122 protein-coding genes, 2 pseudogenes, 2 riboswitches and 1 other annotated feature (2 of these 127 cut by a window edge) are annotated in these 115,343 nt (G+C 36.9%); of the genes and pseudogenes, 102 read left to right on the forward strand and 22 right to left on the reverse strand.

Going from position 1 to position 115,343, the window contains the following annotated elements:
* On the forward strand, window positions 1–235 hold the final stretch of the coding sequence (locus ACX9YW_RS02835; RefSeq protein ID WP_460341457.1) for a M3 family oligoendopeptidase. 1,559 nt of this gene lie to the left of the window's left edge; the window shows 235 of its 1,794 coding nt (coding positions 1,560–1,794); its start codon lies off the left edge, out of view; the stop codon is at window positions 233–235.
* A gap of 45 nt (window positions 236–280) precedes the next feature.
* Here ACX9YW_RS02835 and pssA read toward each other — a convergent pair whose 3' ends face one another.
* Window positions 281–820, reverse strand: coding sequence for a CDP-diacylglycerol--serine O-phosphatidyltransferase (gene pssA, locus ACX9YW_RS02840; RefSeq protein WP_460341459.1), 540 nt, complete (start codon window positions 818–820; stop codon window positions 281–283).
* 98 nt (window positions 821–918) lie between these two features.
* Between pssA and ACX9YW_RS02845 the strand changes: the two genes are divergently transcribed.
* Complete coding sequence (locus tag ACX9YW_RS02845) at window positions 919–1,725, forward strand: phosphatidylserine decarboxylase (RefSeq protein ID WP_460341461.1); 807 nt, start codon at window positions 919–921, stop codon at window positions 1,723–1,725.
* Between the two features lie 15 nt (window positions 1,726–1,740).
* Here ACX9YW_RS02845 and ACX9YW_RS02850 read toward each other — a convergent pair whose 3' ends face one another.
* Window positions 1,741–1,881 (reverse strand): sporulation histidine kinase inhibitor Sda, encoded by a 141-nt coding sequence (locus ACX9YW_RS02850; RefSeq protein ID WP_460341463.1) that lies wholly within the window; start codon window positions 1,879–1,881, stop codon window positions 1,741–1,743.
* Between the two features lie 361 nt (window positions 1,882–2,242).
* Between ACX9YW_RS02850 and ACX9YW_RS02855 the strand changes: the two genes are divergently transcribed.
* Genes ACX9YW_RS02855 through ACX9YW_RS02890 form a run of 8 tightly spaced genes read left to right on the forward strand, consistent with a single transcriptional unit; the run spans window position 2,243 to window position 7,261 of the window.
* On the forward strand, window positions 2,243–2,758 hold the full coding sequence (locus tag ACX9YW_RS02855) for a YqeG family HAD IIIA-type phosphatase (protein WP_460341466.1): 516 nt from the start codon (window positions 2,243–2,245) through the stop codon (window positions 2,756–2,758).
* Window positions 2,759–2,760: 2 nt separating this feature from the next.
* Window positions 2,761–3,867 carry a ribosome biogenesis GTPase YqeH gene (yqeH, locus tag ACX9YW_RS02860; RefSeq protein ID WP_460341468.1) on the forward strand — a complete coding sequence of 369 codons (1,107 nt, stop codon included), beginning with the start codon at window positions 2,761–2,763 and terminating at the stop codon, window positions 3,865–3,867.
* Window positions 3,868–3,881: 14 nt separating this feature from the next.
* Entirely contained in the window at window positions 3,882–4,721 is an 840-nt protein-coding gene (aroE, locus tag ACX9YW_RS02865; RefSeq protein ID WP_460341471.1) for a shikimate dehydrogenase, read from the forward strand.
* Window positions 4,715–5,005: a ribosome assembly RNA-binding protein YhbY gene (gene yhbY, locus ACX9YW_RS02870; RefSeq protein WP_460341474.1), complete on the forward strand. Its 291-nt coding sequence runs from the start codon at window positions 4,715–4,717 to the stop codon at window positions 5,003–5,005. The genes aroE and yhbY overlap by 7 nt, the downstream gene beginning before the upstream one ends.
* Window positions 5,006–5,030: 25 nt before the next feature.
* Window positions 5,031–5,600: a nicotinate-nucleotide adenylyltransferase gene (locus ACX9YW_RS02875; RefSeq protein WP_460341477.1), complete on the forward strand. Its 570-nt coding sequence runs from the start codon at window positions 5,031–5,033 to the stop codon at window positions 5,598–5,600.
* Window positions 5,590–6,162: a bis(5'-nucleosyl)-tetraphosphatase (symmetrical) YqeK gene (yqeK, locus tag ACX9YW_RS02880; RefSeq protein ID WP_460341480.1), complete on the forward strand. Its 573-nt coding sequence runs from the start codon at window positions 5,590–5,592 to the stop codon at window positions 6,160–6,162. The genes ACX9YW_RS02875 and yqeK overlap by 11 nt, the downstream gene beginning before the upstream one ends.
* A complete protein-coding gene (gene rsfS / locus ACX9YW_RS02885) occupies window positions 6,159–6,515 on the forward strand; it encodes a ribosome silencing factor (protein WP_460341484.1) in 357 nt (118 codons plus the stop codon). Before yqeK ends, rsfS begins: the two co-directional genes overlap by 4 nt.
* The gene (locus tag ACX9YW_RS02890; RefSeq protein WP_460341486.1) at window positions 6,512–7,261 is read left to right on the forward strand and encodes a class I SAM-dependent DNA methyltransferase; all 750 of its coding nucleotides are present in this window, start codon (window positions 6,512–6,514) and stop codon (window positions 7,259–7,261) included. Before rsfS ends, ACX9YW_RS02890 begins: the two co-directional genes overlap by 4 nt.
* A 60-nt stretch (window positions 7,262–7,321) precedes the next feature.
* Here the strand turns inward: ACX9YW_RS02890 and comER are convergent, their stop codons facing one another.
* Window positions 7,322–8,143, reverse strand: a complete 822-nt coding sequence (gene comER / locus ACX9YW_RS02895) for a late competence protein ComER (protein WP_460341489.1) — start codon at window positions 8,141–8,143, stop codon at window positions 7,322–7,324.
* An 88-nt stretch (window positions 8,144–8,231) separates the two neighbouring features.
* Between comER and ACX9YW_RS02900 the strand changes: the two genes are divergently transcribed.
* The 3 genes from ACX9YW_RS02900 to ACX9YW_RS02910 all read left to right on the forward strand — a co-directional run bounded on the left by ACX9YW_RS02900 (window position 8,232) and on the right by ACX9YW_RS02910 (window position 11,680).
* Complete coding sequence (locus ACX9YW_RS02900; protein ID WP_460341492.1) at window positions 8,232–8,831, forward strand: helix-hairpin-helix domain-containing protein; 600 nt, start codon at window positions 8,232–8,234, stop codon at window positions 8,829–8,831.
* Between the two features lie 75 nt (window positions 8,832–8,906).
* Window positions 8,907–9,368, forward strand: a complete 462-nt coding sequence (locus tag ACX9YW_RS02905; RefSeq protein WP_460341495.1) for a ComE operon protein 2 — start codon at window positions 8,907–8,909, stop codon at window positions 9,366–9,368.
* 53 nt (window positions 9,369–9,421) lie between these two features.
* Window positions 9,422–11,680 carry a DNA internalization-related competence protein ComEC/Rec2 gene (locus ACX9YW_RS02910; RefSeq protein WP_460341498.1) on the forward strand — a complete coding sequence of 753 codons (2,259 nt, stop codon included), beginning with the start codon at window positions 9,422–9,424 and terminating at the stop codon, window positions 11,678–11,680.
* An 86-nt stretch (window positions 11,681–11,766) separates the two neighbouring features.
* On the opposite strand, the gene ACX9YW_RS02915 is transcribed toward ACX9YW_RS02910, so the two are convergent.
* A complete protein-coding gene (locus tag ACX9YW_RS02915; RefSeq protein ID WP_460341501.1) occupies window positions 11,767–11,901 on the reverse strand; it encodes a YqzM family protein in 135 nt (44 codons plus the stop codon).
* Window positions 11,902–12,218: 317 nt separating this feature from the next.
* On the opposite strand from ACX9YW_RS02915, the gene holA reads away from it, so the two are divergent.
* Window positions 12,219–13,250, forward strand: a complete 1,032-nt coding sequence (gene holA, locus ACX9YW_RS02920) for a DNA polymerase III subunit delta (RefSeq protein ID WP_460341504.1) — start codon at window positions 12,219–12,221, stop codon at window positions 13,248–13,250.
* 33 nt (window positions 13,251–13,283) lie between these two features.
* Here holA and rpsT read toward each other — a convergent pair whose 3' ends face one another.
* The gene (gene rpsT / locus ACX9YW_RS02925; protein ID WP_460341506.1) at window positions 13,284–13,544 is read right to left on the reverse strand and encodes a 30S ribosomal protein S20; all 261 of its coding nucleotides are present in this window, start codon (window positions 13,542–13,544) and stop codon (window positions 13,284–13,286) included.
* A gap of 217 nt (window positions 13,545–13,761) precedes the next feature.
* Here rpsT and gpr point away from each other — a divergent pair, with 217 nt between their 5' ends.
* The 36 genes from gpr to ACX9YW_RS03105 all read left to right on the forward strand — a co-directional run bounded on the left by gpr (window position 13,762) and on the right by ACX9YW_RS03105 (window position 51,521).
* Window positions 13,762–14,880: a GPR endopeptidase gene (gene gpr, locus ACX9YW_RS02930; RefSeq protein ID WP_460341509.1), complete on the forward strand. Its 1,119-nt coding sequence runs from the start codon at window positions 13,762–13,764 to the stop codon at window positions 14,878–14,880.
* 76 nt (window positions 14,881–14,956) lie between these two features.
* On the forward strand, window positions 14,957–16,144 hold the full coding sequence (spoIIP, locus tag ACX9YW_RS02935) for a stage II sporulation protein P (RefSeq protein ID WP_460341512.1): 1,188 nt from the start codon (window positions 14,957–14,959) through the stop codon (window positions 16,142–16,144).
* Window positions 16,145–16,172: 28 nt separating this feature from the next.
* A complete protein-coding gene (locus ACX9YW_RS02940) occupies window positions 16,173–16,496 on the forward strand; it encodes a DUF3679 domain-containing protein (protein ID WP_460341514.1) in 324 nt (107 codons plus the stop codon).
* A 147-nt stretch (window positions 16,497–16,643) separates the two neighbouring features.
* Complete coding sequence (lepA, locus tag ACX9YW_RS02945) at window positions 16,644–18,479, forward strand: translation elongation factor 4 (protein WP_460341517.1); 1,836 nt, start codon at window positions 16,644–16,646, stop codon at window positions 18,477–18,479.
* A gap of 80 nt (window positions 18,480–18,559) precedes the next feature.
* A complete protein-coding gene (hemW, locus tag ACX9YW_RS02950) occupies window positions 18,560–19,696 on the forward strand; it encodes a radical SAM family heme chaperone HemW (RefSeq protein WP_460342312.1) in 1,137 nt (378 codons plus the stop codon).
* 84 nt (window positions 19,697–19,780) lie between these two features.
* Window positions 19,781–20,812 carry a heat-inducible transcriptional repressor HrcA gene (gene hrcA / locus ACX9YW_RS02955; RefSeq protein WP_460341520.1) on the forward strand — a complete coding sequence of 344 codons (1,032 nt, stop codon included), beginning with the start codon at window positions 19,781–19,783 and terminating at the stop codon, window positions 20,810–20,812.
* Between the two features lie 119 nt (window positions 20,813–20,931).
* Window positions 20,932–21,477 (forward strand): nucleotide exchange factor GrpE, encoded by a 546-nt coding sequence (gene grpE, locus ACX9YW_RS02960; protein WP_460342315.1) that lies wholly within the window; start codon window positions 20,932–20,934, stop codon window positions 21,475–21,477.
* Between the two features lie 34 nt (window positions 21,478–21,511).
* Entirely contained in the window at window positions 21,512–23,341 is a 1,830-nt protein-coding gene (dnaK, locus tag ACX9YW_RS02965) for a molecular chaperone DnaK (RefSeq protein ID WP_460341523.1), read from the forward strand.
* 135 nt (window positions 23,342–23,476) lie between these two features.
* Window positions 23,477–24,598: a molecular chaperone DnaJ gene (gene dnaJ, locus ACX9YW_RS02970; RefSeq protein ID WP_460341526.1), complete on the forward strand. Its 1,122-nt coding sequence runs from the start codon at window positions 23,477–23,479 to the stop codon at window positions 24,596–24,598.
* Window positions 24,599–24,616: 18 nt separating this feature from the next.
* Window positions 24,617–25,555, forward strand: coding sequence for a 50S ribosomal protein L11 methyltransferase (gene prmA / locus ACX9YW_RS02975; protein WP_460341529.1), 939 nt, complete (start codon window positions 24,617–24,619; stop codon window positions 25,553–25,555).
* 135 nt (window positions 25,556–25,690) lie between these two features.
* A complete protein-coding gene (locus tag ACX9YW_RS02980) occupies window positions 25,691–26,440 on the forward strand; it encodes a 16S rRNA (uracil(1498)-N(3))-methyltransferase (protein ID WP_460341531.1) in 750 nt (249 codons plus the stop codon).
* Between the two features lie 5 nt (window positions 26,441–26,445).
* The gene (gene mtaB / locus ACX9YW_RS02985; RefSeq protein WP_460341534.1) at window positions 26,446–27,801 is read left to right on the forward strand and encodes a tRNA (N(6)-L-threonylcarbamoyladenosine(37)-C(2))-methylthiotransferase MtaB; all 1,356 of its coding nucleotides are present in this window, start codon (window positions 26,446–26,448) and stop codon (window positions 27,799–27,801) included.
* A gap of 128 nt (window positions 27,802–27,929) precedes the next feature.
* A complete protein-coding gene (gene rpsU / locus ACX9YW_RS02990; protein WP_019154564.1) occupies window positions 27,930–28,103 on the forward strand; it encodes a 30S ribosomal protein S21 in 174 nt (57 codons plus the stop codon).
* Window positions 28,104–28,119: 16 nt separating this feature from the next.
* The gene (locus ACX9YW_RS02995; protein ID WP_460341538.1) at window positions 28,120–28,566 is read left to right on the forward strand and encodes a GatB/YqeY domain-containing protein; all 447 of its coding nucleotides are present in this window, start codon (window positions 28,120–28,122) and stop codon (window positions 28,564–28,566) included.
* A gap of 163 nt (window positions 28,567–28,729) precedes the next feature.
* The gene (locus tag ACX9YW_RS03000; RefSeq protein ID WP_460342318.1) at window positions 28,730–30,016 is read left to right on the forward strand and encodes an NfeD family protein; all 1,287 of its coding nucleotides are present in this window, start codon (window positions 28,730–28,732) and stop codon (window positions 30,014–30,016) included.
* Window positions 30,017–30,026: 10 nt separating this feature from the next.
* Window positions 30,027–31,022 (forward strand): flotillin-like protein FloA, encoded by a 996-nt coding sequence (gene floA / locus ACX9YW_RS03005; protein WP_460341541.1) that lies wholly within the window; start codon window positions 30,027–30,029, stop codon window positions 31,020–31,022.
* Window positions 31,023–31,046: 24 nt separating this feature from the next.
* A complete protein-coding gene (locus tag ACX9YW_RS03010; protein WP_460341544.1) occupies window positions 31,047–31,466 on the forward strand; it encodes a YqfB family membrane protein in 420 nt (139 codons plus the stop codon).
* Between the two features lie 56 nt (window positions 31,467–31,522).
* Window positions 31,523–31,807, forward strand: coding sequence for a sporulation protein YqfC (yqfC, locus tag ACX9YW_RS03015; RefSeq protein WP_460341547.1), 285 nt, complete (start codon window positions 31,523–31,525; stop codon window positions 31,805–31,807).
* Between the two features lie 17 nt (window positions 31,808–31,824).
* Complete coding sequence (yqfD, locus tag ACX9YW_RS03020) at window positions 31,825–33,018, forward strand: sporulation protein YqfD (protein ID WP_460341550.1); 1,194 nt, start codon at window positions 31,825–31,827, stop codon at window positions 33,016–33,018.
* Window positions 33,015–33,974, forward strand: a complete 960-nt coding sequence (locus ACX9YW_RS03025) for a PhoH family protein (RefSeq protein ID WP_460341553.1) — start codon at window positions 33,015–33,017, stop codon at window positions 33,972–33,974. Before yqfD ends, ACX9YW_RS03025 begins: the two co-directional genes overlap by 4 nt.
* Window positions 33,975–34,115: 141 nt before the next feature.
* On the forward strand, window positions 34,116–36,275 hold the full coding sequence (locus ACX9YW_RS03030) for an HD family phosphohydrolase (protein WP_460341556.1): 2,160 nt from the start codon (window positions 34,116–34,118) through the stop codon (window positions 36,273–36,275).
* On the forward strand, window positions 36,272–36,742 hold the full coding sequence (gene ybeY, locus ACX9YW_RS03035) for an rRNA maturation RNase YbeY (RefSeq protein WP_460341559.1): 471 nt from the start codon (window positions 36,272–36,274) through the stop codon (window positions 36,740–36,742). The genes ACX9YW_RS03030 and ybeY overlap by 4 nt, the downstream gene beginning before the upstream one ends.
* Window positions 36,726–37,106 (forward strand): diacylglycerol kinase family protein, encoded by a 381-nt coding sequence (locus ACX9YW_RS03040; protein WP_460341562.1) that lies wholly within the window; start codon window positions 36,726–36,728, stop codon window positions 37,104–37,106. The genes ybeY and ACX9YW_RS03040 overlap by 17 nt, the downstream gene beginning before the upstream one ends.
* A gap of 244 nt (window positions 37,107–37,350) precedes the next feature.
* Complete coding sequence (gene era / locus ACX9YW_RS03045) at window positions 37,351–38,265, forward strand: GTPase Era (protein ID WP_460341565.1); 915 nt, start codon at window positions 37,351–37,353, stop codon at window positions 38,263–38,265.
* 155 nt (window positions 38,266–38,420) lie between these two features.
* The gene (locus ACX9YW_RS03050; protein ID WP_460341568.1) at window positions 38,421–38,564 is read left to right on the forward strand and encodes a YqzL family protein; all 144 of its coding nucleotides are present in this window, start codon (window positions 38,421–38,423) and stop codon (window positions 38,562–38,564) included.
* Between the two features lie 20 nt (window positions 38,565–38,584).
* Window positions 38,585–39,337 carry a DNA repair protein RecO gene (gene recO / locus ACX9YW_RS03055; RefSeq protein WP_460341571.1) on the forward strand — a complete coding sequence of 251 codons (753 nt, stop codon included), beginning with the start codon at window positions 38,585–38,587 and terminating at the stop codon, window positions 39,335–39,337.
* A gap of 94 nt (window positions 39,338–39,431) precedes the next feature.
* Window positions 39,432–39,601 (forward strand) — a binding site (T-box leader).
* 59 nt (window positions 39,602–39,660) lie between these two features.
* Window positions 39,661–40,551 (forward strand): glycine--tRNA ligase subunit alpha, encoded by an 891-nt coding sequence (gene glyQ / locus ACX9YW_RS03060; protein ID WP_460341574.1) that lies wholly within the window; start codon window positions 39,661–39,663, stop codon window positions 40,549–40,551.
* Entirely contained in the window at window positions 40,544–42,616 is a 2,073-nt protein-coding gene (gene glyS, locus ACX9YW_RS03065; RefSeq protein ID WP_460341577.1) for a glycine--tRNA ligase subunit beta, read from the forward strand. The genes glyQ and glyS overlap by 8 nt, the downstream gene beginning before the upstream one ends.
* A gap of 101 nt (window positions 42,617–42,717) precedes the next feature.
* A complete protein-coding gene (gene ccpN / locus ACX9YW_RS03070) occupies window positions 42,718–43,347 on the forward strand; it encodes a transcriptional regulator CcpN (RefSeq protein WP_460342321.1) in 630 nt (209 codons plus the stop codon).
* Window positions 43,348–43,372: 25 nt separating this feature from the next.
* Complete coding sequence (locus ACX9YW_RS03075; RefSeq protein ID WP_460341580.1) at window positions 43,373–44,176, forward strand: pyruvate, water dikinase regulatory protein; 804 nt, start codon at window positions 43,373–43,375, stop codon at window positions 44,174–44,176.
* A 503-nt stretch (window positions 44,177–44,679) separates the two neighbouring features.
* Window positions 44,680–46,491 carry a DNA primase gene (gene dnaG / locus ACX9YW_RS03080; protein ID WP_460341583.1) on the forward strand — a complete coding sequence of 604 codons (1,812 nt, stop codon included), beginning with the start codon at window positions 44,680–44,682 and terminating at the stop codon, window positions 46,489–46,491.
* A 40-nt stretch (window positions 46,492–46,531) separates the two neighbouring features.
* A complete protein-coding gene (rpoD, locus tag ACX9YW_RS03085) occupies window positions 46,532–47,665 on the forward strand; it encodes an RNA polymerase sigma factor RpoD (protein WP_460341586.1) in 1,134 nt (377 codons plus the stop codon).
* 326 nt (window positions 47,666–47,991) lie between these two features.
* On the forward strand, window positions 47,992–49,131 hold the full coding sequence (locus ACX9YW_RS03090) for an acyl-CoA dehydrogenase family protein (RefSeq protein WP_460341589.1): 1,140 nt from the start codon (window positions 47,992–47,994) through the stop codon (window positions 49,129–49,131).
* 125 nt (window positions 49,132–49,256) lie between these two features.
* A complete protein-coding gene (gene cccA / locus ACX9YW_RS03095) occupies window positions 49,257–49,616 on the forward strand; it encodes a cytochrome c550 (protein WP_460341592.1) in 360 nt (119 codons plus the stop codon).
* 82 nt (window positions 49,617–49,698) lie between these two features.
* Window positions 49,699–50,409, forward strand: a complete 711-nt coding sequence (locus ACX9YW_RS03100) for a tRNA (adenine(22)-N(1))-methyltransferase (RefSeq protein ID WP_460341595.1) — start codon at window positions 49,699–49,701, stop codon at window positions 50,407–50,409.
* Window positions 50,406–51,521: a Nif3-like dinuclear metal center hexameric protein gene (locus tag ACX9YW_RS03105; protein WP_460341598.1), complete on the forward strand. Its 1,116-nt coding sequence runs from the start codon at window positions 50,406–50,408 to the stop codon at window positions 51,519–51,521. Before ACX9YW_RS03100 ends, ACX9YW_RS03105 begins: the two co-directional genes overlap by 4 nt.
* A gap of 32 nt (window positions 51,522–51,553) precedes the next feature.
* Here the strand turns inward: ACX9YW_RS03105 and ACX9YW_RS03110 are convergent, their stop codons facing one another.
* Together ACX9YW_RS03110 and vrrA are read right to left on the reverse strand one after the other, a co-directional pair.
* Entirely contained in the window at window positions 51,554–52,498 is a 945-nt protein-coding gene (locus ACX9YW_RS03110; RefSeq protein WP_460341602.1) for a 4-hydroxy-3-methylbut-2-enyl diphosphate reductase, read from the reverse strand.
* A 120-nt stretch (window positions 52,499–52,618) separates the two neighbouring features.
* A complete protein-coding gene (vrrA, locus tag ACX9YW_RS03115) occupies window positions 52,619–53,320 on the reverse strand; it encodes a VrrA/YqfQ family protein (protein ID WP_460341605.1) in 702 nt (233 codons plus the stop codon).
* Window positions 53,321–53,504: 184 nt separating this feature from the next.
* Between vrrA and ACX9YW_RS03120 the strand changes: the two genes are divergently transcribed.
* Entirely contained in the window at window positions 53,505–54,821 is a 1,317-nt protein-coding gene (locus tag ACX9YW_RS03120; RefSeq protein WP_460341608.1) for a DEAD/DEAH box helicase, read from the forward strand.
* Between the two features lie 12 nt (window positions 54,822–54,833).
* Window positions 54,834–55,730, forward strand: a complete 897-nt coding sequence (locus ACX9YW_RS03125; RefSeq protein WP_460341611.1) for a deoxyribonuclease IV — start codon at window positions 54,834–54,836, stop codon at window positions 55,728–55,730.
* Window positions 55,731–55,793: 63 nt separating this feature from the next.
* Here ACX9YW_RS03125 and ACX9YW_RS03130 read toward each other — a convergent pair whose 3' ends face one another.
* Window positions 55,794–56,051 (reverse strand): DUF2624 domain-containing protein, encoded by a 258-nt coding sequence (locus tag ACX9YW_RS03130; protein WP_460341614.1) that lies wholly within the window; start codon window positions 56,049–56,051, stop codon window positions 55,794–55,796.
* A 101-nt stretch (window positions 56,052–56,152) separates the two neighbouring features.
* Here ACX9YW_RS03130 and ACX9YW_RS03135 point away from each other — a divergent pair, with 101 nt between their 5' ends.
* From ACX9YW_RS03135 to ACX9YW_RS03145, 3 genes are read left to right on the forward strand one after another with little or no spacing between them, the layout of a single operon-like run.
* A complete protein-coding gene (locus ACX9YW_RS03135; protein WP_460341617.1) occupies window positions 56,153–56,980 on the forward strand; it encodes a metal ABC transporter ATP-binding protein in 828 nt (275 codons plus the stop codon).
* Complete coding sequence (locus tag ACX9YW_RS03140; RefSeq protein ID WP_460341619.1) at window positions 56,977–57,834, forward strand: metal ABC transporter permease; 858 nt, start codon at window positions 56,977–56,979, stop codon at window positions 57,832–57,834. The genes ACX9YW_RS03135 and ACX9YW_RS03140 overlap by 4 nt, the downstream gene beginning before the upstream one ends.
* A gap of 2 nt (window positions 57,835–57,836) precedes the next feature.
* The gene (locus ACX9YW_RS03145) at window positions 57,837–58,247 is read left to right on the forward strand and encodes a Fur family transcriptional regulator (RefSeq protein WP_460341623.1); all 411 of its coding nucleotides are present in this window, start codon (window positions 57,837–57,839) and stop codon (window positions 58,245–58,247) included.
* Between the two features lie 27 nt (window positions 58,248–58,274).
* Here the strand turns inward: ACX9YW_RS03145 and ACX9YW_RS03150 are convergent, their stop codons facing one another.
* Complete coding sequence (locus ACX9YW_RS03150; RefSeq protein WP_460341626.1) at window positions 58,275–58,847, reverse strand: hypothetical protein; 573 nt, start codon at window positions 58,845–58,847, stop codon at window positions 58,275–58,277.
* A gap of 159 nt (window positions 58,848–59,006) precedes the next feature.
* Here ACX9YW_RS03150 and ACX9YW_RS03155 point away from each other — a divergent pair, with 159 nt between their 5' ends.
* Entirely contained in the window at window positions 59,007–59,411 is a 405-nt protein-coding gene (locus tag ACX9YW_RS03155) for a hypothetical protein (RefSeq protein WP_460341629.1), read from the forward strand.
* 72 nt (window positions 59,412–59,483) lie between these two features.
* Here the strand turns inward: ACX9YW_RS03155 and ispG are convergent, their stop codons facing one another.
* The 3 genes from ispG to ACX9YW_RS03170 all read right to left on the reverse strand — a co-directional run bounded on the left by ispG (window position 59,484) and on the right by ACX9YW_RS03170 (window position 61,886).
* On the reverse strand, window positions 59,484–60,581 hold the full coding sequence (ispG, locus tag ACX9YW_RS03160; RefSeq protein WP_460342324.1) for a flavodoxin-dependent (E)-4-hydroxy-3-methylbut-2-enyl-diphosphate synthase: 1,098 nt from the start codon (window positions 60,579–60,581) through the stop codon (window positions 59,484–59,486).
* 107 nt (window positions 60,582–60,688) lie between these two features.
* Complete coding sequence (locus tag ACX9YW_RS03165; RefSeq protein ID WP_460341632.1) at window positions 60,689–61,009, reverse strand: protein YqfZ; 321 nt, start codon at window positions 61,007–61,009, stop codon at window positions 60,689–60,691.
* A 100-nt stretch (window positions 61,010–61,109) separates the two neighbouring features.
* On the reverse strand, window positions 61,110–61,886 hold the full coding sequence (locus ACX9YW_RS03170) for a DUF1189 domain-containing protein (RefSeq protein WP_460341635.1): 777 nt from the start codon (window positions 61,884–61,886) through the stop codon (window positions 61,110–61,112).
* A 169-nt stretch (window positions 61,887–62,055) separates the two neighbouring features.
* On the opposite strand from ACX9YW_RS03170, the gene ACX9YW_RS03175 reads away from it, so the two are divergent.
* Window positions 62,056–62,538 carry a DUF456 domain-containing protein gene (locus tag ACX9YW_RS03175; protein ID WP_460341639.1) on the forward strand — a complete coding sequence of 161 codons (483 nt, stop codon included), beginning with the start codon at window positions 62,056–62,058 and terminating at the stop codon, window positions 62,536–62,538.
* A gap of 32 nt (window positions 62,539–62,570) precedes the next feature.
* Here the strand turns inward: ACX9YW_RS03175 and ACX9YW_RS03180 are convergent, their stop codons facing one another.
* Window positions 62,571–63,269, reverse strand: coding sequence for a Crp/Fnr family transcriptional regulator (locus ACX9YW_RS03180; RefSeq protein ID WP_460341642.1), 699 nt, complete (start codon window positions 63,267–63,269; stop codon window positions 62,571–62,573).
* 333 nt (window positions 63,270–63,602) lie between these two features.
* Here ACX9YW_RS03180 and ACX9YW_RS03185 point away from each other — a divergent pair, with 333 nt between their 5' ends.
* The 22 genes from ACX9YW_RS03185 to ACX9YW_RS03290 all read left to right on the forward strand — a co-directional run bounded on the left by ACX9YW_RS03185 (window position 63,603) and on the right by ACX9YW_RS03290 (window position 85,861).
* Window positions 63,603–64,211 (forward strand): superoxide dismutase, encoded by a 609-nt coding sequence (locus tag ACX9YW_RS03185; protein ID WP_460341645.1) that lies wholly within the window; start codon window positions 63,603–63,605, stop codon window positions 64,209–64,211.
* Window positions 64,212–64,325: 114 nt separating this feature from the next.
* Window positions 64,326–65,540 (forward strand): MFS transporter, encoded by a 1,215-nt coding sequence (locus tag ACX9YW_RS03190; protein WP_460341648.1) that lies wholly within the window; start codon window positions 64,326–64,328, stop codon window positions 65,538–65,540.
* Between the two features lie 53 nt (window positions 65,541–65,593).
* Window positions 65,594–67,741 (forward strand): peptidoglycan D,D-transpeptidase FtsI family protein, encoded by a 2,148-nt coding sequence (locus ACX9YW_RS03195; protein ID WP_460341651.1) that lies wholly within the window; start codon window positions 65,594–65,596, stop codon window positions 67,739–67,741.
* Window positions 67,742–67,805: 64 nt separating this feature from the next.
* The gene (locus tag ACX9YW_RS03200) at window positions 67,806–68,762 is read left to right on the forward strand and encodes a PstS family phosphate ABC transporter substrate-binding protein (RefSeq protein WP_460341654.1); all 957 of its coding nucleotides are present in this window, start codon (window positions 67,806–67,808) and stop codon (window positions 68,760–68,762) included.
* 75 nt (window positions 68,763–68,837) lie between these two features.
* Window positions 68,838–69,782, forward strand: coding sequence for a phosphate ABC transporter permease subunit PstC (pstC, locus tag ACX9YW_RS03205; protein ID WP_460341657.1), 945 nt, complete (start codon window positions 68,838–68,840; stop codon window positions 69,780–69,782).
* Window positions 69,782–70,660, forward strand: a complete 879-nt coding sequence (gene pstA, locus ACX9YW_RS03210; RefSeq protein WP_460341660.1) for a phosphate ABC transporter permease PstA — start codon at window positions 69,782–69,784, stop codon at window positions 70,658–70,660. Before pstC ends, pstA begins: the two co-directional genes overlap by 1 nt.
* Window positions 70,661–70,690: 30 nt before the next feature.
* Entirely contained in the window at window positions 70,691–71,503 is an 813-nt protein-coding gene (pstB, locus tag ACX9YW_RS03215) for a phosphate ABC transporter ATP-binding protein PstB (protein WP_460341663.1), read from the forward strand.
* A gap of 47 nt (window positions 71,504–71,550) precedes the next feature.
* The gene (gene phoU, locus ACX9YW_RS03220) at window positions 71,551–72,210 is read left to right on the forward strand and encodes a phosphate signaling complex protein PhoU (protein ID WP_460341666.1); all 660 of its coding nucleotides are present in this window, start codon (window positions 71,551–71,553) and stop codon (window positions 72,208–72,210) included.
* A gap of 294 nt (window positions 72,211–72,504) precedes the next feature.
* A complete protein-coding gene (locus ACX9YW_RS03225) occupies window positions 72,505–73,134 on the forward strand; it encodes a DUF4912 domain-containing protein (protein ID WP_460341669.1) in 630 nt (209 codons plus the stop codon).
* Window positions 73,127–74,368 (forward strand): glycosyltransferase family 4 protein, encoded by a 1,242-nt coding sequence (locus ACX9YW_RS03230; protein WP_460341672.1) that lies wholly within the window; start codon window positions 73,127–73,129, stop codon window positions 74,366–74,368. The genes ACX9YW_RS03225 and ACX9YW_RS03230 overlap by 8 nt, the downstream gene beginning before the upstream one ends.
* Before the next feature lie 27 nt (window positions 74,369–74,395).
* Window positions 74,396–75,019 carry a hypothetical protein gene (locus ACX9YW_RS03235; RefSeq protein WP_460341675.1) on the forward strand — a complete coding sequence of 208 codons (624 nt, stop codon included), beginning with the start codon at window positions 74,396–74,398 and terminating at the stop codon, window positions 75,017–75,019.
* Between the two features lie 55 nt (window positions 75,020–75,074).
* The gene (gene rpmG / locus ACX9YW_RS03240; RefSeq protein ID WP_460341680.1) at window positions 75,075–75,224 is read left to right on the forward strand and encodes a 50S ribosomal protein L33; all 150 of its coding nucleotides are present in this window, start codon (window positions 75,075–75,077) and stop codon (window positions 75,222–75,224) included.
* A 60-nt stretch (window positions 75,225–75,284) separates the two neighbouring features.
* Complete coding sequence (locus ACX9YW_RS03245) at window positions 75,285–75,833, forward strand: 5-formyltetrahydrofolate cyclo-ligase (protein ID WP_460341683.1); 549 nt, start codon at window positions 75,285–75,287, stop codon at window positions 75,831–75,833.
* Between the two features lie 3 nt (window positions 75,834–75,836).
* The gene (locus ACX9YW_RS03250; protein WP_460341686.1) at window positions 75,837–76,640 is read left to right on the forward strand and encodes a DUF92 domain-containing protein; all 804 of its coding nucleotides are present in this window, start codon (window positions 75,837–75,839) and stop codon (window positions 76,638–76,640) included.
* Complete coding sequence (locus tag ACX9YW_RS03255; RefSeq protein ID WP_460341689.1) at window positions 76,637–77,581, forward strand: L-lactate dehydrogenase; 945 nt, start codon at window positions 76,637–76,639, stop codon at window positions 77,579–77,581. The genes ACX9YW_RS03250 and ACX9YW_RS03255 overlap by 4 nt, the downstream gene beginning before the upstream one ends.
* A gap of 69 nt (window positions 77,582–77,650) precedes the next feature.
* Window positions 77,651–77,842, forward strand: a complete 192-nt coding sequence (gene yqgO, locus ACX9YW_RS03260) for a protein YqgO (RefSeq protein ID WP_460341692.1) — start codon at window positions 77,651–77,653, stop codon at window positions 77,840–77,842.
* 65 nt (window positions 77,843–77,907) lie between these two features.
* On the forward strand, window positions 77,908–79,434 hold the full coding sequence (locus ACX9YW_RS03265; protein WP_460341695.1) for a rhomboid family intramembrane serine protease: 1,527 nt from the start codon (window positions 77,908–77,910) through the stop codon (window positions 79,432–79,434).
* 75 nt (window positions 79,435–79,509) lie between these two features.
* Complete coding sequence (locus ACX9YW_RS03270) at window positions 79,510–80,970, forward strand: spore germination protein (protein ID WP_460341698.1); 1,461 nt, start codon at window positions 79,510–79,512, stop codon at window positions 80,968–80,970.
* Window positions 80,971–81,105: 135 nt separating this feature from the next.
* On the forward strand, window positions 81,106–81,315 hold the full coding sequence (locus tag ACX9YW_RS03275; protein WP_460341701.1) for a YqgQ family protein: 210 nt from the start codon (window positions 81,106–81,108) through the stop codon (window positions 81,313–81,315).
* Window positions 81,316–81,329: 14 nt separating this feature from the next.
* The gene (locus ACX9YW_RS03280) at window positions 81,330–82,304 is read left to right on the forward strand and encodes an ROK family glucokinase (protein WP_460341704.1); all 975 of its coding nucleotides are present in this window, start codon (window positions 81,330–81,332) and stop codon (window positions 82,302–82,304) included.
* A gap of 389 nt (window positions 82,305–82,693) precedes the next feature.
* On the forward strand, window positions 82,694–84,556 hold the full coding sequence (locus ACX9YW_RS03285) for an LTA synthase family protein (RefSeq protein WP_460341707.1): 1,863 nt from the start codon (window positions 82,694–82,696) through the stop codon (window positions 84,554–84,556).
* Window positions 84,557–84,736: 180 nt separating this feature from the next.
* On the forward strand, window positions 84,737–85,861 hold the full coding sequence (locus tag ACX9YW_RS03290; RefSeq protein WP_460341710.1) for a YqgU-like beta propeller domain-containing protein: 1,125 nt from the start codon (window positions 84,737–84,739) through the stop codon (window positions 85,859–85,861).
* 86 nt (window positions 85,862–85,947) lie between these two features.
* Here the strand turns inward: ACX9YW_RS03290 and ACX9YW_RS03295 are convergent, their stop codons facing one another.
* Complete coding sequence (locus ACX9YW_RS03295; RefSeq protein ID WP_460341713.1) at window positions 85,948–86,124, reverse strand: DUF2759 domain-containing protein; 177 nt, start codon at window positions 86,122–86,124, stop codon at window positions 85,948–85,950.
* A 197-nt stretch (window positions 86,125–86,321) separates the two neighbouring features.
* Between ACX9YW_RS03295 and ACX9YW_RS03300 the strand changes: the two genes are divergently transcribed.
* On the forward strand, window positions 86,322–86,957 hold the full coding sequence (locus ACX9YW_RS03300; RefSeq protein ID WP_460341715.1) for an MBL fold metallo-hydrolase: 636 nt from the start codon (window positions 86,322–86,324) through the stop codon (window positions 86,955–86,957).
* A 145-nt stretch (window positions 86,958–87,102) separates the two neighbouring features.
* A complete protein-coding gene (locus tag ACX9YW_RS03305) occupies window positions 87,103–88,191 on the forward strand; it encodes a class I SAM-dependent methyltransferase (protein WP_460341718.1) in 1,089 nt (362 codons plus the stop codon).
* Between the two features lie 221 nt (window positions 88,192–88,412).
* Here ACX9YW_RS03305 and ACX9YW_RS03310 read toward each other — a convergent pair whose 3' ends face one another.
* Window positions 88,413–88,655: a DUF2626 domain-containing protein gene (locus ACX9YW_RS03310; RefSeq protein ID WP_460341721.1), complete on the reverse strand. Its 243-nt coding sequence runs from the start codon at window positions 88,653–88,655 to the stop codon at window positions 88,413–88,415.
* Between the two features lie 155 nt (window positions 88,656–88,810).
* Window positions 88,811–89,512 carry a helix-turn-helix transcriptional regulator gene (locus tag ACX9YW_RS03315; protein WP_460341724.1) on the reverse strand — a complete coding sequence of 234 codons (702 nt, stop codon included), beginning with the start codon at window positions 89,510–89,512 and terminating at the stop codon, window positions 88,811–88,813.
* A 205-nt stretch (window positions 89,513–89,717) separates the two neighbouring features.
* On the opposite strand from ACX9YW_RS03315, the gene comGA reads away from it, so the two are divergent.
* From comGA to ACX9YW_RS03360, 9 genes are read left to right on the forward strand one after another with little or no spacing between them, the layout of a single operon-like run.
* Entirely contained in the window at window positions 89,718–90,797 is a 1,080-nt protein-coding gene (gene comGA, locus ACX9YW_RS03320; protein ID WP_460341727.1) for a competence type IV pilus ATPase ComGA, read from the forward strand.
* Window positions 90,794–91,822: a competence type IV pilus assembly protein ComGB gene (comGB, locus tag ACX9YW_RS03325; protein WP_460341730.1), complete on the forward strand. Its 1,029-nt coding sequence runs from the start codon at window positions 90,794–90,796 to the stop codon at window positions 91,820–91,822. The genes comGA and comGB overlap by 4 nt, the downstream gene beginning before the upstream one ends.
* A 22-nt stretch (window positions 91,823–91,844) precedes the next feature.
* Window positions 91,845–92,165 (forward strand): competence type IV pilus major pilin ComGC, encoded by a 321-nt coding sequence (comGC, locus tag ACX9YW_RS03330; protein ID WP_460341732.1) that lies wholly within the window; start codon window positions 91,845–91,847, stop codon window positions 92,163–92,165.
* 4 nt (window positions 92,166–92,169) lie between these two features.
* Window positions 92,170–92,604 carry a competence type IV pilus minor pilin ComGD gene (gene comGD / locus ACX9YW_RS03335; RefSeq protein WP_460341735.1) on the forward strand — a complete coding sequence of 145 codons (435 nt, stop codon included), beginning with the start codon at window positions 92,170–92,172 and terminating at the stop codon, window positions 92,602–92,604.
* Between the two features lie 10 nt (window positions 92,605–92,614).
* Window positions 92,615–92,911, forward strand: coding sequence for a hypothetical protein (locus ACX9YW_RS03340; protein WP_460341737.1), 297 nt, complete (start codon window positions 92,615–92,617; stop codon window positions 92,909–92,911).
* Complete coding sequence (gene comGF, locus ACX9YW_RS03345; protein ID WP_460341740.1) at window positions 92,865–93,323, forward strand: competence type IV pilus minor pilin ComGF; 459 nt, start codon at window positions 92,865–92,867, stop codon at window positions 93,321–93,323. Before ACX9YW_RS03340 ends, comGF begins: the two co-directional genes overlap by 47 nt.
* A gap of 22 nt (window positions 93,324–93,345) precedes the next feature.
* A complete protein-coding gene (gene comGG, locus ACX9YW_RS03350; protein WP_460341743.1) occupies window positions 93,346–93,729 on the forward strand; it encodes a competence type IV pilus minor pilin ComGG in 384 nt (127 codons plus the stop codon).
* Between the two features lie 8 nt (window positions 93,730–93,737).
* Complete coding sequence (locus ACX9YW_RS03355) at window positions 93,738–94,241, forward strand: shikimate kinase (protein WP_460341746.1); 504 nt, start codon at window positions 93,738–93,740, stop codon at window positions 94,239–94,241.
* Window positions 94,242–94,277: 36 nt separating this feature from the next.
* Window positions 94,278–94,460: a YqzE family protein gene (locus ACX9YW_RS03360; RefSeq protein ID WP_460341749.1), complete on the forward strand. Its 183-nt coding sequence runs from the start codon at window positions 94,278–94,280 to the stop codon at window positions 94,458–94,460.
* Window positions 94,461–94,498: 38 nt separating this feature from the next.
* Here ACX9YW_RS03360 and ACX9YW_RS03365 read toward each other — a convergent pair whose 3' ends face one another.
* Together ACX9YW_RS03365 and ACX9YW_RS03370 are read right to left on the reverse strand one after the other, a co-directional pair.
* Window positions 94,499–95,290: a YqhG family protein gene (locus ACX9YW_RS03365; protein WP_460341752.1), complete on the reverse strand. Its 792-nt coding sequence runs from the start codon at window positions 95,288–95,290 to the stop codon at window positions 94,499–94,501.
* Window positions 95,268–96,956, reverse strand: a complete 1,689-nt coding sequence (locus tag ACX9YW_RS03370) for a DEAD/DEAH box helicase (RefSeq protein ID WP_460341755.1) — start codon at window positions 96,954–96,956, stop codon at window positions 95,268–95,270. Before ACX9YW_RS03370 ends, ACX9YW_RS03365 begins: the two co-directional genes overlap by 23 nt.
* A gap of 188 nt (window positions 96,957–97,144) precedes the next feature.
* A riboswitch (glycine riboswitch) is annotated at window positions 97,145–97,240 on the forward strand.
* A 2-nt stretch (window positions 97,241–97,242) separates the two neighbouring features.
* A riboswitch (glycine riboswitch) is annotated at window positions 97,243–97,325 on the forward strand.
* Between the two features lie 78 nt (window positions 97,326–97,403).
* Between ACX9YW_RS03370 and gcvT the strand changes: the two genes are divergently transcribed.
* Genes gcvT through gcvPB form a run of 3 tightly spaced genes read left to right on the forward strand, consistent with a single transcriptional unit; the run spans window position 97,404 to window position 101,340 of the window.
* The gene (gcvT, locus tag ACX9YW_RS03375) at window positions 97,404–98,510 is read left to right on the forward strand and encodes a glycine cleavage system aminomethyltransferase GcvT (RefSeq protein ID WP_460341758.1); all 1,107 of its coding nucleotides are present in this window, start codon (window positions 97,404–97,406) and stop codon (window positions 98,508–98,510) included.
* 30 nt (window positions 98,511–98,540) lie between these two features.
* Complete coding sequence (gene gcvPA, locus ACX9YW_RS03380) at window positions 98,541–99,887, forward strand: aminomethyl-transferring glycine dehydrogenase subunit GcvPA (RefSeq protein ID WP_460341761.1); 1,347 nt, start codon at window positions 98,541–98,543, stop codon at window positions 99,885–99,887.
* The gene (gene gcvPB / locus ACX9YW_RS03385) at window positions 99,880–101,340 is read left to right on the forward strand and encodes an aminomethyl-transferring glycine dehydrogenase subunit GcvPB (RefSeq protein ID WP_460341764.1); all 1,461 of its coding nucleotides are present in this window, start codon (window positions 99,880–99,882) and stop codon (window positions 101,338–101,340) included. Before gcvPA ends, gcvPB begins: the two co-directional genes overlap by 8 nt.
* 211 nt (window positions 101,341–101,551) lie before the next feature.
* Here gcvPB and ACX9YW_RS03390 read toward each other — a convergent pair whose 3' ends face one another.
* Window positions 101,552–101,932: a rhodanese-like domain-containing protein gene (locus tag ACX9YW_RS03390; protein ID WP_460341767.1), complete on the reverse strand. Its 381-nt coding sequence runs from the start codon at window positions 101,930–101,932 to the stop codon at window positions 101,552–101,554.
* Between the two features lie 161 nt (window positions 101,933–102,093).
* On the opposite strand from ACX9YW_RS03390, the gene ACX9YW_RS03395 reads away from it, so the two are divergent.
* The 5 genes and pseudogenes from ACX9YW_RS03395 (at window position 102,094) to ACX9YW_RS03415 (ending at window position 108,377) form a co-directional block, all read left to right on the forward strand.
* Window positions 102,094–102,930: a lipoate--protein ligase family protein gene (locus ACX9YW_RS03395; RefSeq protein WP_460341770.1), complete on the forward strand. Its 837-nt coding sequence runs from the start codon at window positions 102,094–102,096 to the stop codon at window positions 102,928–102,930.
* A gap of 325 nt (window positions 102,931–103,255) precedes the next feature.
* A pseudogene (locus ACX9YW_RS03400) lies at window positions 103,256–104,044 on the forward strand (ribonucleotide reductase barrel domain-containing protein); the annotation flags it as partial.
* Between the two features lie 234 nt (window positions 104,045–104,278).
* Window positions 104,279–105,148 carry a helix-turn-helix domain-containing protein gene (locus ACX9YW_RS03405; RefSeq protein WP_460341773.1) on the forward strand — a complete coding sequence of 290 codons (870 nt, stop codon included), beginning with the start codon at window positions 104,279–104,281 and terminating at the stop codon, window positions 105,146–105,148.
* A gap of 425 nt (window positions 105,149–105,573) precedes the next feature.
* Window positions 105,574–107,304: pseudogene (locus ACX9YW_RS03410) on the forward strand (vitamin B12-dependent ribonucleotide reductase); the annotation flags it as partial.
* Between the two features lie 185 nt (window positions 107,305–107,489).
* Window positions 107,490–108,377, forward strand: a complete 888-nt coding sequence (locus ACX9YW_RS03415) for a patatin-like phospholipase family protein (protein ID WP_460341776.1) — start codon at window positions 107,490–107,492, stop codon at window positions 108,375–108,377.
* Between the two features lie 21 nt (window positions 108,378–108,398).
* Here ACX9YW_RS03415 and ACX9YW_RS03420 read toward each other — a convergent pair whose 3' ends face one another.
* Together ACX9YW_RS03420 and ACX9YW_RS03425 are read right to left on the reverse strand one after the other, a co-directional pair.
* Complete coding sequence (locus tag ACX9YW_RS03420) at window positions 108,399–108,767, reverse strand: SA1362 family protein (protein WP_460341779.1); 369 nt, start codon at window positions 108,765–108,767, stop codon at window positions 108,399–108,401.
* A 46-nt stretch (window positions 108,768–108,813) separates the two neighbouring features.
* On the reverse strand, window positions 108,814–109,758 hold the full coding sequence (locus tag ACX9YW_RS03425; RefSeq protein WP_460341782.1) for a DUF1385 domain-containing protein: 945 nt from the start codon (window positions 109,756–109,758) through the stop codon (window positions 108,814–108,816).
* A 232-nt stretch (window positions 109,759–109,990) separates the two neighbouring features.
* Between ACX9YW_RS03425 and ACX9YW_RS03430 the strand changes: the two genes are divergently transcribed.
* The 4 genes from ACX9YW_RS03430 to efp all read left to right on the forward strand — a co-directional run bounded on the left by ACX9YW_RS03430 (window position 109,991) and on the right by efp (window position 112,692).
* The gene (locus tag ACX9YW_RS03430; protein WP_460341785.1) at window positions 109,991–110,497 is read left to right on the forward strand and encodes a YqhR family membrane protein; all 507 of its coding nucleotides are present in this window, start codon (window positions 109,991–109,993) and stop codon (window positions 110,495–110,497) included.
* Between the two features lie 96 nt (window positions 110,498–110,593).
* Entirely contained in the window at window positions 110,594–111,040 is a 447-nt protein-coding gene (gene aroQ, locus ACX9YW_RS03435; RefSeq protein ID WP_460341787.1) for a type II 3-dehydroquinate dehydratase, read from the forward strand.
* Window positions 111,041–111,044: 4 nt separating this feature from the next.
* Window positions 111,045–112,106 (forward strand): M24 family metallopeptidase, encoded by a 1,062-nt coding sequence (locus tag ACX9YW_RS03440; RefSeq protein WP_460341790.1) that lies wholly within the window; start codon window positions 111,045–111,047, stop codon window positions 112,104–112,106.
* Between the two features lie 28 nt (window positions 112,107–112,134).
* The gene (gene efp / locus ACX9YW_RS03445; RefSeq protein ID WP_460342327.1) at window positions 112,135–112,692 is read left to right on the forward strand and encodes an elongation factor P; all 558 of its coding nucleotides are present in this window, start codon (window positions 112,135–112,137) and stop codon (window positions 112,690–112,692) included.
* A 119-nt stretch (window positions 112,693–112,811) separates the two neighbouring features.
* Here efp and ACX9YW_RS03450 read toward each other — a convergent pair whose 3' ends face one another.
* Window positions 112,812–115,343, reverse strand: partial view of an S-layer homology domain-containing protein gene (locus ACX9YW_RS03450; RefSeq protein ID WP_460341793.1) — the 3' portion only. 342 nt of this gene lie beyond the right edge of the window; the window shows 2,532 of its 2,874 coding nt (coding positions 343–2,874); its start codon lies off the right edge, out of view; the stop codon is at window positions 112,812–112,814.

A 115,343-nucleotide genomic window follows, 5' to 3' on the forward strand; every position in this document is an offset into this window, starting at 1 on the left:
CTTCCCTTATACCTTTGGTTACTTATTCTCTTTAGGTATATATGCAAAGGCCTTAGAGGAAGGCAAAGGCTATGAAGAGAAGTACATTGCTTTATTAAAGGATACCGCTTGTATGACTGTAGAAGAACTTGCCAAGAAACATTTAAATGTTGATTTAACAGAGAGAGAGTTCTGGGAGCAAGCCGTTAAGCTTTGTGTGAAAGATGTCGAAGAGTTTTTAGAATTAACGAAATAAGATAGACAAAAAACACATCTCGATCCGTTGAGATGTGTTTTTTTATTAAACCTTTTTAACCTTAAAAGGACTAACCATTAATAACGAGAGAATAATGATAATAAAGAGGAAAAATGGTGGAGGTAGGAAGGGTATGGTCAAATAGCTTAAGGTCAATAAACAACCGGAAACGGTAATAGGGAGGCCAGAAAAGTAGCCATTATTTTCGGTAATATTAAATTTTGCTAGTCGAAATGCACCACAGCCGATATACAGCACTGTAAGAAAAGAACCCGGGCCACCAAATTCATGGAGAATTCCTTGATATATTAATAGTGCAGGGCCTATACCAAATGATATAATATCACACATGGAATCTAATTGTTTTCCTAATTCGGATTCAATTTGCAGTTTTCTAGCGACCATTCCATCAAATCGGTCCGCTAGTGCGGCAATAAAGATCAGTAATAAACATAAATTTAAATTTCCATGCATACAGAAAATAATGGCAAAACCACCCAATGAAAGATTGGTTAACGTTAAAATATTGGCTGTTTGGGTTTTTAATTTTTTTATTGTTTGATCGAATACATCTAAAAAGAACAAATAGGTCCACTCCTCACTCCTTATCATGAAAACGGATTGCATTTTTATTATGATATTTTCCACACGAGGAGATTATGAGTATTGCGGGGGTATAAAAATTGTTGAAACTCTTTTATCGGATGGCGATTGAGCTAACAAATGGAAAATGGTCATCGAACCTGTTAAAGAAATTTGCTCGCTCCCATTTGAGCAGACGCTTCGTTGCTTCTTTTGCAAAAACGTATCGTATTAATACCGATGAAATGGAACAAGCACTTCATGAATATCCGACCTTACATGATTTTTTTATTCGTAAACTAAAAGCAGAGGCCAGACCAATTCACGAAGAGCAAGTAGCAATCGTCAGTCCGGTGGATGCCGTTATCGAGGATATTGGTATCATTGATTCAAACTCCATTATGGAGGTTAAAGGAAAACCATATTCCATCACAGAAATGCTTGGTAGCGAAGAAAAAGCAAAGCCTTATTTAGAAGGTACATACATGATTTTTTATTTGAGCCCTAGCCACTATCATCGAATTCATTCGCCGGTAACGGGTACCGTAAAGGATCAATGGGTGTTAGGGTCAAAATCGTATCCTGTCAATAAGTCGGGGTTAAAATATGGCAGAAGGACATTAGCGAAAAACTACCGTAGTATTACCGAGATTGTCACTCAAGGTAAACAAATAGCAATGGTAAAGGTTGGAGCAATGTTTGTTAACTCTATTGAATTAACTCACCCAAACGAAAGCTTAACAAAGGGGAGTGAAATGGCTTATTTCACGTTTGGTTCGACCGTCATTCTTTTGTTACCGAAAAATCAATTTAAACTTGAAGAGATAATAAATACACCTTATCCCATTAAGGTAGGCGAGAAAATTGGTGAATTTAAACAAGATTCTCAAATAAAAAAGCCCTTGTGACAGGGCTTATATTTTTTAAGATGAAACTTTGATTAAATTTGATAAGGAACGACGATGGATTTCCAATTCAATTAAGGTAATAAATTCTTGACTAAGATTCAATTCTCTTGCTTTAAAATATGATTCAATTAACAGTTCATCTGATAGCTTACGCATATGGCTCCACCTCCATTTTTTAAAAAAACAGGTAATCTTTTATCTATATGTTCATATAATGATAGGTTATCTATTGCTGTAACTTAAATTTATCAAATTTATCCAATAAGAACAACCGTTCTCTTTATCCACAGGATACAGTGGATAACCTGTGATTAAATTGTTTATAATTGGAATAAAGGTAATGAAATTGATGTGTATTATGTGTATAAAGTTATCCACAATGTAGAAGACTCGGAAAATTTGTCGAAAAGTTTTTATTTTTTTTATTCATTTTTTGGCTCTACGTTAAAATTTTGTATCCTGTACAAAAATTAGTTAAAATAGATAGGTTAGTTAACTTAGATGAGGTGTAGAGAAGTTGCTGAAAAAATTTTTACCTGACCAGCATGTGAAAAGTATTTTTGAAATTAAACCTGAAGATTTAAAGGATAAAGGGATAAAAGGGATTATTACCGATTTAGACAATACACTTGTGGAATGGGACCGCCCACAAGCGACACCAAATTTAATTAGATGGTTTGAGGAAATGAAGCAAAGTAATATTAAAGTGACGATTGTTTCTAATAATAACGAAAACCGCGTAAAAGCCTTTTCTGATCCCTTAAATATTCCGTTTATCTTTGAAGCAAGAAAGCCCCTAACCAGAGGATTTTATCGTGCCTTAAAACAAATGGGAATCGAGAAACAGGAGGCAGTGGTTATCGGTGACCAGTTATTAACCGATGTATTAGGCGGCAATCGAGGAGGGTTTCATACCATCCTTGTTGTCCCGGTGGCGAAGACTGACGGAATATTTACGAAGTTTAATCGATTTGTTGAACGAAGAATTTTAAACTGGTTTCGTAGAAAAGGTATGATTCATTGGGAGGAATAGCATTGGAAAACGAGCAATATACATGTTTTGGCTGCGGTGTCAAAATTCAAACTGAAAATCGGGATGCGATTGGATATGCACCACAATCGGCAATAGAAAAAGAACAAATTATTTGCCAGCGCTGTTTCCGTTTAAAGCACTATAATGAAATTCAAGATGTTCATTTGACCGATGACGATTTCTTAAAAATATTAAACCAAATTGGCAAAACGAAAGGACTAATTGTTAAAATTGTTGATATTTTTGATTTTAATGGAAGTTGGCTTCCAGGTTTACACCGTTTCGTTGGTAACAATGATGTCATTCTAGTTGGAAACAAGGTTGATCTACTTCCTAAATCAATCAAGCCTAATAAAGTAATGAACTGGATGAAACAAGAAGCAAAACAACTTGGGCTAAAGCCTCTGGATGTATTTCTAGTTAGCGCAGCAAAAGGTCATTTTATTAAGGAAACCGCTGCTAGAATTGATGAACTTCGAAACGGTCAAGATGTGTATGTCGTTGGCTGTACAAACGTGGGGAAATCAACGTTTATTAATCGAATTATAAAGGAAGTAACAGGTACTGGGGATGTGATTACAACCTCTCATTTTCCGGGTACAACTTTGGATATCATAGAAATACCTTTGGATGATGAAAGGTCATTAATCGATACACCAGGAATTATTAATCATCACCAAATGGCTCATTACGTCGATAAACAGGATTTAAAAGTGATTACCCCGAAGAAAGAGATAAAACCGAAAGTGTATCAGTTAAATGAGGCTCAGACTCTCTTTTTTGGTGGGCTAGCGAGATTTGATTATATAGCGGGAGGGAGAAAATCGTTCGTTGTTTATCTTTCGAATGAATTAATGATTCATCGGACTAAGCTAGAAAATGCCGATGAACTCTATCAGAAGCATGTTGGGGAAATGCTTACTCCACCACGCCCTAATCAATTAGATAGCTTCCCGGAGCTTGTTCGCCATGAATTTATGATTAAGGAAGATAAGACGGATATTGTGTTTTCCGGACTAGGCTGGATTACGGTGAACGAAGCAGGGGTTAAAGTGGCTGCTTATGTTCCTAAAGGTGTTCAAGTTTTACTACGAAAGTCAATTATTTAAGGGTGGGGCTTTCAATGAAAAAATTATATGCGGTAATAGGGGATCCAATAGCTCATTCAATGTCACCTATGATGCACAATGATTTATTTGTGTTTCACAACATTGATGCACACTACCACCCTTTGCTCGTAAAAAAAGAACAGTTACAAGAGGCGATAGTAGGTCTTAAGGCAATCGGGATTTCCGGTTTTAATGTGACCATCCCACACAAAACGAATATCATTCCCTTCCTTGACGAAGTAGACCCATTAGCTGCCGAAATAGGTGCGGTTAATACCGTTGTTAATCAAAATGGAAATCTAGTTGGCTACAATACAGATGGTTTAGGTTTTAAAACTGGATTAAAAGATATCGCTCCTGATTTTGAAACGAAAAAAGTTTTGGTCATTGGTGCAGGTGGAGCGTCAAGGGCAATCTACTATACACTTGCCAAATCAGGTGTGGCACAAATAGATATTTGTAATCGCACCTTAAATAAAGTTGAGGGTTTAATAGAGGCATGTCCCTATCAAATATCCTCACAAGCTTTGACTCTCGAGCAAGCTGAACGAGATTTAGGGCAATATTCGATCATTATTCAAACGACACAGGTTGGAATGGCACCCGATTTCGAATCAATCCCTATACGATTAAATGAACTTCAAAAAGGGACTGTTGTTAGCGACATCATTTATAATCCTCTTGAAACAAGGTTTCTTAAAGAGGCAAAACAAAACGGAGCTATTATTCAAAACGGTATTGAAATGTTTGTCTATCAAGGGGCATTAGCCTTTCAATATTGGACAGGTGTTTTCCCAGATACCAACCGAATGCAACAAAAGGTGTTAAGTCAATTAGGAGGAATACTATGTTAAGTGGAAAACAAAAACGATTTTTACGTTCTAAGGCTCATCATTTAAACCCAATATTTCAGGTAGGGAAGGGCGGAGTGAACGAAAATATGGTGAAGCAAATAGCCGATGCTCTTGAGGCAAGGGAGCTTCTGAAGGTGAGCGTCCTGCAAAATTGTGACGAAGATAAGGATGAAGTTGCCGAACAACTTGCTAATGGCACTAAAGCTGAACTCGTTCAAATTATCGGTAATATCATTGTTCTTTATAAGGAATCGGTTGAAAACAAACAAATCCAATTGCCATAAAACAATGAACGGTAGGGGTGGGAGTTTGAAGAAAATCGCCATTATGGGAGGAACCTTTGATCCTCCACATATTGGTCATTTAATAATGGCCAATGAAGTTTTCTTTCGATTGAAGCTTGATGAAGTCTGGTTTATGCCTAATGGTCAACCCCCACATAAACAAAAAAAGAGTAATTCTACAAATGATGATCGACTTGAAATGCTTCGACTTGCGATTGATGATCATCCTTGTTTCAAAGTTGAACCAATCGAATTAACCCGCAGTGGTCCTTCATATACGATTGATACGATAAAGGTGTTAAAGGACCAATTTCCAAATGACCAGTTTTATTTTATTATCGGTGCTGATATGATTGAATATCTTCCAAAATGGCATAAAATCGATGAGCTAATTCAACTTATCCGCTTCGTTGGCGTGAAACGTCCTGGTTATCAGCATGAAACAATTTATCCGATTATTGATGTGGAGGCTCCGCAGGTTGATATTTCATCAAAAATGATTCGAAATCGGATTAAAAATCAAGAATCGATTCGCTATCTTTTGCCAGAGCGGGTAAGTGAATACATTAAGGAGCATCATTTATATGAATCGTAATCAGGCATTGGAAAGGGTAAAGAAGGAGTTAACTGAGCATCGCTTTACCCATACCGTTGGAGTAATGGAAACAGCTATCGAGTTAGCGAAGAACTACGGGGCAGATCCCAAAAAGGCTGAGTTGGCAGCAATTTTTCATGATTATGCTAAGTTTCGATCAAAGGTTGAAATGCGGCAAATCATTCTGGCAGAGAAAATGGACACAGAGTTATTGTTACATAATGAAGAATTATGGCATGCTCCTGTTGGGGCATACTTAGTAGAAAAAGAGGTTGGTATTTGCGATTCTGAGATTCTCGATGCGATACGTTTCCATACATCTGGTCGTCCGAAAATGACGTTATTAGAAAAAGTGATTTATGTGGCTGATTACATCGAGCCGGGGAGACATTTTCCCGGAGTGGAAGAGGCTAGGGAGTTAGCAATGGTAAATTTAGATGACACCTTGATCAAAGCTATACAAAATACAATCATTTTTTTACTGAAAAAAAACCAACCAATCTACCCGGATACATTCCTGACCTACAATGAGCTTTTAAAAGAAAGGAAGGATAAACGATGAATAAGGAATCTTTAATAAAAGTTGTATTTAATGCTGCAGACGATAAAATTGCTGAAGATATTATCATTTTAAATATGAAAGGTATCTCGGTAATCACGGATTATTTCTTAATTTGTCACGGTAATTCAGATAAACAAGTACAAGCGATTGCAAGAGAAATTAAAGAAAAAGTCGAGGAAAACGGTTATTCCATCAAGCGTATGGAAGGATTTGATGAGGCAAGATGGGTTCTTGTTGACCTTGGTGATATCGTTGCTCATATTTTCCATAAGGACGAGCGCAGCTACTATAATCTTGAGCGTTTATGGGGCGATGCGCCAATCTTGGATGTTAGAAGTGAATTGAATTCATGAGTTATCAGCGATTTGCTTACCTTTATGATACGCTCATGGAGGATGTCCCTTACGATAAATGGCTTGAAACGGTAGAAACTTTCGGTAAACAGTACCATGTGAGCGGGAAAAAGCTCTTGGATGTGGCATGTGGTACTGGGGAATTATCGTGTCGATTTGCTTTAAAGGGCTATCAAGTAACGGGAGTCGATTTATCGGAAGATATGTTAGCTGTTGCTCAGGCGAAAGCAGAGGAAAATGGACTTTATATTCCGTTTTTTCAACAGAATATGGCTCAATTAGAAGGTCTAGAACAGTTTGATTATATCACGATTTTTTGTGATTCCATTAACTATCTTTCCGAAGAAAGAGATGTTGTTGCCACGTTTAACGGTGTTAGGAACCATTTAAGTGAAAACGGGTTATTTTTATTCGATGTCCATTCTGAATATAAAATGGAATCCATTTTTAAGGATCAAACTTTCACTCATTTATCTCAAGAGATATGCTATATTTGGCATTGCTTTTCAGGTGAATATCCCCTTAGTGTAGAGCATGAACTTACATTTTTTGTAGGTGATTCCGAGGGTCGAACCTATGAACGAATGGAAGAGTACCATTTTCAACGGACTTTTCCAATTGATCAATACAAGACGTGGTTAGATGAAACTGGATTTGAAACACTTCAAATTTTGGCTGACTTGGAAAACCAATCGCCAACCCAAACATCTGAAAGAATTTTATTTATTGCCCGAAAAACAGACTGACAAATTTTCTTTGTCAGTCTGTTTTTTTTGAAGGATTTTTACTGTTTTTGTCGAAAATAATTATTTAGAAAATTGCTCTTCAATTAATTTGATATCTTCATCAAATTTTCGGTGGGTGGCCTGAAACACATGCTCAAAGATTTCACCAAGTTCAGCTTCGAGAATTTTAATTCCTTCGCCCGTTATTCCACCTTTAACACAAACCTTTTCCTGAAGTGTTGGCATTGTATAGAGACCTTTTTTCAATAATTCCCCTAAGCCGATTAACATTTCACTTGCCATAACTGTTGCCGTATTTAAATCAATCTCCGTTTCCTTTTCAGCTGCTAAAATAAATCTTTGCGTGATATAGCTTAAAAAAGCGGGGCCACAACTTACGATGTCGGAGGAAACGCGCGTAATTTTTTCATCAATTTCCACGGGTACCGAAATCTGCTTAAATAAATTCCATAATTGATTTTTCCAGGGAATAGAGCAATTTTCCCCATAGGTAAATAAGGACACACCTGATAAGGCACGGTTTGTAATACTTGGGATGATACGGGCGACTGAACAGGATAATTCCTTCTCAAGATTCCCTACCGTAATGGGGCTAGTAATCGAAACGATACATTTCTCTTCTGTTAATACAGGTTTGATTTCTTGTAATAAAGGATAGATTTCCAATGGTTTCACACATATAAAAATAAGTTTAGATTGTTTGGCGACTTCAAGGGCATTCGTTTCTAGCTTGATTTCGGGAACTGTATCTTGAAGCAGCAATGCTTTTGCTTTCGTACGGTTAGTGACGGTTATTGAAGAAGGGGAAACGGCATTTGCATTAACAAAAGCCTCGACTAAAATAGTCCCCATATTGCCAGTACCTATAATCCCTACTTCCATAGTCCTATCCCTCCTTCATAGGCAAACTTCTTCTTTTATAACCTTATGAACGAATCCAAAAATTTATACCATTGAAAGGGTGTTACATTTGAAGGAATGGTTGAATGTCCACAAAGTCAAGTTTATCGCTATTATTACCATCATTATTGTTGCACTGTTAATTTTTTATAATACAAAACAAACTGACCTAGTGATAGGAGAAGCAAATCCACTTACTTTAGAACCAATTCATACCGAGGAGAATAGGAAAGAAATTGAATCCACAATCATCATGGTTGATATTAAAGGTGCGGTTAAAGGACCTGGAGTATATCAGGCTGTGGAAGGAGAGCGGGTTATTGATTTAATTAATAAAGCAGGGGGATTTGCTAGTGGGGCTGACCAGAACCAAGTTAATTTATCAGAGCGTGTCGTTGATGAAATGGTTATTTTTGTACCTATAGTTGGTGAGAAGGATGTGGGTCTAACACTTGGGACAACCTCAGAACAAAGTAAATTCGTCAATATTAATAAAGCGACTGAAAATGAGCTAGAGACTTTACCGGGAATTGGTCCGGCAAAAGCGAAGGCAATCATTGAATATCGCGAAACAAACGGGGTTTTTAAAACCATTGAGGATCTAAAAAAAATTAGTGGGATTGGTGAGAAAACCTTTGAGAAACTAGCACCATTCATTTCAGTAAAATAATCTACATGCTTTTCAGGAAAGAATTAAAAAACTAGAATAGAGTTTAGATACTAAATTTTGAAATGAGGGTTAATTATGGAGAGAATTGCCTGGGATCAGTATTTTATGGCACAGAGTCATTTGCTTGCATTAAGAAGTACTTGTACAAGACTAACCGTAGGGGCAACAATTGTTCGTGAAAAAAGAATGATTGCCGGAGGCTATAATGGCTCTATTGCTGGGGGTGTTCATTGTATCGATGAAGGTTGTTATGTAATCGACAATCATTGTGTGCGAACGATTCATGCTGAGATGAATGCACTTTTACAATGTGCGAAGTTTGGCGTACCGGCGGAAGGCGCGGAAATCTATGTTACTCACTTTCCTTGTCTGCAATGCTGTAAAGCCTTAATTCAGGCTGGAATAAAAACAGTACACTATGCAAAGGATTACAAAAATCACCCATATGCACTTGAGCTATTTGAACAAGCTGGAGTGAAAACGGCTCAGGTCCCATTTGATGAAACCCATCTTTCCTCTCTATTATCTAAATCATGAAGGGAAAACTTATCTTTATCAGTATTTCAGCGCTATTGGGGATGGTTAGTGCGATGGAAGGAATAACGGGCTTATGTTTATTCCTTCTTTACTTCATCGTTTTAATATTTGTAAAAGTAACACCTGGGAAATGGTTATTGGTAAATGGACTTTTTTTTCTTTCCTTTTATAATACAGCGGAATATGCTGAACATGTAAATCATACTGCTTTGTCACCTGAAAAAACAATATTTCAGGTTCAGTTCTCTGATCAAATTAAACAAAATGGTGATAAAATCAGGGCGGTTGTACAAGAACGATTAACCAAAGAAAAACTAATGCTAACTTACAAAATCCCATCCGAAGATGTTAAAGATATCTTAGCCCAATCGCAAATTATTAAAAAGACTTGCACTATTAGTGGAAAATTGACTTCTCCCCAAAATGCGCGCAATGAAAATGCGTTTAATTACCAAAAATATTTATATCATAAACATATATTTTGGGAAATAGAGGTTTCTGAGTGGGATCTGACAAACTGTCAATCCACTTCTTTATCCATTATCGATTATGTAACAATTTGGAGAAGCAGAGGCATTTCTTTAATTAATAAAAACTTTACCAGCCAAACTGCACCGCTCGCTGCTGCCCTAATTTTTGGGACTCAAGATTTTTTACCTGATGAAATGCTCCAATCCTACCAAAAAATCGGCGTTATTCATATCATTTCAATTTCTGGGCTACATGTAGCTTTATTAATCGGCATGATTTTTTATCTCGGCATACGAATAGGAGTCGTACGAGAGCGACTGACATGGGCTTTAATTCTTACTCTGCCTTTTTATGCATTCTTGACGGGTGCTTCCCCATCTGTAAATCGCTCCGTATTCATGACTATGATGGTGCTTTTCGTAAGTCAACTGAAACATTCAGCTCGACTTCATTCCATTGATGGATTATGTTTGTCGTTTTTACTGTTTACCCTTTGGGACCCATATATTATTTACGATATTGGCTTTCAGTTATCATATATCGTCACTTTTTCGCTATTGCTCTCATTATTCATTATGGCTCGATACCATTCATCTTTATCCAAGGTCATCATTACATCCTATATTGCACAACTCTCTTCCTTACCATTTTTGTTATATCATTTTTTTGAAATTCCACTTATTTCGATACTGGCTAATATAATATTTGTTCCACTTTATTCTTTTATTTTATTGCCAGCCCTTATTTTCCTCTTTTTCATTCAATTTGTTTCACCTGAAATATTTCGTATCCTTTCAGCATATCTTTCCTATTTAATTGAACTAAGTGACCAATTGGCTTCAATACTTTCTTCTATAAATTGGACAAGAATTACCCCTGGGAGACCTTCTGATTTGTTCCTATTTTTATATGGGGCGGTAATTATCGTTTCCTTTATTTGGTGGGAGCAGAAAAAAAATCTATTACTGGCATTTGTACTTCCATTTATTGTTATTTCCGCTCAGATTTTTCATTCTGTCGTTTCTACTGAAGGTGAAATAGCAGTGATTGACGTTGGACAAGGAGATAGTATTTTTATCAGGTTACCTAACAATAAGGGAAATTACCTCGTAGATACAGGGGGAACGGTATCTTTTACCATAGACCCTTGGAAACGTAAAAATTCGAAGTTTGAAGTCGGTAAGGATGTAGTAGTCCCTTTCTTAAAAGCAAAGGGGATTACTAAATTGGATTTGCTAATTTTAACACATGGAGATATGGATCATATCGGTGGAAGCTTAGCTGTCCTTAATGAATTGAAAGTGGAACGAATTTTATTACCAGATGTAGTAGCAGAACATGGTTCAATTGAAAGCAAATTGCAGAATTTAGCGAAAAAGAAAAGAACGGCGATATCCTATGTACATGAAGGACTCTCTTGGAATGTAAACGAAAACCAATTTACGATTTTAGGCCCAGCAAAAAGTTATGTAGGAGAAAAAAATGACGGGTCAATCATTCTACATGCAAAAATTGCCGGGGTCAATTGGCTCTTTACAGGGGACCTTGGAAAAGAGGGAGAGGACCGAATAATAAAAGCATATCCTAATGCTCAGATAGATGTCTTAAAAGTAGGACATCATGGTAGTCGCCATTCAACGTCTGCCAATTTTATTAAATATTTTAAACCAAAATATTCCATTATTTCAGTTGGTGAAAAAAATGGTTTCGGACATCCACATGATGAGGTAATAAAGATACTAGAAGCAGCCGGAAGTAAAATCTTTAGGACCGATTTATACGGGGGTATTACTTATAAATTTAATGATAAAAGTGGAACCTTTATCTCGGTAATCCCATAGTATGAATAAAAATCATGAGTTGAAAAGAGACCGCATGTGATCACATGCAGTCCCTGAGGTAAACACTTATTATGTAGAGGAAATAATTAAGAACCTACTACTTTAATGACTGTTGCAATAATAAACAATGTGGCAAAAAATCCAAAAGAAACGATAAAACCAATTCCTGAATCGATTGCATCATTACGTTTGTACTGAACATTCTTTTCAAATTCGTTCACTGTATACCCCTCCTATTTCACTCTTTAGTATAAGCGATACCACAAAAAAAATCTAGATTATTTCAAACCAATCTAATATTTCTATATCTAACAATTGTTGTCACAAATATTTTCTCTATGTCGGTCAAAACTAATGGCAAACATTACATCCGTCGACAAATAAGTTTCTAGGCCTTATGAGTCGGCGTTTATTATAGATCGGGAATTGACACTTTTCAGATGTCAGTTCCCTTTTATTGTTTGCTCCTATTTGCACTTGTCAAAAGTTCGCTGCTTCATTACGATAATAGATAGTATTAGAGATCGGAGCGGTAAAAATGATTACGGATATTTGGAAACAAATTAAAAAAAACCAATTGGACCAAGTCTATTTATTATATGGGACAGAAAACTTTCTTATCCATGAAACGGTGCAATTATTAATTAATCACGTCTTGACGGAGGAAGAAAAGGACTTTAATTTTTCAACCTATGATTTGGAGGAAACACCTTTAGAAGTAGGGTTAGAGGATGCTGAAACATTTCCATTCATGGGGGATAGACGGGTTGTCATTTTACAAAATCCATACTTTTTAACAAGTGAAAAGCAAAAGGAAAAAGTTGACCATAATATTGAGAAATTAGAAGGATATTTAACCAACCCTCCACCCTATTCAATCCTTATTTTAACCGCTCCATATGATAAATTAGATGAGCGTAAAAAAATTACGAAGGAATTAAAACGTAAGTCCACCTTAGGAGAGGCAAAAAAATTAACTGAGGTCGAATTAAAAAAATGGATAAAGGAACGTGTGTCTTCTCATCAAGTGGATATAGACCAACAGGCAATTGAAAAAATGATTGAAATGGCTGGTTCCAATTTATTTGTTTTAACGAATGAAATTGATAAAATGTCCCTCTATGTGGGCGAAAAGAAAAAAATTGATTCCTCCATTGTAGAGCTGTTAGTTGCAAAAACACTTGAGCAAAATATTTTTGAATTAGTCGAAAAGGTTGTTGGAAGGAAGATTGAGGCTGCACTTCGAATTTATTATGATCTTTTAAAGCAAAATGAAGAACCGATCAAAATTCTTGCATTATTGACCGGTCAATTCAGATTAATTTATCAGGTTAAGGAATTATCAAGAAAAGGTTATGGCCAACAACAAATAGCTTCAGCCATTAAGCAACATCCCTATCGGGTTAAATTGGCAGCAGGACAAATAAACTGGTTTACCGATGAAGAACTAAAAAAAATCATTCAACTTTTAGCTGAAGCCGACCTGCAAATAAAATCAAGCGGACTTAATAAAACGATGGTTATTGAAATGTTGCTTTTCCAAATCCATAGCTTAAGTCAAAAAAAATGATCCCATAGACTGGGATCATTTTTTAAATAAAAATTATTGGGCTGCGTTCATCTTTTTCATTAGACGGGATTTTTTACGTGCTGCTGCTTTTTTGTGGATAAGACCTTTTTGAGCAGCTTTGTCTAACTTACTAGCAGCAGTTGATAGCATAGCTTGAGCGTTTTCTTCGTTAGAAACGATTGCAGCTTCAGCTTTTTTAACAGCAGTACGCATAGTTGATTTTACAGTTGCGTTATGTGCATTGCGCTTTTCAGTAGTTTTCACGCGCTTAATAGCAGATTTAATATTTGGCACTTCGTTCACCTCCTGGCAAGTATCGAGACTATATGAACTCGACTTCACATTCAATAAGAAATAATACAGAACAAAAGATATTCTATCAAACAGGGCTTTTTTTTGCAATACCATCTTTCAAAATATCTGGCAACAATATAAAAAAGTGAATGTTTTCATCACATTTAGGCAAAAATAGGAAAAGGTTTGCTGCTAATAAAATGGGAGGGTTGTTGGAATGAAAGAGCAACTAGACTTGAGTAAATATTCGGTTCGAACGGATTTAGCTGTTGAAGCACGAGAAATGGTGATTGCTGACAGAAGTGTTCATCAACAGGAGAATATCTCTCAAATCGAGGGCGTTGTCATAAAAGAAAAAGATCAGGACGGGATAAAGGTTTCCCTCGTAGAAATAACTCCCGAGGGAGAAAACGCAATTGGAAAAAAAACTGGTCGGTACTTGACGTTGGAAGTGGTTGGTATCCGCCAACAAGATACGACTCTCCAGCAAAAGGTGCAGCAGGTTTTTGCTTCTGAATTTGCTAGATTTATTCAAGAAATGGGCATAAAAAAAGATGCATCTTGTTTGGTAGTTGGTCTAGGAAATTGGAATGTTACACCTGACTCTTTAGGACCGTTAGTGTGTGAGAATTTATTAGTTACTAGGCATCTTTTTCAACTACAGCCTGAAAGTGTTGACCCGGGTTATCGACCAGTCAGTGCACTGTCTCCGGGAGTGATGGGTTTAACCGGAATTGAGACTAGTGATATCATTTTTGGTGTTGTGGAAAAGACCAAACCGGATTTTGTAATAGCGATTGATGCGTTGGCCTCAAGGTCAATTGAGCGGGTAAATTCGACGATTCAAATTTCCGATTCGGGTATTCATCCCGGTTCAGGTGTAGGTAATAAAAGAAAAGAATTAAGTAAAGAAACTTTAGGAGTACCGGTCATCGCAATCGGAGTGCCAACAGTTGTCGACGCGGCCACAATTACAAGTGATACTATTGACTTTATTTTAAAGCATTTTGGCAAAGAACTGCGTGAAGGGAATCGACCATCACGAGCCTTAGCTCCTGCTGGAATGACGTTTGGTAAAAGGAGAAAACTTACAGATGAGGATTTACCTGAAGAGGAGCATCGTAAAACCTTTTTAGGAATTGTCGGGACGCTTCCCGAGGATGAGAAAAGAAAATTAATCTATGAGGTACTTTCCCCTCTTGGCCACAATCTTATGGTTACGCCAAAAGAGGTCGATGTATTTATAGAGGATATGGCAAATTTAGTTGCCAGCGGCTTAAATGCTGCCTTACATGAAAACGTTAATCAGGATAATTCGGGATATTACACAAGGTAAAATTCAAGAGAATCGGTTCTACCATCTCTATTAAAGTCATAAGCTTTACTAGACTTTAAAAAAAGAGGTGGAACAAGTGAGAAAAGGTAAATCCACTGGTCTGGTTATTTCTATTCAAGGTACCAGTGTCGGGAAACTACTACTACTATCAGTGCTCTTTTTATTTTTTGTCTTTTCTTTGAGTGGATTGCTTACATCTCTAAAGCCGCAATATCGTTTAACCTCATCTTCCGTTAATCATGCAGCACATAATGTAACAGGAGATTTGTTACTAAAAGTATTGGGCACGGAAAATCATTATTTTCTAAGAGCTTTAGAAAATGAACATGAAGGACTTAAATTAACATCGCTTTTATTTAATGCTTCTACCAATATAAATTTAGATGATCCTCGAAGCTTATTGGGGAGAGAATTACCGGGGTTTTCAATATTTGATAGTAAAATTATTGTCGCAGACAAAGGGGTAAATTATACCAATATGCCAGTGGAATCTGCTCCTCCTTCCGAGGTAATGAAGGTAGAAAGTGAGGCAGTCTTACAAAATCTTGAAGAAGTTAATCCTAATAAGGGAGATACCTCACCCCCGCCAACTTTGTCAACAGGAAACAGAAAAGTAGTCTATCTATACTTTACACATAATCGAGAATCGTACCTACCTTATTTAAAGGGAGAAACAGACCCTGATCGGGCCTATCATTCCAAAATTAACGTTACGAATATTGGTGATCGATTGAAGAAAGCGTTAGAGACGAATGGGGTGGGTACAGAAATCGGTAAGACAGATATTATGGGTAATGTGAAATTTGCTCATTCCTATCAGAAATCAAGGGAATTGGTTCAAACGGCAATGGCAGGAAATCGTGATTTGGAATACTTTATTGATATCCATCGCGATAGCCAACGCAAAGGGGTCACCACTTCAAATATTAATGGTAAACCATATGCTAAACTAGCGTTTGTTATTGGTGCTGAACATAGTAATTATGAAAAAAACCTTCATTTTGCAAAAATCTTACATGAACGGTTAAACAAAAAGTATCCAGGAATTAGTCGGGCAGTTATTGAAAAACAAGGAGCGGGCACAAATGGTAAATTTAATCAGGATTTGTCCGGAAGGGCTATTCTAATAGAATTTGGCGGTGTAGATAATACATTTGAGGAATTATTTAATTCAGCAGATGCATTAGCGGATATCTTTAGCGATTATTATTGGAGAGCTGAAAAGGTGGGTGCCGAAATAAAACAGAAAACAGAAGCCCCGTAATTCGAAAAGTCTAAGTAAGGTGAAACGAATGAAATTATTTTTAATTAAAATTGTTTTTTTAGCAAGTCTTATGTTTCTTACTGTTTTAATTGGAATGCAACAAGCGAATGTCGGAATCCAAAAAATGAAAGGTTATGAGGACCCGAAATTCAGAAGTGCCTTAACGCTTCAGGCTTCCGATAGTGGGGACCTTCATGCATCTGTCTTAGGGGTAGATGTATCAAGCCATGATTTCGAAAAGAAAAAACAGCAACTTGAAGGCATCAAGGCATATAATCTCTTTTCAGAAATAGGGAAAAAAATCTCACATACTCTTAGATCGTTGATCAATTCCATCCTTGGACAATTATAAAACAGCCAAAAAAGGCTGGTTCTAATGTTAGAACCGGCCTTTTTCTTAATTTCAAGCGGTTTATACTTTTTATTGAATCTTAAATAACCTACTGTTATAATCAAAAATAGTTTAATTTGCGCGATATAGTAGGAGTGTGCTTTTTTAATGAATAGAGAAGAAAAGTTAAAACGACAGTCTAGAATCCGTAATTTCTCGATTATCGCACATATCGATCATGGGAAATCTACGTTAGCAGACCGCATTTTAGAAAAAACCAATACGCTGACGTCAAGGGAAATGAAGGATCAATTACTTGATTCTATGGATCTTGAACGTGAGCGGGGAATTACAATAAAGTTAAATGCTGTACAATTAAAATATAAGGCAAAAGACGGGGAAGAATATATTTTTCATTTAATTGATACACCGGGACATGTCGACTTTACCTATGAAGTCTCCCGCAGTTTAGCTGCCTGTGAGGGCGCGATTCTTGTTGTTGATGCGGCACAAGGAATTGAAGCGCAAACGCTAGCGAACGTCTATTTAGCGTTAGATAATAATCTGGAAATCATGCCAGTGATTAATAAAATTGACTTACCAAGCGCTGACCCTGAAAAGGTGCGAAATGAGATTGAAGAAGTAATCGGATTAGACGCTTCTGAAGCTGTATTGGCATCTGCCAAAGCAGGAATTGGAATCGAAGATATACTTGAGCAAGTAGTTAAGCAGGTTCCACCACCAACAGGCGACCCAGATGCACCATTAAAAGCACTGATTTTTGATTCCTTATACGATGCATATCGTGGAGTTGTTGCCTATATTCGGGTAGCAGAAGGAAGTGTTAAGGCCGGTGATAAAATTAAAATGATGGCAACCGGTGCTGAATTTGAAGTCAATGAAGTGGGTGTATTTACACCGAAAGCGACACATCGAGATGAATTAACCGTTGGGGATGTTGGCTATTTAACAGCTTCCATCAAGAATGTCTCCGATACGCGTGTTGGGGACACTATTACAAATGCAAAAAATGGGGCAAATGATCCGTTACCAGGTTACCGTAAGTTAAACCCGATGGTATATTGCGGCCTTTATCCAATTGATTCCGCCAAGTTTAATGACTTACGGGATGCATTAGAAAAATTACAACTCAATGATTCTGCGCTTCAATTTGAGCCTGAAACGTCGCAAGCGTTAGGCTTTGGTTTCCGTTGTGGATTCTTAGGATTACTTCACATGGAAATCATTCAAGAACGAATTGAGCGTGAATTTAAAATTGATTTAATTACAACAGCTCCGAGTGTTATTTATAATGTAATTTTAACGGATAAAACACATCTAATCGTCGATAATCCATCCAATATGCCTGATCCACAAAAAATTGACCGTGTCGAGGAACCTTATGTTAAAGCGACAATGATGACACCAAATGATTATGTGGGAGCAATTATGGAGCTTTGCCAAGCAAAACGTGGTAATTTCATCAATATGCAATATCTAGCTGAAAACCGAGTGAACATTACCTACGAGATTCCGCTTTCCGAGATTGTTTATGATTTCTTTGACCAATTAAAATCAAGCACAAAAGGGTATGCATCTTTTGATTACGAGTTGATTGGCTACAAAGAATCCAAGCTTGTGAAAATGGATATTCTTTTAAACAATGAGAAGGTAGATGCATTAAGCTTTATTGTTCATAAAGATTTTGCTTATGACCGAGGGAAGGTTATCGTTGAAAAGTTAAAGGAGTTAATTCCTAGGCAGCAATTCGAAGTACCTGTACAAGCGGCGATAGGCCAAAAAATCGTGGCCCGCTCAACGATTAAATCTATGGGGAAAAACGTTCTTGCCAAATGTTACGGGGGCGATATCTCTCGTAAACGTAAATTACTAGAGAAACAAAAAGAAGGTAAAAAACGGATGAAATCTGTCGGATCCGTAGAGGTCCCTCAGGAAGCGTTCATGGCCGTGTTAAAAATGGACGATAATAACTCGAAAAAATAGAAATCTTTTTTGGAGGTTAGTCAGACTGCGTAGATGTAGTCCTAACCTCTTTTTATTATTTTTTAAGGTGGGTGAAGATTTTGATACGTTCTGCTTATATTCATATCCCTTTTTGCCATCAAATTTGTCATTACTGTGATTTCAATAAGATGTTTTTAAAGGATCAACCTGTAGATGGATATTTAGCATCTCTTGAACAAGAAATGGAAATAACGATGAAAAGATTTCCAACCAATAACCTTGAAACCATTTTTGTAGGTGGGGGTACACCAACAGCGTTATCAGAAAGTCAATTAGTTACTTTATCTGAAGGTATTAAACGTCAGCTGCCTTTTCATTCAGAAACGGAATTTACATTTGAGGCAAACCCTGGAGACTTGAATATGGAAAAATTACAAGTTATAAAGGATGCTGGGGTCAATCGGATTAGTTTCGGTGTTCAAACCTTTAATCCCACACTATTAAAAAAGATTGGTAGAACTCATCGGCCAAGTGATGTATACCAATCCATTGAATGGGCTAAGAAAGCTGGTTTTACTAATATTAGTATTGATTTAATCTATGGGCTTCCGGAACAAACAATTGAAGATTTTAAAGAAACTTTAAAAATTGCTTTTTCGTTGGATATTGCACATTTTTCAGGCTATTCACTAATTATCGAGCCAAAGACGGTTTTCTACAATCAAATGAGGATTGGGAAACTTCCATTGGTTGGTGAAGATATCGAAACAAAAATGTTTGATATTTTGATGGAACAAATGGAGATGAACGGCTATAAGCAATATGAAATTAGCAATTTTTCACGCGAAGGCTTTGAAAGTAAACATAATCTCACCTATTGGAATAACGAGTATTATTACGGATTTGGCGCAGGCGCTCATAGCTATGTTAATGGTGTTCGACGAGCGAATTTTGGACCACTAAAGAAATATATGTTGCCTTTAGAGAATGAACAACTTCCTATCATGGAAGAACATTTTGTAACAAAAGAGGAACAAATGGAAGAAGAAATGTTTCTCGGCTTGAGGAAAACCAAAGGGGTTTCCCTACTAACGTTTGAAAAGAAGTTTGGCATTTCTCCACTCCATTACTTTTCGGAAGCAATTAGAGAGCATTCCGAACGAAATTTATTGAAAGTTACAGATAATCATATCACTTTAACCAGACAAGGGCGGTTTTTAGGTAATGAAGTTTTTCAATCCTTCATTGGTGTTTAATTTATTGACACCTTCTCCTCTTTTTGATAATTTATTATTAGAATTAGCACTCAATGTTAACGAGTGCTAACAGAGGTGATTTATGTGCTTACCGATCGTCAATTAATGATTTTGCAGGTGATTGTTGATGAGTTTATTCATTCAGCGCAGCCTGTTGGGTCAAGGAGTTTGTCGAAGAAAGAGGAAATTGCTTTAAGCTCTGCCACGATTCGAAATGAAATGGCCGATCTTGAAGAAATGGGGTACATTGAAAAAACGCACACCTCATCGGGGCGAATTCCTTCAGAAAAGGGATATCGTTATTATGTCGATCATATGGTTGCACCGCAGGCTTTAAAGCAGGATGATGTTTTTAAAATAAAGTCTATATTCGAAGAAAAAATATATGAACTTGAAAAAATAGTCCAAAAATCTGCCAGGATTCTATCAGAATTAACCAATTATACATCAATTGTGTTAGGGCCTGCTGTTGATGTTAATAAATTGAAGAAAATTCAAATAGTACCTCTTAATCCAGAAACGGCAGTGGCTATCATTATTACTGATACGGGACATGTTGAAAATCGTATGTTCACTTTACCAAAGTCCATTAAAATGGGTGATCTTGAAAAAATTGTCAACATCTTAAATGAACGTTTAGTAGGTGTCCCGCTAGTTAATTTAACGGATAAGATTTACAAAGAAGTTGCAGTACTACTCCGACAGCACTTACAAAACTACGATTTAATCATGAATACCTTTGCTGATGCATTAAAGGTATTACCGTCGGAAAAGCTTTTTTACGGTGGAAAAACCAATATGTTAAGCCAGCCCGAATTTCATGATATTGAAAAGGTGAAAAATCTGCTGAATATGATGGAACAAGAGGAATGGATCTATAACCTTATCAGTCAGAAACAGTCAGGGATTCAAGTTCAGATTGGTAAAGAGAATAATAATATTGCGATGGAAAATTGTAGTTTAATAACAGCAACCTATTCCACAGGTGAGGAGAAGCTAGGCACAATCGCTATTCTTGGTCCCACAAGAATGGAATATTCTCGGGTTATCAGCCTGCTACAATTTTTTAGCCGGGATTTAACGACCCTGTTAACGAAGCTGTATCAAAACAAGTAGTCGTGGAAATATTGTTAAGGGTGAGCAGCCGTTGCTCCCCCAAATTTCAAGCGAGTAAATGGATCGTTTATCATAAAATTTTATCCCTTTTGAGGAGGTGAGTTAGGTTGACAGATCAGATGAAAGATAATCTTGAAAAAGAAGAAATGGAATCACAAGTTGAAGAGCAAGTGGAACCTGTTTTTGCAGAAGAGACATCAGTTGAAACGGAAGAAATTTCGCCATCGGAAGAGTATCAAGCGAAGCTCGAGGAAGCATCCAACAGATACCTTCGTTTACAAGCGGATTTTGATAATTTCCGTCGTCGTACGAAGCTTGACTTTGAAGCTAGTGAAAAATATAGAGCGCAAAATATTATTACTGATTTATTACCTGTTATTGATAACTTTGAAAGAGCCCTTCAAACCGAAGTGGATCAAGAGCAAGCAAAGTCCTTAAAACAAGGCATGGAAATGGTGTACCGCCTCTTATTAGAAGCGCTTAAAAAAGAAGGTGCTGAACCAATCGAGGCTGTTGGGGAAGAGTTTGACCCGCATTTTCATCAAGCAGTTATGCAGGTGGAAGCATCAGAGGTTAAATCAGGTATTGTTTTGGAGGAATTTCAAAAGGGCTATAAACTGAAGGACCGAGTTATTCGTCCATCAATGGTAAAAGTAAGCCAATAAAGAATATTACATATGAAAAGAGGAGGATTAAGCCATGAGCAAAATTATTGGTATTGACTTAGGGACCACAAACTCATGTGTGTCTGTTCTAGAAGGCGGCGAGCCAAAGGTTATTCCAAACCCAGAAGGTAACCGCACAACTCCATCCGTAGTGGCTTTTAAAAATGGTGAACGTCAAGTAGGTGAGGTTGCTAAGCGTCAAGCAATTACTAACCCTCACACCATTATGTCTGTTAAACGTCATATGGGCACTGCTCATACGGTAGAAGCTGAAGGAAAAAAATATACACCACAGGAAGTTTCTGCGATCATTCTTCAATATTTAAAGTCGTACGCAGAAGACTATCTTGGAGAACCTGTAACGAAGGCAGTTATTACAGTTCCAGCCTATTTCAATGATGCTGAGCGACAAGCAACAAAGGATGCTGGAAGAATTGCTGGACTTGAAGTTGAACGTATTATTAACGAACCAACAGCTGCTGCCCTAGCTTATGGTTTAGATAAAATGGATCAAGATCAAACCATTCTTGTTTATGACCTTGGTGGCGGTACATTTGACGTTTCCATTCTTGAACTTGGTGATGGTGTATTCGAAGTAAAAGCGACTGCCGGTGACAACCGTCTTGGTGGGGACGACTTTGACCAAGTTATCATCGATTATTTAGTTGATCAGTTTAAAAAGGAAAATGGTATCGACTTATCACAAGATAAAATGGCCTTACAACGTTTAAAGGATGGTGCAGAAAAAGCGAAGAAGGATCTTTCGGGTGTAACTTCAACCCAAATTTCGTTACCGTTTATCACAGCTGGTGCTGCTGGTCCTTTACACTTAGATGTGACTTTGACAAGAGCTAAGTTTGAGGAAATTTCTGCACACCTTGTTGAACGAACAATGGGTCCAACAAGACAAGCAATTCGAGATGCCGGCTTAAGCGCTTCTGAGATTGATAAAATTATCCTTGTTGGAGGTTCAACTCGTATTCCTGCAGTTGTTGAAGCAATTAAAAAGGAAACAGGTAAAGAACCTTCTAAAGGGGTAAACCCTGATGAAGTTGTAGCAATGGGGGCTGCAATTCAAGGTGGGGTTATTTCAGGTGACGTAAAAGATGTCGTCTTACTAGACGTAACACCACTTTCTTTAGGTATTGAAACAATGGGTGGTGTCTTTACGAAACTGATTGATCGTAATACAACAATCCCTACAGCAAAATCACAGGTATTCTCAACAGCTGCGGATAACCAAACAGCTGTAGACATTCACGTTCTTCAAGGGGAGCGTCCGATGGCTGCAGATAATAAAACGCTTGGTCGTTTCCAATTATCTGACATTCCACCAGCGCCACGTGGTATACCACAAATTGAAGTAACTTTTGATATTGATAAAAACGGTATCGTCAATGTTCGCGCTAAAGACCTTGGTACAAATAAAGAACAAACCATTACCATCAAGTCTTCAACAGGTCTTTCCGATGAAGAGGTACAAAGAATGGTTCGTGAAGCGGAAGAAAATGCCGAAGCAGATAAGAAACGTAAGGAAGAAGTTGAACTTCGTAATGAAGCAGACCAACTAGTATTCCAAACCGATAAAACGATGAAAGATCTTGAAGGTAAAGTTGATGCGGGTGAAATTGCCAAAGCTACTGAAGCGAAAGATGCTTTAAAAGCGGCAATCGAAAAGAATGATCTTAACGAGATTCGTGCAAAGAAGGACGCACTTCAAGAAATCGTTCAAAATTTAACTGTAAAGCTTTATGAACAAGCAGCACAAGCTCAGCAAGCACAAGGTTCACAAGGTGAAGGGAACGCACCGAAGGATGACAATGTCGTCGATGCAGAGTTTGAAGAAGTAAAAGACGATAAGTAAGTCATGTTCAATGAAAAAAGTCAAAGTCAACTATACATGACTTTGACTTTTTCATTTAATGGGTGTTCCACTTTTCTAATGTTGAATATTTATGATAAAATAATCTTTATGTGAATCGAATCGGGAGTGGAATGTATGAGTAAAAGGGATTACTATGAAGTACTTGGGGTTAGTAAAACATCCTCAAAGGATGAAATTAAGAAAGCCTATCGGAAGCTTTCAAAACAGTATCACCCTGATATAAATAAAGAACCAGATGCGGATGAAAAATTTAAAGAAATCGCAGAAGCCTACGAAGTTCTTAGTGATGATCAGAAAAAAGCTCAATACGATCAATTTGGCCATGCTGGACCAAATCAAGGCTTTGGTGGTGGTGATTTTAGCGGATTTGGTGGATTCGAGGACATTTTCAGCAGTTTCTTTGGAGGTGGCAGTGCACGTAGAAGAGATCCAAATGCTCCAAGACAAGGAGCGGATCTCCAATATACGATGTCTCTTTCATTTGAGGAAGCTGTGTTTGGAAAAGAAATGGAGATTGAAATTCCACGTGAGGAAACCTGTGAAACCTGTCATGGATCAGGGGCTAAATCTGGAACAAAGCCCGAAACATGTAAGCATTGCCACGGTTCTGGTCAACTAAGTGTAGAACAAAATACACCATTTGGAAGAATCGTCAATCGTCGAGTTTGTCATTACTGTAATGGTACAGGCAAAGAAATTAAGAACAAATGCCAAACTTGTAGCGGAACAGGTAAAGTGAAAAAACGCAGAAAAATTAATGTTAAAATTCCTGCCGGAGTTGACGATGGACAACAATTAAGAGTGTCGGGCCAAGGGGAACCTGGTGTAAACGGGGGGCCTCCTGGTGATTTATATGTTGTTTTCCATGTTCGTTCTCATGAGTTTTTTGAAAGAGATGGCGATGATATTTATTGTGAAATGCCAATTACCTTTGTGCAAGCATCTCTTGGAGATGAGATTGAAGTTCCAACAATTAGTGGTAAGGTTAAACTTAAAGTTCCTGCTGGAACGCAAACTGGGACGAAGTTTAGGCTAAAAGGAAAAGGTGTCCCTAATGTACGAGGATATGGGGTTGGAGACCAGCATATCATCGTTAAAATTATTACACCAACGAAACTGACAGAAAAACAAAAGCAGCTATTAAACGAATTCGCCGAAGTCAGTGGAAGTGTACCGCAGGGTGAACATGAAGAAAGCTTTTTTAGTAAAGTAAAACGTGCCTTTAAAGGTGAATAAGGATTGGAGTTGGCGGATGTGAAATGGTCAGAAATTAGCATTCATACGACAAATGAGGCAGTAGAACCAATTTCGAATATTCTGCATGAAGCAGGTGCAAGTGGGGTTGTCATTGAGGACCCATTTGAATTAACTAAGGAAAGAAAAGACCAATTCGGGGAAATCTACCAACTTGATCCACAAGATTATCCTGATGAAGGTGTTATAATTAAAGCTTATATTTCTATTAATAGCTTTTTAGCCGAAACGGTGGAAGGGATTAAAGAAGCCATCAATGGTCTTACCCTTCACAATATAGACATTGGTATAAATAAAGTTAGCATTGCCGAGGTTAACGATGAAGATTGGGCCACAGCCTGGAAACAATATTATCATCCCGTTAAAATATCGGAGCGCTTTACGATTGTTCCAACCTGGGAAACATATGAAAAAGTTCATAGCGATGAACTGATCATTGAACTTGATCCTGGTATGGCTTTTGGGACTGGGACTCACCCAACAACGGTTCTATGTATCCAAGCATTGGAAAGAATGGTGGAAAAAGGCGACCATATTATAGATGTTGGTACCGGATCAGGTGTTCTGAGTATTGCATCGGCTTTACTAGGTGCAAATCGAATTCAAGCGTTAGACTTAGATGAAGTTGCTGTTACTACAGCGAAAATGAATATTGAGTTAAACCAGGTTTCGAATATTGTATCAGTTTCTCAAAATAATTTACTCAACGGTATAAAAGGACCTGTTGACGGGATTGTTGCAAATATTCTAGCAGAAGTAATTGTTAGATTTACAGACGATGCAGCTCAAATTATTAAACAGAATGGCTACTTTATCACATCCGGCATCATTCTCCAGAAAAAACAGGAAGTCAAGGATGCGTTAATCGAAGCTGGTTTCGAAATTATCGAAACAATGGTAATGGAAGACTGGGTAGCACTTATTGCAAAAAAGGTCTAGGTAATTAAAAAAGGGGCTCGTCCCCCTTTTTTAAATTGGCTGGTGTTAAAGGTCAATGTTGATTTAGCACCTGCATCGGAAATCAACAGTCTAAATTAACACTGCCTAAATTAAATGGTGAAATGGGTGGACAGTTTGCAACGATATTTTGCAAGTGAAGTTAATCCAAATGGACAGCCTGTGATTGCAGGAGAAGATGTTCATCATATTAACAGAGTGATGCGAATGACGGTTGGTGATCAATTAATTTGTGTAGACCCTTCCGGAAAATCGGCGATTTGTGCAATTGCAGAAATTACCGATAAAAAAATTATTTGTCATATAGTAGAATGGATAGATGGGAATAGTGAATTACCAATTCGAATCACAATAGCGAATGGTTTGCCTAAAGGGGATAAATTGGAATGGATTATACAAAAAGGGACCGAGTTAGGCGCTCATCAATTTGTCCCTTTTACTGCAGCCCGTTCGGTTGTCAAATGGGATGAAAAAAAAGCCGACAAAAAAATTGAACGATGGCAAAAAATTGCTAAAGAAGCGGCTGAACAATCGCATCGAAATCAAATCCCAATTGTCCAGACACCAATTAGTTTGAAACAATTAATACAAACTTATCAAGACTATGATTGCAAGCTAATTGCTTATGAAGAGGAGTCGAGGAAGGGAGAAGCTTCTGTCTTAGCGAACTCACTGCAACATTTAAAAGAAAATCAATCTATATTGGTTGTTTTTGGTCCTGAAGGTGGATTGGAAAATAAAGAAATTCAACTATTACAAGATCACGGGTTTATTCCTTTTGGATTAGGACCTAGAATATTAAGAACAGAAACAGCACCATTGGCACTTTTAGCAGCTGTTTCCTACCATTTTGAATTATCGAGGTGACATATATGCCAACAGTTGCTTTTCATACATTAGGCTGTAAAGTTAACCATTATGAGACTGAGGCCATTTGGCAATTATTTAAACAAGAAGGCTATGAACGAGTCGATTTTGAAACTTCCTCGGACGTTTATATTATTAATACATGTACCGTTACAAATACTGGTGATAAAAAAAGTCGTCAGGTTATTCGTCGTGCCGTCCGTAAAAATCCTGATGCGGTAATCTGTGTGACGGGGTGTTACGCGCAAACCTCACCAGCAGAAATATTAGCAATTCCAGGTGTTGATGTTGTCGTTGGAACTCAAGACCGTGTAAAGATGCTTGAATATATCGAGCAATATAAGCAAGAGCGGCAGCCGATAAACGGTGTTCGTAATATTATGAAAAATCGCGTCTATGAGGAGCTTGATGTCCCTTCCTTTACGGACCGAACTCGCGCTTCTTTAAAAATACAAGAGGGATGTAACAACTTTTGTACGTTTTGCATAATTCCGTGGGCACGCGGCTTGATGAGATCACGCGATCCACAAGAGGTTATTAAACAAGCTCAACAATTAGTTGATGCCGGCTATAAAGAAATCGTTTTAACAGGAATTCACACCGGCGGATATGGTGAAGATCTTAAAGATTACAATTTGGCAATGCTTCTAAGGGACTTAGAATCCCAAGTAAAAGGCTTAAAACGCCTCCGTATTTCATCGATTGAAGCCAGCCAAATTTCGGATGAAGTTATTCAAGTGATTAATGATTCTAAAGTAATTGTGCGCCATTTGCACATACCAATTCAATCTGGATCGAATACTGTTTTAAAGAGAATGCGTCGTAAATACACGATGGAATTCTTTGGAGAGCGTTTAGACCGCTTAAAAGAAGCTTTGCCTGGTTTAGCAGTAACTTCTGATGTTATTGTTGGATTTCCGGGTGAGACAGAAGAAGAATTTATGGAAACTTACAATTTCATAAAGGAACATCAATTTTCAGAACTGCATGTCTTCCCATACTCAAAACGAACAGGTACTCCAGCGGCACGAATGGATGATCAGGTTGATGAAGAGGTTAAGAATGAACGGGTTCATCGGTTGATTTCGCTTTCGGATCAGTTAGCAAAAGAGTACTCTTCTAAGTTCGAAGACGAAGTGATAGAAGTTATCCCGGAAGACAAGTATAAAAATGACCCGGATAGTGGTCTTTATGAAGGATACACAGATAATTATCTAAAAGTCGTCTTCCAAGGTTCGGAAGATATGATAGGAAAAATTGTTAAAGTAAAGCTTACAAAAGCTGGTTACCCTTATAATGTAGGACAATTCATTCGGGTTGTAGAGGAAACACCTACTATCAAGGAAGAATTGGCTATTTAAAAATGAGTAATCTTATTAGTCATAAATACAGTTGACCTTGTTTCGCTGTTATATTATAATCGTAAAGTACATGGCAAAAACCATGTATTTCATGTTAGTGTGTTGTGTTTCGGAGGGAGGGAAAGAGAATGTCTAAAACTGTCGTTCGCAAAAACGAATCGCTTGAAGATGCTCTTCGTCGCTTCAAACGTACGGTATCTAAGTCTGGTACTATACAAGAAGCGAGAAAGCGTGAATTCTACGAAAAGCCTAGCGTAAAGCGTAAGAAGAAGTCTGAGGCTGCAAGAAAACGTAAGTGGTAAGAGAGGGTGTAATTTATTGAGTCTTCTCGAGCGTTTAAATAGTGATATGAAGCAAGCATTGAAAAGCAATGAAAAAGACAAGCTCTCCGTTATTCGGATGTTAAAAGCCGCTATTCAAAACGAAGAACTAAAGCTTCGAAAAAAAGGGCTAACTGAGGAAGAAGAGCTAACCGTCCTATCTCGCGAAATGAAACAACGCAAAGACTCCCTCCATGAATTTGATAAAGCAGGTCGTAATGACCTTGTAGAAAAACTGCAGTTTGAAATTTCTGTAGTTGAGTTATACATGCCAAAACAACTTTCTGAAGAGGAAATTGCTAATATTGTTAAAGAAACAATTGACGCTGTAGGTGCCACTTCAAAAGCGGATATGGGTAAAGTGATGGCAGCGCTTATGCCAAAAGTTAAAGGCAAAGCTGACGGATCACTGGTTAATAAACTTGTACAACAACACCTTTCATAACTAATACGTTTAAGACCGTAAGCCAAGCTTACGGTCTTTTTACTACAAAAAAAACTATTGTAATAAATGAAACTTCTTTCGCGTTCATTCGTACATACTTTTAAGCAATATTTTTTTAAGGAGGGAGAAGGTGGGGAAAAAACACTTTTTACTTTGTTTTCTGCTGATTCTTACCTTTTTTTCGTGGAAAATCCCCCTTGTATCGGCTCAATCTGAAAAAGTGGTATACATTGTCCCAATCGAGGATACCGTAGAAAAAGGTTTAAATGCTTTCTTAGAAAGAGCTGTAATGGAAGCTGAAGAGGCAAATGCAGCAGCTATTATTTTTGAAATAAATACCCCAGGTGGAGTAGTAGAAGCGGCAGCTGATATTGGTAAACTGTTAACTTCAACAAGAATTAAAACGGTTGCATTTGTAAATAACCACGCGTTATCAGCAGGAGCCTATATCGCTTTAAATACCGATGAAATTTATATGGTAAGAAGCGCTACAATGGGATCAGCAGCTATCATTAACCAACAGGGAAACACAGCCGGAAAAAAGGCAGAATCCTATTGGTTTGCAGCAATGGAGGGCGCTGCTATAAACAGTGGGAGAGATCCTATTTATGCTCGTGCGATGGCTGATGGAAGTGTCGAAATCCCTGAGTTAGGGATTACAAAGAATCAGCTGTTAACATTAACCGCCGACAAGGCGCTGGAAGTTGGCTATGCAGAGGGAATTGTTAAGAATCAAGATGAGTTATTGCATAAGCTTGGCCTCGATTCTGCCCAAATAAAAACTATTGATGAAAGCTTTGCTGAGAAATTAGCTCGCTTTCTTACTCATCCGGTTGTTATCCCAATCCTATTATCAATAGCTAGTTTAGGATTGGTTCTAGAATTATATTCCCCTGGATTTGGTGTACCCGGTTTTATGGGGCTAACGGCATTATTGCTCTTCTTTTATGGTCACCTAGTTGCTGGCTTAGCAGGTTATGAAGCGATTGTTTTATTTGCTATTGGAGTCATTCTGCTTATTGCCGAGCTATTTCTTCCTGGTGGAATTATCGGAGCATTTGGATTTGCCGCTGTGTTAGGCAGTTTCTTTTTAGCAAGTGAAAATGTTATATATATGGGAATATCTATATTAATCGCCCTCTTAGTTTCTATCATAGTTTCTATTTTCATGATAAAGGTGTTGGGTCGTAAAATGAGTATTTTTAAGAAAATAATCCTCACAGATTCCACGAATACAGAGCAGGGCTTTGTTTCAAATGTGAATCGGACTGATTTAATCGGAAAAACAGGTATTTCTATCACACAGCTTCGACCTGCAGGTAAGATATCAGTTGAAGAAGAAATTATCGATGTAGTCAGTGATGGGGCTTTTATTCAAAAAGATAAGCCCATTAAAGTAGTAAAAGTTGAGGGGTCAAGAATAGTAGTTCGAGAATTACACAATAAATAAGGAGGTTATCATGATTACACCTAGTTTTGCATTTGTTATTATTCTTGTTGTATTAGCAATAATTCTTATTTCAGTTTTATTTACGTTTGTGCCGGTGATGCTTTGGGTTTCTGCCCTAGCTGCTGGGGTAAGAGTGAGTATTTTTACGCTTGTTGGAATGAGACTGCGCCGGGTCACACCGAGTAGAGTCATTAATCCATTAATTAAGGCTCATAAAGCAGGTTTAGCAGTTGCTACCAATCATTTAGAAAGCCATTATTTAGCTGGTGGTAATGTTGACCGTGTTGTTAATGCACTCATTGCTGCACATCGTGCAAATATTGAATTGAGCTTTGAGCGTTGTGCCGCGATTGATTTGGCTGGACGTGATGTTTTAGAGGCTGTCCAAATGAGTGTTAATCCTAAAGTAATTGAAACTCCATTTATTGCTGGAGTAGCCATGAATGGGATTGAGGTAAAAGCCAAGGCTCGTATTACTGTTCGCGCAAATATCGAACGCTTGGTAGGGGGAGCTGGAGAAGAGACGATTGTTGCTCGTGTTGGTGAGGGGATCATTTCAACGATTGGTTCTTCTGAGGATCATAAAAAGGTACTAGAAAACCCTGATATGATTTCACAAACAGTTCTTGCCAAAGGCCTTGATGCTGGCACTGCCTTTGAAATCTTATCGATTGATATTGCTGATGTTGATATTGGTAAAAATATCGGCGCAGAATTACAGACTGAACAAGCAGAAGCAGATAAGAAAATTGCTCAAGCTAAAGCAGAAGAACGTCGGGCAATGGCTGTTGCTCAAGAGCAAGAAATGAAGGCGCGTGTCGAAGAAATGCGTGCTAAGGTAGTTGAAGCGGAGGCAACAGTACCTCTGGCAATGGCCGAAGCACTGAAGTCAGGAAATATCGGAGTAATGGATTATATGAACATCCAAAATATTTCCGCTGATACCGATATGAGGGGATCAATTGGCAAGATGTCAGGAGACAAAAAAGATGGGCCTATAAAGTAATACTAATTGAAGGAGGGGAGTCGATTGGAATTTCTTTTTGACAACCCGATTATTTTAATTGTCATTATTGGGATGATTGTGTCTTATGTAAAAAGACTTAAAGGCAACCCTAATGGAGAACAATCAACCAAAGAAAAAGCAGACTGGAAAAAGTTATTTGATTTACCGGAAATCACTAAAGTGGATTTACCTAAAAATGAAGGTAAGATTATTCAGCCAGAGGTACTAACGAGAGATAATCTTGAGTTAACGAAACCTCCCTCGAAAAGTGAACCAAACTCGGACATTACTAGTAGGGAAATAGTAAATATGATTGCTGAAGGGGAAATAAAGGATGAAATCGGTTTAACTCCAAATAAGCAGCAACTCATAAATGGTATTGTTTGGTCTGAAATTCTAGGCCCACCAAGAGCCCGAAAAACACATTCCAAAGCTAGAAGATAATGTTCTAGAATCCCCTTTTATCTCATACAAATGAGATGAAAGGGGGTTCTTTTTTTATGGCAAAAAGCTTCCGACTGAAGGTCCGAAAATGGATGACCGAAAAAATGGATCTTCCTCAAGATGTCATGATGGATTTACCCCGATTAACAATGATTGGGCAAATCCATATTTATATAGAGAATCACCGTGGCTTATTAGCCTTTTCAGAACAGGAGCTACGTTTATTACTAAAACAAGGTCAACTTCTAGTGAAGGGAAAAGGCTTTGTTATTAAAACGATCTTACCCGAAGAAATCCTCCTTGAAGGAAAAATAGATCAAGTTATCTATATCAATGAATAGAACCCGGGGGCGTAAATATGAAGAATCTTTGGATAGAATTTTATTCTGGAATTGTTACCGTCAAAGTTACAGGGAAGGGAATTGAAAGGTTCATCAATACCCTTACCAAGGGCGGTTTAATTATTTGGAATGTTAGAAGAAGTGGTCCTGAAGCAATTATTTTTAAAATGAAGCTAGCCGATGTTCACGAACTAAGAAAATATCGAAGAAGAACGGGCTGCAAAGTGAAATTTTTGCAAAGAAACGGAGCGCCTTTTCTTCTGAAAAGGCTTTTCCAAAACGGTGGTTTTTTAGCAGGTGCCTTAGGGTTTATGATTGTTTTACTGATATTATCCAATATGGTTTGGGGTATTGAAATTAAGGGGGCCAAGCCTGCTACGGAACATCAAATTCGTAAAGCCCTTACCGAAATGGGAATTAAAGTTGGAAAACTTCAGTTTTATATGGAAGATGTTGAGAGTATTCAACGAAATTTAACAAATCAAATCGAGGAACTAACTTGGGTTGGTGTCGAGTTAAAAGGGACAACCTTTCATTTTGAAGTAGTGGAGAAGACTCAACCTGAGAAACTCATTACGTTAAGCCCTCGTAACTTAGTGGCCAAAAAGAAAGCGATTATTGTTGATATGTTTGTTGAAAAAGGACAACCAAAAGTCAAGTTACATGACCATGTTATTCCAGGTCAGCTGCTTGTATCTGGGGCAATCGGCAGAGAAGATTCTCCGCAACTCGTTCCCGCAAAAGGTGAAATTTTAGGAGAAACTTGGTATAAAACAAAAGTGAATTTACCATTGAAGAAAACATTTTTTGTGTTTAATGGACAAGAGAAGCAAAAACATTTTATTAGTTTTGGTAAAATGGCGATCCCCGTATGGGGGTTAGGGAAAATCCCGTTTACAGAATATGAGCTAGAACGATATGAGAAAAAAGTCCGTTTCTTAAAATGGGAAATTCCAATCTCCTACATTCATGATACTTACAGGGAACGTGAGAAAGTTACGATCGAATACACAAAAGAAGAGGCAATTCAAAATGCAAAGAATTTAGCGAGAGAGGATATAAAAAGGCATATTTCTGAAGATGCTAAAATTAAAGGAGAAAAAATTTTACATCAAGCATTTGAGAATGGTAAAGTTAAATTAATACTCCATTATCAAGTTATCGAAGACATTACAAAAGCTCAACCCATTACTCAAGGAGACTCAGAATGACAGAAGAAATTAAAACGATGGATCTACAACTGGATAATCCAGATGAGGCACTAAATCTGTTCGGGAATTCCGATACCCATCTAAAATTAATTGAACAGGAACTGGCCGTTTCTGTTATAACTAGGGGAGAATCGGTGATTGTTTCCGGATCACCTTTAAAGGTTGAATTAGTTGGAAAAATCTTAGACAAGCTTCTTTATTTGATTCGTAAAGGAATTACGATTAGTGGCAGAGAAGTGATTTATGCGATTCAACTAGCTAATAAAGGAACATTGGATTATTTTACTGAAATTTATGAGGAAGAGATTACCAAAAATGCTAAAGGTAAGTCGATTCGGGTCAAAACAATTGGTCAGCGCCAATATATTTCGGCTATCAGAAAAAATGATTTAGTGTTTGGTATTGGTCCTGCCGGCACAGGAAAAACCTATTTAGCTGTTGTAATGGCCGTAAATGCTTTAAAAAATGGATCTGTAAAAAGGATTATTTTAACAAGGCCAGCAGTTGAAGCAGGAGAAAGTTTAGGTTTTTTACCGGGAGATTTAAAAGAAAAAGTAGACCCGTATTTAAGACCACTTTATGATGCTTTGCACGATATTCTTGGTACAGAGCATACGGCAAGATTAATGGAACGTGGGACGATTGAAATCGCTCCTTTAGCCTATATGCGGGGCCGAACTCTTGATGATGCTTTTGTTATTTTAGATGAAGCGCAGAATACTACTCATGCACAAATGAAGATGTTTTTAACTAGACTTGGGTTTGGCTCGAAGATGGTTATTACAGGAGATAAAACTCAGGTCGACTTACCAAAAGGCGCTAAATCAGGTTTAATTGAAGCAGCAGCTATTTTAGAAGGTGTAAAAGGAATATCTTTTGTATATCTTGAAGAAAGCGATGTCGTTCGCCATCCATTGGTAGGTAGAATTATTTCGGCGTACAGTCAAAAGGAATAATAAACAATTACTAGCCTTATTGTGATTTTAAGGCTAGTTTTTTATTTTTAATGAAAATTTCCTTGAAAACTGTTAGTATTTACATAATACATGAATGAACGCTTATCTGGTCTTCTTGTACCATGATAGGAGGGAAATAAGATGGAGAAATTACAAAAACATTTTGGTAAAGTAAGAAATTTATTGGCAATTTCCTTTTTTCGTGTTCTTTTGTATTTAGTTTTAGGGTCTGTTTTATATGCTGTGATGTACAGCAATGTTAGACCAGAAAAATTAGAAGTGAATAAACTGGAAGTGGCAAAACAAACTGTTCTATCACCAATAACAGTAGAGGACAAAGAGGCTACTGAGCGAAAGCAAAAGGAAGCGCTAGCAGAAGTTAAGGATGTATATACTCTTAACCCCGAAATTGCCCAAAATCGAATTGATCTAACTACATCAATATTCCATTCGGCTATTGAGGTTATTGAAGAGGCAGCAGAATTAGAGGCGAATAATGAGTCGAATCTATCTAGTTCTTCTACACAAAGTCTTTCAACTAGAGTGGGAAGCTTGAAAGAAAAATTAACTGAAAATGAAACAAAAGAACTTTCCGAGCAAACCTTTGTTGCTTTAGTTCAGGCGAAGAAAACTGATCTTAAGATTGCTAAGGATTTGACGATTACTGCAATAAATGAAGTAATGAGTAAAAAAATCTCGGCAAGCATGGTTGAAAACGCAAAGAAGCAACTAGAAGAGCAACTTAGATATTCAGGATTAAATAGTAGCTTGAGATTCGCTTCGATTGAAATAGGTCGATATGCAGTCACTCAGAATGAGTTCTTTGACCAAGAAGCTACAGAAAGATTGCGTCAACAAACGATTGAAAATGTTGAACCAGTTCGCATTCTTCAAGGACAAATTATTGTCGAGCAAGGTAAATTTGTTGACCGGGATATATATAGGCAATTAATGCTGGTCGGAAAATTAGGCAGTGAAAAGGCTATTCAGCCTTTTATCGGATTAACTTTAATCATTTTAATCATGCTAGTTTCCATCTATTTTTATCTTAATGAATTGCGAATATCAGAAGAGATGAAACAGTCCAACCTATTACTCTTTGGTATTATTTTTATTTTAGCAATTGTCTTTATGAAAGTTGTAAGTCTGTTCCAACAATTTGATTATGCGGAAATCGGTTATGTTTATCCAGCTGCATTCGGAGCACTACTAATCAAAATCCTTATTGATGAGAAATTATCCATTTTGTTTACCCTGATTATGGCGGTATGTGGTAGCATTATTTTTAATCAAGAAGTTACCGGAACCTTAAATATTACCGTAGGAATTTATATATTATGCAGTGGGATTGCGGGTATACTATTGCTTAGCGGACAAAATCATCGGACAAAAATTTTAAAAGCCGGAGTTTTTGTTTCATTTGTTAATTTAATTGTTATTTTAGCATTAATGTTTTTGCAAAATGGAAAATATAGTGGATTAGATTACGGTCTTTATGTTATAGTGGCGCTTGTTTCAGGAATCAGTTCCTCTGTTTTAACAATAGGGCTATTACCTTTTTTTGAAGCAAGTTTTGGCATATTGTCAACGATGCGTTTAATTGAATTATCGAACCCAAATCATCCGCTCATTCGCAAAATATTAACAGAAGCCCCGGGTACCTATCACCATAGTGTAATGGTCGCGAATTTGTCGGAGGCTGCCTGCGAGGCAATTGGGGCTAATGGCCTTTTAGCGCGAGTAGGGTGTTATTATCACGATATTGGAAAAACAAAACGTCCACATTTTTTTATTGAAAATCAAATGAATATCACAAATCCGCATGATAAATTACCACCACAAACGAGTGTTAATATCATTGTGGCACATGCTTCAGATGGTGCTGAAATGCTAAGGAAACATCGAATGCCAAAGGAAATTATTGATATTGCCGAACAACATCACGGAACGAGTTTGTTAAAGTTTTTTTATCATAAAGCAATGAAAAGTGGCATGGAAGCAAAAGAGGAAGATTATCGCTATCCAGGGCCAAGAGCGCAGACGAAAGAAGCAGCAATTGTAGGAATTGCTGACAGTGTAGAAGCTGCCGTCCGTTCGATGTCCCACCCTTCTGCAGAACAAATCGAAACGCTTGTTAAAAATATTATTGCTGATAGACTTTCCGATGGGCAACTGAATGAATGTGATTTAACCCTTAAAGAGCTTGATACGGTCGCACATTCTTTATGTGAAACATTAAATGGGATTTTCCATTCTCGGATTGAATATCCTGAATTTACAAAGAAGGTGAACGAAACATGACTTTAGTAATTGATTCAATTGATGAAACCAATTCATTAGATCAAACCGAGATCATTCAAATCGAAAATATTTTAGCGTTTGCCGCAAAAAAACAAAACGTGGAATCGGGCAGTGAAATTTCGATTACGTTTGTTACAAACGAAAAAATACAAGAGATTAATCGAGATTACCGTCAGAAAGATCATCCTACAGATGTGATATCTTTTGCTATGGAAGAGTTAGGTGAAGGCGAAATCGAATTTGAATTTGAGGATCAACCTAGAATTTTAGGGGATATCATTATTTCAATCCCGAAAGCAAAAGAACAGGCAGACGAATATGGGCATTCCTTTATGCGAGAATTAGGCTTTTTAGCTGTTCATGGTTTTTTGCATTTACTAGGGTTTGATCATGAAACAGAAGAGGAAGAAAAGGTAATGTTTTCTCTGCAAAGGGAAATCCTAGAAGATTATGGACTTAAACGATAAGAAACGTCAATATAAATATGTCGAAACGTTTAGATTTGCGTTGGAAGGGATTCACAATGCATTTATTCAAGAAAAAAACTTTCGGTTTCATATTGTATTTTCAATAATTGTCATTTTATTAAGCTTTGTGCTTTCTATATCAAAAACTGAATGGATGTTTATCCTCATTTGTATTGGTGGAATGGTTATACTGGAATTGATTAATACGGCGATTGAAAGAATAGTGGATTTAGTAACTAGCGATTACCATCCTCTTGCGAAACAAGCAAAGGATATTGCAGCTGGTGCAGTACTTATTTTCGCCTGTTTATCGGTAATAATTGGATTAATTATTTTTATTCCAAAGCTTTTATCGTTTTTTTGAGACTTTCCTTTTAGGGTAGTCTCTATTTTTTTGTTAGTTTGAAAAATAATGTTACATTCGTTAAAATGACATAAATAACATTAATATCATATAATGTTTAGAAAATTCAATTTTTTATATTACGTTTTTGCAACAATTAATGAAAATATAAATGAAATGAGGTAAAATAAAGAAACAATCTATATCACGATATACTGTATAGAACTAAGCAAATTCGTACTAGTGATCTTAACTGGAGGAACTAATGAAAAGTCATAGCAATCAATATAAGTCAGGTTTTATTTCGATTATCGGGCGGCCCAATGTCGGAAAATCTACATTTCTCAATCGTGTCATTGGTCAAAAAATTGCCATTATGAGTGATAAACCGCAAACAACTCGGAATAAGGTTCAAGGGGTATTAACAACTTCGGATGCGCAACTTGTTTTCATCGACACGCCTGGAATCCATAAGCCAAAGCATAAATTAGGCGACTTTATGATGAAGGTAGCAACGAATACGTTAAAAGGTGTCGATTTAATTCTTTTTATGGTAAACGCTGAAGAGGGGTTTGGTCGTGGTGAAGAATTTATTATCGAAAAATTTCAGACAGTTGAGACGCCAATTTTTTTAATCATAAATAAAATAGACAAAATCCATCCAGATGAACTGTTTACTGTTATTGAATCATATAAGGAAAAATACTCTTTTAAGGAAATTGTCCCTATATCAGCTTTAGAAGGAAATAATGTGGACCATTTGCTTGAAATAATCAAAAAGTATTTACCAGAGGGTCCACAATACTATCCTGCTGACCAGGTGACAGACCACCCTGAAAGATTCATCGTCTCAGAACTGATTCGAGAAAAGGCATTACATCTGACACGTGAAGAAATCCCCCATTCGTTAGCAGTAGTGATTGACAAAATGGAACGTCGTGAGGACAAAGATCTCATACATGTCATGGCAACAGTGATTGTAGAAAGGGATTCCCAAAAAGGGATTATTATTGGTAAACAAGGCAGTATGTTAAAGGAAATTGGCAAGCTCGCCCGCATCGATATTGAAAACCTTCTTGGATCTAAAGTGTTTTTAGAGCTATGGGTAAAAGTACAAAAGGACTGGCGGAATAAGCAATCCCAGCTGCGAGATTATGGTTTCCGTGAAGATGAATATTAGCACATACCTTTAAACCATATTATCGATTATTGAAGATTATGCATTGGTGACATTAGTAATATTTTCGTATCATGAATTTTTCTAAGTTTGGCAATGATAAATTTAAGGGTTTGGGATTTACAGCGCTAGTCAAAAATTGAAAGGTGGGGTTTTCGATGTTAGATTTTACCTGGAAGGTCTTTTCACAAACAGGTAATATTGACACTTATCTAATCTTTAAAGAGTTAGAGAAGGAAAAGCAAGAAATACCCAGAAATTCGGACGAAGAGCTAGCAGAGGTTGATTTTCCCATCTCATAACCATTGGATGGTGAAGCTAGATGCTTCAAAAATGTGAAGGCATCGTTATTAGGACGGCCGATTACGGAGAGACAAATAAGATTGTAACTTTATATACCCGCGAATGGGGAAAAATCGGAGTGATGGCACGTGGCGCTAAAAAGCCAAATAGTCGATTGGCTGCCATCACTCAGCTTTTTTCTTACGGTTATTTTCTAATCCAAAAAGGAAGCGGATTAGGGAACCTACAGCAGGGAGAACTAATTTCTACTTTTCGAGGAGTTCGCGAGGATATTATTATTACTGCTTATGCCAGTTACATATTAGAATTAGCTGATAAATGTACGGATGAAAAAAAAATAAATCCGTATTTTTTTGAGCTATTGTATCAAACGTTAAACTATTTAAATGAGGAATATGACCCTGATATAATGATTCATATTTTTGAAATGAAAATGTTAAATTCCCTTGGTCTATATCCAAATTTAAATGGTTGTGCTATTTGTGGTCAAACGGATGGACATTTTAGCTTTTCCATTCGTGAAAATGGCTTTATCTGCCACCGATGTTTAGAAAAAGATCCCTACCATTTTAAAATTTCAATTGCCACCTTAAAACTGCTAAGAATTTTTTATTATTTAGATCTTTCTAGGTTAGGGACGATTTCGGTAAAAGAAGACACAAAAAAAGAATTAAAAACGGTGATCGATGCCTATTATGAGGAATACTCAGGATTGCATTTAAAATCGAAACGGTTTCTTAATCAAATGGGACAATTTCGTAATAAACTTTAAGCTAAGCCTAGCTCTGTAAACAACAAAGTTTACGAAAAGAGTCTAATGGAATGTTGACATTGAAGTTATTTTTAATATAATATCTTACATATGAATAGTTGCAACGAAGGAGAGTAGTACTTGATTTCCTCTATAAAAGCGAACCTAGGTTGGTGCGAGCTAGGGTATAGAGCATTAAGGAAGGCGTTCTGGAGCAGCATTTAAAGAAAGTGACTACTATTAGTAGTAATTAGGGTGGAACCGCGGGTAACTCTCGTCCCTATGCTTAAGGCATAAGGCACGGGAGTTTTTTTGTTGTTTATTTTACTGGAGGTGTTTTATTAATGAATATCCAAAACATGATTTTAACATTACAAAAGCATTGGTCTGATCAAGGTTGCATTCTGATGCAGGCATATGATGTGGAAAAAGGGGCAGGTACGATGAGCCCGTACACATTCCTTCGTGCCATTGGACCTGAGCCTTGGAATGTGGCCTATGTGGAGCCTTCCCGTCGACCAGCTGATGGTAGATACGGGGAAAACCCAAATCGCCTTTATCAACATCACCAATTTCAAGTCATCATGAAGCCGTCACCTGATAATATTCAGGAACTTTATCTTGATTCATTAAGGGCTCTAGGAATTAATCCATTGGAGCATGACATTCGGTTTGTAGAAGATAATTGGGAGAATCCTTCTTTAGGTTGTGCAGGTCTAGGATGGGAAGTTTGGTTAGATGGTATGGAAATCACACAGTTTACGTATTTCCAACAAGTAGGTGGGCTTGAATGTAAACCAGTTTCTGTTGAAATTACTTACGGAATTGAAAGACTAGCATCCTATATTCAAGACAAGGAAAATGTGTTTGAATTAGAATGGACAAATGGATTTACTGTCAGAGATATTTTTTTACAGCCCGAATATGAGCATTCCAAATATACATTTGAAACATCCAATATTGAGATGCTTTTTAATCTTTTTTCGATTTATGAACAAGAGGCCCATAAGCAAATGGAAAATGGGCTGGTTCATCCTGCTTATGATTATGTTTTAAAATGTTCCCATGTATTTAATCTTTTGGATGCACGCGGAGCCATTTCGGTAACTGAAAGAACTGGCTATATCGGGCGTTGCCGTAATTTGGCACGTAAAGTGGCTAAAACTTTTTATGAAGAGCGAGAAAAACTAGGATTTCCAATCTTAAAGAGAGAGGAGACAGATCATCATGAATAAACGTGATGTATTGCTTGAAATTGGTTTAGAAGAAATGCCGGCGCGCTTTATTACGGATACGATTCGACAATTAGAGGAAAAAGTGAGCGCATGGTTAGAGGAAAATAAAATTGGTTATCAATATATTCACCGCTATTCTACACCACGACGTTTAGCCTTGTTGATTGAAGGGATTAGTGAGGAGCAAGAGGATATTCATGAGGAAGCAAAAGGGCCAGCTAAAAAAATAGCCCAAGCCGAAAATGGCGAATGGAGCAAGGCAGCAATTGGTTTTACTAAAGGTCAGGGTGCTGCGGTTGAAGATATTTATTTTAAAGAAATTAATGGAATCGAATATGCTCATGTCCAAAAGTTTATCAAGGGTAAAGAGACAAAAGAACTTTTACCACATTTAAAACAAGTGGTGACAGATTTATATTTTCCAAAGAACATGCGTTGGGCAGACCAAGAGCTAAAATATGTTCGCCCTATCAAGTGGTTGGTTGCCTTATTTGGAAATGAAATCATCCCCTTTAATATTGCTAATGTTGAAACAGACCGTTTCTCTTTTGGACATCGTTTTCTTGGAGAACGAATTACGATTAATCAACCAAATGAATACGTTCAGACATTATTAAGTCAGTTTGTGATTGTAAATGCCGAGGAAAGAAAAAAGGCAATAATCTCACAAATTGATAACTTAATGGATGAAAATGGCTGGGTTATTCCGATGGATGAGGAATTACTAGAAGAAGTTAATAATCTTGTCGAATACCCTACCGTTTTATTTGGTAAATTTGAAGAATCTTTTTTAGAGATCCCTGAGCAGGTATTAATTACTTCTATGAAAGAACATCAGCGTTACTTCCCGGTTAAATCAAAAGAGGGCGAGCTTTTACCTTTCTTTGTAACTGTACGAAACGGCGACCATATGCATTTGGACACGGTTGCAAAAGGAAATGAGAAAGTATTAAGAGCAAGACTCTCCGATGCAGCATTTTTTTATAAGGAAGATCAAAAACTAGACATTGCTGATTGCTTAAAGAAATTAACATCAATTGTTTACCATGAAGAAATTGGAACATTGTCCGAAAAGAACGATAGAGTACAAGCGTTTGCTAATGAAATCTCCAATCTAGTTCATGCTACTGCAGATGAGCAAAAAGCAGTTAACCGAGCTGCTGAGATTTGTAAATTTGATTTAGTGACCAACATGGTTTATGAATTTCCGGAGTTACAAGGGCAAATGGGAGAAAAATACGCCCTACAAAAAGGTGAGGTTGCGGCAGTTGCAACGGCTATTAATGAACATTATATGCCGCGAAACTCAGAGGACAGCACCCCAAGTAGTAATGTGGGGGCAATTTTAGCCATCGCTGATAAACTCGATACCATCACCTCTTTTTTTGCGATTGGCAAAATTCCTAGCGGTTCACAGGACCCATATGCGTTAAGACGTCAGGCAACAGGGGTTATTCAAATTTTATTGGATAAAAAGTGGAGCATTGCCTTTGAGGAATTACTTGAAATCTCCTTGCAGCTTACCGAAAAGGCAGGATTCCAAAAGAAATCTGTTGAAGACATTAAAGTGGAGTTACTTTCTTTCTTTAAGTTAAGATTGAAGCATTTATTGCAAGAGAAAGGAATTCGTTACGATATTATTGATGCTGTTTTAGGAAATCGCATTGCTAATGTTACATCCCTTGTTAATAAAGCTCAGTTATTAGAAACGAATAAAGCAACCGATCATTTCAAAGAAGATATCGAGTCATTGAGCAGGGTATTGAACATTACTGGGAAACTCGAAAAACCAGCTGAAATAAACAAGGATTTATTCGAAAATGAGCATGAAGTAAGCTTATATCAGAAAATTATTGATCTTGAAGGCTCTTTATCCGAATCTATAACTGACGATCAATATTTTGAGTTATTAGTTTCATTAAAGCCAGCTATCAACGCTTATTTCGATCACACTATGGTTATGGTTGAAAACGAAGAGCTCAAAACCAACCGCCTGAGCCTGCTTGCCAAACTCGCAAGATTCATCCTAAACTTTGCAAAAGTAAATGAAATTATTGTGAAATAATCAAAAGTGTCTGCCATATGCGTGGCAGACTGTTTTTCTTTTTGTTTTAAAAGTATATAATAGAGTCATATGAATTTTTGGGAGATTTGTGTTGGGTGGTGATGACAATCGAATTAACTAAACGGCAAGAGATAATCTTGCAGATTGTAAAGGATAATGGACCAATTACTGGAGAACAAATTGCCGAACAATTAAACTTAACTAGAGCGACATTAAGACCCGATTTAGCGATTTTAACTATGGCAGGGTATTTGGATGCTAGGCCAAGGGTCGGGTATTTTTATACAGGTAAATCCGGAACACAGTTATTGACTGAAAATTTACAGAAACTTTATGTGAAGGATTTCCAATCGATTCCGGTAGTAGTAAATGAAAATATCTCTGTTTATGATGCCATTTGTACAATGTTCTTAGAGGATGTTGGAACACTATTTGTAGTTGACCAAACATCCAAACTGGTGGGGGTATTATCACGGAAGGATTTGTTACGGGCAAGCTTAGGAAAACAGGACTTAACGACTATTCCAGTGCATATTATTATGACTCGGATGCCCAACATAACGATGTGTAAAAAAGAGGATTTATTAATAGATGCAGCTCAAAAATTAATCGAAAAGCAAATTGATGCATTGCCGATTGTGAAGGAAACAGAAAAAGGCTATGAGGTTATTGGAAGAATTACGAAAACGAATATTACAAAAGCCTTTTTGTCCCTTGCTCAGGACCAATGACGTTAAAGAGAGGAGTAAATAAAATTTGAATACCGTTATTTATGTCGTCTCTGATTCAGTTGGTGAAACGGCTGAATTAGTTACAAAAGCCGCGATAAGTCAATTTAATAATGCTAATTTTATATTAAAACGCTTTCCTTATGTTGAAGATAACGAAAATATTGACGAGGTTATCTCGCTTGCCAAATTCGATAAAGGAATGTTAGCTTTTACACTAGTTAAACCGGAAATGAGAGAATACATAAAAGAAAAGTCTCTTGAAGCTGGGGTATATGCTTGTGATTTAATCGGGCCGTTAATGGATAAAATTCATGAGTTAACTGGAGAAACTCCGCTACTTGAGCCCGGTTTAGTGAGGAAGCTTGATGAAGATTATTTTAAAAAGGTTGAGGCGATCGAATTTGCCGTCCAATATGACGATGGGCGGGACCCTAGGGGAATTCTAAAGGCTGATATTGTTTTGATTGGTGTTTCGAGGACTTCAAAAACGCCATTATCACAATATCTGGCACATAAACGATTAAAAGTGGCAAATGTGCCACTAGTTCCCGAGGTTGACCCTCCTGAAGAACTATTTTTGGTTCCTAAGGAAAAATGTTTTGGTTTACAGATTAGCCCTGAAAAATTAAATGATATTCGTAAAGAACGGCTGAAATCACTTGGCTTAAACGACCAAGCAAGCTATGCCAATCTCGAAAGAATCAAACAAGAAATAAATTATTTTAACAAAATTGTTGAACGAATTGGCTGTCAAGTTATAGAAGTTACGAATAAAGCAGTTGAGGAAACCGCTAATGCGATTCTACACCACTATAAGCTTGGAAAGTAAATAATATTCATCATACTGACACATTCATAAATATGAAGATGTGTCAGTTTTTTTAATAAAAATTTCAATCAAATTTATAGAAATTCTTATATTTATATACTATAATTAAAAATTGTGATAAAAAAAGCATATAAATAGGTTTAGACTTGGATTGGAACGAATAAACTATTTATTGTTAGATGTCAAGGTGTGTAAAACAAAAAAATTCGACAATTTGTTATAAATGTGAAAATTCTCCTTCTAAAGAAGGAAATTGTGGAGTGATGTAGAATAACTACTATTACAAACCAAATCTCGACAATTTTTGTTGATGGGGATGACTGAAAAGCTACCGACCTATACATAATGGAACACCAACTTGATATTGAGGTCCGCCACAGATATTAGTTTGGCAGGTATGGTGTGTGGAGGACAGGAAACGCTTTGTGAATAGGTTAACAAAAAAAATGTCGAATTTTGAAGGAATTTTAAAATGAATCACGAATTATAATGGGGTTGCTCTCATGTCAGAAAGAATTGCCGAGGAAAAAATTAATCAAATTCGAGCGTCTGTCGATATTGTCGAAGTCGTTGGTGAATACGTCCAATTGAAAAAACAAGGACGGAACTATTTTGGTTTATGCCCATTCCATGGTGAAAACTCTCCTTCTTTTTCTGTTTCACCAGACAAACAAATCTTCCATTGCTTTGGTTGCGGGGCTGGTGGCAACGTTTTTTCTTTTTTAATGGATATCGAAGGACATTCATTTGTTGAAGCAGCTATAAAATTAGCTGGAAAAGCGAATATCGATTTAGAGATTGATCTCGCTAATTTGAACCCAGAACATAATGTCCCAAATGATGTGAAACAGATGCTTGATGCCCATGAGTTATTATGTAAATTTTATCATCATTTGTTGGTTAATACAAAAGAGGGACAGCATGCGTTAGAGTACCTTTTAGAACGAGGTTTTACCCTAGAATCCATTAAAAAGTTCCAAATCGGTTATTCCTTAAATTCATGGGATTTTGTTTCGAAGCTGCTTATAAAGAGAAACTTCCCGACTCAAGTATTGGTAGATTCAGGTCTTATTATTAAACGGGAAAGCGATGGCAGTTATTTTGACCGTTTTAGGGACCGAATTATGTTTCCGATATTTGATAAAAAAGGTAATACGATTGCTTTCTCAGGAAGAAGTTTAGGGCAAGAACAGCCAAAATATTTAAATAGTCCTGAAACGGTAATCTTTAATAAAAGTAAAATTTTATATAATTATCATTTAGCAAAAGCAAGTATTCGCAAAGGAAGTCACGCAATATTATTTGAAGGATTCGCTGACGTCATCTCTGCTGATCGTTCCGAAGTACCTAACGGTTTAGCTACTATGGGAACTTCTCTAACAGAGGATCATGTCTTAACATTAAAAAAAGTGGCGGAGACTGTTACCATTTGTTACGATTCCGATTTTGCCGGAATAGAGGCAGCCTTTCGGGCAGGTAAGATGCTTATGGGAGCTGGTATCCATGTGAAAGTTGCAATGGTTCCAAATGGCTTAGATCCTGATGATTATATTAAGCAAAATGGAACAGAAAGGTTTCGTAATGAAGTAATAAGTGCCCCTATCACATGGATGTCATTTAAGATTCTTTACTTTCGGAGAGGAAAAAATCTTCAGATTGAAGGAGATCGTTTACTTTATATCGAAGAAATAGTAAAGGAAATCGCAACTCTCAACAACGCTGTTGAAATCGATCATTATTTAAGACAGCTAGCCAATGAATTTTCCATTTCCTATGAGGCATTAAAGCAGCAATTAGAATCAGTTGCCAATCAGCAATCGAAGCACAAGAAGTTTGAAAGGCAACCAAAAAGAGAACCAACCCCAGTTGTTGTTTCCGGAAGAGGTTTACTTCCTGCCTATCAAACAGCAGAACGCAGATTAATTGCTCATATGTTAAGAAATATGGATATCACCTATAAGGTAAAGGAATTATTAAATGGAACAACCTTTAATGTCGACGAGCATCAAGCGATTTTTACCTATTTGCTAGGGTATTACGAAGAAGGGAATTTACCTGATTCCAGTTCATTTTTAAACTATATTAAGGATGAAAAATTAAAACGCATTGTTGCTGAAATCGATATGATGTCTATTTCCATTGAAATAAGTCCAGAAGAGTTAAATGATTATTTAAAACAGGTGTTTAATTTTCCTAAAATGTTAATGATAAAGGAAAAGAATGCAGAAAAAAAAGAAGCAGAAAAACAAAAAGATTATACCAGGGCAGCAATCATTGCTTTAGAAATTATTAATTTAGAAAAAGCAATGAAATAAAATAAATTGTATATGAGTGATTTTGGAAGGAGGGGGCCATATGACTGAAAAATCAGCCCAATCAAAAGAGGTTGAAACAGAAATGTCCCTTGATCAAATAAAAGACCAATTAACAGCTATAGGTAAAAAAACAGGTGTGCTTGCATACGATGATATTGCCGAAAAACTGTCAACATTTGAAATGGATCAACACCAAATGGATGAATTTTATGAGTTTTTAGGTGATCAAGGGATTGAGTTAGTTGGAGACAGTGACGATGAGGACGAAGAAGCTCCAAATATTCATCAGTTAGCAAAAGACGAAGATGAATTTGATTTAAATGATTTAAGCGTTCCTCCTGGGGTGAAAATTAATGACCCAGTAAGAATGTATTTAAAAGAAATTGGTCGTGTAGACCTTCTTTCAGCTGAAGAAGAAATCTCTCTAGCTGAACGGATTGAACAGGGTGATGAAGAAGCAAAACGGCGTCTGGCAGAGGCGAATCTGCGATTAGTTGTAAGTATCGCAAAACGTTATGTTGGTCGCGGAATGCTCTTTTTAGATTTAATTCAAGAAGGAAATATGGGTCTTATTAAAGCTGTTGAAAAATTTGACTACCGTAAAGGCTTTAAGTTTAGTACTTATGCAACTTGGTGGATTCGCCAAGCGATAACTCGCGCTATTGCCGATCAAGCTAGAACGATTCGTATCCCAGTTCATATGGTTGAAACGATAAATAAATTAATTCGAGTCCAAAGACAATTATTACAGGACCTTGGTCGAGAGCCGTCCCCTGAAGAAATTGCTGAGGATATGGATTTAACTCCTGATAAGGTCCGTGAAATCTTAAAAATAGCTCAAGAACCGGTTTCTTTAGAAACACCGATAGGTGAAGAAGACGATTCACATCTTGGTGATTTCATTGAAGATCAAGATGCAACATCACCTTCTGAACATGCTGCATATGAGTTATTAAAAGAACAGTTAGAAGATGTTCTTGATACGTTAACCGACCGTGAAGAAAATGTTTTACGTCTACGATTTGGATTAGATGATGGACGCACTCGTACTCTCGAAGAGGTTGGTAAGGTATTTGGTGTAACTAGAGAGCGTATTCGTCAGATTGAAGCCAAGGCGTTACGGAAACTTCGCCATCCAAGTAGAAGTAAACGACTTAAGGATTTCTTAGAATAAAGTATCAAAGGAATAGTTTACCTCTTTTAAGAGGTAGGCTATTTTTTTTACTTCCGTGATTCATCGTTTGAAATTATTTTACTGAATTCTCTTTTATATTGCAAATTGCCTTTCGAAAATAATTTGTTAGCGACAAATTAATTGTTTTTTTACAAAAGGGTTGGATGAGCGATTAAGACGGATGAGAGTTTTCAATTCATCTAATTTATTATTTTCGGATAATAATAAATTTTTAAAAGTTTTTTAATCTTGAGAATTTTATTCATTCCCACTTATAATAGTTAAGTAAGCGCATACAAAGATAAGTTTTTATGAGGGGGATGGACATGAATTTTGATTTAACGAGTGAACAAGACATGATTCGCAAAATGATAAGGGAATTTGCAGATGAAGAAGTCGCACCAGGTGCTTATGAGCGTGACAAAACAAAGGAATTCCCAATTGATATTTTCAAGAAACTATCACAAATGGGGGTTATGGGCTTACCTTTTCCGGAACAATTTGGTGGAGGTGGAGCGGATACAGTCAGCTTTGCCATTGTAGTAGAAGAATTAAGTAGGGCTTGTGGTTCGACAGGGATAACGTACTCAGCCCATATTTCTTTAGGTGGCGCACCGATTAATATGTTTGGGACTAAAGAGCAAAAGGAAAGATACTTGACACCAATTTGTACGGGGGAATCGTTTGGTGCATTTGGTCTCACTGAACCAAATGCCGGGTCTGATGCGGGTGGAACACAAACAGCAGCGATTGAAAAAGATGGTGAATTCATTATTAACGGCAGCAAGTGCTTTATCACGAATGCAAGCTATGCAAAACATCTCGCTCTTACTGCTATAACGAATCAACATAATGGCGAAAAGGAAATTAGTGCGATTATTGTTCCAACCGATGCTAAAGGATTTAAAATTATTGATAATTATGAAAAAATGGGCCTAAATGCTTCAAACACAACTGAACTTGTTTTTGAGGATGTCCATGTACCAACTGAGAACCTTTTAGGGAGAAAAGGGGAAGGTTTTAAGCAGTTCTTAGTTACTCTTGATGGCGGAAGAATCGGAATTGGAGCAATGGCGGTCGGAATTGCTCAAGCCGCTTATGAAAAAGCCCTTCAATATGCAAAAGAAAGAAAGCAATTTGGTCGTTCGCTTTCACAATTTCAAGCGATTCAATTTAAGTTGGCTGATATGGCATTAAAAATAGAATTAGCTAGAAATATGGTTTATAAAGCTGCTTGGTTAAAAGACCAAGGACGTAAATTTTCAAAGGAAGCTTCCATGTGTAAACTATATGCCTCAGAAATTTGTATGGAAGTAACAAGTCAAGCCGTACAAATCCATGGAGGCTATGGCTATATGAAGGATTACCATGTAGAAAGATTTATGCGGGATGCCAAGCTATTGGAAATAGGCGAAGGAACTTCCGAGGTACAACGCATTGTTATTTCCAGAGAAATTGGTTGTTAAAATAAAATTTCTATGTTTTCTAATATAAAATGATTATAAACACTTCCCCTCTATCTGTTTTTAAAGTAAAATAGAAATTGTTTGTACACAATAATAGTAATGTTCTACATAGGGGGTAAAATGTCATGAATCGAAATCCAATTGTACCATTTATTGTAATTATGGTTTTTGGAATTGGGCTTATGTTTCTTCTTTCCTTTAAAGGCTTAGGAGATTCAAAAGAAATCGCTAAAGAGGCTGAAGGTGGAAAAGAACCAAAAACTGAGGTTGCTGCAAATCCGGAAGACATTTATAAGCAAACTTGTGCAGGCTGCCACGGTAACTCATATGAAGGATCAATGGGACCTGCCCTAAAAGGAACAGGCTTATCAAAAGATGAGGTTGCTGATATTTTACAAAATGGTTTACCTGGTGGAATGCCTAAAGGTCTTGTTCAAGGCGAACAGCTTGATGCAATGGCTGAATTTATAGCAAACCTAAAATAGCAGTATAAGAAAGTTCTTTGCAATGGCAAAGAACTTTTTTTATACTTACATAAGAAAAGCATTAAAGATTGGTGTGGTATATTTGAATACTGAAAAATTATCTGCAAGGCTTTCGCTTGTAGCAGATTATATCCCAAAGGGCTCGAGAATTGCAGATATTGGCTCCGACCATGCATATTTGCCATGTTATCTTGTAAAAAAAGGATTAGTTCCCTTTGCTATTGCGGGTGAAGTGGTGGAAGGACCCTTTCAATCCGCCAAAAGGCAGGTAATGGAAGATGGCTTATCGGAGTATGTTTCTGTTCGGAAGGGAAATGGTTTAGAGGTCGTTTCTGTCGGAGAAGTGGATTGCATAACAATTGCCGGAATGGGTGGGACATTAATTTCAACCATTTTGGAAGCTGGCAAAGAGAAGTTATCTTCTGTAGCAAGATTAATTCTCCAACCGAATATTAGCGCAATTTCAATTCGTCAATGGTTGATGGAAAATGACTGGGAACTTATCGGTGAGGAAATAATTGAAGAAGATCAGAAGATTTATGAAGTATTGATAGCTGAAAAAGGGGAACCCAATCGCCCTTACACATCTGGATTACAAACAGGTTTATTAATGGGACCATTTCTTATAGAAAAAAAATCAGATGTATTTATAAAAAAATGGGTAGAGGAAAAACGGAACTGGGAAAGAATTTTAAGACAATTAACGGATGCTTTTCAATCTGATGATATCCGAAAAAAGAAGGAAGAACTTGAAACTAAAATCAAAATGGTCGAGGAGGTCCTTAATACTTGAAAACAGTAAACGGTTATGAAATTATTCAGGTTTTTGAAAGCTTCTCTCCTAAAAATTTGGCAATGGAAGGGGATAAAGTAGGCTTACAAATTGGCAACCTTAGCCGCAAGGTCGAAAATGTCATGATTGCCTTAGATGTTTTAGAAGAGGTCGTGGATGAGGCAATTGCCAAAAATGTTCAATTAATTATTGCCCATCATCCGTTAATATTTCGACCACTCACGAGAATCACATCGGATGATTATAATGGTCGATTAATCGAGAAGTTAATCAAGCATGATATTGCAGTTTATGCGGCACATACGAATCTCGATGTAGCAAAGGGAGGCGTAAACGATTTATTAGCAGAAGCGCTTGGTTTATCTCATTCCGAAATACTTTTCCCAACTGTTACAACCAAGTTGAAAAAATTAGTCACCTTTGTTCCAAAAAGTCATGATGAGGCTGTAAGAGAGGCAATTGGTAAAGCGGGAGCAGGGGCAATTGGCGATTATGACTACTGCTCGTTTAGTACTAGCGGGATGGGAAGATTTTTGCCTGGGAGGGGTGCAGATCCTTTTATTGGAAAACCTGGAAAGTTTGAAGAAGTCGAAGAAATTAAAATTGAATCGATTTTCCCTGAATATCTTGAAAAAAAGGTCATCAGTGCTTTAATAAAGGCGCATCCATATGAAGAGCCAGCTTATGATTTAATAAGTCTGGACAATAAAGGAGAAACTCTTGGGTTAGGTAGAGTAGGAATGGTATCAGAAATGACATTAAAGGAGTTTGCTGAAAAAGTAAAGCAAGCCCTAGATGTCAAAACTGTTCGTGTTGTGGGACCGTTAGATGCAAAAATAAAAAAAGTTGCAGTGCTTGGAGGAGATGGAAATAAATATTTCCAATCAGCCAAATTTAAAGGGGCTGATGTGTTTGTGACCGGAGATTTTTATTACCATACCGCTCATGACGCTGCTGCCCAAGGACTTCACATAATCGATCCAGGGCATAATGTTGAAAAGGTCATGAAAAAAGGAGTAGCTATTAAGTTATCACAATTATTCAACGAAAAGGGATATGCGATAAAAATATTTTCTTCCGAAATTCATACAGACCCATTTCAATTTGTATAGACTAAAAAAACCAGGTGGCTTACCTGGTTTTTTTAGTCTATACTCTTAACTTTTGGTAAAATTTTTGCCAATGGCACCTTTTTCTCCCTCGCCCAGGTTGAACTATTATATGGATCAAATTGTTCAATAAAGGAGATTACTTCTTTTGTAATCGGTGTTGGTGTTGAAGCGCCGCTTGTCACTGCAACGGTTTTCGCATCCTTAATCCAATCTATTTCTAGCTCCGAAATATCAGCAATCCGGTAAGCCTTTGTTCCGGCAATTTCTTCGGAAACTTGTGCCAGACGGTTGGAGTTATTACTTTTAGGGTCACCGACAACAATGGTTACGTCTGCTTGTGTTGCTTGCTTGGCAACCGCTTCTTGACGAACTTGTGTAGCATTACAAATTTCTTTATGAACCTCGACATGGGGATATTTCTCCTGTACTTTTTCCATCACATGGAAAACATCCCATTGACTCATCGTTGTTTGATTTGTAACAATTAATTTATCGTGTGTTACATTTAATTTCTCCACATCTTGAATCGTTTCGACAAGAAAAACTTGATCTGGAGCAATCCCAACGGCACCTTCTGGTTCAGGATGGCCTTTTTTGCCGATATAAATAACTTTAAATCCATCGCTCACCTTTTCTTCAATTAAATCATGAGTTTTGGTTACATCAGGACAGGTAGCATCAATGGTAACTAATCCCTTTTGCTTCGCTATTTCACGTACTTCAGGTGAGATACCATGAGCCGTAAAAATAACGGTCCCTTTATCGACTTTTTCAATAATTTCTTTCCGATTCGATCCATCTAAAGTGATTATACCTTCTTGTTCAAACGCATCAGTGACATGTTTGTTATGAACAATCATTCCTAGTATATAAATAGGTCTTGGTAAAGATTTATCCAATGAAGCATTTCGAGCAATAACCATTGCATCGACAACCCCATAACAATATCCTCGTGGAGAAATTTTAATAACTTCCATGTTTCGTCCTCCCTTTTAGGTGACTCTTTATCTACTTCTTTATTATATAAAACCTGTTGCTAGATTACAAAGGAAGTTGTCATCTTAGTTTGGGAAAAGAAAATATTAAAGAGAACGTGATCAAATAAATAACTTTGGTACGGAACGTCTACTCTCATTACTTAAGGAACGTGTATTTGTCTGATGATGCTTCTTGTTAATGTCTTTATTTGAATCCTCAAGAATAATTGGATTTACCTCCATCGATTCGATATCCTCATCTGATTCACTTGCAGTTGTTTCTTCGGTTTCTTCACCCGAGCTATCACTTGAGCTGTCCTTTAACCCGCGGTAAAGCTTCCAAAGACTTGGTATGTTTCTAACAAGTGGACCATATTGTTGAATCATAGGACCAAACTGCTGAGCCGTCTTTAAGACGGTTTGCGTATTGTTTAAAAAGCCATTTAACATTTCTGGGTTTGCTAATGACTGGAGTATTCCTCCGCCTCCGCCACTACTTGAGACTCCTCTGCTGAGTGCAGAAAGACCTCCACCTCCACTTGAAGCACCTCTATTGAATAATGGAATTCCTCCTCCAGGACCGCCTTGCTGTCTTCCACGCCCTAATATTTTTGAAAGAATCCCGCCACCTTGATTTCCAGCGTTTCGATTCATCCCTGGAGCGGGCATCATTGGTCGATTCATCCTTGGACCTTGCATAGGCATTGGTGGTGCTTGGTTATAACCTCCTCCAAATGGCGGTCCAGGATTATACCTGTTCTGCATCATCCTCGGTGGATAACCACCTTGCATCGCCTGCCCTGGTCTTAATGGTATTGGCATAATTAAATCCTCCATTCAAAATAAAACTCTTCTTACCATCTTATGCACTAAAATAGGTTTTGGTTTAGGTGTAATTTCATTTGTGAATAATAAGGAGGAATGGTGTGTAGTGGCGCTTTTTAAAAAACTTTATTATAATACTGGGATAGAATAAAAATATGGACGACTTAGGAGTTTTTTTAATATGACAGATTCTAAATTTCATTCTTATCAATTAAAGCCATTTTTATTAAGCGCAGTTGAGAAAATGGGCTTTTCAAACCCTACAGAAATACAAGAAAAAATGATTCCTCTTGTATTAAGAGGTGATAGTGCAATTGGGCAGTCACAAACTGGTACAGGAAAAACGTTGGCTTACGTGTTACCAATTTTAAATAAAATCGACCCACGTAAACAGGAAGTACAAGCTGTCATTACAGCACCGACACGGGAGCTGGCTACCCAAATTTATCAGCAAATATTAAAAATGACCGAGCATACAGGGGAAGAGGAAGCGATTGTGACTCGTTGTTTTATCGGCGGTACTGATAAAGCAAGATCAATTGAAAAATTGAAAGCACAGCCGCATATTGTTGTAGGAACCCCATCAAGAATTCACGATTTAGTCTCAGAACAAGCATTGTTTGTTCATACTTCTAAAATACTTGTTGTGGACGAGGCAGACTTAATGCTGGATATGGGATTCATCGTCGATGTCGATAAAGTGGCAGCAAAAATGCCTGACAATCTTGAAATGTATGTATTCTCAGCAACAATTCCTGAAAAACTTAAGCCGTTCTTGAAAAAGTATATGGAGAATCCAAAGTTTATTCATATTGAACCAAAACAGGCATCGGCTTCAAACTTATCACATGTTTTATTGCCGGCAAGACATCGAAATAAGGTAGAATTAACTTATCAGGCGTTAAAGCTGTACAATCCTTATTTGGCAATTGTTTTTACGAATACAAAGAAAAAAGCGGATGAAGTAGCTGATGCTCTTCTTCAAAAAGGCTTAAAAGTGGGGAGAATTCATGGTGATTTAAGCCCACGTGACCGCAAAAAAGTAATGAAACAGGTACAAAATTTAGAGTATCAGTATTTAGTCGCGACAGATTTGGCTGCTCGAGGAATTGATATAGAGGGAGTTAGTCATATCATCAATTATGAACTGCCTAGTGATTTAGATTTTTACATTCACCGAGTGGGCCGAACCGCACGTGCCGGGTATTCCGGTATTGCCTTAACAATTTATGAGCCTTCTGATGAGGATGCATTAATTCGACTTGAAAAGCTCGGAATAGAGTTTCAATACACCGATATTCAAAAGAGTGAATGGGTCGAATTAGATGATCGAAATAAGCGGAAAAAACGAGAAAAACAAGTTGATTCTATTGAATTAAAAGCACGCAGTATGGTTCAAAAACCTAAAAAGGTGAAACCTGGATATAAAAAGAAAATCCAAAGTAAAGTCGAAAATATTAAAAAACGGGAAAGACGTATTCAGAAAAAGAAATCTTAGGGAGAGAGAAAAATGGTAAAGATTGGTTCACATGTTTCGATGAGCGGAAGTAAAATGTTTTTAGCAGCGAGTGAAGAGGCCGTCTCTTATGGAGCTAATACATTTATGATTTATACGGGTGCACCCCAAAATACGAGAAGGAAAAAATTAGAAGACTTAAATATTGAAGCTGGCCGTAAACATATGGAAGTTAATGGCATAGACGAAATCATTGTCCATGCTCCTTATATTATCAATATAGGTAATACCACCAATCCAAGCACATTTGACTTAGGGGTAAACTTCCTCCGTACAGAAATTGATCGCACCGAAGCGATTGGGGCAAGACAAATTGTACTGCACCCAGGAGCACATGTTGGGGCTGGTACTGAAGCTGGGATTATGAAAATTATTGAAGGACTAAATGAAGTTCTTACTAAAGATGATAAAGTGCAAATTGCGCTTGAAACGATGGCCGGGAAGGGTTCTGAGTGTGGTAAAACCTTCGAGGAATTGGCAATGATTATCGACGGCGTTGTTTATAATGATAAAATTTCTATTTGCTTTGATACATGTCATACACATGACGCTGGATATAATATTGTCGAGGACTTCGATGGAGTATTGAACGAATTTGATAAAATTGTAGGCGTTAATCGTATCAAAGTTATTCATGTCAATGATAGTAAAAATGCCCGCGGAATGCGAAAAGACCGTCATGAAAATATCGGCTTCGGCCATATCGGTTTTAAGGCATTAAATTATATTGTCCATCATCCACAGCTTACTGATATTCCAAAAATCTTAGAAACGCCGTATGTAGGGGAAGATAAAAATAATCAAAAGGCACCATACAAGTATGAAATTGCCATGTTAAGAAACCAACAGTTTGAAGAAAATCTACTTGATAAAATTATGCAAAACGCATAATAAAAAGAGGGGAAGTGCCACTTGGCTCTTCCTCTCGTTCATTTTCCAGATTCAACAACCATATTATTGTTTCGTAAATTGAATAAATAGTCGATTTACTTCTCTTGCAGTATCTGGGCCAGCGATTTTGGCGATTTCCCTAACTAGAGCGGCTCTTGCGGAATCTTCGAAAATGTTCACTTTTTCGCTTCGTAAGTACTGAGCTATGTTCGTTGCTTGTTCGCGGGTTATTTTTACTTGGAATTGTTTAGCATATTTTAAAAGTTCATCGGCGGTAATCGTATTAATTTTGTGATTTATGATATTTTCAAAAATTTTCACGATATCACTCTCCTCCTTTATTAACCTATGATGATATGCAAGGGTTCGTGACAAAAGAGTCTCCTCTTTACAAATTATTTATAGGTGGGTTATACTGAGGGATGTTAAATCGGAATGATTCTGAATTAAGTAAGGTGATAAGGTTGCAACATTCTAATTCAATTGTTGATATTAAACATGTTTCTTATAAATATGATCGAGAATATGTTTTAGAGGATATTCATTTATCCATTCCCAAGGGTGCTTTTTTGGCAATTGTCGGACCGAATGGTTCAGGTAAATCTACATTAATGAAATTATTATTAAACCTAAATAAGTTACAGCAAGGTAATATTCTTTTATTTGGCGAGAATATTGAAAGCTTTAATGAATGGCATAAGGTTGGCTATGTTTCACAAAAAGCAAATTCGTTTAATTCAGGCTTTCCAGCGACGGTTTATGAAGTAGTTGCCAGTGGACTTACAAAAAAAATTGGGTTATTTCGTATTTTAAAAAAAGCTGACAAGCAAAAAATTATAGATGCTATTGCTTCTGTAGATATGCTGCCATTTATAAACCGAAATATTGGCGAGTTATCTGGAGGGCAACAACAACGAATTTTTATTGCTAGAGCCTTAGTCAGCAACCCAGAACTACTTATTTTAGACGAACCTACTGTTGGTGTAGATGCTCAAAATGTAAGGAATTTTTATGAAATACTCCAAACACTAAACAAACAATGGGGAATTACCTTATTATTAGTGACCCACGATATGAGTGCCATTTCTGACAAAGTAACTCATGTAGCATGCCTTAACAAGCATTTACACTTTCATGGCGAAACTGATGAATATGAAAATCTACAACAAAATGAATTGTCTCATATCTATGGCCACGACATTTTCCGTCTTAGCCATGATCACCACCATCATGGAGGAACAACTCAATGATAAATGGGTTATTGGAATATGAATTTTTACAAAATGCTTTCTTGACTGGATTACTCATTGGAATTGTTGCTCCGTTAATTGGGGTTTTTATTGTGGTAAGAAGACTGTCATTAATTGCTGATGCCTTAAGTCATGTTACGTTAGCAGGAATTGCCGCAAGTCTACTTCTTTCAAAAAAAATAGCTATGTTTGCTGGTTTAAATCCTATGTATTTTGGCATGGCATTCTCCGTTATCGGGTCATTATTTATTGAAAAGCTTAGAAGTGTATATAAACACTATCAGGAATTGGCCATCCCAATTATTTTATCTGGAGGTATTGGTCTTGGTGTCATTTTTATTTCATTGGCCGATGGATTTAATACCGATTTATTTAGTTATTTATTCGGGAGTGTTAGTGCCGTAAGTCGAATTGATTTATTCATCATTCTCTTAATTTGTATATTTGTATTTATCATTGTTTTCCTATTGTATAAAGAGTTATTCTTGTTATCGTTTGATGAAGAGTATGCGAAGGCATCAGGGATTGCTGCGAAATCGATTCATTTTATTTTCATTCTGATGGTAGCACTTGTCATTGCTGCTTCGATGAGAATTGTTGGAATCTTACTTGTTTCCTCTTTAATGACCTTACCTGTAGCGGCAAGTATAAGAATTGCTAAAGGCTTTAAGCAAACGATATTTTATTCGATCGTATTTGGTGAATTGTCGGTTCTAGGTGGCTTAACAATTTCTTATTATTTGGATTTAGCCCCAGGGGGAACCATTGTTATGATCTCTGTCCTGATATTAATGGTTGCGATTTTATATAAAAAAATGTTTCAAACAAAGGCATTTAGTAACAGGGGTGTTTAGAAATGAATATCGAGAGAGCTTTAGAAATTCTAAAGGATAAAGGCTATAAACAAACCGGTAAGAGGGAAGAAATGCTTGAGCTTTTTGTCAATCATAATCGATATTTAACGGCTAAAGATGTATTAGAACTGATGAAGGACGATTATCCTGGATTAAGCTTCGATACAATCTATCGGAACCTTGGGCTATTTGTTGACTTGGGTATCATAGAAATGACAGAGCTCTCGGGGGAAAAGCATTTTAGATTTACTTGTTCACATAATCATCATCATCATCATTTTATTTGTTTAAAATGCGGGATGACAAAAGAAATCGGGACTTGTCCGATGGATGGATTAAGCGATGATTTAATGGGATTTGATGTTTCAGGTCATAAATTTGAAATTTATGGTCGTTGCCCTAAATGTATGTAAGAAAGGCTCACAATACCTTGAGCCTTTCTATTTTTTTTCTTTTATCCATTTATTTACCCAGTTAACTGCCTGATGCCAGTCTTTTACACGAATTACTTTAGCCGGAATGGGGTCTTGATTATAAGGAGTATCGAATAGCAACACTGGGATATCGCATGTTTCAGCAATCATTACCGCATTATCATGCTTGTCTTCTAGAAAAACTTGCACTTGATGTTGTTTAACGGCATCAATTTTATCGTGCTTGCCGATTAATTCAATATGGCAATAGGGAATTTCATGTTTGTCGAACCAAGTTTTAGTTTCCTCATATAAATGGTTTCTGCGAGCACTTATAAAGTAAAGTTCATGTTCCTGAGCCCATTGGATTAAAGCCTCTTTTGCCCCTTCGGCAATCGGGGATTCTCGATACATTTCTGCCTCGTTTTCCATAAACCAATTAGCAAATTCAGCTTCGGAAATATCAACAAGTGGTGTTAGCTCATATTGCTTTATATCTGCAAGTGTAAGATTTAGACCAAACGCTTTATTAAGAAATGGAATCAAGGAAGATGGACTTGTCACCGTTCCATCAATATCTATTCCAAATCGTATACTCATAATTGGACACTCCTTTTATTTTTCATATCATCAGCTATCTTAGCAAAATTATGGAACGATAGAAAGAAATGAGTTTTAAGGAAAACATTAACATAGTGAAAAGAGCTGAAAAAGTTAACAATAATAATGCTCCAAAATAAAGAAAGCGAGGGATCGTACATGGCAGACCAAGAGCGAAACTGGGATGAAGAATCACAAGCGCCCGGACCTGCGTATTACAGACAGAAAACCTCAGCTGACTTAGCATTACCAGCAAGAGTAGACGATGATGGTTCTTATCAGGAGGAAACGGCTGCGGAAATTGCGGCACCAGTTAATCTCAATCGAAGTAGGGACTATGATCGATCGGACATCCGTGAGGAATCAGGCGGTAAGGGAATTGGATTAGCTGCGTTAGCTCTTTCGATTCTATCGTTATTTGTACTGCCGATTCTATTTGGTGCAGCTGGAATTGTACTAGGATTTATTGCTCGACGTAGAGGTGCCTCCGCACTTGGAGCATGGGCAATAGGTCTAGGAGCGATATCGATTATTGTCGGTATGTTTATAGTCCCCTTTTTTTAACGAAAAGCGGAAGTGCTTGCTTAGAAAAAAGGAAAAAAGGCTGTTCCATTATTGGAACAGCCGACTTTTCTTTTAAATATTAAGTTCTTCTTTTTGTTTATTAAGGAAATATTCCTCGGCAATGGCATCAATTTCTTTCTTTAGTTCCTCAACCATCGTGCTTTCGGGAACTTTCCGAATAATTTCTCCCTTACGGAAAAGTAATCCTTCTCCTCTTGCTCCAGCAATACCAATGTCAGCTTCCCTTGCTTCGCCAGGACCATTTACTGCACAGCCTAAAACGGCAATTTTAATTGGTGCTTTTATTTTTTGTATATATTCTTCGACTTCATTCGCAATACTAATCAAGTCGATTTCAATACGACCACAAGTTGGACAAGAAATAAGGGTAGCGGCATTAGAGGATAATCCAAACACTTTTAAAAGCTCTCTTGCAACCTTAACTTCTTCGACTGGGTCAGCAGATAGAGAAATTCTTAATGTGTTTCCGATTCCTTTACTTAGGATGGCACCCAAACCTGCAGCACTTTTCACTGTACCAGAAAAGAGCGTACCTGATTCTGTAATTCCTAAATGAAGCGGATAATCAAATGCTCTAGAAGCTTTGTCATATGCCTCAATTGCCAAATTAACATCCGAAGCTTTCATCGAGACGATAATATCATGGAAATCTAAGTCCTCTAATATTTTTATATGGTGGAGGGCACTTTCGACCATCCCGTCAGCAGTTGGATAGCCATATTTTTCAAGAATTCTTTTTTCTAAAGAGCCTGCGTTTACACCAATTCGAATTGGAATTCCTTTTTCCTTCGCTGCCTTCACAACGGCTTCAACCTTTTCGCGTTTCCCGATATTCCCTGGATTTATTCGGATCTTATCGGCTCCGCCTTCAATCGCCTTTAACGCTAATTTATAATCAAAATGGATATCGACAACTAACGGGATATTAATACGCTTTTTTATTTCGCTAATTGCATTTGCTGCACGTTCATCAGGACAAGCAACCCGAACGATTTGACAGCCCGCTTCTTCTAAACGCTTAATTTCAGCAACGGTAGCTTCTACATCATGTGTTTTGGTTGTGGTCATACTTTGGATGACTAATTCATTATTTCCACCAATTGTTAGATTCCCTACCTTAATGGGCCGAGTTTTAGTACGATGGATAATTTCGTTCAAGAGTCTTCGCTCCTTTTTAATAGTTCAAATTGAAAAAACAAGCTTAATCAAGCAATAATAATATTTTATCAGTCTTCCTATCAAATTGACAAGGAAGACTACTCGTTGGAATAATCCGGGAAACGGTAAGTTTTGCCAATCTGAATTTTATTAGGGGATGCTCCTTCATTCAATTTTACAAAATCACTAACGACTTGATCGATTGAAACAGGGATTGGGGCCTTTAAGTTATTTTCGATAACGGATAAAACCGTATCCCCAGCTACTATTTTTCTTTTGAAGAAAGGAAGTGTAACATTACCCATCACTTCGATTGGTTCTTGGGTTTCCTTTGTTTGTGGAAGAGTTCCGTTTGTTAGGTCAAAAAAAATAATAAAGGCTACAAATAGTCCGATGAGTGTTCCAATAAATTTTCCCATATTAAACTCTCCTTCAATAGGTTTGTCCAATATGTATGCTTGTGTGAAAATAAATAGAACAAAAAACAACAAGTATTGACAACTTGTTGTTTTTAAAGGGCTATTCAAGTTTTTGTTTTTTCATAGGAATTTCTTTAATTGCTAAAATCAACATAATAATGGAAACAGTCCAATTAATAAGAAATCCGTTTGGAACAGTAGTTTTTAATAAAGCCATTACTGTAAAAAACAACGTCGATAGGGTGACACAATAAGCCGCAATTCTCCATGTATGGCGATATTGGAGATGTCGTTTAAAAGTGCTTGCCAACAACATTCCAATCAAGGCTAAAACAGACACTTCGATAAACTTCGCACCACTTGAAAAAATATAAATAATGATAATCATGATCGGAATAAAAATAGCTTTTAAACCTTTAGACTTTTCAATAAAGTCTACAACATCTTGGCTTGTCATTTTCATTCCCTGGAATGCTGCGTAACTATTCGTTTGTCCTTGACCGCCAGCGTACAGAAGAAAATCATTTTTTAATAGGGCAAGAACATTCTCTTGCTTGGAAAATTCATTGGGGTCGATACTACCTGTATCATCAAGAATAATTTTAAAATCATCCTTCTCAATAATAACAGGTTTTGTACTTTCAAGTGATAATTGTCCATTCTCAATGGTGAATGCGGGGATATCGTTTGCTAATGTTTCACTTATAAAATCGATCCCTTTATTAATATCTGTAACAAAATAATAAGAAGTTGGTAAAATCGATAATAGGGTTAATAAAAATACATACAATATTGTTTTTCCAATCCCCTGGAAACGAAATTTAGCAACTGAATGAGGGGAATACAGGCTCAAAAGAAACTGCTTAAAGATATTCATTTTTTTGCACATCCTTGTGTTTATATTCCTTTTTATTTTAGCGATAAATAGCACTGAATGAAATGAAAATTTCAAAAATCATTGTGAAAGACAATTATTTTGACAGGTGATATAGTTAAATGGATTGTTCAGGTGTCTTCGATAACCTTTTATTCCTAGGAGGAAAGTCATGGAAATTCTTTTTTGGATTCTCATAGTGGCAATGTTTATTGTATCATTTATTGGGCTTATCTACCCCATTATTCCCGGGATGTTGTTTATAGTTGGTGGTTTTGTTCTCTATGGATTATTTTTTACATTTCAATCGTTAAACGTACTATTCTGGTCCATTCAGATCATGTTCATTATCCTTTTATTTAGTGCGGATTATTTCGCCAATATGATTGGGGTAAAGAAATTTGGTGGTTCAAAAGCAGGGGTTTGGGGAAGTACAATTGGTTTACTGGTGGGTCCATTTGTGATCCCAGTCTTTGGAATTATTATTGGACCATTCTTAGGGGCGGTTATTGCTGAGTTACTAGTACATCGCAAAGGGTTTCTTGATTCAATCAAAATTGGAGTCGGTTCTGTTATCGGATTTATTAGCAGTGTCGTTGTTAAAGCTGTCATCCAAGCGCTTATGATTGGATATTTTATATATATCGTCTCATAAAAAAAGACTTCCCAAATTATTGGGAAGTTGTTTTAGTTTAGTCCACATATTTCAAAAGCACAGTTTTGACAATCAACGTCGTCTTTTAAATAGTTAATATCTTTTATCGTAAACTTATGATGCTCATAAGAAACTATCCCTTTTTCTCTTAATTCCTTTAGGGCGCGTTGGATGACCTCTCGTGTTCCATAAGTTAAATTGGCTAGTTCTTGATGGGTTAACGGGAGGTCAATTAAAATACCTTCATCGGTGGCTACCCCATAGCTATTGCATAAACGGATAAGAATAGAATATAACCCGCCTTTTTTCCCATTCATAATTAAATCTTGACATTTCATTTGTGCTTTAATATATGAAATGCTTAGATATTCAGTTAAACATAACATTGCAACCGAATTTTGCTGTAGGAATTTTTCAAATTGCTCACGACTAATCATTAAAAATTCGCAATCTGTCATGGTTTTTCCTGAAAAATGATAATGAGGCTTTTTTTTGAATACTTGATATTCAATTAAAATCTCATGGCTATTTAATACTTTAAGAATGAACTCTTTACCCTTCATGTGGATTCGTCCAACGGCAATACTGCCTTTGATAATTAAATAGATATGATTAACTAGGTCTCTTTCTTGAAAAAGAACGGTATCCGCTTTGTGTTTTTGAATGGTTTCCTGACCATTAAAGTGTTGGAATAGTAAATCATATAGAGATAGGTTCTGTTTAACTAACATGATAATCCCTCCACATTTATGACTGTATATCTTGATTTAAAAAAAATATTAACACTATGTCAATATGTAATTAGAAAAAAATGGAAGTTAAAAACCGTAAAAGCGACTTAAATCATTGACAGGATTGAGATGATAAAGAAATGACAATTTTTCGACATCTGACAAAGGAATAAAATGTGGAATTAAAGGTGATGTTAATTATGTTTAAAGCATTTTATTTGAAGAGAAACAATAACTTTGGTAATCTTATTTAAAAGGCTTTAGAAATTTTTTCATATGTATATGAAAGAAACTAAAGCGTTATCATTACATAATTTTAAGGAGGAAGAAGAAATGGCATTTGAATTACCACAATTACCTTATGCGTATGATGCGTTAGAACCTCATTTTGACAAAGAAACGATGGAAATTCATCACTCTAAGCACCATAACACTTATGTAACGAATCTTAACAATGCATTAGCTGGAAATGAGGAGCTTCTATCTAAGTCTGTTGAAGAAGTGATTGCAAACTTAGATGCTGTGCCTGAGTCTGCACGCACAGCTGTTAGAAACAATGGTGGCGGGCATGCTAACCACACTTTATTCTGGCAAATTCTTTCACCAAATGGTGGTGGTGCGCCAGCAGGTGAATTGGCTGATGCAATTAATAACAAATTTGGTAGCTTCGAAAGCTTTAAAGAAGAGTTTGCTAAAGCGGCAACTACTCGCTTTGGATCAGGATGGGCTTGGTTAGCAGTAAATAATGGTGAGTTAGAATTAACTAGCACTCCGAACCAAGATTCACCATTAATGGAAGGTAAAACTCCAATCCTTGGTTTAGATGTTTGGGAACATGCATATTACTTAAAATTCCAAAACCGTCGTCCAGATTATATCAATACATTCTGGAACGTAGTTAATTGGGACGAAGTTTCTAAGAGATACCAAGAAGCAAAATAATTAATCAATTCAAGGCAAGGGAGCAAACGATTTATCGTTTGCTCCCTTTTTTTATAGGAATAATCATTCTTCATTTGTAAACAATATTTTTAACGACAAAAGGAGAGTTTACGAATGTCGAAATGGAAAAAATTAATTGGTGAAGTTGAATTAACGAGGGATTTGACATTATTACTCCTTATCGGAGGATGTTATTCCTTGAGCGTAGCGCTGTCCAATACTTTTGTAAATATCTATTTATGGAAACAATCGGGACAGTATGCGGATTTGGGAATTTACAATTTATCGGTCGTTGTGCTTCAGCCTTTAACGTTTATATTAGCAGGACGCTGGGCTAAAAAGATTGATCGTGTCATTGTCCTAAGGATGGGGGTTATTGTCCTAGCGTTATTTTATTTAACGGTATTAATGATTGGAAAAAATGCTTCTCACTTCCTCATATTATTAGGCAGTCTACTAGGAATCGGTTATGGATTTTATTGGTTAGCATTTAATGTTTTAACGTTTGAAATTACTGAACCTGAAACACGGGATTTTTTTAATGGCTTTTTGGGGATTTTAAGCTCTGCTGGGGGAATGATTGGACCGATAGCCGCTGGCTTTATCATTTCTAAGTTAACGAACTTTTCGGGTTATAGTATTGTATTCGGTGCTTCACTCGCTTTATTTGGACTTGCTGTATTTTTTAGTTTTTCTCTAAAGAGAAGGCCAGCGAGTGGCAAGTACATGTTCACAAGGATTTTAAAGGAACGCCAAAATAATCCGAATTGGCGTTTAATTACAAATGCAAACTTTTTTCAAGGGCTAAGGGAAGGCACGTTCCTATTTATCATTTCTGTATTCGTGTTTATTACAACAGGAAGTGAATTAGCCCTTGGGACATTTGGTTTACTTAATTCGGGAATCGCTTTTATTGCTTACTACGCTGCCTCAAGGCTTATAAAAAAGCAATATCGTAAAAGGTACATCCTCATTGGTGGTCTTTTATTATATGCTGCCATCTTTTTAATCTTATTTGATGTCACTTTTCCGAAATTACTTATGTATGCGAGTGTCATCGCCATAGCTTACCCAATCCTGTTAGTTCCCTATATGTCGATGACCTACGATATTATTGGTTCAGGTTGGAAAGCTGCTGAAATGAGAATTGAATACATTGTCGTAAGAGAGATTTTTTTAAACGCCGGGAGATGTATTTCAATCATTGCCTTTTTAATCGGAGTTACTTTTTTTAATATAGAGACAAGCATTCCGGTTTTATTGTTGGTATTAGGTGCAGGACATACATTGATCTATTTATTTGTGCGAAAAATACAGCTGGCAACATAAAGGAGGAGGGGGTTACCCCTGCTCCACTTTTTACTTAATCGGGGGTGTGGATTATGAACGGGGCTCAAAGAAAAAGAAAAAAACCAAAAGTGAATATTCGCTTTAATTTACTTTTTTTCTTCGTATTTATGTTATTCTCCTTGCTTATTTTACGACTTGGATTTGTGCAAATTGTATTCGGTGATGATTATAAAAGAGAAATCGAAAGGACGGATGAAATAACCGTTAATAACCCGGTCCCCCGTGGGAAAATGTTTGATCGAACTGGAAAAATAATTGTTGATAATACTCCGCAAAATGCCATTATATATACAAAATTTCATGGAGTAACTCAAAGTGAAATGTTAGAGGTAGCCACACGATTAGCAAAATTAATTGAAATGGATGATAAAAAGGTACAAGAACGTGATCGCAAAGATTACTGGATGATGAAAAACCCAAAAAGGGCTGAAGGGAAAATAACAACCCAAGAATGGACAATGTGGAAAGCAAAAAAATTAACTGATCAGGATTTATATAAACTTCAATTAGAAAGAATCGACGAAAAAGAGCTTAATGAATTAACGAAAGATGATTTAGAAATCCTAGCTATTTTCCGAGAGTTTAATAGCAGCTATGCACTTACTCCACAAATTGTTAAAAATAAGAATGTTTCACAGGAAGAATTAGCAATTGTAAGTGAAAACTTACAATTGCTACCTGGTGTTGATACAACAACAGATTGGGAACGTAACTATCTTCTCGGTGATACGTTAAAAACTATTTTAGGAAAAGTATCTTCATCGGACAAAGGATTACCCAGTGAAAGAGTGGAGCATTATTTAGCTAGGGATTACAGTAGAAACGATCGTGTTGGTTTAAGTTATATTGAAGAACAGTATGAGGAGGTGCTTCATGGACAAAAAGCGAGGGTTAAAAACATTACCGATAAGTCCGGAAAAGTGTTGGATACCTTAGTGGTTTCAGAAGGTAAAAGAGGTAAAGATTTGGTTTTAACCATTGACATGGATTTACAACTTGCTGTGGAAAAAATTCTCGAAGAGGAACTACTAAAAACCAAAACAAAAGTAGGAACGAGCCTATTAGATAGAGCGTTTGTCGTTTTGTTAGACCCCTATACTGGGGAAATCTTAACGATGGCAGGTAAACAAATTGGGCGGAATCCCAAAACAGGTCGTCAGGAGCTATTGGATTTCGCTTACGGAACCTTTACGACTGCTTACAGTGCCGGATCGACTGTAAAAGGAGCCACTATTCTAACAGGCTACAAAACTGGAACTTTGCATCCAGGGGATTTCCATTTTGATGAGCCCTTAAAAATTAAAGGAACACCTAAAAAGGGATCTTGGCGAAACTTCGGTAGCATCAATGATATTAACTCATTAAAATACTCCTCAAACGTTTATATGTTTAAAACAGCTATCGAAATTGGCAATGGTCAATATAAATATGATCAGCCACTTAATATTAATGAAAAAGCATTCGATACGATTCGGGAATCTTTTAGTCAATTCGGACTAGGTGTTAGAACAGGGATTGATTTACCAAACGAACAGGTTGGTTTTAAAGGACTCTCAAAAAAACCAGGTTTCTTATTGGATTTAGTGATTGGTCAATATGATATCTATACACCTATGCAATTAGCGCAATACGTTTCGACAATTGCGAATGGGGGTTTTCGTATCCAGCCACATATTGTAAAAGAAGTACGGGAGCCATTAATAGATAGCAATGAACTAGGACCAATTGTTCAGGAATTCAAGCCAGTCATTTTAAATGAAATAGGGGCTAAGGAAGAAGGGCTGCAACGGGTCCAAGAAGGGTTTAGAAGGGTTATGCAAGATCCAGGGGGGACTGCCTATGATTTCTTTAAGGGTGCATCCTATCGTCCAGCTGGCAAAACCGGTACTGCTCAAGCGGTTTATGATGGACCGGAAATGAAGAAGTTTAAGGCTCGAGGACTTATGCCGCCAGAGGTAATGAATCTAAGCTTAGTTGGGTATGCACCATATCGTAATCCTGAGGTAGCAATGGCGGTACTAGTTCCATGGGCATATGAAGGAAAAGAGGATCACCATGCAAACAACGTAATTGGAAAAAGAGTCTTAGATACCTATTTTAATTTAAAGAGAAAAAGGATGAATGAAAAAGTGAAAACCGCAGCTTTACAAAACCTTTACAATGGATACAAACGGGATTAATATTTGTGGATTACTATTTTACATGTAGGACAAAACAACCAAGAGCCTTAGGAGGAATTTACAAATGAAAAGCTTAAAAAAGTTAGCACTAACAACTTTAATGGGTGGAGTGCTAGTTTTCACAGCAGCATGTGGAACTGATAAAGCAGGAAAATCATCTGATGCTGGAGAAGATAATAAGCAACTTACTGGTGAAGTAAATATTGATGGCTCATCTACAGTCTATCCAATCATGGAAGCTGTTTCCGAAGAATATCAATTGGTTCAACCAGATGTAAAAGTAGCTGTAGGCTTATCAGGAACTGGTGGTGGTTTTAAAGCATTTATCGCGGGTGACACAGACTTAAGTAATGCTTCACGTCCAATTAAAGATGAAGAAGCAGCTCAGTTAAATGAAAAAGGGATTGAATATACAGAACTTAAATTAGCTTATGATGGCTTGTCAGTTCTTGTTAATAAAGAAAACACTTGGGTAGATTATTTAACAATTGATGAACTCAAGAAAATGTGGATTGAAGATGGAACAGTGAAAAAATGGTCTGATATTCGTGCAGAATGGCCAGCAGAAGAAATTAAGTTCTATTCTCCAGGTACTGATTCAGGTACATTCGATTACTTTGATGAAGTGATTTTAGATAAAGCACCAATTGTTGAAAAAGCAACTTTATCAGAAGACGATAACATTTTAGTTCAAGGTATTGCTGGTGAGAAAAACGGTATTGGCTATATGGGTTATGCTTATTATGCAGAAAATAAAGATAAAATGAAAGTTGTTCCGATTGATGGAGGTAATGGTCCAGTAGCTCCAGATAACAAAACGATTGAATCTGGCGAATATGCACCTCTTTCTCGTCCATTGTTCACATATGTTAAAAATGATGCTGTGCAAAGACCAGAAGTTTATGATTTTGTTAAATTTGCCCTTGAAAATGCAGCTGACTTATCCGAAGAAGTTGGTTATGTTCGCTTGCCACAAGGAGAATATGACAAAGATTTAGAATTGCTAGAAGGTTTAAAGTAAGTTAGAATTCTCAAGATGGGAAGCACATGCTTGGTGCTTCTCATCTTGGCGTTAGTTAGAGGGGGTTTTCAAGTTATGGGGTCAAAAACAAGCTCGTTTTCGATTCAGAAATTGATTGAAGAAAAAAAGAAAAACAAGTCTACACATTCATTAATTGAAAAAATGGTTCCGACCTTGCTATTAGTAACAGCAATAGTTTCGGTGCTTACAACATTTGGAATTGTTCTAACGTTAATTTTTGAAACCTTTACTTTTTTTACAAGGGTTAGCATTTTTGAATTTATTACAGCTAAAAAATGGTATCCATTCTCAGAATCTGCAGGGTCATATGGAATTCTACCATTAGTATCGGGAACCTTGAGGGTTACAGCTATTGCGATAATTGTCGCTGTTCCGATTGGTTTGGCCTCTGCCATTTATTTAAGTGAATATGCTTCAGATAACGCTAGGAGAATTATTAAGCCAATTTTAGAAGTACTGGCTGGGATCCCAACGATTGTCTATGGTTTTTTTGCATTAACTTTCGTTACACCGATTTTAAGAGAAATCATTCCAGGCTTAGAGATATTTAATGCATTAAGTCCTGGTATTGTTATTGGGATTATGATAACACCTATGATTGCCTCATTATCAGAAGATGCCATGTCTTCTGTTCCGAATTCCATGCGTGAAGGTGCCCTTGCGCTTGGATCGACAAAATTTGAAGTTTCGATGAAGGTGGTTTTACCAGCAGCGATATCGGGAATAGTCGCTTCAATTGTACTGGCAATTTCCAGAGCAATTGGTGAAACAATGATTGTTGCTGTCGCAGGTGGTTCCACCCCAAGCTTAGGTATAGATGTGACTGGTTCGATTCAAACAATGACTGCCTATATCGTTCAAGTAAGTACAGGAGATGCTGGTTATGGTACGACGATTTATTACAGTATCTATGCAGTGGGAATGACATTATTTGTATTTACCCTGTTGATGAATTTACTCGCACAATATATCGCGAAGCGATTTAGGGAGGCCTATTAATGAAACTAATTGATCACTCTAAAGTTGTCAGTCAGATGAAACCAAGATTAGTCCGAAACAAAATATTTAAGTTGATTTTTTTACTTGCCACATTATTCGGTCTATTAATCTTAGGAGTACTACTCTATCGAATTTTTACACAAGGTTCTAGTTATTTAAGTTTAGATTTTCTTCAAAACTTACCATCGCGAAAACCGGAAAAAGCGGGAATAAAAACTACATTAATAGGGACAGTTTGGTTAATAGCTGTAACAGCTCCCCTTTCTTTATTAATTGGGGTAGGGACTGCCCTTTACTTAGAAGAATATGCAAAGAAAAATCGCTTTACTGATTTTATCCTAGTGAATATTTCAAATTTAGCAGGTGTACCGTCAATTGTTTTCGGGTTACTTGGATTAACATTATTTGTCCGTGCATTAGCACTTGGCACAAGTGTGCTTGCTGCAGGCTTAACAATGAGTTTATTAGTGCTACCAGTCATTATTGTTGCATCCCAGGAGGCTATCCGTTCTGTACCACAGGAATTACGGGAGGCATCGTATGGCATGGGGGCAACAAAATGGCAAACTATTATTCGGGTAGTATTACCTGCTGCTATCCCGGGAATTTTAACTGGTGGTATTCTGGCATTATCGCGTGCAATCGGTGAGACAGCGCCGCTAGTTGTCTTAGGTCTTCCGTTATTTATCGCCTTTTTACCAAAAACGATATTCGATACTTTTACAGTGCTACCAATGCAAATTTATAACTGGACAAGTAGACCACAAGAGGAGTTTCATGCCCTTGCTGCAGCTGGTATTATCGTTTTATTAATTATGTTAATTATTATGAATTCCATTGCAGTATTAATTAGAAATAAATTTCAAAAGCGTTACTAATGTGCTGAAACTTGCGAAGGGGGTATTATCATGAATATTGTTATGGAAAGGGAGAAAACTGTGAACGAAACAGCTGAAGTAGTTTCTAAGGAGATCGTATATAAAACGAGCCAGCTTAATTTATGGTATGGGGATAATCACGCTCTAAAAAATATTGATTTAGATATTTATGAGAATGAAGTCACTGCGATTATTGGGCCGTCAGGATGCGGAAAATCAACTTATATTAAGACTTTAAATAGAATGATAGAGTTAATCCCAATTGTGAAAACATCTGGTGAAATTGCTTACCGTGGCAGAAATATTTTCGATAAATCTTATACAGTAGAAGAGTTAAGGACGAAGGTTGGAATGGTGTTTCAAAAGCCGAATCCTTTTCCGAAATCGATTTATGAGAATGTTGCTTATGGTCCGAAGATTCATGGGATTCGCGATAAAAAAATTCTCGATGAAATTGTTGAAAAGAGCTTAAAGGGAGCAGCCATTTGGGATGAGGTAAAGGATCGTCTTCACCAAAATGCCTATGGTTTATCAGGTGGTCAACAACAAAGACTTTGTATTGCTCGCTGTTTAGCAATTGAGCCTGACGTCATTTTGATGGATGAGCCTACAAGCGCACTAGACCCTATTTCAACCTTGAAAGTGGAAGAACTTGTACAGGAATTAAAGAAAAATTTTAGTATTATTATTGTTACCCATAATATGCAGCAGGCTGCCCGGATTTCTGATAAAACGGCTTTCTTCTTAAATGGAGAGGTTGTTGAATTTGATAAAACGAATAAAATATTTTCCACTCCTTCTGATAAACGAACAGAAGATTATATTACGGGTAGATTTGGATAAAACTAACTCTTTGAAAATATTCATTATCAGTTGAAGGGAGTATGAAAATGGCTATTAGAGAACGATTTGATGAGGATTTAAAGGAACTTCAACATAAGCTTCTTGAAATCGGAAATTTTGCCGTAAATGCGCTCGGAAAATCCGTTATGGCGCTAGAAACGCAAAACGTCGATGTTGCTTTAGAAATTATGGAAGATGATGAACAAGCAGACCATTTAGAAGAAGAAATAAATGATGCTGCGATTCTTATCATTGCGAAACAGCAACCGGTTGCTATCGACCTTCGTAGAGTCATTGTGGCAATTAAAATTGCCAATGATATTGAAAGAATTGCAGATTATGCTGTTAATATTGCTAAATCTGCCATTCGTATAGGTAATGAGCCACTCATTAAGCCAATTGAGCATATTAAGCGAATGCACGAAGTAAACAAAGAGATGCTTCAACTTGCTCTTGAAGCATATAATGAGGAAGATATTTTAAAGGCAAAAAAAGTCGCAGAAATGGACGATGAGGTTGATTCTTTGTATGGGCAAACCATTCAAGACTTACTACAATTAAATTTACAAAAGCCTGAGTTTTTACCACAAATCACTCAACTTTCATTTATTTGCCGTTATTTAGAAAGAGCAGCTGACCATACAACGAATATTGCAGAAAGTGTATTTTATCTTGTAAAGGGCAAACGATATACCTTGAATAATTAATAGGGATTTTTTAGAACGTGATTTATCACGTTCTATTTTTTTTGTCTATTTTGCTATTAATTGTCGTTGTAAATGTTGGAAATATTAGAGAATCTGTCGAAAATCTAACAGAAAGTCAGCTGAAAAAATTTTTTTTAATCCCACGAACATTCATTTATTAACCATAGGCAAAATACGACAATTTGCGTTTATTGTCTTGACATTTGTTCAGTGCTACCATAAAAGTAACAAATCCTTAGAATATTTTTATATTTCATACATATACTAACTATTTTGTAAGAAAAGAGGGGCGTCATGATTAAGGAGATTATTACCTATCGAAAACAAGGGATGTCCTTTCGGAAAATCGCCGAAGAATTGAATTCAACAGTAGGAAAGGTTCATTATCAATGGATTAAAAATGCGAGATTAATGGAGGAACAGTTTCTTAGTAATGAGCATGAAGAGGTACCAACTCCAGTTCATCCTATAGGCTGTTATCTCATTTCAAAATTAATTCAAGAACAAAAAGTATTTTCCAGTTGGGAGATTGCATCATGGCAAAAGCAACAGTTAGTTTCTTATTTTAAAGATGATATCAATTTAAATGTTTTAATTCTTAGGATATACGATGTGACAGATATCTATTTTAACGGATTAAATGCTCATAGTTATTTTGAGTTCCAAATTCCACCAAATAAGAGGAATTGGACGATTAAGGGAATAAAATCTGGAAGAAATTATCTGACCGAGATTGGTTTTAAAATTAAGGAGAATCAGTTTTTTCCTATTTTAAGATCGAATCCGGTTGGTAGTTATTTAAATGATTCCAAACTATCAAATAATTTTCCTAGTCATCAAAACGGCCAGCCAGAATGGGGACAAAGAGTAAGTACTTATAGTTATTATGAAAATATGAATGAGGCAAACAAGGATTATGAATAAGTCCGAATGGAAGCGAAACACATTGAGCCACTCTTACACAGGTAAAGGATTACGGATTCTTCTCCTAACCTGGGAATATCCTCCTCATATCGTTGGAGGGTTGGCCAGACACGCGGAAGGGCTATCGGTTTATTTGCATAAATACGGTTGTGAGGTGTACGTTCTTACGACAGATCCGTTATTCAATTCTCAACCATTTTTTCATAACAAAGGGGTTAAGGTTTATCGTACCCAACCACTGAATGCATTTGATCCCCATTTCTTAAACTGGATTGGCGGATTAAACCTAAGTATGACTAAGAAGGGACTTGAGCTCGCCCAACTTCATCATTTCGATGTTGTACATGCCCATGATTGGTTAGTGGGTGAAGCAGCTCAATCCTTATCTAGAATCTTAAAAATACCTTTAATGACTACCATCCATGGTACAGAATACGGTCGTAATAGCGGCATATATACAGAAATGCAGCAATTTATCCATGATAAAGAAGTACAGCTTATTCAGGCCTCTAATAGATTGATTGTCTGCAGTGAGTATATGCGTGACGAAGTAAAAGGTTTAGTAAAAGAGTCTGGAGATAAAATTACAGTTATCCCCAACGGAGTTCAAATTGAAAATATTAATTTATTGAATAATATTCATCCCATTTTAATGAAGGAAAAACGAAAAATCATTTTTTCGATTGGCCGATTGGTAAAAGAAAAGGGATTTGACTTGATTATTGAGGCAGCAGCCCAAATGAAGTGCGATGATTTCTGTTTTGTGATTGCTGGAATTGGTCCGTTATATCATGATTATGAAATATTAATCAGGCGATACGGTTTAGAAGGACATGTTTATTTGACTGGTTTTTTAAGTGATTATCAACGAGATCAATTTTTTTCAAATTGTACTTTGGCGGTTTTTCCGAGTCGCTATGAACCGTTTGGAATTGTGGCTTTAGAAGCATTAAAGTTTAAAAAGCCGATAATCGTGGGTGAAACCGGAGGACTTAAGGGAATCATCAAGCATTTAGAAACTGGCTTATTTATGAATCCAGGCAATGTTCATAGTTTAATCGAGCAAATCAAATATATATTGGATAACCCTTTTGAAGCCCAAAAAATGGCTGAATTAGGTGGTCGTTTTGTTGATACCTATTTTAGTTGGAAAAAAGTTGCCGAACAAACGAATCGCCAATATGAAGAATTGGTGTTGTTATCCTCAATAAATGAACCTATAAGCACTAACTAATAAAAATAAACTAATAGGGTGAGCATGATGAATACATTAATAGATGGGAAGAAAGGGAAAACAGATTGTTTCCCCTCAGAATTGCAGATAATGATTGGAATATGGATAAATGGGCAAACTTATTGGTTACAAAATCAAACAGAAAGAATGCTCACTGATGAGATGCTATCCATCAGAGTAAAACAACAGAATCCTTCTTCCCGGATTAGACAAAATGATATTTTCGTTACAAATCACAATTATGTTGAAAAAGCACTAAAAATTTTAGTTTTGCATCGATATCAATATGCAACCCAAGACCACTTATCGTTCATTTCTCCAAAAGAGAACGTCATTTTTCATTTGGCCAATAGTCGGGTTTATTTAGTTAATGGATACTGCGAAGGACAATTGATTCAGCAACCCACTATTCAACCGTTATGGGTAATGAATACTGAACAAATTTGGAAATGTCCTAGTGAAGGGAAGTTAAATTACCTGCCAATGGTTAAAGGAATAGCTATTAGTTTGTTTACCTTTGATCTCTATCTACCATCAAGTCAAACTAGGAAGGCAGCAACCTGGTCGATCCAAGGTGAATCGAAATGTGAATTATTAAAGGTAAATCAATCTCTTTTGAAAAACATACTAGCATTTCCTTTCAAAAAGTGATATTATAGAAAAGTCGTAAAAACGTACTAGCTTTTATTGTTTGGAGGGAAATTTAATGCGTGTAAATATTACGTTAGCTTGCACTGAGTGTGGAGATCGTAACTATATTTCAAACAAAAATAAACGTAACAACCCAGATCGTCTTGAGCTAAAGAAATACTGCCCAAGAGAAAAGCGCACAACTACACACCGTGAAACAAAATAAGCAGTAGGGCTAACCTACTGTTTTTTTTGTATATATAATTTTTATAAAGGTGGGGGGAAAATGAATAAAAAAGAATATCGTTCTATTTTAATGGAAGAATTAAAAAAACTTTCTAAGCCCCAACATGAACAATTTTCATATGAAATTGCAAATAAACTTTTTTCTAACCCTTTATGGCTAGAAGCAACGACAATTGGAATAACTGTATCAAGATTTCCAGAAGTGGATACGTTCCAAATCATTCGCAAGGCTTGGGAACAGAATAAGAGAGTTTCAGTCCCTAAATGCCACCCTAAAGATAGAACGATGAGTTTTCATGCGATAAACCAATTTACCCAATTGGAAACTGTCTACTATGGATTATTAGAACCAATCGAAGCCAATACATTAAAAGTTGCTTCTGATGAAATAGATTTGTTAATTGTTCCTGGGCTAGCTTTCTCAAAATCAGGATATCGACTTGGCTTTGGTGGGGGTTATTATGACCGCTTTTTGGTCAACTATCGAGGTAATACTGTTTCCTTGGCCTTTCCGCAACAAATTAGAGAAGATGTTCCGATTGAAGACCACGATATACCTGTCAAACAAATCATATCAATGGCGGTCTAACAGATGTGGTTTCAGGTAGGTGTCTTGATTGGTATTTTTCTGGCTGCTTATGGTGCATACAAGGTTCACTCCCTCTCCTTATCGGGGGCTATCGCCGCTTTCTTTGTCGGGACGGCTATTTTCCAAGGATTTGGTATAGGTGGCCTTATATTATTAGCTTTATTTTTTGGGACATCCAGTTTTTGGTCTTATTTTAAGGCACAACAAAAACAATTCATAGAGGATAAACTTGAAAAGGGTAGCAGACGCGATTGGGTTCAAGTAGCTGCTAATGGTGGAATGGCTACGCTAATAAGTATCATTTATTATTTCACCAATGATGTTGTGTGGTTTGTTGGTTTTATTACGACAATCGCCAGTGCAACCGGGGATACTTGGTCTTCAGAAATTGGTCCACTTAGTAAACAACGGCCTTTTTCTGTAAAAAGTCTTTCCATGGTCGAACCGGGAACTTCAGGTGCCGTAAGTATTCTTGGCTCAATCAGTGCCATTCTAGGGATTGGATTAATCACAGTTGTTGGAATTACCATCTTTTCACTATCTCCAAAATTGGCATGGATTATTTTAGTTTTTGGAATAGTAGGTAATGTCATTGATACATATCTTGGGGCTTATTTTCAAAGGGGCTATCAATGTGTTCAATGCTTATATGAAACTGAAAAACCATTTCATTGTGGGGAAAAGGCGAAAAAAATAACTGGTGTTTCTTTTCTTAACAATGATGGTGTTAACCTGCTAGCCAGTATTTTTGCTCCAATACTTGCTGTTTTAGTCTATCAACTATTGGGAATGGGGGAAATGATGTGAAGGATCGAGTTAATCGTGTGGCATTAATTGGAACAGGGTTTGTTGGTTCAAGTTACGCGTTTGCATTATTAAACCAAGGCATTACCGAAGAACTTGTTATGATTGATTTAAATAAGGAAAAATCGGAAGGGGATGCAATGGATCTAAATCATGGATTACCATTTGCGCCTTCTCGAACGAAAATTTGGTTTGGGGATTATTCCGATTGTCAAAATGCTGAGATTGTTTGTATTTGTGCAGGTGCCAATCAAAAGCCTGGCGAAACAAGATTAGACTTAGTTGAAAAGAATACAAAAATATTTAAAAATATCGTAGAACAGGTCATGAATAGCGGGTTTGACGGGATTTTTCTTGTCGCAACAAATCCAGTTGATATTTTAAGTTATGCAGTTTGGAAATTTTCTGGTCTTCCGAAAGAGCGTGTCATAGGTTCGGGGACGATATTAGATACAGCACGATTCCGATTTTTATTAGGTGAATATTTTGATGTTGATACCCGCAATGTTCATGCCTATATCATTGGTGAGCATGGCGATACAGAGCTACCTGTTTGGAGTCATGCCAATATTGCTGGGACTTCCATTCAAGAGTGGATGAACAAAAAGCCTGAGTACAAGCAGGAACAATTAAATGACATTTTTCTAAATGTAAGGGATGCGGCTTATCATATTATTGAGCGAAAAGGCGCGACTTTTTATGGAATTGCAATGGGGCTTGTTCGTTTAACAAAGGCCATACTACAAAATGAAAACTCAGTATTGACGGTCTCAACTTTATTGGACGGTGAATACGGTCAAAATGACATATATATTGGGGTTCCTGCCATTGTCAACCGCTCGGGAATTCGGGAAATTGTTGAATTAAAATTAAATGATCAAGAGGTAAATAAGTTTCAGCATTCCGTCAATGTACTGAAGAAAACGATGAGTGTTGTATTTTAACATTAGGATAGAAAGTTTTTGGATAAAACAAAACTCCGAACCTCAAACTATAGATAGGAGGGATGTTTTATGACTAGATTTCTTTCAATGATTATTATGATTGGTACACTTGGATATACCCTATATCGGTACCGCTTTCGTTTAATGAATCTACTTTTAGGCACTGGATATTTACGGAGGGTATTAGTTCGTTCGATGATGGGTTTACCCGGTGTGCGCCAAAAAATGATGAATGTAGTCTTCTCAGGACCGTCAAACTAATGGCGGTCTTTTCTGTTTATTTTAAGTTATAATAATAATAGTACTCGAAGGAAGGAGGAAATTCTTTGTTAGAAGATTATCGATTTTGGTCATTGGCCAATCATCTAGTCAAGGAAGAAAATTATCGAATTCTCCATTTAACAAAAGAACAAAATGAACTATGGCTTGAAAACCCTGATTCTAAACAAATGCCGGTTGTCAGACTGTTAAACTGTACGCTTGATTGGAGTAATTGGATGGAACGGGATATTCAATTAACAGCTATGAATGGAGAAAACATTCGTAAGCAACGATTTCAAAAAAGCTTACATATTTTAAATATTTATATCAGTCCATACCCCCCCGTCGATGATTATGAAAATCGACTAAAACAGCTTGGTTCATTTGATCAAATAAGCATTAGCACTTATATACTTTCAAGGGATGCTTTTCAGGATGTCCTATCAGAGTTAGAAAGGATATTTAAGAAAAACTTGTCAGTTACTCAACCTTCTGATGACGAGATAACGGATGAAAGAGTAGCTAGTTTAAAAAGACATACGATTGAATTAGCAAACAAAAGGGTGGAGGCAGAAAGAAATATCTTTTCCTATGGGAAGCCGATTTTAACCTATGTTTTTATGGCGATTCAAGTGATCGTGTTTCTTCTCTTGGAATTAAATGGCGGAAGTCAAAATTCCAGAACGTTAGTAGAATTTGGAGCTAAATTTAATCCGCTTATTTTAGAAGGGGAGTGGTGGAGGTTTATTACGCCAATCTTTCTACATATCGGCTTTCTTCATTTATTTATGAATACGTTAAGTCTCTATTTTTTAGGAACAGCTGTAGAGAAAATCTATGGAACAACACGTTTTTTCTGGATATATCTGTTTAGCGGTATTCTTGGTGTTATTGCTAGCTTTGCCTTTAGCCCTAATTTATCCGCAGGGGCTAGTGGGGCAATTTATGGATGTTTTGGAGCTTTATTATATATTGGAATGGTCTACCCAGGTTTATTCTTTCGAACGCTTGGTAGAAATTTAATTACCATTTTAATCTTAAATATTGTCATTAGTTTTACCGTTCCAAGCATTGATATGGCAGGACATCTTGGTGGTTTAGTCGGAGGGTTTGTTGCCACCGGTATGGTTCACTTTCCTAAAAAGAAAAAAATTGCCAATCAATTGTTATTTTTCCTTTTTACCCTGTTAATTACGGGTTCACTTTTGTATTTTGGTTTTCAAAATGCACAAGCCAATCAAGAAGAGGGAGCTGTTTTACAAATAGCTCAACAATATGTTCAGGATAACGATTACGATAAGTCCTATCATCTCCTATCTAAATTTTTAAAAGAGAACGATGAGCCTTCTGAATATCTACTTTTTCAATTGTCTTATGTTGAAATACAGTTAGGAAAGGTTGAGGAGGCTAGGGTTCATTTAGAAAAAGCAATTGAAATCAATCCAAACTTTCATGAAGCTCAATTTAATTTAGCGATCCTTTTAATACAAAAAAATGAAATCAATGATGCACTGGAGCACGCCGAAAAAGCTGTGGAATTAGCGCCGAATAATCAAAAATACAAGGAAATTTTAGAGACGATAACAAAGTAGACTGAATATAGTATGTTTTAACACCCCGTTGTCTATGATGGTGATAGTTAAAATCGAACGCTTTTGGGGTGTATTATGGATAATCAACAGAAACATACAGTTAGTAAACATATTCAGGAGAATCAAAAGTATTTAAAAAAGGAATTAGGTATTGGCGAAAGCTTTGATGTTATTCAATTGGAAGTTCGTTATGCAGATATAGATATGGCATTATATTTAGTGGACGGATTTGCTAAAGATGACGCCTTGCATTTGTTAATGAAATTTTTAGCAAAGGTAACTAAAGAGGAATTAGAGACGAATACACTAGAAAAATTATTAAAAACCTATATTCCATACATAGAAATCGGAACAGTCGATGATTTGGATGAGGTTGTCGATACTGTTTTGGCAGGTCCTACAGCCCTTGTAGTAGATGGTATTGATAAGGTAATTATCATTGATGCCCGTACCTATCCGGTTAGGGGACCCGAGGAGCCTGATATTGAAAGAGTGGTAAGAGGCTCTAGAGATGGTTTTGTAGAGACAATTGTATTTAATACAGCTTTAATCAGAAGGCGAATTCGCGACCGGACCCTCCGGATGGAGTATCTCCAAGTAGGTAGGAGATCGAAAACGGATATTATTGTTTGTTATATCGGTGATATTGCCGATCCTGATTATGTTAAGCAGGTTAAAGATTCGATTTCAAAAATTGATACAGATGGTATCCCAATGGCGGAAAAAACGGTTGAGGAGTTTATTTCGGGGCGTCACTTTAATCCTTACCCAATGGTACGATATACGGAGAGACCAGATACGGCTGCAACACATTTATATGAGGGGCATGTATGTATTATTGTTGATGGCTCCCCTAGTGTGTTGATTACCCCAACAACTTTCTGGCATCATTTGCAGCATGCAGAGGAATATCGTAATAAACCAGTTGTTGGGGCGTATCTTCGTCTAGTACGCTTTTTGGCAGTATGGGCATCGATGTTTTTGTTGCCTCTGTGGTATTTGTTTGTGGTAGAACCTGATCTTGTTCCGAAAGCTATTTCCTATATAGGACCAAATGATCCTGGGAAAGTGCCATTATTTATCCAATTTTTAATTGTTGAAGTCGGGATTGATATACTGCGGATGGCAGCAATTCATACTCCATCATCCCTTGCAACTGCTTTAGGATTGGTTGCTGCACTAATGATTGGTCAAGTAGCGGTGGAGGTAGGATTATTGACCAATGAAGTTATCCTATATTTAGCTATTGCCGCAATTGGAACATTTGCCACCCCAAGCTATGAAATGAGTCTTGCCAATCGAATCATTAGAATTGGTTTACTAGCTATAACCGCACTATTCAAAACACCGGGATTTGTCATAGGAGTTTTCCTTTGGATTTTTGCGTTAAGTAGAATGAAATCATTTGGTGTTCCATATTTATGGCCGTTTATTCCGTTTAATGCCAGAGCCTTTCGGGATGTTATTTTTCGTTCCCCGATTCCATTAAAGAACCGAAGGCCGAAAATCTTGCATCCGGAAGACCCAGATCGGTAATTGTCTAAACCTCCTTACCTCAACTTCCTGTGGTAAGGAGGTTTTCTTTAGCCTTTATGTTGAGCTAAAGGTAGAAATTGTTTATACTTATAATGTTATTTAGTAATAATTTCACAATCACCTCGAGGTAAAACAATGAAAACAATTTATGATATTCAACAATTTTTGAAGAAATATGGAACCATCATTTATGTAGGTGACAGATTAGCAGACCTAGAATTGATGGAAGAAGAGCTAAGAGAATTATTTCAATCCCAGCTGATTGAAACCAAAGAATTTCAAACAGCTTTACTCCTTTTAAGACATGAAATTCAAAAAGAAAAAGACAAAAAGAACAACTTGTAATAGGAATGGTGACCATGAACGAGAAATGGATAGTTGGTGTAGATCTTGGTGGTACAACAACTAAGATTGCTTTTGTCAATACATATGGTGAGATTGTCCATAAATGGGAAATCACAACGGATATCACTGATAACGGAAAGAATATCATGGTTAATATAGCAAAATCAATCGATCAAAAATTAGAAGAATTGGATATTTTGAAAACAAAATTAATAGGAATTGGAATGGGTGCCCCCGGTCCAGTCGATACGAAAACGGGAGTGATTTACAATGCTGTAAACTTAGGCTGGAATCATCATTTTCCTTTAAGAGATGTCCTGGAAATGGAAACTTCTCTTAAGGCAGTGATTGATAATGATGCCAATTGTGCTGCATTAGGGGAAATGTGGAAAGGTGCAGGAAACGGAGCAAAGGACTTAGTCTGTGTCACCTTAGGTACAGGTGTAGGTGGTGGCGTAATCACAAATGGTCAAATCGTGCAAGGAAATAGTGGTGCTGCAGGAGAGATTGGCCATATTGCTTCTGTTCCAATTGGTGGTGCACCGTGTAATTGTGGAAAAACGGGATGCTTAGAAACAATTGCTTCAGCAACCGGGATTGTTCGTTTAGGTAAAATAGGGATACAAGACGAATCGGTTCGAAGTGAGCTAAAGGATATCTACCATAAAACGGGCAAAATTACTGCAAAAGATGTCTTTGATATGGCACGTAATGGTGATAAAATATCGAAGCAAGTGCTTGATGAAGTATCTTTTCACTTAGGACTTGCTTTTGCCAATATAGGTAATACATTAAATCCCGAGAAAATTGTCATTGGTGGTGGAGTATCTAGGGCGGGCGATGTACTGCTAAACCCAATAAAAGAGAACTTTGAAAGATACAGTTTCCCAAGAGTAAAGGAATCAACGGAAATTACTCTAGCCACGCTCGGGAATGATGCGGGAGTTATTGGTGCTGCATGGCTAATAAAAAATAATCAGCTTTCTTGACAAGCTCAAATCTAAAGGAATTGTATATGTAAAAAAGGGAGTTTCTAAAACAAATAAGGAAACTCCCTATTGTATTTTTTAGGGGAAAACGGTCGAAATTTGAATATAAATTTCATTTCCATATTCTTTAGGACATTTGATACAATAAGACAGCCCCCTCTTCTAGAGACATGGGAAGGATATTGAAAAAGTTGGACAAAATGAAACAAAAAGGGGTTTAATCCGTCTAATAAAAGGGGAAGAAGAATAAAAGGTTAACCAAATGTAAAGAAGTTTGATTTTTTGTTAAAATAGGTTTAAGATAGTGTTTGATTGTTTTTAAGTATCTTTACAAATCTTGGTAAGAATTAGATTTTTTCCGACTGTTTTTTAACAGGGAGGTATGAGGAATGCAAAAAATTAAAGGGCCAAAGATTAGCGTTATTGCTATGGCAATATTGCTACTTTGGCTAAAAACATATATTGTCTATAAAACTAGCTTTGATATTAAAATTGAAAATTGGAAACAAGAATTTATTTTGTTTATTAACCCACTTAGCTTTTTGATGTTTGTTTTTGGATTTGGCTTTTTTATGAAAGAAAAAAATCGTAAAAGGTTTGTTCTCTTCACAAGCTTTATGATATCCGCTACCCTCTTCGCTAATGTCATGTTCTATAGGTTTTTTAATGATTTTTTAACCATACCTGTTTTATTTCAAACCTCGAATATGAGCGACCTAGGAAGCAGTGTTAACGAATTGTTAAATGTAACTGATTTATTTTATTTTGCCGATTTTTTTATTTTAGTTGCGTTTATTAGTTTTAAGCCAAACTTTATTCGACATTTAGAGTTTTCAAAATCAGTTCGTCGCGCCTACTTTTTATTGGCTATTGCCATAGCGTTCTTTAATCTAGGTCTAGCTGAATCAGAAAGGCCACAATTATTAACGCGTACATTTGACCGGGAAATACTTGTGAAAAATATTGGTACCTATAATTACCATATCTATGATGCTTTTTTACAATCGAAATCCTCGGCTCAACGTGCCCTAGCTGATGGGAGCGAATTAGTGGACATCGATAACTACATTCGTGCAGGTTATAATGAACCGAATGATAAGATGTTCGGGATTGCAAAAGGGAAAAATGTCATTCTTATTTCTATGGAATCAACGCAGAATTTTGTTATTAATGAAACAGTCAATGGAGAGGAAATCACCCCGTTCTTAAATGACTTTATTAAGGAAAGTTATTATTTTGAAAACTTCTTCCATCAAACTGGGCAAGGGAAAACTTCAGATTCCGAATTTATTGTAGAAAATTCTCTTTACCCACTAAGCAGAGGAGCAGTATTTTTTACCCACTCGGGAAATGAATATAATGCTACACCTGAAATGTTAAGCAAAAATGGTTACTTTACCGCCTCTTTGCATGCCAATAACAAAAGTTTTTGGAACCGTGATATTATGTATAAATCACTTGGGTATCAGCGATATTATTCGATGACAGATTACGATATTCAAGAGGAGAATTCAGTGGGGTGGGGGTTAAAAGATAAGGACTTTTTCGAACAATCAATCACTCATCTAAAAGAAATGCCGAAACCTTATTATGCAAAATTTATTACACTCACCAATCATTTTCCTTTTGAGTTAAATGAGGAAGATAAGATGATTGAACCTTTTAATTCATCAAGTAATACCCTTAATAATTATTTTTTAACGGTTCGTTATCAAGATGAGGCTCTAAAGCATTTTATTACTAGATTAAAAGAAGAAGGTCTTTATGATGACTCCATTATTATTTTGTATGGCGATCATTACGGGATTTCTGAAAACCATAATAGGGCAATGGGGCAATATTTGGGGACTGAGGTAACCCCGTTTGTTAGTACACAATTACAACGTGTTCCCCTCATCATCCATATCCCTGGGAAAAAAGGTAAGACGATCTCGACTGTATCGGGGCAAATTGATGTCAAACCAACGATTCTTCATTTATTAGGCATTGACACGAAGCAAGATATTGAGTTCGGCTCAGACTTATTTTCGAAAAATAAATTAGAATTTACCGTACTAAGAGACGGTAGCTTTATTACGAAAGATTACGTCTATACACGCGATATATGTTACGATAAAAAGACAGGTGAGCCTACCGATCAAAGTGTATGTCAGCCCTACATGGAAAAAGCAAAAAATGAATTAGAATTCTCAGATAAAATTATTTATGGAGACCTACTCCGTTTCTATGAGAAAACTAACAGAATAAATTAACAAAAAAGAGCCTAGAGTAACCAGGCTCTTTTTTGATATTATAGATTTTGATAATAAATTTAGGTTTGCCTGGCTTCTTTATTAGAATATTTTATCCAGTTTATAAGCCGTATTTTTATTGGCTTTTAATCATTCATGTTAAAATGATAGTATATAGAAAATTGGGGTGAAGGGGTGGACATGAATATTCGATTTAAGCTAATTTACATGCTTATTCTATTCCTAGGTTTCCTGGTGATTTTATCAAGCTGCAAAGCCGAAACCTTTAACCCAGTCTTACATAGCAAATCAGAGTTAAATTCTTCACAGAATCTTAAAGATTTACCTCCTGCCTCCTTTTTTAGTGTTTATCAGCTTCCGATTATTGTTCCTAAAGGTAATTTAAACCGGGTAATTGGTTGGCTGAGTAATGATGAGATCGTTTACTTATCACAGTCCTCTGAAGCATCCTATCTATATCTTCACACTTTATCTAAGGGGAAAAGTGAGTTACTTTTTGAGTCCGAGTATCCAATTGTAACAGGTGTAATCAGTCCGGATTATCAAGAAATTATAATCCATTCGTCACCTTCTTCGTACGAAGGTAAGGTAGTTATTATTAATAAAAATGGATCTGAATCGTTTAGTCAATCCTTCCCATCAGTAGAGATGGGCTTTGAATGGAACCAGTATGATGCAAATCAATTATTTATAACGGCCTTTAATGAGGATTGGAGTTTTACAAATTATTATTTAGAGTTGGATCGTAAACTTGTGACGAGAATTGATATCAGGAAACCTTTTGCAAAATGGACTGGGAATCGGAAAATGGCATTTTTAGATTGGAATGATGAAGATATATCTTTATTATCACCCCTCGTCGAGAAAAGCTTTGATCAAGATGAGAGAAGGCTTGCGGATGATATTTTCCAATTCGATACCTTTCTTGATCGACTATTAACCATTACAATTGATGGAGATAACCAGTTAGCTAAGTACCAATTTTTTTCAAAGGAAATGAGTAAAGAGGCTTCGTTTTTGATACCTGTCTTGTCAAGCTATTCAGGTTGGCTAGTTCCTCATTATGAATTAACAAGTGAAGGATTCTTATCCATGGTACCGTTAAAAAGCGAAGAGGCTGATATTTATCAAGATGGTTTTCAACTAGTGCTCTATAATTTACAAACGGGTAAACATGAGGTGTTATTGGAGGAGTTAGATAATTACCCATTTACTTGTTCACCGAATGGAAAGCTTTGCTTAATGGGATATCAGTTTGAAAAGTTATTGAACCTGAAAACTAAAATGCTAACCCAACTGTTTTAAACGCAATAAAAGAAGGACTGCATTCTGCAGTCCTTCTAAATTTTTATTTGTCAAGCTTCAGCAGTAAGCCGCTTACGCTTGCCATATTAATGTACTGTCGGAAATCCGTGGTGTAGAATTGTCATGATTGTAAACCAACCAAATACTAGGAAAGTGCCACCACCAAAAACGATTCCAAGCACGTTTCTATTTTTTAAAGCTGAGAATGTACCCCATCCTCCAAGAATGGTTACTAAAGCAAAAATAATCATCAAGCCCCACATTATTTTTCACCCCTTTAATCGAAATGAACATAAATTTCATCAACTAATTAATATGTAAACATACTTACATCATCTTTCATTTTATATTTTTTTTTAGTATTTGTCGAGGTCAAAAAAATGATACGACGGTTGAAAAGTGTTCTTTTTGTTATATTAGTGTAAAATAGGACTTATATTTTGTTAAATGGGGTGAAGGGATGAAATGGTTTCGACTTCCGTTAGGACCGTTACAAACAAATTGTTATATAATATCTGAGCGGGATAATAGTTGTTTAGTTATTGATCCGGGAGAAGAAGGTCCTAAATTACATAGCTGGCTAAAAGAGAAAAAGTTGTCTCCTGTTGCGATTTTACTTACCCATGCCCATTTTGATCATATCGGGGCAGTTGATTATATTCGTAATCAATATCATATTCCAGTTTATATACATTCGAAGGAGTCAAAATGGTTAGGAGACCCACATTTAAATGGCTCAGCTAGATTTATGATGATTGACCCAATAAAAGTAAATCATGCTGATGTGCTTATTGAAAAGGAACAATCTCTCGAAATCGGTTTATTTTCTTTACAGATATTTGAAACTCCGGGCCATTCACCGGGTAGCGTATCGTATTATTTTGAAAAAGAGCGCCTGGTTATTTCAGGTGATGCCTTATTTCAAGGAAGTATTGGTCGGACGGATTTGCCAGGAGGAAATCATAAGCAACTTATGGAAAGTATCCACAAAAAACTCCTTACTTTACCTGAAGATACGCTTGTTCTCTCTGGACACGGACCGGAAACAATCATTGAAGATGAAATGGATGCGAACCCATTCTTAAATGGATTCTAAAATAGAAAAACCCTTCATGGCGGAAGGGTTTTTCTGGGGGATGTTCTATTCATAATAATGGGAGGGGATATAGTTAAGCTACTATAATTTACATTATAATAAAATTACCACTATGTCAATGTTGGAAATTTGAAAAGGTGATGAAATGCTTAACTTAATTATTGAAAAAATAAATGAATCTGAGAAAAGGCTAATTAGCTATGCGGAATATATCGATACAGCATTGTACCATTCTACACTAGGTTATTATATGAAAGATGTTCAAAAAATCGGAAAAAAAGGCGATTTTATCACAACAAGTAATATTTCAAATATTTTTGGCAGAATAATGGCGAGATGGTTTTTCAAGCAAGTCAATGAAAACCAACTTACACCTGCTGTTTGTGAAATTGGTGCAGGAAACGGACGTTTTGCTAATGCTTTTCTTGCTGCTTGGAATGAGATTTCAGGTCAGCCTATAACATATTATATTGTTGAAACTAGCCCCTTTCACCGTCAATTACAGTTAGAACTGCTTCCAATAGGACAAAACGTTTTTCATGTTAATCACTTAAATGAGCTCGATTCCTTTAAGGGCTTAATTTTCTCGAATGAATTATTTGATGCTCTTCCTGTTCATGTTGTGGAAATGAGGGGTGGGAGCTTGCTGGAAGTTATGATTGGCTGGAATGGCAAAGAATTAATCGAACAATTGGTGCCGCTTGTTAACCCCAAAATTCTAGCCTATATAGAAGAACAGAATTTGAGATTGGTTGAAAGCCAACGCATCGAGATTCCTTTAGAAATGGAAAGCATGGTAAATTCCATTTCTAAAACCCTAGAAGAGGGTCTTGTAGTAACGATTGATTATGGTTATACATGGGAAGAGTGGCAAGAGCCAGCTCGTCGCTCAGGGAGCTTGAGAGGCTATCACAAGCATCAAATGGTGACAAATGTATTATTGCACCCGGGGGATATCGATATTACTCATCATATTCATTTTGACTCTTTCATTTCTACCGGTGAGAAATGCGGATTGAGATATTTGGTGAAAAAACGCCAAGATGAATTTTTACTTGCAGCAGGTATCTTAAAGGAATTAGAGGACCATTATGACCCAAATCCATTCTCAGAGAAAAGTAAACAAAATCGGGCGATTCGAAGTTTAATATTGCCGGGGATGAGTTCCTATTTCCATGTGCTGATTCAGCAGAAAGGAATTGAGCTTTCAACTGGGGATATTTTTTCTAAATAAATGGCTGTGTTAAAGTAGATTGTTGATTTCCGCTGCAGGCACTCGCTTTCCGTGGGGCGTCAGGTGAGCTTCCTCGTCGCTTTGCTCCTGCGGGGTCTCACCTTTGCCGCTAATCCCACAGGAGTCGAGTGCCTTCCGCTCCAATCAAGATGTGCTAAAACAACATTGTCCTTTAACACAGCCAAATAAATAAAAAAAACGGTGGAATTCCACCGTTTTTTTTAATGACCAGCACCAGGTACCATTAAGAAAGTGGTATAGTAGGTGAAGCCTGCAAAGAAAATAGTTAAGTAACTGAAGAAAACGTATATGTACATACGCTCTGAAAGCTTTAGGTAGCTTAATAAAACGAAGAAACCTGTTTGAACTAAGAATAGCAAAGCCGTAGCGTGCATATCTCCTAGATAAAACATAACAGTAAAAATCCCAGTCCAAAAGCCTAATACTCTGAACATACGATCCATAAATATCACCCCTTTACCCCATCTAGTCCATCAATTAATTATTATAAATGAAAGGGATTCAAAAAGTAAATGGCTCTTTCGATTAAATTGTTATTTTTCAAGAATCAAATTTTATTGCAGGATAAAATCTTTACCAAAAGAGCCATCCAAATTTTCTAATTTACTACTTGTGCTTGATAGGTACAAGTGTGACAGCCCGAAATCATGTTTTCACTTTCAATCAATTCTACTGAGTCAAAAAGGGCCTCAAACATACCTTTTAAAAACTCATGGTGCATATTACAGACCGTTTCAGCATGCTCCATTGCGACTTCTTTAAATGGACAATTGAAAATTTTAAAGAAGATTTTTGTGCCATCCCCATTAACATCAAACTCCGGATAAAATCCAGCAAGTGTAGAAGCCTTCTTTAATATTGTTAACCTTTGTTCAAAGGATAATTCACTAGTAATTTGGCCATTTCTTGTCAACTCTTGTTCAACAAGTTCAATGCCGAATTTTTTACCGGTAATAAATAAGGCTTTTTTACCTTCTTCTCCCAAGCTTAACATTGTTTCAATAGCAACCTTTGATAGGAGCATGTAATCACGGAATGGGAAATGCAGTTGAATAACATCATCGGATAGACGATATAAACGGCTTGGTCTTCCGCCTTTTCCTGTCTTTTTTGTTTCGGATATAAGCATATTGACGTCTTCAAGCTTCGACAAGTGTAATCTAGCTACGTTTGGATGAATATTGAAATTATCAGCTACTTCTTGAACGGTTACTTCTTGATGGCGTTTTGTAATGTATTGATAAATATAGTAGCGCGTTGGATCCGATAAAACATTGGTTATTTTTAGTGTTTGTTCCATCTCTCTTCACCTCTGACCCCCATAATTTAGCTTTATTATAATATGTCTGTTGTTTTCTGGGAATGAGGTTAACACTGTTTCCACATTAAGTTTAGAAAATGTTCACAAAAACAATTGTTTCTGTCACCGAATCGTCACAAATATTCGGATTTTGCCAAAGGAACTGATAGTCTCCTGTCGAAATTTAAGTGTAGAAAATAAAAAGGTGGTGATTTATATTAAAAGCTCGATTGAGCAACTGGCAGATCGAATCGTTTCCGATGCTGCCCGAAACCAAGCGTCAGATATTCATATCATCCCAAGACAACAAGATACGCTCATTCAGCTACGGATGAACAATAACATTATACCAAGGCTCTATCTGCCAAAGGATGAATGTGACCGACTTGTCTCTCATTTTAAATTTATGGCCAATATGGATATTGGTGAAAAACGCCGACCTCAGAGTGGCTCATTTGTTAGTTATGTAGACACTAAAGCCTATGGACTTCGCCTTTCTACCCTGCCCTCAAATAATAGCGAAAGTCTTGTGATCCGATTACTGCCACAGCAGGAACATATCCCTTTTTATCAACTATCTCTTTTCCCAAACATGACCAGAAAACTTTTGGCTCTTTTAAAACATGCGCATGGCCTTGTTATTTTTACCGGCCCAACAGGATGTGGCAAAACGACTACCCTCTATTCTTTGTTAAATGAAACAGCTCACCTCTTTCATCGCAATATCATTACATTAGAAGATCCAATTGAGAAGACATATGATGGTGTATTACAGGTCCAAGTAAATGAAAAAGCCGGTATTACGTATGCAACTGGTTTAAAGGCAATATTACGCCACGACCCTGATATTATTATGGTTGGAGAAATCCGCGATGTTGAAACAGCCCGCATTGCTGTTCGTGCATCGTTGACGGGTCATCTAGTTTTAAGCACAATGCATACTCGTGATGCTAAAGGGGCTATCTATCGTCTTCACGAGTTTGGTGTAAATTGGCATGAAGTCGAGCAAACCATCGTAGCAGTTACCGCACAAAGACTAGTAGAACTTCATTGCCCATTATGTAAGGGGGACTGTTCTCCACACTGTCACTCTTATGGACGCTGGAAAAGGGCAAGTGTTTTTGAACTGTTAAGCGGAAAAAATTTAACACAGGCTTTAAAAGAAGCAAAAGGGGAAGCGGCAGAGGTAAATTATCGGACCATAAGGGATGTGATCAAAAAGGGAATAGCTTTAGGCTATATAAAAGAGGGCGAATATGAGAGATGGGTTTACGATGAGTTATGAATAAACAATGGTCAATTCTCGAACAAGGAAATTATCTTAAAAAAATCGGGGAACTTCTCGAAAGAGGATATTCCTATTCTGAAGCTGTAGAATCCCTGCTTCTTCAGATGCCAACTCATAGGAAACAGGAATTACTCTCTTGCCTTGAAAATTTAAAGGCAGGCGAGCCATTACACAATGTTTTATCCAGTTTGAAGTTCCAAAAAGATGTTATAGGCTATCTCTACTTTGCGGATAAACATGGAGGCATGTTGGAAGCGATATCCGAAGGAAGTAAATTACTGCTGAATAAACATATAAATTTTCAAAAACTCAAAAAAGCAATCGTATATCCGTTATTCATGTTTCTAATGACAAACATTCTGCTGTTCTTTGTAGATAGAACTTTACTCCCGCAATATCTCACGCTCTATTCCTCAATGGGATTAGAGGTTAATACTTTTACAAAGGTAGTAGTTACATTTGGAACCCTTTTACCGCGTATATCAGTTTCTTTCCTCATTTTTAGTGTACTTCTAACAATAAGCTATTACCTTTATTTCGTTAAGCTCCCAATATTAAGGCAACGTAAAGTCTTACTGTCTGTCCCTTTACTAGGTTCGACACTTCGATTAATTCAAACCCAATATTTTACTATGCAGCTAGGTTATCTTCTTTCGGGTGGATTGTCGGTTCACGAATCCTTACAACTCTTTATATCGGCACCTCGTAACTTGTTCTACCGTAATGTTTGCCATATCATTACTAACCGATTAAGAACAGGAGAGGACTTTCCACAAATTCTAGTTCATTTGAATTTCTTCGAGAAAGAACTTCCATATATTGTTATCCATGGGCAAACAAATGGAAAGCTTGATAAGGAGTTATTGTTCTTTAGTCAAAGCTGCTTTAAGAAACTTGAGGAAAGAATGGACAAGGGTTTAAGACAAATCCAACCAGTTCTTTACGGTATTATTGCCATTTTAGTAATTTCAATGTATCTATCGATTATGTTGCCAATGTTTCGATTATTAAATGGGTTATAAACAAAAAATGGAGGGAAAAGGTATGAAAAATCAAAAGGGCTTTACACTAATTGAAATGATGATTGTGTTAATGATTATTTCTGTATTACTTATTATTACAATTCCAAATGTGACCAAACATAACGAAAACATTAATACAAAAGGTTGCGATGCTTTTCTAAAAATGGCCCAAGCTCAAGTGCAAGCTTATCAGCTGGAAAAAGGGAAACTTCCAGAATCAATTACTATTTTAGTAACAGAGGGTTATTTGAAATCAGAAAAACCTTCTGCCTGTGGTAATGATAAAGTTTTAAAAATTGAAAATGGCTTGGTAATTACGGCTGCTGCGCCGCCAGGTAGTTAAGGCAGTGAATAATCAGGGCTATAGTTTAATAGAAAGTTTATTGGTGTTATCCATTGTATTTGTACTTGCTTCTGTGACGGTAATTCTGCTTAACCCAAATAAAACGCTATTGGATCATCATCTTTTTCTAACACAATTTCAATCCGATTTCTATTTAGCACAATTAACAGCAATTTCTCATCAGCAGGAAGTGACTGTTGTTTTTGAAAACCCAACAAAGCGATATTATTTTCGTAGACGGTATGAAGATACAACCTTTATTGAGAGAAAGTATCCAAAAGATGTGTCGGTTATGATGGGGTCGATGCCTCTTACCTTTAAAATTTTACCTGATGGAAATGTTAATAAGTTTGGAACTTTGTTTATTAAAATCAATCGGAAAGATTATTGGATAACCTTTTTGTTGGGGAAGGGAAGATTTTATATTGTGGAAATATAAGGGGTATTTCATGTTTGACATAATCTTAACAATGTCAGCTTTATTAATCATTGGATCAACGATTTTACCAATTGTTCTTTCGACAATGTCCGCTTCTGTTTCAGAAAAAGAAACATTTACTGCATCGGTTTTATTATATGAAAAGCTAAACGAACTACTTGCTGAAAAGAAGCAACCAGAGTTCCAAATAGTCAAAAAGCGGGGTAAGACGTATGAGTTCCTTTATATTCAAGCAACGAATCAGGTATGTATTCAATTTGATGACCCGAACCAAATACAGAAAAGAGTCTGCGAATATTGGGAATAGGGGATTTACGTTATTAGAGGCGTTATTAGGTCTAACTACATTTTGTTTGATGGGTATTCTCTTTCCGCTAGCCTTTCAAATGTTCAATAACATTGATTTTAATGATGGACGTTTGCAAACATTGCAATGGGAAGTATTTTCTAATCAAATAAAAAAAGAAATCCGATTGAGCCAAAAAATAACTTCAAAGGATACTAAACTCGAACTATCGATTGATGGTAATTCGATACTTTACGAAAAAAACGGATCAAATTTAAGAAGAAGAGTAAATTTAACCGGAAATGAAATATTGCTTCAAAATATTTATAGCGTTAATTTTACGAAAGTGAAAAATGGAGTTGTCATTGAGGTAGCAGATTTACAAAAAAGTATATCTTCTGTTACCGTTCGGACGTTTATCGACATTGAATAATTAAATAGTGGGTAAAAATAAAATGATAAAAAATGAAAAAGGTTTTACCTATCCAATCGTAATGTTGTTAGTGTTGCTATTTAGTTTTTACTTTACTTATCACATTCAATTTTATCTTGGTGAAAAAGCAGTGTTTCAAGAATCTAAAAAAGTACTAAAGCAGGAGTATTATTTCCATTCAACTGTAAAAAAGTTAGAGAGATATCTGCAAAACACTCCCAATTTTACAAGCAGTGGACTATACGTTTACAATTCTGGACAAGCCAATTATTTAATCGAATCCTACTCTAACCAGTACCTAAAGGTGACAATATCCTTAAAATTAACTACAATGAATGAGGTGGAAGGAACTGCCTTCTATGATAAAACACAATACAAAATGACCAAATGGCTAGAGAGAAACTAGGTGCTATCATGAAGAGTATTTATTTAATTGGGTTTATGGGTGCAGGAAAAACGACTGTAGGAAAGGAATTAGCAGACTGTTTAAGGCGTCCTGTCTTTGATACGGATGAGGAAATTGTCCGTTCCACTAATCGAACGATCTCGGATATCTTTGCTACTGAAGGTGAAGCGTTTTTTCGTTCTCTTGAAATAACTTGTTTGAGAAATCTTCCTGTGGAAAATTCGATTATCACAACAGGTGGAGGGATTATTTTAAGTAAAGAAAACCGAAGTTGGATGAAGGAAAAAGGAATCATTGTCTTTTTGAATGCAACCCCTGAGGAGATTCTACAAAGACTTTCCCAAGATGATACTCGCCCTTTATTGAAGGAGGATAAGGTAAAGCAAGTAACAGAGCGGTTGAAGGCAAGACTCCCATTATATATGACGACGGCGGATATGGTTATTGATACAAACCATAAATCAATAAAGACAATTACAAAAGAAATAGTCGAGGAATTAATAATGGTTTGATTGGACATACTTGTATCGATAAGGCAGGTGTTGTCGATGAAAACAAATGATTATGTAAAATACCTTACGCAAACCTTTGTAAAATATATTGATCAGCCTAAAGTGGAAAGGGAATTGGCTAAACTAGCCAAAAAGGATGAAAAGGAACCATTTGTTTATAAATGGTTTGGCATTTTCCCTTACCTGTTTCTAAATAATATAAAGCGAAAACGGGGTTAAAAGGGAGCAGTCACAAGCTGCTCCTTTACCTTTTCATTTCAAATTGCTTTTTCTGTTAAATAAAACAACCCACCATTAATGATGGACATATTTATTTTTGGTTCATATTGTTCTTTAAGGGCTTGTTTTTCGGTCTCGTAGCTCTCACTTTTTTCCTCTTCTTCTTCATAAAAATGGTCTAACAGTTTTAAGTCGGTTTCCCATCTTTTAATTGCCTCGGTTGCCCAAGTATGATCCTCCTGCTCGATTCTTTGTTTAAAATAATTTTCAATTCTTGTGACACCGCTACGAGGTTTAACAAGTGGTGATAAGGTAAACGAATAATCAGGAATTTTTGGTGTTAATTGCATATTTATAAGTCGATCGTGAAAACCTTCGACCAATTGCCCATTAATCAGCTGCAAGCCAATGGATTGGAAAACATCCCGTTTTCGATCACATTGATAGGAAATTTTCACATTCAATCCTAGCCAAGGTAAGAGTGGGACATGCTGGTTTGTAATTTGATGCTTTTCATAAAGACGAATGTAACCAGCTAATTTTTTTGTTGAATTAAAAATTTGGTGTAGCCGCGGTGAACCAAAATGAATATGCTCTCCTTTTAGTTGGTCAGGTGCCTTCCCACTATCAGTAATTAGAGTTAATCTCATTGGATTTGGAATTCCCCCGGTTTTTTCAAGATAATGCCAATAGAAGGGACGATTCATTAACTCTTTATCCATTTCAATGGTTAATTGAACCGTCATAAATCCTGGACCTCTTTCGACAATCTCACAATGATTGGATAAAAAGTACTTTTCTAAAAAGTTATGAATTTCCTGTTGCTGCACGTTTTTGATCCCCTTTCATTTCTTCAGCAAATTGAATCATTGCCGTTAAATTATCCATTTTGATTCGCATTTCACCTTCAGAAGATGACTGACCGAAAATATCAATTAAATGATCTTCAATGGAACCAAATTCAAGGCGAGTTAGAATATCATCAAGGTCACCAATAACCTTCTCAAATAATTCAATTTTTTCGTAGAGTAACTTAAGGATATGTTCTTCCACCGTATTTTTTGTGGCAAAATTGTATATCTTTACATCCTTTTCTTGTCCGAGACGATGAATACGGCCAATCCTCTGTTCTAATCTCATCGGATTCCATGGTAGGTCAAAATTTATAATATGATTACAAAATTGCAAATTAATCCCTTCGCCGCCTGCTTCAGTTGCGATTAGTACTTGGACATTTTTTTGGAATAACTCTCTCATCCAATCTTTCTTCCCCCGCTTAAACCCACCGCGAAATGGAACAGAACTGATACCGTGTTGTTTTAAAAACCATTGAAGGTACAGTTGGGTTGCACGATACTCAGTAAAAATGATCACTTTATCATTAATTTCCTGAATCAGCTTTAGTGCTTGATTGGCTTTAGAATTTGTGGTTACTGCCTCCACCATTTTTATTAATCTGCAAATTTGTTCCTCAAATTGTTTAGTCGGATTTTCTTTTCGTTGTAGCATATTTTTTAACGTATAGAAAACAGCCTCCCTACTGCTACACGCTTCTCGCTGGAGTGTCATGACAGAAAATTGACTCGAGGTTAACCAATCGCCTTCATTACGCATCTGTGTGACTGCCTCATATAATTCACGTTCTTCTTTCGTAAACTCAATTGGGATTGTTTCGACTTTCCTTTTAGTCCATTCAATTCCTGTATCACTTCTTCGATTTCGAATCATTACCTTATTAACTATAGCTTTTAAGTGTTCATCATCATTAAGTGAACGGGAATCCCGTTTATATTTTTCATAGAAGGCTGTTGCATTGCCAAGGTGTCCAGGCTTTAATAAGGAAACAAGATTAAAAATCTCTTCAATTCTGTTTTGGATTGGTGTAGCTGTTAGTAAAAGGCAAAACTTTTTCTTTAAACTTTGGACAAATTCATAGTTTTTTGTTTTATTGTTTTTCAGCTTATGAGCTTCATCAATAATAATAAGGTCATAATCCTGTTTGAAGATAATATCCCGATGGGGATTCCTCTTCGCTGTATCGATGGAGGAAACAACAACATCTGCTTGCTCCCATACATAGCTTTTCCGCTGAGTAACTGCTGGGATAAAGAACTTTGTATTCAATTCAAATGCCCATTGTGTGACCAGAGAAGCTGGTACAAGGATGAGAACCTTCTTAACAAGACCACGTATCATGTATTCCTTTAAAATAAGCCCAGCCTCAATCGTTTTCCCTAATCCAACTTCATCAGCTAAGATTGCCTTTCCATTCATATTTTCTATCACTTGAGTTGCCACCTCGAGTTGATGAGGTAATGGGGTTAATCCAGATAAATGATTAGGTGCTTGCAAACCCTCAAAATCTGGAATGACCAAATGCTTTTCAACTTCGATCGCTAGTTTGTATAAATCCCAACTTCCCCAAGGTCCGTCATTCTCTATTCTTTCAATAAATTCATCTTGCCAAGAGGAATCAAAATGGATTTGAACGGTCATGTCATCAACTCCTTTATTTACCTTTTGTATACGTTTTCACTTTTTTATTAAAATTCATTGCTCAAATGAAGTTTTTCATGTAGGATGATAGTATCTTGGAAAGTTTATGAAAATTGTGAGTCTAGCTAATTTTTAATGCTTTTCATGTTTTTTTAGTATGACCAACTTGGAAAATTTTATAAATGCGAATGATGGCAAGGGGAGAGACTACGGTTGTGGCGCCGAAGGAGCAAACAATGGTCATTCATTGTGAATCTCTCAGGCAAAAGTACCCTTGTTGGACGCATCTCTGGAGAGAGCTTTGGTAATACTAAAAGCCACCAAAGGGGAAAACCTTTAAAGGTAAACTTTCAGGTGCAAGGACAGAGACCTACTATTTCATAAATGGGGGTTTTCTGTCCTTTTTTTGTGAAATGATAGGACATAAGGAATGAAGGAGGATGAAAGATGTCTGAATTAAAACGTACACCATTATTTGAAATTTATAAGGAATATGGGGCAAAAACCATTGATTTCGGTGGATGGGAGCTTCCGGTACAATTCTCAAAAATTCAAGATGAGCATGAGGCAGTTAGAACAAAAGCAGGACTTTTCGATGTTTCCCATATGGGAGAATTTGAAGTGAAAGGGCCAGACAGCCTTGCATTTTTACAAAAAATGATGACAAATGACGTTTCTAAGGTCAATAACGGCGGTGCGATTTACACAGCTATGTGTTATGAAAATGGCGGTACTGTCGATGATTTACTAATCTATAAAATGGAAGACAATCACTATCTATTAGTTGTGAATGCCTCAAATATTGATAAAGATTTTCAATGGTTACAAGACCATTTAGAAGGCAATGTAGAGTTAACCAATTTATCTGAGCAAACAGCTCAAGTTGCTTTACAAGGTCCACTTGCCGAACAAGTGTTACAAAAATTAGCGGGTAATACAAATCTTTCAGAAATTGGTTTCTTTAAATTCCAACAAGAAGTAGATCTAAACGGAAAAAAAGTATTGGTTTCTAGAACTGGCTACACAGGTGAAGATGGTTTTGAAGTTTACTGTAAACCTGGGGATGTAGCTTCTTTATGGAAGGAAATTTTAGAGGCAGGCAAGGATGAGGGCGTTCTTCCTTGTGGATTAGGAGCTCGTGATACACTTCGTTTCGAAGCTAATTTGGCTTTATACGGACAAGAGCTTTCCCCAGAAATATCGCCGTTAGAAGCTGGAATTGGCTTTGTCGTAAAATTAAACAAAGAAGCTGATTTTATTGGGAAAACTGTTTTGAAAAATCAAAAAGAAAATGGCCTTTCCCGTAAATTAGTTGGTATTGAAATGATTGACCGTGGAATTCCGCGTCATGGTTATCCTGTTTATAAAAATGACGAATTAATTGGTGAAGTAACTACTGGTACTCAATCGCCTACATTAAAGAAAAATATTGGTTTAGCTTTGTTAAAACTAGATTTTAGTCAATTAGAAACTGAAGTGGAAGTTGAAATTAGAGGAAAGCGTTTAAAGGCTGTTGTAGTTCCGACTCCTTTTTACAAAAAACCAAAGAAGTAATTGATTATTTACATAAGGAGAGATCAAACGATGAAACATCGCTATTTACCGATGACCGAAGAAGATAAAAAAGCTATGTTAGAAACAATCGGTGTTGATTCTGTTGAAGAACTGTTCAGTGATATTCCGGCGAGTGTTCGTTTTCAAGGGGAATATAACATTAAAGCAGCGAAATCCGAGACTGCTTTAATGAAGGAATTAATGCTTCTATCCCAACAAAATGCCGATTTGAAAAAAAATACGAGTTTCCTTGGAGCCGGTGTTTATGATCACTATATGCCAACAATTGTTGACCATGTGATTTCCCGTTCTGAATTTTATACGGCTTATACACCGTATCAACCAGAAATTTCTCAAGGTGAATTGCAGGCAATTTTCGAGTTTCAAACTATGATTTGTGAATTAACAGGGATGGATGTAGCAAACGCTTCCATGTATGATGGTGGTACTTCCATTGCCGAAGCGGCTATGTTGGCTGCTGGCCATACTCGTCGTAAAAAAGTACTTGTTTCAAGTGCACTTCACCCTGAAACAAAAGAAGTTGTGAAAACCTATGCTAAAGGTCAATATATTGAAGTAATTGAAGTACCACATAATGATGGTATCACTGATGTAGCAGCTTTAAAGGAAATGATTTCTGATGAAATTGCAGCAGTTATCGTTCAATATCCAAACTTCTTTGGTCGAATTGAACCATTAAAAGAACTTGAACCGATCATTCATGAGAAGAATGCTCTTTTTGTTGTGTCTTCAAACCCATTATCATTAGGTGCTCTAACACCTCCTGGTAAATTTGGTGCAGATATTGTTGCTGGTGATGCCCAGCCATTTGGTATCCCAACTGGCTTTGGTGGCCCACACTGCGGATATTTTACCGTTACAAATAAATTAATGCGTAAAGTTCCTGGCCGTCTAGTTGGTCAAACCGTTGATGAGCAAGGACGTCGAGGATTCGTACTGACGCTTCAAGCCCGTGAACAGCATATTCGCCGCGATAAAGCGACATCAAATATCTGTTCAAACCAAGCACTCCTTGCATTAGCAGCCTCTGTTGCTATGACTGCTCTTGGTAAAAAAGGTGTTAAAGAAATGGCCGTTGCTAATATTCAAAAAGCAAACTATGCGAAAAACACTTTTAAAGAAAACGGTTTTACCGTTGTATTTGAGGGTGCTTCCTTTAACGAATTTATCGTGAAATTAAATAAGCCTGTAAAAGAAATCAATCAGGCACTACTTAAGAAGGGCATTATTGGGGGCTATGACCTAGGTCGTGATTACCCAGAACTTGCACATCATATGCTAATCGCCGTAACGGAGCTTCGGACAAAGGAAGAAATCGATACTCTTGTAAAAGAATTGGGGGATTACCATGCATAATCAAGATCAAGCACTTATTTTCGAAATTAGTAAACCTGGCCGAGTAGGCTATAGTCTCCCTGAAATGGATGTTCCAACAGTTGCCCTTGAGGAGCTAGTACCTGAGGGATATATTCGTGAAGAGGAGCCTGAATTACCAGAGGTATTTGAATTAGATATAATGCGTCATTATACGGCTCTATCTAATCGTAACCACGGTATCGATTCCGGTTTCTATCCATTAGGATCTTGTACGATGAAATACAATCCGAAAATCAATGAAAATGTAGCACGTTTCCCAGGTTTTGCCCACGTCCACCCTCTACAGGATGAAACTTCTGTACAAGGTGCACTTGGCTTAATGTATGACTTACAGCAACATTTAAAAGAAATTACGGGTATGGACGAAGTAACTCTTCAATCAGCTGCAGGTGCGCACGGAGAGTGGACTGGATTAATGATGATCCGTGCTTACCATGAAGCGAATGGGGATACAAAGCGTACCAAGGTTATTGTTCCGGACTCCGCACATGGAACAAATCCAGCTTCTGCTACCGTTGCTGGCTTTGAAACCATTACAGTTAAATCTAATGAGAATGGTTTAGTTGACTTAGAAGACTTAAAACGTGTTGTTGGTGAAGATACTGCTGCCCTTATGTTAACGAACCCTAATACGCTAGGTTTGTTTGAAGAAAACATTTTAGAAATGGCTGAAATCGTTCATACTGCTGGCGGTAAGCTATATTATGACGGTGCTAACCTAAATGCGGTATTATCAAAAGCACGTCCTGGCGACATGGGCTTTGATGTTGTCCATTTAAATCTTCATAAAACCTTTACAGGTCCACACGGTGGTGGGGGTCCTGGTTCAGGTCCTGTTGGAGTGAAGGCGGATTTAATCCCATTCCTACCAAAACCACTTGTCGAAAAGCGTGGCGAAGAGTTTGTTCTTGATTACGATCGTCCGCAGTCTATTGGACGTGTAAAACCTTATTATGGAAACTTTGGAATTAATGTTCGTGCTTACACTTATATTCGTTCAATGGGACCAGATGGCTTAAAAGCTGTAACTGAATATGCTGTCCTAAATGCAAACTATATGATGAGAAGATTACAGCCACATTATGATCTTCCATTTGATAGACATTGTAAGCATGAATTCGTGCTAAGCGGAAAGCGTCAAAAAAAATTAGGGGTGCGTACACTTGATATTGCGAAACGCCTCTTAGATTTTGGCTATCATCCACCAACTATCTACTTCCCATTAAACGTTGAGGAATGTATCATGATTGAGCCAACTGAAACAGAATCAAAAGAAACACTAGATGGCTTCATCGATACAATGATTCAAATCGCTAAGGAAGCAGAGGAAAATCCAGAGATTGTTCAGGAAGCTCCACATTCGACCGTGGTTGGCCGTTTAGATGAAACACTGGCAGCTCGTAAGCCTGTGTTAAGATATCAAAAGCAATAATTTATTACGAAACCCAGGAGATTCGGTTCTCCTGGGTTGTTTTTGTGGGGAAGATTGTTGATGCGGACGTAGAATCTGTTATTTATTTGGATAAAAGTAGCCTTATTCAAGGTTATGGCGGACTTGTATATCCTGTAACATTCAATGTTCGCAAACAAAGCGAACTAAAAATAAAAAACTGTGCCATTCTCGATGGTCACAGTTCCATAAATTATTTCGATTTAATTTTTCCACCCCAGCGCTTAAATCCGCCTTGTAGATGGGAAAGGTCTTTATAACCCTTGCGGTGTAACAAGGAAGCAGCACGGGCGCTTCTCATCCCACTTTGACAATAAAGGTAAACTGGTTTGTCAGGGCGGATTTCTTTTAATCGATTTCGTAATTGAGTGAGAGGAATGTTACGAGCACCTAAAATATGCCCACCTTCAAATTCATTTGGTTCACGAACATCTATTAATTGAGCTTTCCGATAGCCTTCACGAAATTGCTCTTCGGTTAGCGTTTTCAGAATTCTTTTTTGATAGAACCACATAATTACCGTGTAAACTATAAATGCCCCTAAAATAATAAGTAAAAAATATAGTGTTTCCAAGTGTAATACTCCTTTCAAGCTATCATTCACTATCCCTTATTATATAAGGCAAATCCTATTATAGTAAAGTAAACATTAATGGAAAACACTTAAAACTTTGTTTTTAGTGTAAATTTTGCTAGACTAGGTTATCGAAAAATCTAATAAAAGAGGTATTTTTAATGAAAAAAGAAGTATGGCGCTTTATTGATTCTGGAAATTGCTCACCATCATTTAACATGGCCTTAGACGAGGCTCTGTTAGATTGGCATAGTCAAGGGAAAATTCCGCCAACGATTCGATTCTATGGCTGGAATCCAGCAACCCTATCGATTGGATATTTTCAAAAGGTTGAAAAAGAAATTAATCTGAAAGCGGTTAAGGGGCACAATCTTGGATTTGTGCGGCGACCAACAGGCGGCAGGGGAGTTCTGCATGAACATGAGTTAACCTATAGTGTTATCGTGTCAGAAGAACATCCAGAAATGCCACAATCGGTTACGGAGGCATACCGAGTCATTTCAGAAGGAATCCTCCAAGGATTTCAATTACTAGGATTGGAAGCGTATTTTGCCGTCCCGAAGACTGCGGAGGATCGAGAGGCGTTAAAAAGTCCACGTTCGGCTGTTTGCTTTGATGCTCCAAGCTGGTATGAACTTGTCGTTGAAGGTCGAAAAGTGGCCGGTAGCGCGCAAACAAGACAAAAAGGTGTCATCCTCCAACATGGATCGATTCTTCTAGATTTAGATGAGGACAAATTATTTAGTTTATTTAAGTATCCGAGCGAACGGGTCAAGGAGCGGATGCAAAAAGCTTTCAAAGACAAAGCAGTTGCGATAAACGAAATCTCATCTAGAAAAATTACCATTGAAGAGGCAAAGGAAGCATTTAAAGAGGGATTTGCTAAAGGGTTGAATGTTGAGCTAGAACCATATAACTTATCTGATGAAGAAAACAAATATGTCGAGCAATTAGCTAGAACTAGATATGAATCCGATGAATGGAATTACAAACGTTAAGTGACTATTTTTTAGTAGTCACTTTTTTATTGTTGAGAGAATGTTGCTACTATTTTCCTAGGGGGGAAAAGAGCAAGTTTTGAAAAAGGTTAAAATTAATCTTTTTAGAAGGTTTTTCGTACTAAATCTCTTTCATACTCTAAAATCTAGTATTTTTTAAGTTTGACAAAATTTTATCATTATACATTTAACACAATATGTTGTGGTGTCGAAAAGTTTTGAAGCACTATATATTGATTTTGAAGTGAAATCTATGATAACTTAAAACAAGCAACTAGATTTAACATAAAGAACATTCTAGTAGGTTTTTGAAGGAGATGTGATCATGTCGGTTGTGTTAAGAGAAAAAATGAATATTAATATTAAGAGATTAAATGAGGACATTCGCTTATTTCCGCAAGTGCATCCTGTTACCCCAGATATGAAAATCGTTCATAAAGGTGTTTCCCGTTTGGTAATGTTGGACCGTTATACCTTTAAGGATACTGAAAAAATTACGTTAACAAACGGCGACTTCGTTGTACTCACCATCAAAGAAGATCCTAAATTTCCAGCACGTGGACTTGGATTTATTTTAGAAATTGATTGGGAAAAGAAGACAGCTAAAGTTTTAGTTGAGGAAGAGTTCAGAGGGGTTCTTGATGACCAAGAAGAGTCTAGCACAGGAATGATTGTACGCTCTCTAGATGTCATTGAAAAACCACTAGAGGTATTTTATGAGCAAATCGCTAAACGGAATGCAACTGGGCTTGCTGCGGTTGAAAAAACGGAGGAAAAACGTCAAGAGTGGTTCCAAAGATTTTATCATGAGTTAGCCAATATGAACTTTATTCCAGCTGGACGTGTGTTGTATGGAGCGGGTGCCGGAACTGAAGTGACATTTTTTAATTGTTACGTAATGCCTTTTGTACCAGATTCCCGTGAAGGAATTTCCGAGCACCGCAAGCAAGTCATGGAAATCATGAGCCGCGGTGGTGGCGTAGGGACGAACGGTTCAACCTTAAGACCACGAAACACATTAGCAAGAGGAGTAAATGGTAAATCATCCGGATCGGTTTCATGGTTGGATGACATTGCAAAGTTGACCCATCTTGTGGAACAAGGTGGATCCCGTTAAAAAAGCTCATGGCGGGATTAAAATCTCGTGAATTGCTGGAACACCCTAAAGCCTTTCAAGCTACAACGTAACTGGAAACGGTAAGCGTGAACGCTGGAAAATTGAAAGGATGAACCAATGGGCAATCAGCAGCGAAGCCTCTTTGGAAACGGAGAGGAACGTTCAACGACTATTGAAATTTCCTAATGGTTCCAAATGATTTGAAATATATCAAAAAAGGTGTGTTTTAGGATGGAATCTAAGGAAAGAGTAAATCATAGCAAACGGAAACGTGGTTATGAGGCACGAGACAAGGAAGAAATCATTAAATCGATAATTAACCTCCATACTCAAGGATACAGTCAAGTAGAGATAGGTAGATTAATAGGTATCAGTAGAGGGACAATAAAACGTTGGAATGATGAACTTCACTTTTTCGAACCAAGAACACCAGGAGAAGCAGGAAAATTGAAATGTAAAACCTATGAATATGATGAAAATTACTTTCAAAATATTTGTACCCCTAATCAGGCCTATATTTTAGGATATATTACAGGAGACGGTACTGTATTTGATAGAAAAAAATCAAAAAGATTGGTTTTAACCCTGGCAGAATGTGATAAGCAATTGTTATTCGATATTAGTGAAGAAATGAATATGGTAAATGCAATTAAGTTTAGGAAAAAAAATTCAGATAACGAACAAAATAAATATTCATTAATCATCAATTCAACAAAAATGTGTAATGACTTGATTGCATTGGGAATCGGTCCAAGGAAAACAGGATTAGAAAAATGGATGGAATTCAAAGACCTGGGACTACAATGGGCATTTCTAAGAGGATTTTTTGACGCTGATGGCCATATAAGGGTTTATCTTAGAAATGGTTATCTTAAGGCAAGATTAGGTTTTACCAGTAATCCCCAAATGCTTTCAGATATGTTGCTGTTCTTTAAGTCTCAAGGGTTCGCTAAAAATGTAAATAGCATTACACATAAACAAGGTTGTTCCGATTTATATTTGAGTAGTATTCAAGAAATTAAATTAATTGGTAGAGAACTATACAAGTATGGAGATATTAAATTAAATCGAAAATATGATAAATTTTCTTTGATGATATAGTCTGACCTCTAGTGAAAGCTAGAGAGCTAGGCAGAGATGACCTAGCCCGCTTGTAAAAAGTGAGTAACAAATTGCGTGGAGCGCAGATGATAATGTTAGCGGATTAGGAAGGTTAGTCCGCGTCGTTCAGAAAATGAACGGCTAGGAAATCGGGTGAATTGCGGGAAAATCCTTAGAGACACACAAGCTACAACGTGGCTGGAAACGGCGGGCGTGAATGCTCTAAAAATTTGTGTGTATTGGACAATCTGCAGCCAAGCGTCATAGGGCAAAGGTTATGGCGAAGGTTAAACGACTAGAGATTGAGTCCCAACAATAAAATCTCACAAGCGCCCGACCCCAAACAGATTACGCTGTGGGTGATGATATAGTCTAGTCCGACTACTAAATGTGGTGAAAAATATCCTGAAAGGGACGGTATAACGTGGCATCCTGACATCATCGAGTTCATCATTTCTAAAATGCAAAATCCTCGGATTTTACGTTTCTTAATAGAGACGACTAATGAAGAGTCGATTAAAAAGCTTGCAAAGGAAAAGCTTAAGTTTACACCTTTAACTGACCAAGAACGAGCTATGTATGAAGGGATTGTAAACTTTAAAGATACCCCAAACTATGGTGGATTTACTGAAAATATTATTGAAGATGCAGAAGATAAATTGATGACTGGTGGAACTTATAGTGTTCATAATCCGGAGTTCTTAACAGGAGCCAATATCTCTGTTTGCTTAACAAATGATTTTATGAACGCAGTTGAAAATGATTTGGAATATGAGTTACGCTTCCCAGATGTAGAAAGCTATGATGCTGAAGGAATGAACATCTACAATACAGAATGGCAAAATGTAGGTGACGTTCGTGAGTGGGAAAAACTTGGCTATAAGGTACGCACTTATAAAAAAATCAAAGCGAAAGAGCTTTGGAATCTAGTAAACATCTGTGCAACATATTCAGCAGAGCCTGGTATATTTTTTATTGATAATGCCAACGAAATGACAAATGCACAAGCTTATGGGCAAAAAGTGGTTGCCACTAACCCGTGTGGAGAACAACCTTTGGCACCATACAGTGTCTGCAACCTTGCAGCTGTAAATTTAGCCGAAATGGCGGACAAAGAAACCAAAACCGTCAACTTTGAAAAGTTAAAGCAAACTGTAGCGGTCGGAGTAAGGATGCAAGATAACGTCATTGACGCAACTCCTTATTTCCTTGAGGCTAATAAAAAGCAAGCCTTGAGTGAGCGCCGTGTAGGACTAGGGGTTATGGGACTTCATGATCTTCTTATTTACTGCGAAACAGAATACGGCTCTAAAGAAGGCAATGATTTGATTGATAAAGTATTCGAAACGATTGCGACAACTGCTTATGAAGAAAGTATTGAATTGGCGAAAGAAAAAGGAAGTTTCCCTTATTTAGTCGGTCAAGGAGAAGAAGATACAAACCGACTACGTATTGCTTTTATCAAAACAGGATTTATGAAAAAAATGCCTGAACATGTCCAACAAGACATTCTAAAATACGGAATTCGTAATTCGCATTTATTAACTGTTGCTCCAACTGGAAGTACTGGTACCATGGTTGGTGTTTCAACAGGTTTAGAACCTTACTTCTCCTTCTCTTATTTCAGAAGCGGACGTCTCGGTAAGTTCATTGAAGTAAAAGCAGATATCGTTCAAGAATATTTAGATAACAACCCAGAGGCAGATCCAAATAATCTTCCACATTGGTTTGTTTCAGCAATGGAATTAGCTCCAGAAGCCCATGCGGATGTACAATGTGTGATTCAACGCTGGATTGATAGCTCCATTAGTAAAACGGTTAATGCACCTAAAGGCTACAGCGTTGAACAGGTAGAGCAGGTGTATGAGCGTCTTTACCGTGGCGGAGCAAAGGGTGGAACCGTTTATGTAGATGGTTCCCGTGATTCACAGGTTCTAACACTTAAAGCGGAAGAAAACACCGTTCAAGAGTCACTTTTTGAAGAAAAACAACATGTCGTGTTGGTTGATACAATTAGCGATCTCCGTTCAACTGATGTAACAATTGGCTCAGAAGTCGGAAATACTTGTCCAATCTGTCGCAAAGGTAAGGTTAAGGAAATTGGCGGATGCAATACATGTACCAACTGTAATGCACAATTGAGATGTGGTTTATAATCTACTTTTGAGGATGGGAGCTCCATCCTCTTTTTTATTGAAACTCCTGTCATTTGGATCTCTAGAATGAAAATTTTTCTCTAATCTTCCCCCAGTAAAATTTTTAGCCTGGACACCGTACTATTTTACAAGCTATCCGCTTAAAGATGTATCAATGAGTACATCAAAGGGGGTGGGTAAACCCGATGGATATAGATGGCGTTTTTTCAGGTGGTGGTATTAAGGGAATTGCTCTAATTGGGGCAGTTTCGGCAGTAGAGAAAAATGGTTTTACTTTCAAAAGGATGGCTGGAACAAGTGCTGGATCCATTATTGCAGCCTTTCTTGCTGCTGGTTACAACGGTGATGACATATATAAAATGATGGATGAAGTCGATTTAGCCAATTTCTTGGATCCGCGGAAAACAATATTACCAGGTCCGATTGCTAAATGGATCCTTGTTTATTGGCGACTTGGCTTATACAAAGGAAATGAGTTAGAGGAATGGATAGCAGAAAAATTAGCGGAAAAAGGAATCCGAACCTTTGGTGATTTACCTCCGAAAACATTAAGAGTCATTGCTAGTGATTTAACGAACAGCCGCTTAGTAGTCCTCCCTGATGATTTGATTAAATACGGTATCCGTCCAGAATCCTTCCCCATAGCTAGAGCTATTCGAATGAGTTGTAGTATTCCTTATTTTTTTGAACCAGTAAAATTAAAAACAAGAGAAGAAAAATCTGTAATGGTTGATGGCGGCGTGTTGAGTAACTTTCCGATGTGGCTATTTGACCAAGATAATGTGAAAAAGCTTAGGCCGGTACTAGGTGTGAAGTTAAGTCATAGTGATTCCATCCAGCAGGATAAAAATCAGATAAATAACGCTATTCAAATGTTTGGTGCTTTATTTGAAACGATGAAAAATGCTCATGACGCAAGATATATTTCTCGCAAACATGAAAAGAACATTATCTTTATTCCAACAGAAGGGATACTGGCAACAGAATTTAAACTATCTGAGGAAAAAAAGCAAGCCCTTTTCCAACATGGGAAAGAGAGTGCAACTGAATTTTTGAAAAAGTGGAGCTATTAACAGAAAAATCGAGCTTCCTTACTAAAAGGAAGCTCGATTTTTCTTTTTATTTTTTTTGCCCTCAATGACGGTCAGATGGGCAGAAGATTTACGCCGAAGGCTAGTTAGTTTAGTTAGTTGTTTATAATTATCTTCAGGTTTTTTGCGGTGGATTTTTTTCTTCGTTTTTTTAGCAGCTCTTAGAAAAGCTTTTTGCTCGTTTCTTGTTGGACCGGGTTGATAAAATCGTTTAACTACTATGAAAATGACCACCCCGACCAAAATCATGATAGCCATTCCTTTAAAAAATCCGGCTGGATCTTCAATTAAACGACTTCCCAATCCGATCAATGCCAAAATGATAAAACTTATAAAGAGATAAAATGAAGTCCGATTTTTCAAGAATCCCACCTCCCTAAGAGCATCATAAACATAATTCAACCATTTTAAACTTACATTACACGATTTCTTCAGATTCTCCTTGTCCCTCTGCCTCTCTTTCGATTCGCAATAATTCATTGAAAGAAAGGATAGCAACTTCAACTTGGTCATCCGTTGGTTCTTTTGTCGTTAACAACTGAAGCCAAAGCCCTGGTAATCCTAAATATTTTAATACCGGAATATCTCTTAATTTATTTGTAAACTGCAACACTTCAAAGGATATTCCAAGCACTACTGGAATAAGAGCAAGACGATTTAAAACTCGTGCCCAAAGGGGGTCGGTTGGGACAAACATATAGACAAATACACCAATTATAACGGTAAATAAAATAAAACTACTGCCGCAGCGATAGTGAAGTCGGGATGCTGCCTGAACATTTGCAATCGTTAATTCTTTACCATTTTCAAAGGCGTTTATTACTTTATGCTCCGCACCATGATATTGGAACACCCTTTTCACAATTGGTGTCAGTGACACAAAATAAATATAAGCCAACAGCATGATCAGTTTAAAAAATCCTTCAATTAAAACTTGGGAAGCATGACTTGAAAAAATGGGACGAGTAAAATTTGCAAGAAAAACGGGCACAAGCGTAAAAATCACTTTTCCAAATAAAAAAGAAATAACCCCAATGACTGCGACTCCTAATATTAATTGAATTTTAGAAACCTCTTGTTCCTCAATTACTTGATCTTCATTTGGATTTAACCCAAATCTTTCAGTTGAAAAATTTAAATGTTTTGATCCATTGGCACTAGCTTCAATAATGGCGATAATCCCCCGCAAGAATGGAATCTTTTTTAGGGCAGTAAAAAAAGAGTTCGATTTTCTCGGAAGATGAAAATAATCGATGGATTGGTCATTTCGTCGTATGGCTGTTACTGTATGATGTTTACCACCAAACATAACTCCTTCGACAACTGCCTGCCCACCATAAACAGGTTTTTGCTGATTTGACATAATGTAAGAACACCAACCTAATATAATTTATAACAAGACAGATGTTTGTTAACTGCATTGTTGTATATACCTATATTCTACAGGAATAATCAAAAAACCTCTAGAAAAGACATGAAGTTTTTATTCATAATTCTAGTCCCTTTTGAAAAAGATACCTAATAATTTCACACTTTATGCAAATAATATGAAGAGAATTTGTACCATAATGCAAGATATTTTCGGAGGTGGAAGAATGACTGAGGATAAAAATAAACTAGAGCAAGATCAGCATGAAAAACCGATGTCCTTATTAGGTTTAACCGTTATCACTGGCTTATTTGGAGGGATTTTCTGGAGTGCTATTGCTTATTTAGCGTATTTATTTCACTTCACCAAAATACGTCCAAATGTTATTTTAGAGCCATGGGCGCTTGGAGCATGGAAAAATGGCTGGTTGGGAACTGTCATTAGTATTGTCATTATTGGCTTGCTCTCAATAGTTGCAGCCTTAATCTATTATTTCGTTTTTAGAAAATTTACCCAACTTTATATTGGAATCGGGTTTGGTATTGTATTATTTTTATTAGTTTTTTGGGTGTTAAATCCAATGTTTCCTGGAATTGAACCGTTGAAAGATTTGGGGAGAAATACCATTATCACCTCGCTTTGTTTCTATATTTTATATGGGGTATTTGTTGGTTATTCCATTTCATATGAATACAATGAAATTAAAAATCTTGAGGTTGCCAAACAAAAATAGCTTTCATTTGATTTGAATAGTAGTCGATTCGAAAAAAATTATGATAGAATGTCTTAGGGACATTCTATTTTAAATGGCATTTTGTGAGGGGTTACAGTGAAAAAAGTCTTATTGTTAAACGGCCCCAACCTAAATTTACTTGGTCAACGTGAACCGGGTATTTATGGGGCAACGACATTAAAAGATGTCGAGGCGAAGGTCAAATTATTTGGAGAAGAGTTGGGATTTGAAGTTACCTGTTTCCAATCAAATCATGAAGGGGAATTAATTGACCAAATTCATGAGGCTTTCTTCCAAGGGTATTCTGGTATCATTATTAATCCAGGAGCATATACGCATTATAGTTATGCGATTCGCGATGCAATTGCAGGGATTAATATACCAGTTATCGAAATACATATATCAAATATCCATGCCCGCGAATCATTCCGCCATGAATCGGTACTTGCTCCAGTCACGGCCGGTCAAATCGTTGGATTTGGGGTAAAGGGATACGAGATTGCTTTAATGGCATTAGGACATTTAAGTTTGGAGAGGGGATAAAATCGTGGAGAAGTTAGAAAGATTAAGATCTCGTTTTGCGGAGTTAAATATTGATGGACTGCTTATTGCTAGTAGCTATAATCGCCGTTATATTTCCAATTTCACAGGTTCAGCAGGGGTTGTCTTAATTAGTCAAGATAAAGCCCTATTTATCACAGATTTCAGATATGTGGAGCAAGCAACAAAGCAGTGTAAAGGATTTGAAGTTGTTCAGCATATTGGTTCAATTGTTAATGAAGTTGCCGAGCAAGCGAAAAAATTAGGTATTAAAAAGCTTGGTTTCGAACAGGATCATTTAACTTTTGCGACCTATAGTGCTTATCAAAAGGAAGTAGAAGGCGATTTAGTACCAGTATCCGGAGTAGTAGAAAAATTACGCTTGATTAAGACTTCTGCAGAGATTAAGATATTAAAGGAAGCAGCGGATATTGCTGATGCAGCTTTTAAACATATTTTAGACTTTATCAAGCCAGGTAAAACTGAGCTTGAAGTTTCAAATGAATTAGAGTTCTTTATGAGAAAAGCTGGGGCAACTTCTTCTTCTTTCGACATTATTGTTGCTTCAGGTTATCGTGGTGCTTTACCTCATGGTGTGGCCAGTGACAAAGTGATTGAATTAGGTGATTTTGTAACCTTAGACTTTGGGGCCTACTATAAGGGATATATTTCCGATATTACCCGGACTGTAGCAGTAGGCGAGCCTAAACAACAATTAAAGGAAATTTATGATATTGTCTTAGAAGCACAGTTAAGAGGGATGGCTGGCATTCAACCGGGAATGACTGGAAAAGATGCAGATGCCTTAACAAGAGATTATATCACTGAAAAAGGATATGGGGAAAACTTCGGGCATTCAACCGGTCATGGAATTGGTTTAGAGGTACACGAAGGACCTAGTCTTTCTGCAAAATCTGACTTGATTTTGGAACCGGGTATGATTGTTACCGTAGAACCAGGTATTTATATTCCTGGACTAGGTGGCGTTCGTATTGAGGACGATACATTAATTACTGAAACAGGCAATGAAACACTAACCCATTCCACAAAAGAACTAATCATTTTGTAGTAAATTTAGGAGGAAATTTAGTATGAGTATGACATCTGTTAACGATTTTCGGACAGGTTTAACAATTGAAGTGGATAACGGTATTTGGCGTGTAATGGATTTCCAACATGTTAAACCAGGTAAGGGAGCGGCGTTTGTTCGTTCGAAGCTTCGTAATCTTCGTACAGGAGCCGTTCAAGAAAAAACATTCCGTGCGGGTGAAAAAGTAGCGAAAGCTCAAATTGACAATCGTAAAATGCAATATCTTTATGCAAGTGGCGACCAACATATTTTTATGGACCAAGAATCATATGAGCAAATTGAACTGCCAGCTACTGCCATTGAATACGAATTAAAGTTCCTTAAAGAAAACATGGAAGTCTATATCATGTTATATCATGGGGAGTCTTTAGGGGTTGAACTTCCAAATACTGTAGTGCTTGAAGTAACAGAAACTGAACCGGGCATCAAAGGGGATACAGCTTCAGGTGGTTCCAAGCCAGCTACGGTAGAAACTGGATTAGTGGTTCAAGTACCATTCTTTATAAATGTAGGGGACAAATTAATCATCAATACCGTTGAATCTAGTTATGTATCTCGTGCATAGTTGAAAACAAATTAATTTAGGCTGCCAGTCATATCAGGCAGCCTGATTTTTTATTTGATTGGCTACCTATTATCTCTCCAAAAAAAGACTGTCCCAAAATGATTGGGACAGTCTTTTTATTATTTGCGTACTTCAACTGATGTTGCAGTTTGAATTCCGTTCTTTGTTACAAATGTAATAGTAGCAGTACCAGATTTAACACCTGTTACCACACCTTCAGTACTAACCTTTGCAACTGAATCATCGGTAGAAGCGAAGAACCCTTCAGGATTAGTGACCTTGACTCCATATTGGTCTTTAACTACTAATTTAGAAGCTAGATCTAATGGTGTATCACCATTTATAGTCAATACTTTAGTGTCTCCAAATGTTGCAGTAGATGCAACAGGTTTAGCATCGTCAACATTGACTGTAATATCAGCTAACTTTGTAGCATTGTTCCATAAGGTAATAACGGAAGTTCCTTTAGTTATACCTGAGACAACACCTTCTTTTGTTACTGTTGCAACAGCTTGATTAGAAGAAGTTGCATTCGTTACTTTGTTGTTATTAAGAACAACTGAAGTTCCATCAGCTAATTTTCCAGTTAATTTAAGTGTTGCGTTATAATCTTTGTTATCAGTATTATTTGCGAACAAAGTGCCAACCGCATCTACAGAGTAGCTAGTGATAGTAGCTGAATCAACCACTGCAAAGTTAACATTTACAGAAGCACCGTTTTTAAGCTCGAATTTCACAGCTTCAGTACCTGCAGTAGTTCCAGCTTTTACTGTAATTTGATCAGTACCTTTTTCTACATTAGCTACATCAAATTTGTTATCAACAGCAGTTACCTTAGTAATATCATCTGCTGATAATGAATAATCACGACCATATTGGTCTTTAGCTTTGATGTCAGAGTACTTAATTTCATGATTAGCTCCGGATTCGAGAGCCTTTGGTGTATCAATAGAAGTAATGACAGTTGGAACAGCTTTTGCTTCGAAATTAACAGTTACTGAACCATAAGTCACTGTCTCATCTTTATCTTTTAATGTTAGTGTTGCGGTTCCGGCTTTATCACCGGTTGTTACAACTTGCAATTTCCCGTTAACAATTGAACCAGTTACATCTTTGTTACTAGAAACGACCTTTACTCCAGATAAATCAGTAACAGGATCACCAAATTGATCTTGTGCTGTTAACGTTAGTAATACATCTTTATCCCCTGCAGCGATTAGAGCTGACGGTGTATTAACGGCAATTGTTTTTAGTCCAGAAGTAGCATTTACTGTAAGAGTTGTTGTAGATATATCACCTGTAGCGTTGATAATAGATGTAATAGTAACAGTTCCTGCTTTATTACCAATATCAAATGTCAAATCACCATTTGCATCAACTGTAAAACTGGTAGGATTAACAATCTCATTGTCAGTTGAAAGGAAAGTAATACCATCGAATTTACCATCTTTTAATGTTAATTTCTTCTCAGCACCATATTGATCCTTCAAAGTATATGGAAGTTTAACATCCTTAGTATTAATAGTGAAACGACTAGTGTCTTTTGGTAGGGCTGCTTGACCTAAATCCAAATCAGCTACAGCACTTGCTGCCACGACGGTTAATTCTTTAGTAGCCGTAACTCCTTTGTAGGTAGAAATAACACGAATTTTATCGTTAATCTTAGCATTTTCATCAGCATCAAGTTTAATTGTAATTTCATTTTTAGTTGCTGTTTTAGTAACTACACCGGTTAAATCTTTTCCTTGCGTTACATTATACACACTGAATACTAAATCATTCGAATTACCAAGTACTTCCATATCTGTGCCGTACTGATTTAATACTTTATAGGATACTTTGGCTCCGTCCATTTTCGCTACAGCTGAGTTTAATAACTCTACAGATTTAGCTACTTCAGCTTCTACTTTTACTGTTTGTTTAACATCTTGATCACCTAAACCAGTAACGATAACATCATAATCACCAGCAGGGATGTCAGAAGGAGCTTCTAAAACTACAGATTTCTTATCTTCAGACCAGTTGGCAGTAGTAAAATGTGTTGCTGCTCCCTTTTTCAGTTGAGCTGTTACTTTTGATGTATCTTTCACAGGAGCGCTAAAATTTACTGTCACTTTATTTACATCGGTCACATTTACACTTGAAACAGCAGCAACAACATCTACGACTCCTTTTTCTGCTTGAATCGTACGATGTAATAGCATCGCGAACTGCTCACGCTTTACATTATCGTTAGGAGCATAAGTGGTTGGTGTTGTGCCATTAGCCAAACCTAAATTGAACATAACCCCAATTGCATCTTCATGCCCACTGCCCTTTAAATCGGTAAAAGGAGCAGTCTTATCTCCTTTTAAGTCATATGCTCTCACCAATACTGTCGCTGTTTGGCCTCTTGTAAACTGGCCATTTGGATTAAAATTCTCCGCTTTATTAAATAATCCTGCAGCAGTTGCTGCCGCAATTTCCTTATAATACGGATGGGTTGTTGGGACATCTTTAAACCCAGGGTCAACAACATTGTCTGTTTTTAAATTAAGAGCACGAACAAACATGACAGCTGCATGCTGGCGGGAAATTTCTTCCCTTGGATGGAATCCATCCGGATATCCTTTAATAATTCCCGCTTGAACTAATGCCTGAATGGCCGGTGC

The sequence above is a fragment of the Pseudoneobacillus rhizolycopersici genome (assembly GCF_054786815.1).

What these genes read in the sequence shown, in the direction of transcription:
- rpsU (WP_019154564.1), top strand. Translation starts at nt 27,930, where the DNA reads ATGTCTAAAACTGTCGTTCGCAAAAACGAATCGCTTGAAGATGCTCTT.
- ACX9YW_RS03235 (WP_460341675.1), top strand. Translation starts at nt 74,396, where the DNA reads ATGAATACATTAATAGATGGGAAGAAAGGGAAAACAGATTGTTTCCCC.
- ACX9YW_RS03040 (WP_460341562.1), top strand. Translation starts at nt 36,726, where the DNA reads ATGGACTTAAACGATAAGAAACGTCAATATAAATATGTCGAAACGTTT.
- ACX9YW_RS03415 (WP_460341776.1), top strand. Translation starts at nt 107,490, where the DNA reads ATGGATATAGATGGCGTTTTTTCAGGTGGTGGTATTAAGGGAATTGCT.
- ACX9YW_RS03175 (WP_460341639.1), top strand. Translation starts at nt 62,056, where the DNA reads ATGGAAATTCTTTTTTGGATTCTCATAGTGGCAATGTTTATTGTATCA.
- ACX9YW_RS03300 (WP_460341715.1), top strand. Translation starts at nt 86,322, where the DNA reads ATGAAATGGTTTCGACTTCCGTTAGGACCGTTACAAACAAATTGTTAT.
- ACX9YW_RS03340 (WP_460341737.1), top strand. Translation starts at nt 92,615, where the DNA reads ATGTTTGACATAATCTTAACAATGTCAGCTTTATTAATCATTGGATCA.
- ACX9YW_RS02940 (WP_460341514.1), top strand. Translation starts at nt 16,173, where the DNA reads ATGAAATTATTTTTAATTAAAATTGTTTTTTTAGCAAGTCTTATGTTT.
- ACX9YW_RS03190 (WP_460341648.1), top strand. Translation starts at nt 64,326, where the DNA reads ATGTCGAAATGGAAAAAATTAATTGGTGAAGTTGAATTAACGAGGGAT.
- comGC (WP_460341732.1), top strand. Translation starts at nt 91,845, where the DNA reads ATGAAAAATCAAAAGGGCTTTACACTAATTGAAATGATGATTGTGTTA.
- ACX9YW_RS03120 (WP_460341608.1), top strand. Translation starts at nt 53,505, where the DNA reads ATGACAGATTCTAAATTTCATTCTTATCAATTAAAGCCATTTTTATTA.
- ACX9YW_RS02850 (WP_460341463.1), bottom strand. Translation starts at nt 1,881, where the DNA reads ATGCGTAAGCTATCAGATGAACTGTTAATTGAATCATATTTTAAAGCA.
- ACX9YW_RS03200 (WP_460341654.1), top strand. Translation starts at nt 67,806, where the DNA reads ATGAAAAGCTTAAAAAAGTTAGCACTAACAACTTTAATGGGTGGAGTG.
- gpr (WP_460341509.1), top strand. Translation starts at nt 13,762, where the DNA reads ATGAAAGAGCAACTAGACTTGAGTAAATATTCGGTTCGAACGGATTTA.
- dnaJ (WP_460341526.1), top strand. Translation starts at nt 23,477, where the DNA reads ATGAGTAAAAGGGATTACTATGAAGTACTTGGGGTTAGTAAAACATCC.
- grpE (WP_460342315.1), top strand. Translation starts at nt 20,932, where the DNA reads ATGAAAGATAATCTTGAAAAAGAAGAAATGGAATCACAAGTTGAAGAG.
- ACX9YW_RS03185 (WP_460341645.1), top strand. Translation starts at nt 63,603, where the DNA reads ATGGCATTTGAATTACCACAATTACCTTATGCGTATGATGCGTTAGAA.
- ACX9YW_RS02890 (WP_460341486.1), top strand. Translation starts at nt 6,512, where the DNA reads ATGAGTTATCAGCGATTTGCTTACCTTTATGATACGCTCATGGAGGAT.
- ACX9YW_RS03305 (WP_460341718.1), top strand. Translation starts at nt 87,103, where the DNA reads ATGCTTAACTTAATTATTGAAAAAATAAATGAATCTGAGAAAAGGCTA.
- ACX9YW_RS03225 (WP_460341669.1), top strand. Translation starts at nt 72,505, where the DNA reads ATGATTAAGGAGATTATTACCTATCGAAAACAAGGGATGTCCTTTCGG.
- ACX9YW_RS03405 (WP_460341773.1), top strand. Translation starts at nt 104,279, where the DNA reads ATGGAATCTAAGGAAAGAGTAAATCATAGCAAACGGAAACGTGGTTAT.
- glyQ (WP_460341574.1), top strand. Translation starts at nt 39,661, where the DNA reads ATGAATATCCAAAACATGATTTTAACATTACAAAAGCATTGGTCTGAT.
- comGF (WP_460341740.1), top strand. Translation starts at nt 92,865, where the DNA reads ATGACCCGAACCAAATACAGAAAAGAGTCTGCGAATATTGGGAATAGG.
- ACX9YW_RS03150 (WP_460341626.1), bottom strand. Translation starts at nt 58,847, where the DNA reads ATGAGTATACGATTTGGAATAGATATTGATGGAACGGTGACAAGTCCA.
- efp (WP_460342327.1), top strand. Translation starts at nt 112,135, where the DNA reads ATGACATCTGTTAACGATTTTCGGACAGGTTTAACAATTGAAGTGGAT.
- yqeK (WP_460341480.1), top strand. Translation starts at nt 5,590, where the DNA reads ATGAATCGTAATCAGGCATTGGAAAGGGTAAAGAAGGAGTTAACTGAG.
- ACX9YW_RS03270 (WP_460341698.1), top strand. Translation starts at nt 79,510, where the DNA reads ATGGATAATCAACAGAAACATACAGTTAGTAAACATATTCAGGAGAAT.
- ACX9YW_RS03170 (WP_460341635.1), bottom strand. Translation starts at nt 61,886, where the DNA reads ATGAATATCTTTAAGCAGTTTCTTTTGAGCCTGTATTCCCCTCATTCA.
- ACX9YW_RS03430 (WP_460341785.1), top strand. Translation starts at nt 109,991, where the DNA reads ATGACTGAGGATAAAAATAAACTAGAGCAAGATCAGCATGAAAAACCG.
- glyS (WP_460341577.1), top strand. Translation starts at nt 40,544, where the DNA reads ATGAATAAACGTGATGTATTGCTTGAAATTGGTTTAGAAGAAATGCCG.
- ACX9YW_RS03285 (WP_460341707.1), top strand. Translation starts at nt 82,694, where the DNA reads ATGCAAAAAATTAAAGGGCCAAAGATTAGCGTTATTGCTATGGCAATA.
- phoU (WP_460341666.1), top strand. Translation starts at nt 71,551, where the DNA reads ATGGCTATTAGAGAACGATTTGATGAGGATTTAAAGGAACTTCAACAT.
- ACX9YW_RS03050 (WP_460341568.1), top strand. Translation starts at nt 38,421, where the DNA reads ATGTTAGATTTTACCTGGAAGGTCTTTTCACAAACAGGTAATATTGAC.
- ACX9YW_RS03110 (WP_460341602.1), bottom strand. Translation starts at nt 52,498, where the DNA reads ATGGAAGTTATTAAAATTTCTCCACGAGGATATTGTTATGGGGTTGTC.
- comGG (WP_460341743.1), top strand. Translation starts at nt 93,346, where the DNA reads ATGATAAAAAATGAAAAAGGTTTTACCTATCCAATCGTAATGTTGTTA.
- dnaK (WP_460341523.1), top strand. Translation starts at nt 21,512, where the DNA reads ATGAGCAAAATTATTGGTATTGACTTAGGGACCACAAACTCATGTGTG.
- ACX9YW_RS03245 (WP_460341683.1), top strand. Translation starts at nt 75,285, where the DNA reads ATGAATAAAAAAGAATATCGTTCTATTTTAATGGAAGAATTAAAAAAA.
- vrrA (WP_460341605.1), bottom strand. Translation starts at nt 53,320, where the DNA reads ATGCCAATACCATTAAGACCAGGGCAGGCGATGCAAGGTGGTTATCCA.
- gcvPA (WP_460341761.1), top strand. Translation starts at nt 98,541, where the DNA reads ATGAAACATCGCTATTTACCGATGACCGAAGAAGATAAAAAAGCTATG.
- dnaG (WP_460341583.1), top strand. Translation starts at nt 44,680, where the DNA reads ATGTCAGAAAGAATTGCCGAGGAAAAAATTAATCAAATTCGAGCGTCT.
- pstC (WP_460341657.1), top strand. Translation starts at nt 68,838, where the DNA reads ATGGGGTCAAAAACAAGCTCGTTTTCGATTCAGAAATTGATTGAAGAA.
- ACX9YW_RS03290 (WP_460341710.1), top strand. Translation starts at nt 84,737, where the DNA reads ATGAATATTCGATTTAAGCTAATTTACATGCTTATTCTATTCCTAGGT.
- ACX9YW_RS03315 (WP_460341724.1), bottom strand. Translation starts at nt 89,512, where the DNA reads ATGGAACAAACACTAAAAATAACCAATGTTTTATCGGATCCAACGCGC.
- comER (WP_460341489.1), bottom strand. Translation starts at nt 8,143, where the DNA reads ATGGAAGTAGGGATTATAGGTACTGGCAATATGGGGACTATTTTAGTC.
- cccA (WP_460341592.1), top strand. Translation starts at nt 49,257, where the DNA reads ATGAATCGAAATCCAATTGTACCATTTATTGTAATTATGGTTTTTGGA.
- yqfD (WP_460341550.1), top strand. Translation starts at nt 31,825, where the DNA reads ATGAAGAATCTTTGGATAGAATTTTATTCTGGAATTGTTACCGTCAAA.
- yqfC (WP_460341547.1), top strand. Translation starts at nt 31,523, where the DNA reads ATGGCAAAAAGCTTCCGACTGAAGGTCCGAAAATGGATGACCGAAAAA.
- ACX9YW_RS03370 (WP_460341755.1), bottom strand. Translation starts at nt 96,956, where the DNA reads ATGACCGTTCAAATCCATTTTGATTCCTCTTGGCAAGATGAATTTATT.
- ACX9YW_RS03275 (WP_460341701.1), top strand. Translation starts at nt 81,106, where the DNA reads ATGAAAACAATTTATGATATTCAACAATTTTTGAAGAAATATGGAACC.
- ACX9YW_RS03310 (WP_460341721.1), bottom strand. Translation starts at nt 88,655, where the DNA reads ATGGATCGTATGTTCAGAGTATTAGGCTTTTGGACTGGGATTTTTACT.
- ACX9YW_RS03230 (WP_460341672.1), top strand. Translation starts at nt 73,127, where the DNA reads ATGAATAAGTCCGAATGGAAGCGAAACACATTGAGCCACTCTTACACA.
- yhbY (WP_460341474.1), top strand. Translation starts at nt 4,715, where the DNA reads ATGTTAAGTGGAAAACAAAAACGATTTTTACGTTCTAAGGCTCATCAT.
- pstB (WP_460341663.1), top strand. Translation starts at nt 70,691, where the DNA reads ATGAATATTGTTATGGAAAGGGAGAAAACTGTGAACGAAACAGCTGAA.
- ACX9YW_RS03195 (WP_460341651.1), top strand. Translation starts at nt 65,594, where the DNA reads ATGAACGGGGCTCAAAGAAAAAGAAAAAAACCAAAAGTGAATATTCGC.
- ybeY (WP_460341559.1), top strand. Translation starts at nt 36,272, where the DNA reads ATGACTTTAGTAATTGATTCAATTGATGAAACCAATTCATTAGATCAA.
- ACX9YW_RS03180 (WP_460341642.1), bottom strand. Translation starts at nt 63,269, where the DNA reads ATGTTAGTTAAACAGAACCTATCTCTATATGATTTACTATTCCAACAC.
- mtaB (WP_460341534.1), top strand. Translation starts at nt 26,446, where the DNA reads ATGCCAACAGTTGCTTTTCATACATTAGGCTGTAAAGTTAACCATTAT.
- ACX9YW_RS03135 (WP_460341617.1), top strand. Translation starts at nt 56,153, where the DNA reads ATGTTAAATCGGAATGATTCTGAATTAAGTAAGGTGATAAGGTTGCAA.
- aroE (WP_460341471.1), top strand. Translation starts at nt 3,882, where the DNA reads ATGAAAAAATTATATGCGGTAATAGGGGATCCAATAGCTCATTCAATG.
- ACX9YW_RS03125 (WP_460341611.1), top strand. Translation starts at nt 54,834, where the DNA reads ATGGTAAAGATTGGTTCACATGTTTCGATGAGCGGAAGTAAAATGTTT.
- rpmG (WP_460341680.1), top strand. Translation starts at nt 75,075, where the DNA reads ATGCGTGTAAATATTACGTTAGCTTGCACTGAGTGTGGAGATCGTAAC.
- ACX9YW_RS03140 (WP_460341619.1), top strand. Translation starts at nt 56,977, where the DNA reads ATGATAAATGGGTTATTGGAATATGAATTTTTACAAAATGCTTTCTTG.
- comGB (WP_460341730.1), top strand. Translation starts at nt 90,794, where the DNA reads ATGAATAAACAATGGTCAATTCTCGAACAAGGAAATTATCTTAAAAAA.
- ccpN (WP_460342321.1), top strand. Translation starts at nt 42,718, where the DNA reads ATGACAATCGAATTAACTAAACGGCAAGAGATAATCTTGCAGATTGTA.
- ACX9YW_RS03280 (WP_460341704.1), top strand. Translation starts at nt 81,330, where the DNA reads ATGAACGAGAAATGGATAGTTGGTGTAGATCTTGGTGGTACAACAACT.
- ACX9YW_RS03295 (WP_460341713.1), bottom strand. Translation starts at nt 86,124, where the DNA reads ATGTGGGGCTTGATGATTATTTTTGCTTTAGTAACCATTCTTGGAGGA.
- rsfS (WP_460341484.1), top strand. Translation starts at nt 6,159, where the DNA reads ATGAATAAGGAATCTTTAATAAAAGTTGTATTTAATGCTGCAGACGAT.
- era (WP_460341565.1), top strand. Translation starts at nt 37,351, where the DNA reads ATGAAAAGTCATAGCAATCAATATAAGTCAGGTTTTATTTCGATTATC.
- ACX9YW_RS03395 (WP_460341770.1), top strand. Translation starts at nt 102,094, where the DNA reads ATGAAAAAAGAAGTATGGCGCTTTATTGATTCTGGAAATTGCTCACCA.
- ACX9YW_RS03025 (WP_460341553.1), top strand. Translation starts at nt 33,015, where the DNA reads ATGACAGAAGAAATTAAAACGATGGATCTACAACTGGATAATCCAGAT.
- ACX9YW_RS03090 (WP_460341589.1), top strand. Translation starts at nt 47,992, where the DNA reads ATGAATTTTGATTTAACGAGTGAACAAGACATGATTCGCAAAATGATA.
- floA (WP_460341541.1), top strand. Translation starts at nt 30,027, where the DNA reads ATGATTACACCTAGTTTTGCATTTGTTATTATTCTTGTTGTATTAGCA.
- rpoD (WP_460341586.1), top strand. Translation starts at nt 46,532, where the DNA reads ATGACTGAAAAATCAGCCCAATCAAAAGAGGTTGAAACAGAAATGTCC.
- ACX9YW_RS03030 (WP_460341556.1), top strand. Translation starts at nt 34,116, where the DNA reads ATGGAGAAATTACAAAAACATTTTGGTAAAGTAAGAAATTTATTGGCA.
- ACX9YW_RS03360 (WP_460341749.1), top strand. Translation starts at nt 94,278, where the DNA reads ATGAAAACAAATGATTATGTAAAATACCTTACGCAAACCTTTGTAAAA.
- recO (WP_460341571.1), top strand. Translation starts at nt 38,585, where the DNA reads ATGCTTCAAAAATGTGAAGGCATCGTTATTAGGACGGCCGATTACGGA.
- ACX9YW_RS03165 (WP_460341632.1), bottom strand. Translation starts at nt 61,009, where the DNA reads ATGGGAAAATTTATTGGAACACTCATCGGACTATTTGTAGCCTTTATT.
- lepA (WP_460341517.1), top strand. Translation starts at nt 16,644, where the DNA reads ATGAATAGAGAAGAAAAGTTAAAACGACAGTCTAGAATCCGTAATTTC.
- ACX9YW_RS03355 (WP_460341746.1), top strand. Translation starts at nt 93,738, where the DNA reads ATGAAGAGTATTTATTTAATTGGGTTTATGGGTGCAGGAAAAACGACT.
- holA (WP_460341504.1), top strand. Translation starts at nt 12,219, where the DNA reads ATGATTACGGATATTTGGAAACAAATTAAAAAAAACCAATTGGACCAA.
- pstA (WP_460341660.1), top strand. Translation starts at nt 69,782, where the DNA reads ATGAAACTAATTGATCACTCTAAAGTTGTCAGTCAGATGAAACCAAGA.
- ACX9YW_RS03250 (WP_460341686.1), top strand. Translation starts at nt 75,837, where the DNA reads ATGTGGTTTCAGGTAGGTGTCTTGATTGGTATTTTTCTGGCTGCTTAT.
- ACX9YW_RS03145 (WP_460341623.1), top strand. Translation starts at nt 57,837, where the DNA reads ATGAATATCGAGAGAGCTTTAGAAATTCTAAAGGATAAAGGCTATAAA.
- gcvPB (WP_460341764.1), top strand. Translation starts at nt 99,880, where the DNA reads ATGCATAATCAAGATCAAGCACTTATTTTCGAAATTAGTAAACCTGGC.
- ACX9YW_RS02905 (WP_460341495.1), top strand. Translation starts at nt 8,907, where the DNA reads ATGGAGAGAATTGCCTGGGATCAGTATTTTATGGCACAGAGTCATTTG.
- ACX9YW_RS03425 (WP_460341782.1), bottom strand. Translation starts at nt 109,758, where the DNA reads ATGTCAAATCAGCAAAAACCTGTTTATGGTGGGCAGGCAGTTGTCGAA.
- ACX9YW_RS03155 (WP_460341629.1), top strand. Translation starts at nt 59,007, where the DNA reads ATGGCAGACCAAGAGCGAAACTGGGATGAAGAATCACAAGCGCCCGGA.
- yqgO (WP_460341692.1), top strand. Translation starts at nt 77,651, where the DNA reads ATGACTAGATTTCTTTCAATGATTATTATGATTGGTACACTTGGATAT.
- gcvT (WP_460341758.1), top strand. Translation starts at nt 97,404, where the DNA reads ATGTCTGAATTAAAACGTACACCATTATTTGAAATTTATAAGGAATAT.
- ACX9YW_RS02910 (WP_460341498.1), top strand. Translation starts at nt 9,422, where the DNA reads ATGGAAGGAATAACGGGCTTATGTTTATTCCTTCTTTACTTCATCGTT.